This is a genomic window from Pseudomonas zeae (assembly GCF_014268485.2).
GTDB classification, from domain to species: domain Bacteria; phylum Pseudomonadota; class Gammaproteobacteria; order Pseudomonadales; family Pseudomonadaceae; genus Aquipseudomonas; species Aquipseudomonas neuropathica.
On record NZ_CP077090.1, the window covers coordinates 4,225,504 to 4,340,846 of the forward strand.

Consider the following 115,343-nt stretch of genomic DNA (forward strand, 5'->3'; position numbering starts at 1 on the left):
GCCAAGTGCCATCGGCATTCTTGGTGATGTCCTGGACTTCGCTCGACAGTTTCAGATCGAAGTTAGGCTTGGTTTGCAGGTACGCAGCGAACTGGCGGGTGATTTCGCCGAAGTTCATGTCGGTACCCAGCGGGCTCCAGGTGGCCGCGATTTTCTGGTTCGGGTCACGCCCTTCCATCATCAGCGGGACCCACTTCTTGATCACAGCCGGGTCTTCGGAGTACTGCATGCCGGCGAACAGCGGGCTCGCTTGCAGGGCTTCGTAGCGCTTTTTCAGGAACTTGATGTTGTCATCGCCCCACACGAAGCTCATGTGCGGCGTGGTGTTGATGAACGAGCGAGGGTTCTTCAGAACGCCTTGCTGAACCTGCCAGGCCCAGAACTGACGGGAGACCTGGAACGCTTCGTTGATCTCGACGGCTTTCGGGATCGTCACGTTGCCTTTGTCGTCTTCCGGAGTGTAGTTCAGCTCAGCGAGCGCCGAGTGACCGGTACCGGCGTTGTTCCAGCCGTTGGAGCTTTCCAGGGCGACGCCGTCGAGGCGCTCGACCATTTCCATCGACCAGCTTGGCTCCAGCTCATTGATCCACACACCGAGGGTGGTGCTCATGATGCCGCCGCCGATCAGCAGGACGTCGACTTTCTTTGCTTCGTCAGCATTGGCGGATGTCATCCCCATCGCCAAAGCCAGACCCAGCAGGGCTGTGTTCACTTTCTTAAACATCTGTTGCACCTATGATAAAACGCCTTCCGCCCGCCGCTGTTATCTGTATGCGATCCGCTTTGATGACGCTCAGGCTCGCGTCGCAGATTCCGGCACACTTCAATTTTGACGGGTGGGCACACAAGGCCGACATGCTGCATCGACCTCAGTTAATGTCCCTTCTGAACTGACTTCTTATCATTATTGGCTTCAGCTACTTGAGCGACAGGGATTCCGTCAGCCCGCCCGAAGGCAAGCAAACTGAATTAGGTCAAACCAAGTTGGCGCGAAGAATATCACGTCAGGGCAAACCCGCGCGTCTGTTCCCGACTTGAGAGTCTTTTTCCGCTCAGGGACTTATCGGCCGCCAGTCGCTGAACATGACCCTCTGATGAGTGCGTCGACGCAAACCATCCTGCATTCAAGTGTAGTTGCCCAGACATTGAGCACTTTTGGGCAGTGCCTTGCTCAAGCATTATCTGCTAAGTTGTACGACGACTGACAAATTAGTCGTCAACCCCATAACAACAAGGGAAACAACCTCAATGACCAAGACCCGACTCCTGATCGGCTTTCTCTGTGCCTTCAACGGTTACGCGATGGCCGCCTCTGCCCCGGCGGAAAAAGACGTTGCCCAAGCGGTGGATCATCTGACCCAGGCGATGCTGCACAAGGACATCGCCGAACTGAACGCGCTCACCGCGCCCAACCTGACTTATGGCCATTCCAGCGGCAAGATCCAGGACAAGAAAGAGTTCATCGCCGACATCGAAACCGGCAAGAGCGCGTTCAAGACCCTGGAAATGCAGCACCAGACCATCACCCTGTCCGGCGACACCGCGCTGGTCCGCCACCACTTTTCCGCACAGGCGCTGAAGGGGACCGAGGTGGTGCCGACGGAGATCGAGAATTTTCAGATCTGGCAGAAGCAGCATGGCAAGTGGTTGCTGGTTGGGCGGCAGGCGTTCAAGTTTTGATCGGGGTTAACCGACTCTGAATAGATGTTGACTGGGCTGCCGTCTTCGCGAGCAGGCTCGCTCCCACAAGGGAACGCATTCCAAAGGTGGGAGCGAGCCCGCTCGCGAAGGCGGCAGCCCAGGCACTACAAACTTCCTGGTCACAACCGAAACCGATCCACCGACTGCGCCAACTGCCCCGCCAGACTCGACAACTCATCGGTGGTATTCGCCGTTTGCCCGATCACCCGGCTGTTGCCTTCGGACATCCCGGCAATCATTTCCACCTGATGGGCGATCTCGTTACTGGCCTGGCTTTGCTCGCCAATCGTGCGAGTGATGTCGTTGACCAGTTGCGTCGTGCTCAACGTCGCATCGAGAATTTCGCGGATGGCCCGCTCGACATCCGCCGTCACCGCCATGCCCTTGTCGACCTGCGCGACACCCGCCTCCATGCTGCTGACCGCCTCGCGGGTGCTGTGTTGAATGCGCGCGACCATCGCCGCGATTTCCTGGGTTGAGGCGCTGGTGCGCGCCGCCAGACTACGCACTTCGTCCGCGACCACCGCAAAACCCCGACCCTGCTCACCGGCACGGGCCGCTTCAATGGCGGCATTGAGCGCCAGCAGATTGGTCTGGTCGGCAATACTCTTGATCACCTGAATGATGTTGAAAATGGCTTCGGATTCCTGATCCAGCGTGCGGATCACCTGCGCCGACTGTTGTGCTGATCGGGCGATATCGTCCATGTCGCTGACCACTTGATGAATGACACCGCCGCCCTCCTTGGCCAGGGTTTCGGCCTGACTGGCCATGCTCAGTGCCCGTTCGGCGTGGCGGGTGATTTCCTCGATGCTCGCGGTCATCTGGCTGGCGGCAGCGGCCATGGTGCCGGCGGCGACGCTTTGTTGCTGGCTGCTGTCGGCGACCTGATGGCAGCCGTGGCTGAGTTGCTCGCTCATGCCACTGACGCCGTGAGCATTGCGCCGCACCACGTCGATCATGTTGCGCAAGTCGCGCTGCATGGTTGCCAGTGTGCGTATCAGAGTACTGGCTTCGTCCTTGCCGGATGGCTCGGCAATCGACTCGCTGAGATTGCCGTGGGCGATGCTTTCGGCGATGCGACTGGCAGTCTTCAACGGCCCCATGATGCTCAGAATGACCCAGCGCCCCTGTATCAAGAGCAACACAAGACTGGCGATCAACACCACGCCGAGCGCGACGTTGGCGCTGCGGATGGCTGACTCGGTGCCTGCGCTGGTCTGCCGCGTATTGGACTCGATCAACTCGCTCAACGCGGCCATTTGTTCTTCAAGCTGGCCAAACGCCGCGTTGAAAGTGCCCAGTTCCTGTTGAGCCGCATCAGGGTTGTCCAGCGCCAGCCCGACAATCCGTTCGCCCGCATTGATGTAGGTATCGAGGCTCGGTTTGATCTGCTCCAGCGCCGTGCGCAATGCCGGATTGATCGGTAACTTGAGGTTTTCCTCGAGCACCTCACGAAAATGCCCGGCATGCTCGTTGATCGAATCGCGTACCTCGCTTGCCGTGCTGGTGCTTTTGCCCAGCCCGACCAGCATCGCCGAGTAGACATCGGCGCGCAGGGCGTCGTGCATCATGTCGGCTTCCATGTGGTTGCGCAGCGCGCTCATGCTGACCGCGTTATCGCTGACCGCCGAGGCCATCCGCTGATTGCCGACGTAACTGACCAGACTCACGATCAAGGCTGTCAGCAGACTTGTCACAATCAGCAACACTAAACGCAGTTTGATCGACACCGGATTTTCCTCACTCATCACGCCCGTAAGCGCTTGTCAGCCTTCAGTTAAGCCTATTTGCGCAGGTCTGCCGCGCCAGAGCGTGTCAGCAGGTGTCGGCATGCTGGCTGAAGGCAGCAAAACTTTCGGATTGCGCGGCAAGTCTCACTTTGCAACGCAGCGGAAACGGCCTTCATCGCCGGTTAATGCCGGCAGGCTATTGAGTCCGTCGCTCTGAACATTCGTACAGCAAAGGAAACGCCTATGAAACGCGCATTGTGGTTGGGTTTGCTCGGCACCTTCGCCATTGGCACCGCACAGGCGGCGACGGAAAAAGTCGCCATCAATCTGGTCAGCGCTGACGGCGCGCCGCAGGCGATCGGCTCGGTCACCATCAGTGAAACGGCGTATGGCCTGTTGTTCACGCCTGACTTGAAATCGCTGCCGGCCGGCGTGCACGGTTTCCACGTGCATGAAAACGGCAGCTGCGAGGCCGGCATGAAGGATGGCGTGAAAGGCGCCGCACTGGCGGCGGGCGGGCATTTCGATCCGCAAAAAACCGCCAAGCACCTCGGCCCTTACGCCGACGGTCATTTGGGTGATCTTCCGGCGATTTACGTGACTGCGGACGGCATCGCCAACTACCCGGTATTGGCGCCGCGCCTGAAGAAGATATCCGAGATCAAAGGTCACGCCCTGATGATCCACGCCGGCGGCGACAACCACGCCGACATGCCCAAACCACTGGGCGGTGGCGGTGATCGCATGGCCTGCGGGGTGATCTGACTCATTCCAGCGTGAAAGCGGGCAACCCGCCATGGCGTTGCCCGCGTCTGTTTTGCAATAACGCAGACTTTGCTGCGCCACGGAACTCCCGCCGCGCGCGCCCCTCTCACATTATGTAATCCTTCCCTTTTTGCTTCGCGCTTGTGGAGGAACACCGTCATGCGCAAGTTAGTGCTCGTTTCTTCTTTACTCTTATGCCTGCCGGTCGGTTCGGCGTTGGCCCGCGTCGATGCGGGTGATGTCGCCACTTCGGCGGGTGTCTCCGCGTCGCTGTACTCGACCTTCAAGGATCACAAAATGGTGATTCCGGCCCGTGACGACTTGTCTGCATTTGTCGCCAGTGGCGGGGCCATTCGTGGGGTTTATCTTGAATCGGTGCTGCAACAGGCTCGCCAGGAAAATCCTGGACTCAATGCCAGTGATGAAGATCTGGCCAACGCGATTCTGGTGCATTACGAAGGCCTGAATCAGTAGCCGTCACTGAAAACGCAGCCGATGGATGGCTGCTGAAGGCGCATAGGCAAAACTGTCCGACGGCCTCTATGATGGAGGCCATGACGACTTCTGTGCCCTTGCGCTCCCCCTGCCCGCCCGGCGCCTGCATTTGCGGGCGCGATCCGTTGCTGGAGACGCCCGGCGCGGATTTGCGCATCCTGCGGCTGACCCGAGAGGAAGAAAAACGCCTGCTCGCTCGCCTCGAAATGCTCAAAGACCTGAATGACCTCAAACATCTGCAACAGCGCATGTTCGAGCAATTGGGGATTCGCGTCGACGTCGCTCCCGGTTTCAACGAAGTGCGCACCATGCGCGGGATCGCTATTCAAATCGACGAGTTACCGGGCCTGTGCCGCAAGACACGTGCAGCGATCCCGGCCGCCATTCGCCGCGGACTGGAAAACCACCCGGAAATCGCCTTCGAATTGCTCAACGCTCACGACTTGCTACGCGACACCTGATCACTTTTTCAGCCCCAGGCGTTTGCGCATTTCGGCGGTGATGCTCTGGCGGGTTTTCTTCATGTCGGCCCACGGCTCGTCACCGACCTCAGCCAACCGCTCATGAACGTTGTGCACGTTCCACTGATTGCCGCCCTTGAGCTCGGCGACCTCTTCGCGAAACAGCGGCACCGACACCGGCAAGCCTTCGCGGGTGCGCGCGGCGTAAGCGCAGATAGTGGTGGCGCCCAGACCGTTGCGCAGGTAATCGATAAAGATCCGCCCGACGCGGTTTTTCGGCCCGGACACCGCAGAAAAGCGCTCCGGCAACAGCTTGGCGATATGACTGACGATGGCGTGGCTGAAGTCCTTGACCTCGTCCCAACCGAGTTTACGGGTCAGCGGCACCACCAGGTGAATACCCTTGCCGCCGCTGGTTTTGAGAAACGCCTTGAGGCCCAGTTCATCAAGTACGGTCAATGTCAGTGCCGTCGCTTCGACCATGCTTTTCCATGGCAGTGCCGGATCCGGATCGAGGTCGAGAACGAAGCGATCGGGCTTGTCCAGATCGACCGTGGTCGCGTTCCAGGTGTGTAGTTCGACTGTGCTCATCTGTACCGCGCCGATAAGCGCCTCGGCATTGTTGATCAGCATCACCGGTTGCCCGGTGACGTCTTTGTCCAGCGTGGTAATGCCGGGGATCGCCAGGCGTTCGGCGTTTTTCTGGAAAAACAACTCACCGGCGATGCCGTCCGGCGCGCGCACCAATGCCACCGGACGATCCTTGAGCTGCGGCAGAATCCATTCGGCAACGCTGGTGTAATACTCGGCCAGTTGCATCTTGGTGGTGCCGCTGACCGCGTCGATCACGCGATCCGGGTGAGTGATGCGCACCTTGCCGTTGGCCAGTCCGAGCTGCGACGGCGCGGTTTCTGCGCTGCTCGCCGGGGCTTTTTTCGGCGCTTTCTTCGTGGCTGATTTCTTCGCTGCAGTCTTCACCGGTTTCGCTCGCTCCTCAGTGATGCCCTTGGCCGGTTTGTCATCGCGCAAGCCATGGAACACGGCGTGGCGCACTGAACCGTCCTTGGTCATTTCGGCGAATGCGACTTCCGCCAGCAGTTTCGGCTTGAGCCAGTGCACGCCTTTGACCTCGAAGCCGCTGGGTGGATTGACCACCGCCGCCTTCTTCACCTGCAACGGTTTGAGTTGAGCCAGAATGCTTTTCAACGTCGACTCGTTGAAACCGGTGCCGACTTTGCCGGCGTAGCGCAACTCGCCGCTGTCACGATCATGCAGCCCCAGCAGCAACGCGCCGAAAGCACTGCGCGAACCTTTCGGATCGGTGTAGCCGACGATGACGAATTCCTGGCGATGTTTGCACTTGAGCTTGATCCAGTCGCCGCTGCGCCGCGACACATAGGGCGAGCCGAGGCGTTTGCCGATCAGGCCTTCCATCTGCATCTGGCAGGCGCTGTTGAGCAGCGCATCCGGGGTTTCGTCGAAGGCCTCGGAGAAGCGCAACAACGGTTGCTCATGACTGCCGAGCACCGTGGCCAGCGCGGCGCGACGTTCCTCGACCGGCACTTCACGCAGGTCGACACCGTTGAGATACGGCAGATCGAACAGGTAGTAGAGAATGTTGCCGCTGCTTCCAGCTTCAAAAGCATTTTGCAGGGCCTGAAAGTCGGGTACGCCGTGTTCGTTGGCGACGATCATTTCGCCGTCGAGCCACGCCGATTCCAATCCCAGCGCGGCCAGGGCTGCGGCCTGTTGCGGCAACTTGTGCGTCCAGTCATGACCGTTGCGAGTGAACAGTTGCACCTGATCATGATCGATGCGCGCCATGATCCGGTAGCCATCGAATTTGATCTCGTAACTCCACTGCCCTTCCGGCGCGCTGTCGACCAGCGTGGCCAGTTCCGGTTTCAGTTGTGCCGGCAGTTTGGCTTTTTGCGCACCGTTGAGCTTGCCGGTCGCAGCTTTGCGTGTCTTCGCCGCGGGCTTTTTCAGCGGTTTGCTTTGCTCGGCGGCCAGTTTGGGTTTGCCCACTAACGTGCGTTCGCTCAGCACACTGTCCGGTTCGGCCACCAACACGTCGTAATCATCCTGCGGCCGCGCGGCGCTGTCCTGATGCTTGATCAAAAACCATTGTTCTTTTTTGCCCGGCATGTGCGTGCGCACCAGGTTCCAGATACCGCCGAGCTTCTCGCCTTGCAGCTCGAACTTGAGCTTGCCCTTGGCGTAGGCCTTGTGCGGATCTTCCAGCGGTATCCACACGCCACGATCCCAGACAATCACATCACCGGCGCCGTAATGTCCTTCGGGAATGTTGCCCTCGAACGTTGCGTAATCCAGCGGATGATCCTCGACATGCACCGCCAGCCGCTTGACCTTGGGGTCGAGTGACGGCCCTTTCGGCACCGCCCAGCTCTTCAGTGCGCCATCGAGTTCCAGGCGAAAGTCGTAATGCAGGTGTGAAGCGTCGTGCTTCTGGATGCAGAACTGCAAAGCATGCTCGGCAGCGGTTTTACCTCCCGAGCGCTTGACGGCAGCCGGTTCCGAGGTCGCCGAAAAATCGCGCATGCGGTTGTAGTCGTCGAGGTTCCTGTTCATCGTGCACCTGCCTTGTTTCAGCCCATTCGGGTCACGGTCAGCGCCACCACTGCGATGCGGTCGACCCGTTGATAGCCGGGGTTGAGCAGTTCATCGCCAAAAACATCCGGGTCGAGTTCGCGGTACGTCCAGCCGAAACGTTTTTCATCGAGGCGTGGCAGCACGGTGTCGAGAAACGGATCACGACCATCGACCATCGCCACACCGGTGTAGAGCAGCAGCGAGCCACCAGGCGCCAATCGATTCAAGGCCTGTTCGACGATGCGCAGTGACAGTCCTGCCCCCAGCGTCCCGCCACCGTGGCGATAGGCGCGTTCCGCCGGGTCGGCCATGTACGGCGGGTTGGCGACGATCAGGTCGAACTCGCCGTCGACGCCCTGCAACAGATCACTGGCGCGCACTTCAACGTTGGCGACTTCCGCCAGTGCCGCATTGATCGCAGTCAGACGCAACGCCGCAGGGTTGATGTCCAGCGCCAGCACCTCTGCCTCGCGACGGGCGCGGCCGATCAGAATCGCACCGACGCCAGCGCCACAGCCGATGTCCACCGCGCGATGAATCGGCGCGAAGTTCTGCTGCAGGTGGGCGTGGATCAGTTGCGCAAAGCGGTAGGTGTCGGGGCCGAAAAACACCGCGTCAGCGGCCTCGGTGGGAAATGCCGAATGGACGAACAGCAAATCATCCAGGCTCGACCAGCGCACCCGACTCTTCAGCTCACCTTCGTAGGTATCAATGATCTGTGCGTCTTGCAGTTGTCGCTGTTCATCGGCGGACAACAATCCCGGCGCGAACGGACGCGACCAGCCGAACACATCACGCAAAGAGTCGGCCATCTGGCCTTCGTCACGCTGGTTGACCCGTTGATGGGTCAACGGCGTCGGCGTGGTGAACCGATATCCGTCTGCCAACAAGCGCCGGCCCAATTGCAGCAGCACGAGGTCGTTGGGGCAGAGTTGTTCTTCCTGATTCATCGGCGGTGTCCTTAAGGCAAGCGGGATTTAAGTTCGATAAAACGCCGGGTGGCGAGCAGCCCGGCCGGGTGTGCATGGCGGGCCGGGGCGAGCCAGGGGATCAAAATCGCCATTTGCGCCGAGGCATCCTGACCTTGCAGCGCGGTGTTGAGCGCCTGTACGTCGGGGTCCTGTTCAAGCCCTTCGATGGGCGCTGCGGTCTGACTGTGCCGCCGAACGGGTTTCGCTTTATCCGACGGCGTCCAGTCGCCGGCAATCCAGTCGTGCACCAGTTGTTTTTCGTAGGCATTGAACACGCCAAACATCGCCGCACCGTCGCCCGCGATCAGTTGCCAAAAACGGCTGGCCTGCGGGTCTTCGTGGCGTTTGATCCAGCCTTTGTTCTGCAACGCTTGAAGAAATCCGGGCAATTGCTCCGGTGCGGCCAGCCACTGATTGACGGTCTGCCCTTCGAAACGGCAGTAATCGGAATGCATGTGTTGGGCGAATGGGCACTTGCGCTCGAGCATCGCCAGCAATTGCTGCTCAAGGTCGAAGCCTTCAATGATTGCGCGGCTGCCCTGCCCCAGATCGTTGAGCCGATAGCCCAGCGCTACCCGGCGCTGAAACTCAGCGCGATCGGCCTCAAGCGGCAGCAGGTCAAGCGCCGCCTGCACGGCTTTTTGCGCATGGCCGGTGCTGGCGTTGTCGATGGTCACGTGCAGGGTGAAATAGTATGGATCGATCCCCAGTTCACTGAGTTCGTAGCTGCTGATCAACAGATGCAACGGCAGTTGTTCGTAGCCGAGGTTGTAGCCGATCACCTCGGGCAGATAATCAGCACCACAGACACCGAGGGCCAGTTGTATCGCGCCTTGCAGGTAGCGTTCATCGTCGATGGCGCTGCTGTCCTGCAGATCGTGCTCGGCGAGCAATTTCTGGTAAATCACCACGTGGTTCTGCGCCGGATTACCTTCGCCCAGCTCTTCCAGAAAGGTTCGCAGCAGGCCCTGGAAACGTGGGTCCTGCCAGCGCGGCAACAGACCATAGAGCCAAGCGCCGTCGACCAGTTTGGTCGGTGCCACCGCTTGCAGGAAATACAGCGCCTGCGCCTTGCCACGGAAAAATTGCCGAGGCCCGCCGGCCTTGCGCTGCTGCAGATAGTCGGCGTATTGCCGGGCGACATCGGCGCAATGTGCGGCCACCCAGGCGTGCCACGTTGCCGGGTCTTCAGGCAACGAATCGCTAAGTTGCGCGGCGTGTTGCAGTTGCTCCTGCAAAAACGCCTGCGCAAGGTCTTGGGAATCGTCATCGCGCAACAACGCTTCATAGACCTGCCGCATGTTCCCGGCGGCGTTGATCAGGTGCGGTTGGGCAGGCGCGGCTTGCAGGGGTGTCAGGACAGTCATGGCAAAATTCTCGGTCGGTTGGCAGGGCGCTGTTCCACACGCCTCTACAGCAGCAGAGAGGCAGCGCCTGCGAAAAATTCAATCGACGTGAAAATTGCCCGGACGGACGGCGAAGCAGCTCCTTGACGGAGCTGCGGGTGGTTATGATTTTTTGCCGTTACTTCAGGCCTGGCCTTTGGCCCGCTGTTCCAGATGCACCTGCAAATCCGGGTCGATCCGCAATGCTGCTGCCAGTTCATCCAGATAACGACGCTCGGCGTCCTTCTGGTCATCCACGAGGATCACGCTGACCAGATACATTTCAGCGGCCATGGCCGGATCGCCTTTGGCCGCCTGCGCGACTTCGTTGGCGTCCAGCGGTTTCGAGACTTCGTCCTCAAACCATTGCTGCAATTGTGGGTCGTCGGTGTGTTTGCTGATTTCCCCACTGATCATCTGTTGTTCCCGGTCGTCGATCTCACCGTCAGCCTTGGCCGCCGCAATCAAAGCGCGCAACACAGCGTGGCTGTGCTCCTCGACTTCCGGGCCGGCAAGCAGATTGGCCGTCTGCGGGATTTGTTGCGGTGCCGAACTCGCCTGGCTGCGTTGCCAGGCCTGATACGCCTGGAACGCCATCATGCCCAGCGACGCGAGCGCCGCATAATTGGTCCCGCCGGAACGATTTTGCGTGCTGCCCCCGCCGCCCAGCGCCCCACCCAAAGCGCCGCCAAGTCCACCACTGGCACCGCCGCCGAGCAAACCGCCGAGCAAGCCGCCCAAGCCGCCAAGTCCACCGGCAGATCCGCCGCCGCTGGCCGCGCCCGAGCCGCCACCGAGCAGTCCACCCAGCAACCCACCTAAACCACCCAAACCATCGCCAGCAGACGCTGAAGATTGTTGTCCCGCCGAGGCCTGGCCTCGCAGCAGTTGTTCGAGCAAATCGCTGGTGTTCATGACGTTATCCTCAGGCATTGGCAGTGACTGCGTCTGGCAACGATAGACCCCTTAAGCCATAGCGCCAGCACCGTTTGGCTGACGCTCGAAGCCCTGACGGATTTCGCCCGCGTATTTTTTCGCCGGCCAGCTAACATTGATCAGTGGTGAACCTTATCCCGGCCAGACCGGTCGATAGCTGCAACCCCGACCCGGTTTGCCGGCGCCCTGCTACTCAAGGGTGATACCCGGCTTGCTTCACTTTCTGGAGAACGCCCCCGTGATATCGACCGTACACATCGCCAGGCTCAAAGCATGGGGCGCCCATGGTTTTACCGCGACTGGCGTGGTCACAGCCTTCCTGGCCACCCTCGCCCTGCTGGAAAACCAGCCGACCCATTGCCTGATGTGGCTGGGCGTGGCGCTGATTGTCGACGGACTCGACGGCGCACTGGCGCGCAAGGTCAACGTGCAATCGGTGCTGCCGAGCTTCGACGGCTCGATCCTTGATCTGGTGATCGATTACCTGACATACGTGTTCATCCCGGCGCTGTTCATCTATCGCTACATTCCTTTGCCCGACTACACCCTGCTGCTGACCGTGTCGCTGATTCTGGTGTCGTCGCTGTTCTGTTTCTGCAACGTCAACATGAAGAGCAAGGACAACTACTTTGTCGGCTTTCCGGCGGCGTGGAATGTGGTCGCACTGTGCCTTTACATCATTGGACCGGGGCCGTGGATCACTTTTCTGACGGTTATCGGTTTGGCGCTGTTGACCGTGACGCGGATGAAGTTCCTGCACCCGTTTCGGGTACGCCGGTTCATGCCGATCAACATTGCGGTGACGGCGATCTGGCTGCTATGCAGTCTGTCGCTGGTGCTCAACCATCCGGTAATCAACCCGTTGGTGATGGGGTTGTGGTTGCTGATGTCGGCGTACTTTCTGGGGATCTGCATCTGGCGCACGGCGCTGGAGTGGTTTGATCGGCCGCAGGTGAAATAGGCTCCAGAACCCAACACAAATCCATTGTAGGAGTGAGCCTGCTCGCGATAGCGGTCTGTCAGCTGAATATTTTTTACTGAAAGACCCCTATCGCGAGCAGGCTCACTCCTACAGGGATCGCAATAGATTCGAAAGTCGGGGGTGAATCAGCGCTTAGTAATCACCACCTCCAGATACTCGCTCGGCACCACCAGCGAACCCTCTCCCGCCCGATTCAACCGATTGAGCAAATCCGCCAGATCACTCTCCAGCGCCTGCCCGCTCTCCGGCGGTAATGCCGCAAAGGCCTTGTGCACCGGCCCATACCAATGGCGAAAGATGTCGATGAAATGCGCCGCCGAACGATAGCGGAAATTGAAATCGCGCCGTGTCACCCGCAGCAAAAAATCACGGTCATCGAAATGTTTGTGCAGCCAGGCATCGGAGCCCCAATTCGAGGGAGGCTGGGCACCAGCCGGCGGTGGCAGATGCCGGCCCAAAACCTTGAACATCTGCCCAACAAAACCTTCCGGCGTCCAGTTGGCCAGACCTATCCGCCCACCACGGCGACAAACCCGGCCCAGCTCGGCCGCAGCCGTGTCCTGATCCGGCGCGAACATCACACCAAAGGTCGACAGCACCGCGTCGTAACTCTCATCGGCGAACGGCAGTGCCTCGGCATCGGCAACCTGAAACGTCACGTCCAGATGCTCCGCCCGGGCCCGATCCTGGCCGCGTTCCAACAAAGCCGCGATGTAGTCGGTCGAGGTGACCTGGCAGCCACGGCGCGCCGCCGCCAGCGTCGCATTACCGTTGCCGGCAGCGACATCCAGCACCTCTTCATCGCAACGCAGGTCACAGGCTTCGGCAAGGTTTTCGCCGACGATTTGCAACGTCGTGCCAATCAAGGCGTAGTCGCCACTGGCCCAGGCGACTTTCTGGCGTTCCTTCAGCGCTGTCAGATCAATCGGGGTACTCATAAGAGTGAACTCCGCTGCGGGTGGGGTCGGTAATCATTCGGCCGTCGTCGGATCGATGACCGTCATCACTCGCGCCACACTGTTGGCAGGAAATCCTCCAAGCCTGGCGTGTTCGCGTACCTGCTCTTCGTCAGGCGGATGTACACGCAATAGATTTTGTCGGCGGTGACATAACTCTGTAGCCACTGCACCTGTGGCCCAAGTTCGCGCAACACCTGGCAGGACGTTTGTGAGACGTTTTTGAGTTCGGCTTCGGACAGCTTCCCGGCCCCTGGAATCTCGCGTTCAATCACGAATTTCGGCATGGCAACCTCGCGCTCTTGTCATGGGGCAAGGCCGGCAGTGACCCTGCTCAGGCACTATCGCCCCGAGACCGCTCGGCGTCCCTGCCAATCGTCTGGCAACCCCGTAAAACCGGAGGTTTGCCGATGAGCGGTGGAAATCTGTAAAGCGTCTGGAACACCTTGAAGATTGCCAACGTTCGAGGATTGGTTTCTGATGCCCGCTCGCTTCTGGAACGGACTCTACCGATGTCACTGAAACTCGATTGGCTCGCGCATCACATGCACCACAGCGACCGTTATGCTCAATGGATCCACCAGCAATTCCCCTACGAATACATCGACCAACCGTTGGCTGAATGGCAGCGTGAATTTGCCGAGGGCCAAGGCAATGGCGACTGGTCTTGCCTGATCGCCATGGACGGTGAACGCCTGGTCGGCGGCGCGGCGCTGGCACGCGATGACCTCGCCCTGCGCCCTGTTCTTGGTCCTTGGCTGGCCTGCGTGTTCGTCAGTCCTGAAGCGCGCGGGCAAGGCCTGGCAGAACGCTTGATTGCAGGGATTTGTCAGGAGGCGAAAGAGTGCGGGTTTGCGCGTTTGTATCTGCATACGCAGACCAAGCGGGACTACTACGCCAAACGCGGCTGGCAAGTCCTGGAGCGTTTTCGCGCCTGGGACAATGAACAATGGCTCATGGTCCGCGACCTCTGAGCCAGTGGTTTGCTGATTACGCCGCAGGCGCCTTAGCCTCCTCCAGCAACTGCTGGATCATCTGTTCCTGCGCCTCGTAGCGACCTTCGCCGAAGTGGCTGTAACGCACCTGCCCCTTGGCGTCGATCAGGTAATGCGCCGGCCAGTACTGGTTGTCGAAGTTACGCCAGATCGCGTAGTTGTTGTCGATGGCCACCGGGTAGGTGATGCCGAGCTTTTTCACCTGATCCTTGACGTTGTCGATGATCCGCTCGTAGCCGTATTCCGGGGTGTGCACGCCGATCACGACGAGGCCGTCCTTCTCGTACTTCTTCGCCCAGTCCTTGACGTACGGCAGGGTGTGCTGGCAGTTGATGCAGTCGTAGGTCCAGAAGTCCACCAGCACCACTTTGCCGCGCAGGGCGTCTGCGTTCAGTTCAGGCGAATTCAACCATTGCACGGCGCCTGCGAGTGACGGCATCGCGCCTTTGCCCTCCTCCATCGGCGAGTCCGCGCGGACTTTGCTGACAAAGTAGTCGACCACTTTCGGCACGTTTTCCAACACGCGTTTCTCGACACTGGCGACGCCTTCAGAGGAGGTGTTGGCCAATAAGGTTTTATCGAAGCCGGTGGCAATCACCGCTGCCGTCGCCAGTACCACAACCCCGGCACCACGACGCAACCAACCGGTGAACGGGATCGAAGGTTTCAAACGGTTGACCAGCCCGCGCCCGGTGAAGATCAACGTGCCCAGCGACAACGCACTGCCGGCGCCGTAGGCCAGCAGCAACAGGCTGGTCTGCGCGTTGGCGCCTTGCAGCATGGCACCGGTGAGAATCACCCCGAGAATCGGTCCCGCGCACGGTGCCCAAAGCAGTCCGGTGGCCACGCCGAGCACGATCGAACCCATCGGCCCGGCCTTTTTCCGGGTGTCCGGGTCCAGACGATTGCCGAGCATCACCAGAGGACGCGTCAGCCAGTCGCCGATGCGCGCCGAGATCAGCGACAGGGCGAACACGCTCATCACGATCAGCGCGACGTACCGGCCACTGTTGCTGGCCTGGATCACCCATTCGCTGCTGACCACGGCGAGGCTGGAGATCAGCGCGAAGGTCAGGGCCATGCCGCCGAGGGTCAACAGTATCGAAGCGCGACTGCGTTGCGCGCCGGCAAACAGAAACGGCACCACCGGCAAAATACAGGGGCTGAGCACGGTCAGCAGACCGCCGAGAAATGCGATGAGGTACATAGTGAGTCACCCTTGATCAATGATTGTGACGAGCCGTTCAGACGCTCTGGCTTTCCAGCCATTGGCTCTGCGGCGTACGGCTGGCGCCGTTCTCGGCAAACATCTGCCCTTGTGGCGTGCGGCTGGAGCCGTCCGCTGCAATCAGGCCGGCGCTGCCCTGCTGGGCCACCGGCGTCAGTTGGAAGCAGGTGCTGCTGTGGCAGCTATGCTGTTCAACCGCAGCGTTGGCATGGGCGGCGACGCCGGCCAGGGAGAAAGCAATGGCGGTGAAAAAGCGCGCGACGTTGTTCATGGTGTTGTTCCTTCTATAAAGAGTTGGCCTGGTTGCCGTTGATGGCTTGGTTCCCGTTGATGACTCAGTTGTCGTTGTTGCAGCCGTCGGCAAATTTGCTGTAATCGAGTACGCGGGTTTTGCCTGCAGAATCGAGGTAGGTCATGCGCGCCTCGACGATGCCGCAGGACACCGAGTTGTCCTGTTTCAGCGAGATGACTTTCTGGATATCCAGGTGGGTGCCGTAGGTGTAGGTTTGCGCGGTAACAGCGGCTTCGGCCCGGGCCGAGAGCGTGCAGATGTTCAGCGCGGCAAACAGGCAGGCGGCGATTACGGGTTTGTTGTTCATGGCGTTTCCTCAAGGCTTCAGTGGGGTTTGAGCCGAGGCGATCTGTGTGGGCCTCGATGGAGCCTATTTGAGGCTCGCGAGGTATCGCCTCTGTGTCAGGAACAGGCGCGTTTCAATCGCTGTGTATCCTTGCCATCGGGGGATACACAGCGATACAAAACCCTGAAAAAATCGCGTTTTTGCGTCTCCGTGTATCCGTTGTGACGGCAGATACACTGCAATACAAAGGCAGGCAAGCGGCCCACCGCAGGCTCGATACACTGCACGGCAGTCCCTTTTGATAGAGGTTTGCACCGATGGATCATGTCGATCACATTCTCATCGTCGACGACGACCGCGAGATCCGTGAACTGGTGGGCAACTACCTGAAGAAAAACGGCCTGCGCACCACGGTGGTCGCCGATGGCCGGCAGATGCGCAGCTTTCTCGAAGCCAACACTGTCGACCTGATCGTGCTCGACATCATGATGCCCGGCGACGATGGCCTGCAGCTGTGCCGCGAACTGCGCGTGGGCAAACACAAGGCCACGCCAGTATTGATGCTGACCGCGCGCAACGATGAAACCGACCGCATCATCGGTCTCGAAATGGGCGCCGATGATTACCTGACCAAACCGTTCGCCGCCCGCGAATTGCTCGCGCGGATCAACGCTGTGCTGCGCCGCACGCGGATGCTGCCGCCGAATCTGGTGGTGACCGAGGCCGGGCGCTTGCTGGCTTTCGGCCGGTGGCAACTGGACACCTCGGCCCGTCACCTGCTGGACAAGGACGGCACCATGGTCGCCCTCAGCGGTGCCGAATATCGCTTGCTGCGGGTCTTTCTCGATCACCCGCAACGGGTGCTCAGCCGCGACCAACTGCTCAATCTGACCCAGGGCCGCGACGCCGATCTGTTTGACCGCTCGATCGACTTGCTGGTCAGCCGTTTGCGTCAGCGCCTGCTGGATGATGCGCGCGAGCCGGCTTACATCAAGACCGTGCGCAGCGAAGGTTACGTGTTCTCACTGCCGGTCGAGATTCTCGGGGCCCCGGCATGAACGTCAATCTGCACTGGCCGCGCACCCTCGCCTCGCGCCTGTCGCTGATTTTCCTGATCGGCCTGTTGCTCGCTCAGGCGCTGTCGTTCGGTGCGCAGTATTACGAGCGTTACCAAAGCGCCAAGAACACCATGCTCGGCAATCTGGAAACCGACGTCTCGACCTCGATTGCGATCCTTGATCGCTTGCCTGCCGAAGAGCGCCCTGCCTGGCTCGAGCGTCTGGCGCGAAAAAATTATGGCTACCTGTTGAGCGAAGGCGAACCGGGCACACCGATCGAGGCCAGTGATGTGCCGGTGGCGGTCACCTCGATCACCGAAGCCATCGGTGAACGTTATCCGCTGACCTTCACCGATATTCCCGGGCCGAAGAAACACTTTCAGGGCCATTTGCGCCTGAGCGACGGCAGCCCGGTGACCATCGACGTGCGCCCCGCCATGGTCCCGCTATCGCCCTGGTTGCCGGCGGTTCTGCTCGGCCAACTGGCGTTGATGATCGCCTGCACCTGGCTGGCCGTGCGTATCGCGATCCGTCCGCTGACCCGCCTGGCCAACGCCGTGGAAACCCTCGACCCCAACGCCCACCCGATCAACCTCGACGAAAGCGGCCCGAACGAAGTGGTCTACGCAGCACGGGCGTTCAACACGATGCAGGCGCGCATTGCCGCTTATCTCAAGGAACGCATGCAACTGCTGGCGGCGATTTCCCATGACCTGCAAACGCCGATCACGCGGATGAAACTGCGCGCCGAACTCATGGACGATTGCGCCGAGAAAGACAAACTGTGGAATGACCTCAACGAGATGGAACACCTGGTTCGCGAAGGCGTGGCGTATGCGCGCAGCATCCATGGTTCGACCGAAGAAAGCCGCCGCACCAACATGGATTCCTTCCTCGAAAGCCTGGTGTTCGACTATCAGGACATGGGCAAGCAGGTGCAACTGGTCGGCAAGAGTGCGGCGGTCATCGACACCCGCCCTCATGCGTTGCGCCGGGTTCTGGTGAACCTGACCGACAACGCGCTGAAATTCGCCGGCGCCGCCGAAGTCTGGGTCGAAGCCAACAAAGGCAACCTGGCGATCACCGTTATGGACCGCGGCCCGGGCATCGCCGACGCCGAACTGGCGCAGGTGCTGCAACCGTTCTACCGCGTGGAAAACTCGCGTAATCGCGATACCGGCGGCACCGGGCTGGGACTGGCGATCGCCCAGCAACTGGCCATGGCGCTCGGTGGTTCGCTGACGTTGAGTAATCGCCAGGGTGGCGGGCTGTGCGCTGAACTGAAGCTGCCGCTGCATCCATAAACGCTTTAACGGCGCCTGTTTAAACGCTACCGACCAGTACCGGTCGGTGGCCTGCACACCGCCGCGCCAATGCCTACAACTTCATCAGAATCCACTGACTGTGCGCCTTGGCTGATGCGCTTATGGTTGTGTTGCCCGTTTCGCACTGTTCACCATTGGTCGCCACTGTCAGATCTGACAGTAGCAAGTCAGCGCCGGGCTACGGTTCCATGACAATTGGCCCAACCTGTCGAGGCGCAACATGACTCTGCTCGAATCCGTTACCCACGTGTGTACGCGCCTGGCGCCCGGCGGCTGGCATTCGCTGATGCTCGCCCACGGCCTGGACTTGCTGGCTGAACCGCTGGCGGCGGAACTGCACAAGCCCCTGAAAATCGACCGGTCAATACCCGGATTTACCGATTTCGCAACGACCGGCAGCCGGGCGATCGAGGCTGGCGCACCGGCGCACAGCCTGCTGTATCACGCGCTGGCCTCGCCAAACGTGCTCAGCGATGAAAACGGCCAGACATTACAGCTGTTCCCCACTGCCGCCGAGATCGAGACCGTGCTCGACTATGTCTACAGCGTCAGTCCGCCCACGCTCGACAGCCTGCGCGACAAAGCCCGGGGCGCGCCTTTGGCGGTGGTCGCGTTTGCCAGTGAATATCGCTGCGCCGCCGACACCGTGCATGGCCGGCATGCCGACCTGTGCTTCTCGCGTACCGGAATCGCCCGCGTCGGCACCGCCCCCCCGTGCTATGACGCAACGCTGCGCAGTTTCCTGCCCTTCGTCGACGATGATCCGCACGGCATCCGGGTGATGCCAGTGCGCTACAGCGCCTACATTGCCGTGCAACTCAAGGGCGATGCCGAGCGCTTCGGGCCGATGGATTTTCAGGTGGACCTCGACCCCGGACTGGATTTCTGGGTGCCCGTGCACAAGCTGTTCAATGGTTCGCAGTGCCTGGAGGGTCTGAACCTGACGGTGACGCTGGGCAACCACCAGATCAACGAAAAACTGCGGCATGTCCATTTGCGCCACAGCGGTACCGGTTGGCAGGAACCGCAGATCAGCCAGCCCCCCTTCGTCGTCACGGAAAATCTTGCGCATTGGGCCTCGACTGCAGATCTCGGCCCCGGTCTGCTGGTGCCTGAAGCCAGAGCCCGGCTGGTTGCGCCCGTCGAATATCAGGGGCAGCCCTTGTCCTTTATGCTGCCTGCCAATACCGGCGGCATGGTGCACGGACGTCACCGGGTCGAAGCGGATGGCAGCATCGAAAACCTGAACGAGCATGAAGGTGTCGAGGCGTTGGTACGTCAGGGCGGTTATCGCGCCTTGCATTATCAGGACGGCACTGCCGATGGCTGGGTGTTGCCACGCTGCCCGATGCTGGAAAACCATTTGCCGGCCGTCGCCGCCTATTCGCTGATCGGCCCTCCGGACTTCTATCCGTTATGCAGTCAACGCAAGCTGTTGCACTGGGTCAGCGACGAACCAGCGTTACCAAGTTCCGGTCTCTGGCACGCCCGACTTGAAGCGCTCTCCAACGTACGCTACTGCGCCAACCTCGATCTGCAGGATCAACTGTTCACCCCGACTGACCGAGGGGTGAGCGCCATCGTTGCCCTCGCCGATCAAACCGACACGGTGCAATCCACTGCCCCGCTACCACCGTCATCGCGGCCGACCTCGCTGCCCGACGGCGCCGCCGGGGTGTTCGGGCCTGGCTGGGAGGTCGGCTGGGTTCGCCAGCGCACGGCAGACGACGAATGGATCAACGTCCTCGCCGGCTATCAGATGGCCAGCCCGTTTCCCGAGGATGCGAAGATCTGCGCGGCGCTAGGTTCTTTCTGGCCCGGCGTGGCACCGGATTCGGCACGGGTCTTTGAGCCGCGCTCGACGCTGCACAGCATCATTCCCCTGACCGATGAAGAAATCGGCATGGGCGGCCTGGCCTGGGATAATCAGCGCGGCCCACAACTGATCACTCAAGACGATCGGCTGATCGTCCAGTACCACGCGTACGCCCATGCCGATTACACACAGGTGGCCCTAGATGGCCAGTTCTCCCTGAGCACGACCGGCCACACGGCGCAAACCGTCTATCAGCAGCGCGTGCGTTCGATGTATCGCGTGTACCGTGCGCTCGGCGCCGCCAGCGATAAACCCCTACGCAATGCCTGGCCACTGTTGTCGTTCATTGACGTGCAGCGGCCGAACGCGGAACTGGACAGCGCGCAGGCGCAAGCCGGGCAGCTCCTCGACGGCTGGGTGCAGCGCTTTTTGCTGTACAAGCGCGGTGCCGTGCAGATCCCTGCAAGTGATTTCAGGTTGCGCCACGTCGAAGTCGAAGAGCTGGTGATCTTGCTGCTCAGCTCCGATGCAATCCTGATCAAACGCGACACCCTGCCATGGCGGGTCGCCCATGAAACATTTTGATGTTGTGGTCGTCGGCGCCGGCCCTGCGGGCTGCGCAACGGCAATCAGTTGCGCCCGTCACGGGCTGCGCGTGGCCTTGATCGAACGGCAGGCGTTCCCCCGGTTTCGCCCCGGCGAAAGCCTGCATCCGGGCATCGAACCGCTGCTACGACAACTGGGGGTCGCCGAGCAGCTGTGTGGCCGCGCGGCACGGCGCTTTGACGGCCACTGGGTGCACTGGAACGGTGTGCCGCGCTTCAATGCCTTTGGCGCCGATGATCGCGGCGCCTGGCAGGGTTTTCATCTGGAGCGGGCGCAACTGGACGCGACGTTACTGGCGCAAGCGGCCACGTTGGGGGTGGAGATCAGTCAGCCCTGCCGGGCACGGCGAGTGCTGACTCAGGCCAATCGGGTGATCGGCGTGGAGACCGACAGCGCACGCCTTTACGCGACCTGCCTGATCGATGCCAGTGGTGCTTGCGACTGGCTCGCTCGCCAACTCGGTCTGCCGGTTCGCCACTGTTCTGCGTCGCTGGTGGCGCGTTACGGCTACTTGCAAGGTCACAGCGCAACCTATGCAACAACCGCGCACTTGCTGGCCGATCCTGACGGATGGACCTGGATCGCCCAGGTCGAGCCGCAGTTGCTGCACTGGACGCACCTGACGTTCGAGAACAACAGGCGCTCGACGAGGCTTCCCGAGGCCCTGCAAGCATTGCCAGCCGTAGGGCGGATACGCGGCGCCGATGTAACCTGGCGCATCACCCCGGCCGTCACCGGTGCTGGTTATTTTCTGGTGGGCGATGCCGCCAACCGGCTCGACCCGGCGTCCTCCCACGGCGTGCTCAAAGCGTTGATGAGCGGTATGCAAGCCGCGCAAGCCGTAGCGGATGGTCTGCGCCAACCGACCTTGCAAACAGCGGCGCAGGCGCAATATCGCCAATGGCTGAACGCAGGATTCGCACGCGATGTGGCGCACCTGCGCGACTTCTATCGTCTGCATCCCTGCCCGCCGTCGTGGCTGCCTGTGGCATGACTTACAGGACGCTGGCGAGCACGCCCTCCTGGTGAAACTGCCGCAACAACGCCGATCCGCTGTCCATGAACGTTTCGGTGTCGGCCACCCCTGCTTCTACTGCCAGATCTTGCAATTGCTGGCGGCCATCAAGGTCAGGAAACGCTTCAATGCGCTGTAACAGGCGCCAGGCCAGCGGGCTCAGCTCGGAAAACTGCACATTCCAGTCTGCCGTGCGCCGCACCAGCAACAGGGTCGGATGCGCCGGCGGCGTGGCGGGCTGATGGTTCGGATCAAGTGCATGCACCGGCCACACATACGCCAATGGCCAGGTCAGTGCCGATATCTGCAGCGGACGCTCCAGCAACAGCGCCGGATCGCTTGGCGGCAGCGCCTGAGCATCGGACTGCTGCAAGATCATCTCGACCCATTCGTAATGCGCCAGCTCCAGCAGAAACGCCGGCCACTCGCCCTCGCGCAACACCTGCGGTGGCGAAGCGAGATAGTCGAGAAACGTTTCGGCAATCTCGCCAAACTTTGGGGTTTGCGCCCGCCACTCGCGCAAAAAGCCTCGTACCAGCAGGCTCCAGCGTTGTTCCCCGATGATCCGGATCAACACCGGAAACGTGCCGCTCAACAATTGCGAAACGTTGTTGAACACCAGATCGCGATAAACGTTGACCCGCGCCACGTTCATGTCGGCCGGTGGCGACTGATGTTCGGGATCGCGCAAATACCGGGTCAGCGCCTGTTGTTGCAGTATCAGGCTATCCACGAGGGCGACCTCCGGCTTGCAAATGGCGAATGGTCTGCAACTCGGCGACCAGTTCGGAAAATGTCGGGAAATTGAAATCCCGCTCAAGCAGCGTTGGCTGCGCGCCAAACCGCCTATAAGCCTCCGCCAGCAGAGACCACACGACCGGTTTGACTGAGGCACCATGGGTGTCGATTTTCAGCGTGTCGGACTCATCGAAATGCCCCGCCACATGCATCCCGACCACCCGGTCCGGCTCGATACCGGCGAGGAAGGTTTGCGGATCGAAGCCGTGGTTGATCGCGTTGACATAGACATTGTTGACGTCCAGCAGCAGGTCACAATCGGCCTCGCGCAACACGGCATTGGTGAAGCTCAGCTCGTCCATGTCCTGGCGCGGGGCGGCATAGTAGGAGACGTTTTCCACGGCCAGGCGCCGGCCGAGAATGTCCTGAGCCTGACGGATCCGCGCGGCAACGTGCTGCACCGCTTCTTCGGTGAACGGCAACGGCAGCAAGTCATACAGATGCCCGTCATCGCTGCAGTAACTCAGGTGCTCGCTGTACAGCGGCACGTTGTAATGGTCGAGAAACACCCGGACCTCCTGCAAGAATCCGACATCCAGCGGCGCCGACCCGCCCAGCGACAGCGACAAGCCGTGACAGGACAACGGATAGCGCTCGGCCAGTTCACGTAACGCCGCACCGTGCGCGCCGCCGACTCCGATCCAGTTTTCCGGGGCGACTTCGAGAAAGTCGAAGGCGCCGCTACGGGCAGCCTGCAGGTCTTTCAGCAGACCACGGCGCAGGCCGAGGCCGACACTGGGTGGCATTGATGAGGGCGGCGTATGCATGGGATGTACCTCAGCAGTGGGTTTGCCACATTTGAGCCGCCGGATGTATTGCGGTTGTGTGCAGATGACCGGGCATTTGCAGCCCTGTGTGTCCCACCATCACGGCGATACACAGTGATACAGATTCTCTGCCGATCAATATTGTGGGAGCGAGCCTGCTCGCGAAAGCGTCAGCACTGCCAATACCAGAATTGCCTGAAATGCCGCCTTCGCGAGCAGGCTCGCTCCCACAGGTTTTCGTTGCTCACAAATCCAGCGACACGCCCGGACCGGGGCTAGACTCCTTTATTACCCAGTCGAGGGGGACGCAGGACGTCAGCCGTGCCCTGCCCAACTCCGTGACCACCGCCCGGTGGCGCACGCCTCGACCCTCGACGCCGCCGGACCGTGATCCTGTTTCAGGAGCACACATGATGGATGAGGCGAAGCTCAACCAATTCATGGGCAAACTGGTCAACGACATGGGCGGCGCGGCGATGCTGGCCAATGTCATCGTCGGCGAAGAGCTCGGGCTGTACCGGGCAATGGCCGACAGTCAGCCGATCAGTGCCGATGCCCTCGCTGCCAAAACCACCTGCAACCCGCGTCTGGTGCGCGAATGGCTCAGCGCTCATGCGGCGTCCGGCTACATGGAGCACCACGACGGTCAGTTCCGTTTACCCGAAGAACAGGCACTGGCCCTGGCCATTGAAGATTCCCCGGTGTATGTCGCTGGTGGCCTCGGGGTGGTGGCATCGTTTTTCCACGACAAGGACAAACTGGTCAAAGCCATGCGCGGCAACGGTGCCCTGCCCTGGGGCGATCACCACCCGTGCATGTTCACCGGCACCGAGCGGTTCTTCCGGCCCGGCTACAAGGGCCACCTGATCGCCGAATGGCTGCCGGCGCTGGACGGCGTGGTAGCCAAGCTTGAGCAAGGCGCGAAAGTCGCCGATATCGGCTGCGGTCATGGCGCCTCGACCGTGATCATGGCACAGGCGTTTCCCAACTCGCGTTTCGTCGGCTATGACTATCACGCGCCCTCGATCACCGTCGCCACCCAGCGCGCCGAGGAAGGTGGCGTCAGCAGCCGGGCGAAGTTCTTTCAGGGTTCGGCGAAAAGCTACCCCGGCGACGACTACGACCTGATCTGCTATTTCGACTGCCTGCACGACATGGGCGATCCGGTCGGTGCCGCCCGTCACGCCTATGACTCGCTGAAAGACGATGGCACGGTGTTGCTTGTCGAGCCGTTCGCCAACGACACGCTGGACGACAACATCAACCCGGTCGGGCGGCTGTTCTATGCGGCCTCGACGTTTATCTGCACACCCAACTCGCTGTCGCAGGAAGTCGGCCTGGGCCTGGGCGCGCAAGCAGGGGAAATGCGTTTGCGCAAGGTGTTTACCGTGGCCGGTTTCAAGCAGTTCCGCCGGGCCACGCAAACGCCGTTCAACCTGATTCTGGAGGCGCGCAAGTAACCCGCGCGGGTCGCGTGCTAACCTGCTGGCACTGCCCATTTCGGAGCGCTGACCATGCTCGACAGCCCGACCCGCGAACACCTCGACACCTTGCAAGAGGTGATGGCCGATGGCGACTTCCTCGTCCTGACCGGAGCCGGCATCAGCACGCCGTCGGGCATTCCGGATTACCGCGACAGCGACGGTGTGCGCCGTGGCCGGCAGCCGATGATGTACCAGGAGTTCCTCGCCGCCCCCGAGTCGCGCCGCCGCTACTGGGCGCGGGCCATGCTGGGTTGGCCGAGGGTGCGTCAGGCGCAGCCGAATGCAGCGCACCAAGCGTTGGCCAGTTTGCAGCGCCATGGGCTGATCCACGGTTTGATCACCCAGAACGTCGACACCCTGCACGATCAAGCCGGCAGTCACGATGTGATCGAACTGCACGGCAGCCTGCATCGCGTCCTCTGCCTGGACTGCGGCCAGCGCAGTGAGCGCGATTCGATTCAACAATTGATGGAAATGCACAACCCGTATCTGGCCGGGGTCGATGCAGTCCAGGCGCCGGATGGCGACACCCTGCTCGACCCGGCCTTCGAAGCGCGCTTTCAGGTGCCGCACTGTCCGTATTGCGCTGGCGAGCGGATGAAACCGGACGTGGTGTTTTTCGGCGAGAACGTCGCGCAACCCACGGCGGCAAGGGCGATGGCGGCGGCAGAGAATGCAGCGGGGATGTTGGTGGTGGGTTCGTCGTTGATGGCATATTCCGCGTTTCGCCTGTGCCGGGTGATAGCTGATCGCGGTAAGCCGCTGATCGCGATCAACCTGGGCAAGACCCGCGCGGATGACTTGCTGGATTTGAAGATTGAAGCGTCGTGTGAACAGCTTTTGCCGTTGTTGGTTGAAGTGCTGGATCGGTGAGTTGCTGCACTTTGTGCTCGACTCAGGACCCAAGCCCCTCACCCTAGCCCTCTCCCAAGGGAGAGGGAACTGACCGAGTTGTCAGGCCGGGATACGGCGACCTGAAAATGCTGAGTCGAGCCCACAAGCTGAATACCCCACGATCAGCTCCCTTTCCACCTCGCCCTAGCCCTCTGCCAGGGGGGAGGGAACTGACCGAGTTGTCAGGACTTAATACTGCGACCTGAAAATTACGAGTCGAACCCATTTTTTGAAATGCCCCCGATCAGCTCCCTTCCCCCTCGCCCCCCTTGGGGGAGAGGGTTGGGGTGAGGGGGTAGATCTCACAGTCGCCCGAGATCTTCAGCCTTGAGAATATCGAACAACGCCTGGGCCGCCGCCGACAGTTCATTGCCCGGCTCAGTCAGCACGCCGATGGCCCGCTGCACCGAGTCATCCAGGGTCAGGCAGTGGGCGCCGAGCTCCTGCATCTGCTCGGCGCACAACGCCGGCACGGCACTGACGCCCAGACCGCTGGCGACCATCCGCCCAACCGTGGCCAATTGATGGCTTTCAAATTCCACCGGCAACTTCATGCCTCGCGCCTGCAGGTGCTCTTCGAGCATCACTCGCACCGTCGAAGGCCGCTGCAAGGTGATGAAAGGCTCCTGCAACAACGTCTGCCAATCGATCTCGTCGCGCTGCGCCAGCGGCGAATCCTTCGATACCACCGCGACGAAGCGATCCACGTACAACGGCGTAAACGTCATCGAAGTGTTTTGCATCGGCTCGAACGCCACGCCCAGTTCCACCTGACGGTCACGGACCATTTCCAGCACTTGCTCGTTGATCACGTCATTGACCGTGACGTTGACGTTCGGATAGCGCGCGCGAAACGTCTTGAGGATCGGCGGCAGCAGGTTGCCGGCAAACGACGGCATCGCCGCCAGCGTCACCCGCCCGCGCTGCAAGCTGAAGCGTTGGCGCATTTCGTCTTCGGCGTTATCCCAGTCGGCGATCAGCCGCCGCGCCAGCGGCAGCAAGGATTCACCTTCCGCAGTCAGCGCGACATTGCGTGTGTTACGGCTGAACAGGCGCCCGCCCAGGCCCTCTTCCAGCGCTTTGATGGTCAGGCTCAACGCCGATTGCGACAGGTGCAGACGCTCGCAGGCCACGGCGAAGCTCAGGCTCTGTGCCACGGCGAGGAAGGCGCGGATCTGTTTGATGGTCATACTCAAGCCTCAGGATCGTCGGTGCATCGTGGGAACGATCAAGCGTTAAGCGGCAAGCCATAACGCAATTATTGAGTTTTATCTATCAATCAACCTTAAAAATCAACTTAACAAATATATCCTCCAGCGAGACACTCCAACCATTCGGCTAGCCAGCCGCCCGCAAATAATAAAAGAGGTGCATATGGCAGGTTTCGACAAGCGCGTGAGTTCCTACGAGGAAGCCCTGGCCGGGCTTGAGGACGGCATGACCGTTATCGCCGGCGGCTTCGGTCTGTGCGGCATTCCGGAAAACCTGATCGCCGAGATCAAACGCAAAGGCACCCGCGACCTCACCGTCGTTTCCAACAACTGCGGCGTCGACGGTTTTGGCCTCGGTGTGCTGCTTACCGATCGTCAGATCAGCAAAGTCATCGCCTCCTACGTCGGCGAAAACAAGCTGTTCGAAGAACAACTGCTCAAAGGCGACATCGAAGTCATCCTGACCCCGCAAGGCACCCTCGCCGAGAAGATGCGCGCAGGCGGCGCCGGCATTCCGGCCTTCTTCACCGCCACCGGCGTCGGCACCCCGGTCGCCGAAGGCAAGGAAGTACGCGAATTCAAAGGTCGTAAGTACCTGATGGAAGAATCCATCACCGGCGACTTCGCCATCGTCAAAGGCTGGAAAGCCGACCACTTCGGCAACGTCATCTACCGTCACACCGCGCAGAACTTCAACCCGCTGGCGGCTACCGCCGGCAAGATCACCGTGGTTGAAGTCGAAGAAATCGTCGAACCCGGCGAACTCGACCCCTCGCAGATCCACACCCCGGGCATCTACGTCGATCGGGTCATTTGCGGCACGTTCGAAAAACGCATCGAACAGCGCACCATCCGCAAATAATTCAGGCTGACGGAGAATAAAACCATGGCACTTACCCGCGAACAAATGGCTCAGCGCGTCGCCCGCGAAATGCAGGACGGCTTTTATGTGAACCTCGGCATCGGCATTCCGACCCTGGTCGCCAACTACATTCCCGAAGGCATGGAAGTCATGCTGCAGTCGGAAAACGGCCTGCTCGGCATGGGTCCGTTTCCGACTGAAGACACCATCGATGCCGACATGATCAACGCCGGCAAACAGACCGTGACCGCACGCATCGGCGCGTCGATCTTCAACTCCGCCGAATCATTCGCGATGATCCGTGGCGGTCATGTCGACCTGACCGTGCTCGGCGCGTTCGAAGTGGACGTCGAAGGCAACATCGCCTCGTGGATGATCCCCGGCAAACTGGTCAAGGGCATGGGCGGTGCGATGGATCTGGTGGCCGGCGCCGACAACATCATCGTGATCATGACCCACGCGTCCAAGGATGGTGAGTCGAAACTGCTATCCAAGTGCAGCCTGCCGCTGACCGGCGCCGGGTGCATCAAGCGCGTGCTGACCGACCTCGCCTACCTGGAAATCGAAAATGGCGCTTTTGTCCTCAAGGAACGCGCACCTGGCGTCAGCGTCGAGGAAATCGTCGCCAAAACCGCTGGTAAACTGATCGTCCCGGATCACGTACCGGAAATGCAGTTCGCTGCCCAGTGAGGAATTCGAAAATGCAAGACGTCGTAATTGTTGCCGCCACGCGCACCGCGATCGGCAGTTTCCAGGGCTCCCTGGCCAGCGTGTCCGCGGTTGATCTGGGCGCGGCGGTGATCCGCCAGTTGCTCGAACAAACCGGTCTGGACGGTGCGCAGGTCGATGAAGTGATCATGGGCCAGGTGCTGACCGCTGGCGCCGGCCAGAACCCGGCGCGTCAGGCCGCGATCAAGGCCGGCCTGCCCCACGCCGTGCCAGCAATGACCCTGAACAAGGTTTGCGGTTCGGGCCTCAAAGCCCTGCATCTGGGTGCGCAAGCGATCCGTTGCGGCGACGCTGACGTAATCATCGCCGGCGGCCAGGAAAACATGAGCCTGTCCAACTACGTCATGCCGGGCGCACGCACCGGTCTGCGTATGGGCCACGCGCAAATCGTCGACACCATGATCAGCGATGGCCTGTGGGATGCGTTCAACGACTACCACATGGGCATCACTGCCGAGAACCTCGTCGACAAATACGAGATCAGCCGCGAACAGCAGGACGCCTTCGCCGCAGCCTCGCAGCAGAAAGCCGCCGCCGCGATTGAGGCCGGTCGCTTTGTCGATGAGATCACCCCGATCCTGATCCCGCAACGCAAAGGCGATCCGGTTGCCTTCAAGGTTGATGAACAGCCGCGTGGCGACACCACTGCCGAATCCCTGGCGAAACTGCGCCCGGCATTTAAAAAGGACGGCAGCGTCACGGCCGGCAACGCTTCGTCGCTGAATGACGGCGCCGCTGCGGTCATCTTGATGAGCGCCGAGAAAGCCAAAGCCCTCGGTCTGCCGGTTCTGGCGAAAATAGCTGCCTACGCCAACGCAGGTGTTGATCCTGCAATCATGGGCATCGGCCCGGTTTCGGCGACTCGCCGCTGCCTCGACAAGGCTGGCTGGAACCTCGGTCAACTCGACCTGATCGAGGCCAACGAAGCCTTCGCTGCGCAATCGCTGGCGGTGGCCAAGGACCTGCAATGGGATCTGGACAAGGTCAACGTCAACGGCGGCGCCATCGCGTTGGGCCATCCGATCGGTGCATCGGGTTGCCGCGTGCTGGTGACCCTGCTGCATGAAATGATCAAGCGTGATGCGAAAAAGGGTCTGGCGACCCTGTGCATCGGCGGCGGCCAAGGCGTGGCGCTGGCGCTGGAACGCGTATAACCAGAGTTCAACAGTGAATGGCGGATCCACGACATCCGCCGCTTGCTGGCAACAAAAAACCCGGTGCGACTTGCGTTGCACCGGGTGTTTTTTTGCCTGTTGGAAATGTGCGTTGAGTGTTCCGGCGCCTTCGCGAGCAGGCTCGCTCCCACAGGGAATGCATTTCAAAATGTGGGAGCGAGCCTGCTCGCGAAGAGGCCCGCCCGGCCAGCGAAAATCTAAGGCTTACGCAACAAATACGTATCCATGATCCACCCATGCTCGGCCCGCGCCGCCTTGCGCACCCGCTCGATCTCATCCGCAACATCCGACAGCCTGCCACTGATCAGAATCTCATCCGGCGTGCCCAGGTAAGCCCCCCAGTAAATCTCGGTCTGCTGATCGGCGACTTGGTGATAAGAGTCTTCAGCATCGAGCATTACCACCAGACTGTCCGCATCACTCACCTGCCCTGCCGCCAAACGCCGCCCGGTGGTGATTTCGATGGAACGACCGATGGTGTTCAACGGCACCTTGTGCTGCGCCGCCAACGCCTGAACGCTAGTGATCCCGGGGATCACCTCAAACTCGAAGGCGCACGCGCCCGAGGCCAGAATCGCCTGGAGGATGCGCACGGTGCTGTCGTACAACGCCGGATCGCCCCACACCAGGAAACCGCCGCACTGACCCTCAGACAATTGGTCATTGATCAGGCGTTCGAAGGTCTGCTGCTTGGCGCGGTTCAGCTCATCAACACTGGCGGCGTAGTCGACATCGCCGCGTTCGCGCTCCGGACTGTGGGCCTCGACGAAGCGATAGTCAGGGTTGTCGATGTAGCGCTCACAAATCTCGCGGCGCAGGTCGATCAGCTTGTCCTTGCTCTGGCCTTTATCCATCAGAAAGAACACGTCGACCCGATTCAACGCCTTCACCGCCTGCATCGTGATGTAGTCGGGATTGCCGGCACCGATGCCGATCACCAGCAGTTGTTTCATCACAAAGCTCCTTTAAGACACAGGCGCCAGCGCCCGGTGAAGCGCAATTCGAGCAGCGACAACGGCTCGACATCGATGTCATGCAACGCCGAACCGCGCAGCACGTGGATCAGCGCGGCGCGGATGACAAACGGATGCGTCACCGCCACGACATGTCCCGACGTGCCTTGCAGGCTAGCCAACCAAATCGCCACGCGTTCGCACAACTGCGCCACTGACTCACCGTCATGCGGAGTGGCGTGGGGATCTTCCAGCCAGGCCTGCAGCGCGGCGTCTTCCGAGGCTTGCAGGGCTTTGATCGACTGGCCATGCCAACGTCCCCAGTCACAATCGCGCAGCGCCTCATCAATCTGCGCGTCGGTGCCAAACCAAGCCGCTGTCTGGCGCGTGCACAACTCCGGCGCGCAAATCAAGCGTCGCGCGGCGTCGAAACGCTCGGCCAATTCGCACGATGCCAGCTGGCTATTTTCAACAGGTTCATTCGTAGGAAAACACGCCAATTTCTGTGCGACGGTTCGCGCATGGCAAATCAATGTCAAACGAGTGGTCTGCACAGGGATCGCTCCGGTGGGCCTTCATGAAAAACAGCGGCACAAAGCCGTTCTGTCGGCAATTGTGCCGTAAACCGACGGCTGCAGGGTTGTTGCATCGCCCCGGCAAGTACGGACAAAAGCAAAAATACGGCAATCTCTGACACTATCGTGGGCGATGGACTACAAGCCCTGTCGAAGTCCGTGTGGCCCTTGTTACACAGGCGTCTCGCCCCATTTTGGGGCCTTTTCAACACGCGGAAAAATTCACTAGACATGTAACGCCAGTTACATAAATACTGTTTTAACGGATTATGAAGCGAATTCGACACCCCCCCCCATCCAGCAGGAGCCCGGATGCCCCCTCTCAGAGACCTGATCACCGATCCCGGCCTGGATCTTACGCCGTCGGAGCGCAAAGTCGTTCGCGCCTTGCTTGATCAGTACCCACGCAACGGTCTGGGGCCGATGGCGCGTCTGGCCGAACATGCCGGCGTCAGCGATCCGACCATCGTGCGGCTGGTGAAAAAACTCGGTTTCGGTGGTTACGCCGAATTCCAGGATGCCCTGCTCAGTGACATGGACCACCGCCTGCGCTCGCCGCGCACGCTGTTGCAACCGCGCGCCCATCAACACAGGGACGACGCCTGGAGCCACTATCTGGGCGACAGCCATCGCCTGCTGGTCGAAACCCAATCGCTGACCCAACCCGAAGACGTGCGCATTCTCACCGACTGGCTGCTCGATGCCCGTCATCAGGTGTATTGCTTCGGCGGGCGCTTCAGCAGCCTGATGGCCACCTACCTGCTCAATCACCTGCGCTTGCTGCGCCCCGGTTGCTTTGCCCTGGAAGACAACGCGCAACTGCCTGATCGCTTGTTTGATCTGCAACGCCAGGATGTGGTGTTGCTGTTCGACTACCGCCGCTACCAGACCCAGGCCTTGCGGGTCGCCAGTGCGGCGAAAAACAACAACGCACGCGTAGTGTTGTTCACCGACATCTATGCCTCGCCGCTGCGTGAACTGGCCGATCTGATCATCAGCGCGCCGGTGGAATCGGCTTCGCCGTTCGACACCATGGTGCCAGCGCTGGCTCAGGTCGAAGCACTGATCGCCTGCCTGACCTTGCGCACCGAAAACCTCGCCGATCGCCTGGAAGGCATCGATGCCCTGCGCAATGACTTCAACACCCACCTGCTGGAGGATAAATAAGGATGTTCAGCCTTCCCCACCGCTCGCCGCGGGACTTGCCGTTTGTCACCGATCACACCGCACTGTTGCTGGTGGACATGCAGCGTGCCTGGCTCGAACCGCAGTTCGACGCGCACCTCAACGGGCCTGACGCCGAGTATTTCCTGACCCGTGCACACATGCAGGTGGTGCCCAACCAACGTCGCTTGCTCAGTGCCTTTCGTGAAGCGCGGCAGAATGTACTGCACACCATTATCGAAAGCCTTACGGCTGATGGCCGTGACCGCTCGCTCGACCACAAACTCTCGGACATGCACCTGCCCAAAGGCAGCGCGCAGGCGCGGATCATTGAAGACCTGAGCCCGGTGGAAAACGAAATCGTCCTGCCGAAGACCTCGTCCGGGGTGTTCAACTCGACCAACATCGACTACGTGCTGCGCAACCTCGGAACCCGTCACTTGATCATCGCCGGCATCGTCACCGACCAGTGCGTGGACATGGCCGTGCGCGACGCCGCCGATCGCGGCTATCTGGTCACCCTGGTCGAAGACGCCTGCGCCACCTACAGCGCCGAACGCCATCACGCCTGCCTGAATGCGATCAAGGGTTACTGCTGGATCACCGACACCGACACAGTGCTCGCCCGCCTGCAGGAGATGCAGCCATGAGCACGCGCCTGACGCCGCTGCCGATGACCACGTTGGTCACCACCGACCTGATCGGCATCACCCGCGGCCGCTCGTTTCCCACTGATGAGCTGGAGCACTATCAAGCCGCCGGCTGCGGCTGGGTGCCGGCCAACAGCGCGTTGACACCGCAGGACATCATTGCCTCGACCAATCCGTGGGGCGCCTATGGCGATCTGCGGTTGATTCCCGATCTGGGCAGCCGCGTTACCGTCGGCAATGGCCCGGACGCCGATGCCCCGGCGCTGGATTTCATCCACGGCGATATCCGCGAAACTGATGGCCGGCCGTGGGGGGCCTGCCCGCGCACACTGTTACGCGATGAAATCGAGCGATATCGCGATGGGTTGGGCTTGCAGGTCAACGCCGCGTTCGAACATGAATTCAACCTGCACGCCGGTTTTGCCGAGCATCTGGCGTTCTCCCTCGAAGCCCAGCGCCAAGGTGCCGAGTTCGGTGGCTGGCTGCTCAGCGCCCTGCGCGCCGGCGGTGTCGAGCCGGAAATGTTTCTGCCGGAATACGGCAAGCATCAATACGAAATCACCTGCCGCCCGACGCTCGGCGTGGCGGCGGCCGATCGTGCCGTCAACGTGCGCGAGATTACCCGCGAGATCGCCCGGCAAATGGGCCTCGACCTGAGCTTCGCGCCGAAAACTGCGGCGGATGCGGTGTGCAACGGCGTGCATCTACACGTCAGCCTGCTCGATCTGGCCGGCCAGCCGATGCTTTACGACGCCGGCACCAGCAACGGTCTGTCGAGTCTTGGCCAGCATTGGGCGGCGGGGATCCTGCATTACTTGCCAGCCCTGTGCGCGTTCACCGCGCCGACGCCGGTGTCGTACGAGCGCTTGCAACCGCATCACTGGAGCGCGTCCTACGCCTGTCTGGGCCAACAGAACCGCGAAGCGGCGCTGCGCATCTGCCCGACCGTGACCCTCGGTGGCAAATCCGTGGCCCAGCAGTTCAACCTTGAGTTCCGCGCCATGGACGCCACCGCCTCGCCGCATCTGGCCATGGCCGCGCTGCTGATCGCCGGACGTCTGGGCATCGAACAACGCCTGGCACTGAACGCGATCACCGATGAAATTCCCGATTCACTCAACGACGAGCAACGCCAGGCGCGGGGCATCGTTGCCCTGCCCGCTTCGCTAGCGCAGGCGCTGGATTGCCTGCGCAACAGTGGCACCTTCACCGAATGGCTGCCCAAGCCGCTGCTCGACACTTACTACGCCCTGAAAACCGAGGAACTGGCGCTGACGGAACAGCTCTCGCCCGCTGACTTGTGTGAGCACTATGCACGCCTGTACTGAATCCGCCGAGCTGGGGTTGTACACCCGACCGGCCTACAACCTGAGCCGCGCCGACTCCGCGCATCCGTTGATTCTGGTGTGCGAACACGCCAGCCGCTACATCCCCGAGGCCCTGAACAACCTGGGCCTGGACGAGGCCGCCGCCGCTGAACACATCGCCTGGGACATTGGTGCGCTGCAACTCGCCGAACAGTTATCGGAAAGGCTCGGCGCAACCCTGTTGAGCGCCAATTATTCACGCCTGCTGATCGATCTGAACCGGCCACGCCACGCCCCGGACAGCATTCCGGCGCAGAGCGAAATCTATCAGGTGCCGGGTAACCGCGAGCTGGACGAAGCCACCCGCGAGTACCGCCGCCAGACCTTGTTCAAACCGTTTCACACGCGCTTGCAAACGTTGATCGACGAACGTGTGGCACAGGGCCAAGCGGTGCGTGTGGTGGGGATTCACAGTTTCACCCCGGTGTTTTACGGCCAGCCGCGACCGCTGGAGGCCGGCGTGCTGTTCGGTCAGGCCAAGGCCTACGCGCAACGCCTGCTCGACGGCCTCGGCGAGCATCCGCTGAAAGTGGCCGGTAATCAGCCGTACAAGATCGATCCGCTGGGCGACATGACCGTGCCGGTGCACGGCGATGCCCGTGGCCTCGACTCGGTGCTGATCGAGGTGCGCAACGATTTGCTGCGCAGCCCCGAAGCCGTATCGCGCTGGGCCGGATACCTCGCGCCTTTGCTGTAATGAATGAAAGACTGCTGACGCTGTAAACGATGGATCGATAACAACTAAAACGACCGACTGGCTGACAAGGAGTTGCGCTTCATGGAAATTGAAGAATTCGGCTACAAGCAAGAGTTGAAACGTAGCCTGACGCTGACCGATCTGGTGGTATACGGGATGATCTTCATGATCCCCATCGCCCCGTTCGGTGTGTATGGCTACGTCAACGCCGAGGCACCGGGGATGGTGCCGTTGGCGTACATTATTGGCATGGTGGCGATGCTGTTCACCGCGCTGAGTTACGGCAGCATGGCCAAGGCTTTTCCGATTGCCGGTTCGGTCTATTCCTACGCGCAGCGTGGCCTCAATCAACACGTCGGTTTCATCGCCGGCTGGCTGATGCTGCTCGATTACCTGCTGATCCCGCCGCTGCTCTATGTCTACGCGGCGATGGCCCTCAACCATTTGTACCCGGACATTCCGAAAGTCGGCTTTATTCTGGCGTTTCTGGTCAGCGCGACCTTCGTCAACCTGCGCGGCATCACCTTCACCGCACGGATGAACATCATCTTCCTGCTCGCGCAACTGGTGGTGCTGGGGATCTTCCTGTTCTACGCCTGGAATGCCCTGCACAACGGTGGCGGTAACGGCGAGCTGACCCTGGCGCCGCTGTATCACGCGGAAACCTTTAACTTCGCCCTGCTGATGCAAGCGGTGTCGATTGCGGTGCTGTCGTTCCTTGGCTTCGATGCGATCTCGACACTCGCTGAAGAAATCAAAGGCGATCCGGGCAAGAGCGTCGGCAAAGCCGCGCTGATCACTCTGGTAGTCATGGGGGTGATTTTCGTTGCGCAAACCTGGATTGCCACCGACCTGGCGGCAGGCATGGGCTTCAAATCCGCCGACACCGCGTTCTATGAAATCGCCGAAATCGCTGCCGGCAGCTGGCTGGCGACCCTGACCGCTGTCGCGACGGCATTGGCTTGGGGCGTGGCTGTAGCGATCACCTCGCAAGCCGCAGTCTCGCGTCTGCTGTTCGGCATGGCCCGCGACGGCAAGTTGCCAAAAGTGCTGGCCAAGGTGCACCCGAAACACAACACGCCGTACCTGAGCATTTATCTGGTGGCGGTGCTGTCGCTGGTGATCTGCTATCTGTTCATCAACTCGGTCGACACCCTGACCTCGCTGGTCAACTTCGGCGCGCTCAGTGGCTTCATGCTGCTGCACCTGACAGTGATCAACTACTACTGGCGTCGGCAGAAGTCCGGCCAGGTGGTGCGTCACCTGACCTGCCCGGTCATCGGCTTCATCATCGTCGCGGCCATCATGTACAACATGGGCGTCGATGCGCAGAAGCTCGGCCTGATCTGGATTGCCCTGGGCCTGGTGTATCTGTTCTTCCTGAATAAACTCGGCGCCAGTACTGCGCTGCCTGACCCGAGCAACGGCTGACAAGAAAAAGAGCGGCGTCTGACAACAAATCAGGCGACCGCCGATTTATCGCGTGGACACCGACAGTGATAGTCAGGTTTGGCGACATCGCCGAACCTTTTGATACAGGAGTACATCCATGCTGGTCTTACGCCCAGTCGAACAGACTGACCTGCCCCAGCTACAACAATTGGCCCGCGACAGTCTGGTGGGCGTGACCTCCCTGCCGGACGACAGCGAGCGCCTGCGCGCAAAAATCGCCGCGTCATGTGCATCGTTCGCTAGCGCAGCGGCGGCCCACGGCCCGGAGAATTACTTCTTTGTGCTGGAAGACCTGGACGACCAGCGTCTGGTTGGCTGCTCGGAGATTCTCGCGACGGCGGGCTTCGACGAGCCGTTCTACAGCCTGCGCAATCGCCATTTCACCAGTGCATCCCGCGAACTGAACATTGAACACGGCGTACCGGCGCTGTCGCTGTGCCATGACCTCAGCGGCCACACATTGCTGCGTGGTTTTCACATTAATGCCGAACTGGTGCGTACGCCGTTTTCCGAATTGTTGTCACGGGCGCGCCTGTTGTTCATCGCCGCCAATGCGCCGCGCTTTGCCGAGGCGGTGATCACCGAAATCGTCGGCTACAGCGACGAGGAAGGCCATTCGCCGTTCTGGGATGCGCTGGGCAAACACTTCTTCGACCTGCCCTACGCGGAAGCCGAACGCCTGTGCGGGCTGCAGAGCCGCACGTTTCTCGCCGAACTGATGCCGCAATATCCGATCTACGTGCCGATGCTGCCGCAAGCCGCGCAGGACTGCATCGGGCGCATCCACCCGGATGGCCAGGAAGCGTTCGACATCCTCGAGCGTGAAGGCTTCGAAACCAACAGCTACATCGACTTGTTCGACGCCGGCCCGACCCTGTATGCGCGCACCAGCAACATTCGTTCGATCGCCCGCAGCCAGACGGCAACGGTGCAGCAAAAACCCCAAATCGATGCCCGCGGTCGTTATCTGCTGAGCAACGACGCGCTGCACGGCTTCCGATCGATCATGGCCGAACTCGATTACCAACCCGATCAACCGTTGTCCCTCACCCCTGCAATGTGTGCGGCGCTGAACGTGACCGATGGCAGCCCGATCCGGCTGATTGCCCTGTGAAACCCGTGCGGTTGCGCAGCCAACGACAGTGCCCGAACAGGCGCGCAGAAGGAGTTCCAGCATGATTGTCCGCCCGGTCAAAGTCAGCGACCTGCCAGCCTTGATGGCGCTGGTGCAACAGGCCGGCCCGGGGTTCACCACCCTGCCGGCCAACGAAGATCGCCTGTCCCACCGGGTCCGCTGGGCGCAACGGGCGTTCGCCGAACAGGTGGAACGGGCCGACGCGGACTATCTGTTTGTGCTCGAAGACGACGACATGCGCGTGGTCGGCGTCAGCGCCCTGGCCGGGGCGGTCGGCCTGCGCGAGCCCTGGTACAACTATCGGGTCGGGTTGACCGTCAGTTCGGCGCCGGATCTGGGCATTCAACGGCAGATCCCGACACTGTTTCTCAACAACGAACTCACCGGCCAATCGGAGCTGTGCTCGCTGTTTCTCGGCCATGATCAGCGCCACGGCAGCAATGGCCGCTTGTTGTCACTGGGGCGTTTGCTGTTCGTTGCCGAGTTCCCGCACCTGTTCGGCGAGAAGATGATTGCCGAACTGCGCGGCAGTGCCGATGAACACGGTTGTTCGCCGTTCTGGGACAGCCTGGGTCGGCATTTCTTTCAAATGGACTTCAGCCATGCCGACCACTTGTCCGGGCTGGGCAACAAATCGTTCATCGCCGAACTGATGCCGCGCCAGCCGCTGTACACCTGCCTGCTCACCGAACAGGCCCAGGCCGCGATCGGCCAGGCGCACCCGAATACCGAGCCGGCGCTGAAAATCCTCCAGGCCGAAGGTTTCACCCACAAAGGCTACATCGACATCTTCGATGGCGGCCCGGTGATCGAAGCGCCAGTGCGCAATATCCGCACCGTGCGCGAGAGCGTCGAGCTGGCCCTGAGCCTCGGCAGCCCCGACGAACAGGCGCCGCTGTGGCTGATTCACAACCGCCGCCTGGAAAACTGCCGCATCACCGTGGCCCGCGCCCGCCGGGTCGGCAGCAGCCTGGTGATCGACCGCCTCACCGCCAAGCGCCTGCAACTGCAACCGGGCAATTCGGTACGCGCGGTGATGCTGCCCAATCAACAGCAACAGGCGGTGGCGGCCTGACGGTCACCACCGCAAAAAGGTAAATCCTTTCAGCAAAAGAGTCCGCGACAACCTGTCCCTTGCAAATTCGTCATGATCCTTGACCCATTCGCGTGATAGCCTTTTCATTCTTCGGCGTTGACACCTTTGTTCAAGCCTTTCCATTCCTTTGTATTGGTGGAACTCGTATGACCCGGCTTTCCCATCAAGATTTGCGCCGTAACTTCCGTCAACTGCTGGCTTCCGACACCTGCTATCACACGGCTTCGGTGTTCGATCCGATGTCCGCACGGATTGCCGCTGACCTCGGTTTTGAAGTGGGGATTCTCGGCGGTTCCGTGGCCTCGTTGCAGGTGCTCGGTGCTCCGGACTTTGCCTTGATCACCCTCAGCGAGTTCGCCGAACAGGCCACCCGCATCGGCCGCGTCGCCCAATTGCCGGTGATCGCCGACGCCGACCACGGCTACGGCAACGCCCTCAACGTGATGCGCACCATCGTCGAACTGGAGCGCGCCGGCGTCGCCGCCCTGACCATCGAAGACACCTTGCTGCCGGCGCAATTCGGCCGCAAATCCACCGATCTGATCACCGTTGCCGAAGGCGTCGGCAAGATCCGCGCGGCGCTGGAAGCCCGGGTTGATACGGAAATGGCGATCATCGCCCGTACCAATGCCGGCATTTTGCCGAACCAGGAAATCATCAGCCGCACTCGCCAGTACCAGGCGGCCGGGGCTGACGGCATCTGCATGGTCGGGATTCAGGATTTCGATCAGCTTGAGCAAATCGCCGAACACCTGACCGTACCGCTGATGCTGGTGACCTACGGCAACCCGGCGCTGCGCGACGACAAACGTCTGGCCGAACTCGGTGTACGCGTGACCATTGATGGCCATGGTGCTTACTTTGCGGCGATCAAAGCGACGTATGACAGCTTGCGTGAACAGCGGCAGATCTTCACCCAGGCCTCCGACCTGAGCGCGACCGAGTTGACGCACACCTATACACAGCCGGAGGAATACATTCTCTGGGCCAAGGAATACATGAGCGTCAAGGAGTGATGCGCACGCTTCACCGGCCCTTTCGCGAGCAGGCTCGCTCCCACAGTGGATCTTGGTTAAACACAACATTCGTGTTCGACACCGATCAAATGTGGGAGATTCTATGGTTGAGGGGAAGCCCTCAACTGACTTTTGCCTGATATTCGCTTTGCCCTTTCAGCAAGGCGAATACCACCCGAGCAAGCTTGCGAGCCAGCATCACCAACGCCTGCGTGGTGCTGAAACCCCGTGCTCTTTGGGCTTCGTAAAACCCTTTCCAGGCTATCGTACGGCTAGCCGACATCGCTGCGTTGTGCAAAAGTCGGCGGGCCTCGGGGTCTCCGCGCTTGGTCAAGCTGCGGCGGCCGTCCTTTTGCCCTGATTTCGATACCCGTAAATCCATGCCCAGGAAGGCGATAAACGCATCCGCGTTGCTAAACTCCCCCCGCTGAAACGCCGTGAGCAGGCGCGCTCCGGTCAGAAATCCAATGCCCTCTACTTTCAGGCAACGCTTCAATTGGCCGAGCAAGCCGGCTTGTTTGAGCTGATCGTTGATCGTCTTTTCGATCATCGTTTCAAGCCGCTGCATGGATTTTACTTGTTCAGCAAAAGCTGCCTTCAACAGCGGCTCATTCGACCAGCTCTGCACCAGGCCGACCCTTGCCTGGACCAAAGCCGCGCGGCGGCGGAAAAGGCTCAGGAGCTGGCGGTAAAGCGGTGATGGCGGGGTCCAGGGGCGCAACTCCTCGGCTTCGTTCTTCAGGTAACGGGCCAGCAACTTGGCGTCCAAGGCGTCGGTTTTGGCGCGGATCTTCACGCCTTCGCGGTAATGTTTGAGTTCATAGCCGCCCACCATGTAAATCGTGCAACCGGCCGCATAGGCCAAATCAGCGAATTCCAGGTGGTAGATGTTGGTTGCCTCAATGGCAATAGACACGGGGCCGAGCAAGGCTTTCAGCCACTGCTTGATGGATGTTTTGGTGTTGGGAATCGCTTCAAGCAGATCGCTATCGGCCTGATAAATCACCAGTTCATTTTTGGCAACATCCACGCCAACGATCGGATTTGATAGAGCGACTGGCATTGCCACAGGATTTCCTCCGGGATAAGGTTTGAGCACTTGAAGGGCTCACCCAGAGGCGCAGGCTTGTTCCTATCGTCGGTCTAGCCAGATGCATTCTTTATCGGCGCTTGGGTGAAAGGAGGAGGGGCGAAATCTCCCACGGTCTGTACTGCGTCAACAGTCAGAATCGAGCCTTGTCCCTCCTCCTCCCTTCAAGTCCTACCATACAAGCGAGCCTGCTCGCGAAGGCGTCCGCCGCTACACCGCTAAACCGGCGTCTTGTAAGCCTCTTCCCGCTGCACCGCCCGCGCCTGAATCACATTCAGAATCGCACAGCCCTCGCGCATCAACAGATGCACCGCGCTGGTCACCCGCGTCAGATCACAATCGGAAATGCCCTTGAGGTTGAGACTGGCAAAGGTGTCGGCCAGATCGCGCACAACCACAAACCGGTGCATCGCACAGGCGGCCATGTCGCTGAGTTCTGAGTGGGTGTTAAGGAAGAGCACCGGGGATTCGGCGTCGTAGGTGTCGATGGGGAGGAAGCGGGGCATTACTTGGTCGGTCATAGAGTTCACTCCAAATAGGGGTCAGGTGCTGTATTCGACCGGCCAAGATCGTCGCAGATTTTTCTGCGAGCCGAGACTATAAGAGCAGCGCTCAACGGCTGCAACGAGAGCTTCTGTCGGAATTTTCGGTATTTTTTGTACGGCGTCCGCGCCTTCCACTTTTCCCACAAAAGCCCCTCACCCTAGCCCTCTCCCGGAGGGAGAGGGAACCGATTGGGGGATGCTCGGGAGCTACGCCGACCTGTGGCACCGCGCTGAATCCGATTTTGAATTCAAAGTTAATCTTTCAGGTCGCTCTGTTAATCACAAACAACACGGTCAGTCCTCCCCCTCGGGAGAGGAAACTGATTGGGGGATGCTCGGGATCTACGCCGACGTGAGAGATCGCGTTGAATGCAAGTTTGAATTCAACTTGATCTGCCGGTTGCCACATGGACCACAAACAACACGGTCAGTCCCCTCTCCCTCCGGGAGAGGGTTAGGGTGAGGGCAAATGCACCTGACACCCCACCCGCATCAGTCACACCACAAACCCACTCACCGCGGCTTGGCCAACTCCATGATCATCCGCGACAACAGATAAATCCGCGGCGCCACGCTCGCCACTTCGGCGTATTCCTCCGGCGTGTGGATATTGCCGCCAACAATCCCGAAACCATCCAGCGTCGGCGTGCCGACCCCAGCCGACAAACTCGCATCCGCCGCGCCACCACTGCCCTCCTCGGTCAGCTTGCGACCAATCTCGCCATAAATCCCTTGAGCCATCGCCATCAGGCGATCCGACTCAGGCGTTTGCGGCATCGGGGGCAAGCCGCGCTGCAACGAAGTCTTGACCTCAGTCTCGGGAATCAATTTGTCCTGCGACACCCGCGCCAGGTCCTTCTCGATCCGGTCAAACTCCTCCGGCACCGCCGCGCGCACGTCGGCCTTGGCGGTGGCTTGATCGGGAATCACGTTGGTGCGGTCGCCGGCCTTGAGCACGGTGAAGTTGATGGTGGTCTTCTTCGCCTCATCGCCGAGTTTGCCCAACTGCAGAATCTGGTGCGCCGCTTCCATCGCGGCGTTGCGCCCCAGTTCCGGGGCGACGCCGGCGTGAGCGGCCTTACCCTTGACCTCGACCAGCGCCGTCGCGCTGCCCTTGCGCCACACCACCAAGCCATCAGCCGGGCGCCCCGGCTCAAGGTTGAGGGTCACGTCGTGCTGTTTAGCGGTTTTCTTGATCAGATCGGTGGCGACGTCCGAACCGGTTTCTTCACTGGCGTCGAGCAGAAAGGTGATTTGCGCGTAGTCCTTGAAGTCGAGGTTTTTCAAAACTTTCAGCGCATAGATACCGGCGACGATGCCGCCCTTGTCATCCATCACCCCCGGCCCGTAAGCGCGGCCGTCCTTGATGTGGAATGGCCGCTCGGCCGCCGAACCTTCCTTGAACACCGTGTCCATGTGCGCCATCAGGAGGATTTTCGCCTTGCCGGTGCCTTTCAGCGTCGCCAGTACATGGTTGGATTTTTCCGGCGTATTGGGCACCAGTTCGATGGTCGCGCCGAGTTTTTTCAGCTCATCGATGGCGATGTCGCTGACTTGCTTGAGGCCTGGCTCGTAACCGGAACCGGAGTCGATATTGACCAGCCGTTCCAGCAATTTCAGCGCTTCTGGCTGGTATTGCTCGGCATCAGCGAGCACTTGTTTGTGCGGTTCGGCAAAGGCGTGGGCAGCCGAGAAGGCGAGAGACAGGCCGAGGCTAGCGGCCAGCAGGGAGCGAGAAAATGAGCACGTCATGAAGCGATCCTTGTTTCGCGTCGGGGGGATTTAACCGTACCCGACATCGGCGCGAGGCTCTACACCGAATGCGACACTGATCTAACCGACAACACACAACCCCCTGTGGGAGCGAGCCTGCTCGCGAAGGCGTCGTGTCAGGCGATATCAATGTTGGCTGACCCAGCGCTTTCGCGAGCAGGCTCGCTCCCACAAGGGATTTGTGGTGATGCGGATCAAACCGAATCCAGTAACGTCTGCCGGGACTTGTCATCGCAATTGCAGATGACCCGATTACGCCCGCTGGCCTTGGCCTCGTACAACGCCTGATCGGCATCATTGAGCCAGCGTGTTGCGTCGGCATGCGCCGGATCGTACGCCGCCAGGCCGATGCTCAAGCTGACCTTCAACGCCGGATTCTGCTCATAACCCAGAATCGCGAAGCGCTCACGCAACGCTTCCATCGCCTGCGCGGCGTTGAACAGCGGCAGATCCGGCAAAATCACGCAGAACTCATCACCACCATAACGCCCGGCAACGTCCGTCGCCCGCAGGTTTTGTTTAAGCAACTTGCTCAACTGGCGCAACACGATGTCGCCCGCGACATGGCCGTAGGTGTCGTTGATCGCCTTGAAGTGATCGATGTCGATCAGCGCAATCGCCGCACCCTGCTTCTGCCGCTTGCAGCGCTGAAAAGCGATCTCCAGTTGATCCTTCCAGGCGCCATGATTGAGCAGCCCGGTCAGGCTGTCGGTGCGGCTCAAGGCGAGCAATTCGCGTTTATGCAAGCCAAGCGTGTAGGCCTGACGAAAGCAGATCCAGCCCAGCGCCAAGGGGTACAGCAGCAGTAACGGGAAACAGGCGTACATTTGTGCAGGCGTAGTTTGCGGAATGAATGCCGGAGCAAACACCACCAGCCCGACGCCGACCCCGAGCAACTGCGCCGCAGAGCCTGCCAATAGAAAACGTGAACCACCGATTGCGACGTTGTTCATTGCCATCATCGAAATGGTCGTGGCAGTGGGCAGCGGATTGAAATGCATGGCGGCAAGCCAAAAGCCGCCGAAAAAAGCGTCAATCAACAGATTGCGGTGTTCAGCGTGGTAAGGAACCCGGGCGCGGCGCGCCCATTGAAACGCCAGATGCGGCCAGACCAGGCCGTTGAAGAACATCAGTGCCCAGACCCACAGCGGCGGATCGAGCGAGTACATCGACACGCTCACGCACACGAGCCCCAGAATCAACCCGAGGATGCGCGACGTATAAAGCCTCCTGGCCAATGAAAGTCCCTTTCCTCCGGTATTTCCCATAAGGACCTCGATCACGCACACCGCAGGACGGATGTGCTGGAAGTCTAACAGGGCGACGTTAAATAGCCATCACCGGCCAGCGGGCTGAATAGCGCGACATCAGGACCGCACACAGGGCAAATATTTGGCTATACATGAAAGGAGCAAAATGGAAAAAAAACTATAAGAAGGAGACCCATGCACACCTATCACGTGTTGATCATCGGCAGCGGTTTTGGCGGTCAATGTGCTGCGGTCAACCTGCTCAAGGCCGGGATCGACGATTTTCGCCTGCTGGAGCGACGGGACTTCTTTGGCGGCACCTGGTGCCAGAACACCTACCCCGGCGCGGCGGTGGACGTGCCGTCGCCGCTGTATTCGCTGTCGTTCGCGCCGTACCGCTGGTCACAGATGTTCGCCGGACAGGCCGAACTGCAGCGCTACACCGAGCATGTCATCGAGCAGTTCGGTTTGCGTGAGCGCGTGGAGCTGGAGGCCAATGTCGAGCGCGTCGAATGGGACGACACGGAAAAGCGCTGGGCTGTGCACACCGCCAGCAAAGGCACCTTTTATGCGCAGTTCCTGATCAATGCCACCGGGCCATTGAGCCAACCGGTCATCCCACACTTTCCCGGCCAGGATCGCTTTCAAGGCAAGACTTTTCATACGAACAACTGGGATCACAGCTACGACTACCGCGGTAAACGCGTGGCGATTGTCGGCAGCGGTGCCAGTGCGGTGCAGGTGATTCCGGCGATTGCGCCGCAGGTCGAGCAATTGCACGTGTTTCAGCGCACGCCGCATTGGGTGCTGCCCCGCGCCGATCGGCAGTTCGGGCCGCTGCAACGCTGGCTGCTCGGTCTGAAACCGGCCTACAAACTGTTGCGCTGGCTGATTTATTGGCAATTCGAAACCCGGGTCATCGCGTTCAAATACTCGAAAGCGGCGATTCACATAGTCCAGCAGCACGCCCTGCGCTTTCTCAAACGCCAGGTGCCAGACCCGGCGCTGCAAGAAAAACTCACCCCGGACTTCACCATCGGCTGCAAACGGGTGCTGGTGTCCAGCACCTATTACCCGGCGCTGAGTCGCGCCAACGTCACCTTGCATACCCGCGAGCAAGGCATTGCGTCCATCGACGAAACCGGGATCAACACCGAGGACGGCCAGCACCTCGATGTTGATCTGATTGTCTGGTCGACCGGGTACGACGCCACCGACGGGGTGATTTCCTACCCGGTCAGCGGAAAAAACGCCGTGCAACTCAGAGAGGTCTGGGCGCAATACCCGCGCGCGTATCTGGGCACCAGCCTGCCGGACTTCCCCAATCTGTTTATCGTCACCGGCCCCAACACCGGCATCGGCCACACCTCGGCGCTGTTCATCATCGAATCACAGATGAACTACATCCTCGACTGCATCCGCACCGTGCAGGCGAAAGGTCTGCGCAGCATCGAAGTGCGCCCCGAAGCGGAACGTACCTACACTGAGATGATTCATCGGGAGATGGAACGCACGGTCTGGAAGTCCGGCGGCTGCCACAGTTGGTATCAAAGCAAGAGCGGTCATGTGATCGCGATGTTTCCCGGCTTCAGTTTCAGCTATCACCGCTTGACCCGGACGCTGAAACCGGCCGACCACATTCTGTCCTGAACACGTAAAAGGAAGACGTCGATGCTTTTGCTGTTTGTCGCCCTCGCGGTTTTCGTGGCCTGGAGCTGGTTGAGTTATCCGGCGGTCGGTCATTGGCTGTACGACCTGAACATGGCCATCGAGGCCAAGTTGTACAAATTGCACAAGATCGAAGTGCCGATCGCCGAGATGACCGTCTCGACCTGGCAGGGCGGGCCGTATGAAGCAGCCAGCGCGATTCTGATGCTGCATGGCTACAGCGCCGACAAGAACCTGTGGCTGCGCTTTTCCCGGCACTTTGTGCGCCAGTATCGGGTGATCATCCCGGACCTCGCCGGCCATGGTGAAACCGGCTTCAAGGCGGGCGGCGGCTACGACATTCCGTTGCAGGCCAAACGCATGATCCAGTTGCTCGACGTTTGCGGCGTGGAGAAAGTCCATGTGATCGGCAACTCGATGGGCGGCTACATCGCCGCGTGGCTGGCGGCGACTTATCCGGATCGTATCGCTTCGGTGGCGCTGATCGATCCGGCCGGCGTCACCGCGCCTGAGGCCAGCGACATGGAGCGCCATCTGGCGCGCGGGCATAACCCGTTTCTGATCAATTCGCGGGAAGAGTTCCAGCAGTTCTACGCGATGACCATGGCCACGCCGCCATGGGTACCCAAATTAGTGCTGGACGCCATCGCCCAGCGCTACGAACAACAACGCGATGAACTGGAAGAGATCTTCCGCGATTTTCGCGCCAGCCCGCCGATGGAGCCGAAACTGGCCGACATCAAGTGCCCGGCGCTGTTGCTCTGGGGGCGCAAGGATCGGCTGATCGACGTCAGCAGCGTGCCGGTGTGGAGCAAGGGCATTGCGAATTTGTGTGTGGATGTCTGGGATCAGGTCGGGCACATGCCGATGGTTGAACAGCCGGGGAATACGGCGCGCCTGTATCGCGAGTTTTTGGGGAGCCAAAGATGACAATGCACCCAGCTCCTGATCGTTCCCACGCTCTGCGTGGTAATGCCTCAAGGGTAAGGGCTTGAGATGAATATTCTTTATGACGAGCGCCTCGACGGTCCGTTACCGAAGGTGAACAAGGCCGAATTCCTCAAGGCATTGCAGCAAGCGCTGCCTGATCTGGATATTCTGTGGCGCGAGGAAGAACTCAAACCCTACGAATGCGATGGCCTCTCCGCCTACCGCACCACGCCGATGCTGGTCGCCCTGCCCCGACGACTTGAGCAAGTGCAAACACTGCTCAAACTCTGCCATGAAAAAAACGTCCCGGTGGTTGCCCGTGGTGCCGGCACAGGGTTGTCCGGCGGCGCCTTGCCGCTGGAACAAGGCCTGCTGCTGGTGATGGCGCGCTTCAACAACATCCTGCACATCGACCCGGCCGCGCGCACCGCGCGGGTTCAGCCGGGGGTGCGCAATCTGGCGATCTCCCAGGCAGCGGCACCCTTCGGCCTGTATTACGCGCCGGATCCATCCTCGCAGATCGCCTGTTCGATCGGTGGCAACGTCGCCGAAAATGCCGGCGGTGTGCATTGCCTCAAGTACGGTTTGACCGTGCACAACCTGCTGAAAATCGAAGTGCTGACCATCGAAGGCGAACGCCTGACCCTGGGTTCGGACGCCCTCGATTCAGCGGGTTTCGATTTGCTCGCGCTGTTCACCGGCTCCGAAGGTTTGCTGGGGATCATCACCGAAGTCACGGTCAAACTGCTGCCCAAACCGCAGATCGCGAAAGTCCTGCTGGCCAGTTTCGATTCCGTGGAAAAGGCCGGCCGCGCCGTCGCCGAAATCATCGCGGCGGGGATTATTCCCGGCGGCCTGGAGATGATGGACAACCTCGCCATTCGCGCCGCCGAAGATTTCATCCACGCCGGTTACCCGGTCGACGCCGAGGCCATTCTGCTGTGCGAACTCGATGGCGTCGAAGCCGATGTCCACGACGATTGCCAACGGGTGCGCGAGGTCATGACCGCCGCCGGCGCCACCGAAGTGCGTCAGGCCCGCGACGAAGCCGAGCGCGTGCGCTTCTGGGCCGGGCGAAAAAATGCTTTCCCGGCCATCGGACGTTTGTCGCCCGATTACTACTGCATGGACGGCACCATCCCGCGCCGCGAATTGCCCGGAGTCCTGCAAGGCATCGCCCGCCTCAGCGAAGAATACGGATTGCGCGTGGCCAACGTATTCCATGCCGGCGACGGCAATATGCACCCGCTGATCCTGTTCGACGCCAATCAACCCGGCGAGCTGCACCGCGCCGAAGCCTTGGGCGGCAAGATTCTTGAGCTGTGCGTGCAGGTCGGCGGCAGCATCACTGGCGAACACGGCGTCGGCCGCGAGAAAATCAACCAGATGTGCGCGCAGTTCAACAACGACGAACTAAGCCTGTTCCATGCAGTAAAAGCCGCGTTCGACCCACAAGGCCTGCTCAACCCCGGCAAGAACATTCCGACCCTGCACCGCTGCGCCGAATTCGGTGCCATGCATATTCATGCCGGGCAATTGCCGTTCCCCGAACTGGAGCGTTTCTGATGGCCGACGTCGATGCCGCCGGCGCCTTGCTTGATCAGGTCAACGAAGCGCGGGCCAACGCCACTCCGTTGAAGATTCAGGGCGGCAATAGCAAAGCCTTTCTCGGCCGCGAAGTAGCCGGTGAAGTGCTCGATACCCGCGCCCACTGCGGCATCGTCCGTTACGAGCCGACCGAACTGGTGGTCACGGCGCGCGCCGGTACGCCGTTGTCCGAGCTGCTGGCGGCGCTGGATGCTGCCGGGCAAATGCTGCCGTGCGAACCGCCGGCATTCGGTGAAGGCGCGACCGTCGGCGGCATGATCGCCACGGGGTTGTCCGGGCCACGACGACCGTGGTCTGGCTCGGTGCGTGACTTTGTCCTCGGCACGCGGGTGATCACCGGCCTCGGTCAACACCTGCGCTTCGGCGGCGAAGTGATGAAGAATGTCGCCGGTTATGACCTGTCGCGACTGATGGCCGGCAGTTATGGCTGCCTCGGCGTGCTCACCGAAGTGTCGCTGAAAGTCCTGCCGAAACCGCGCCAGTGCCTAAGCATTCGTCTCGATATGGAATGCGCGCGGGCGCTGGCCAAGCTTGCCGAATGGGGTCAGCAACCGTTGCCAATCAGTGCCGCCTGCCACGATGGCCAGAGCCTGTATTTGCGTCTTGAGGGCGGCGAAGGTTCGGTGACGGCGGCGCATCAACGCCTCGGGGGTGAGCCGTTGGATTCAGGGTTCTGGCGGGATCTGAATGAGCAGCGTCTTGCGTTTTTCAACGAAGGTTTGCCGCTGTGGCGCTTGTCGTTGCCGAACAATCTCGGGCCGCTGGATCTGCCCGGCGAGCAACTGATCGACTGGGCCGGCGCGCAACGCTGGCTAAAATCCGACGTCGAGCACATACATGTTCTTGCTCAGGAACTCGGCGGCCATGCCACCTGTTTCACCCACGGCGCCAGCTCTTCGCCGTTCCAGCCGCTGGCCTGGACACTGCTGCGCTATCACCGGCAACTCAAAGCGCAACTCGACCCGCAAGGGCTGTTCAACCCCGGGCGCATGTACGCGGAGTTCTAGCCATGCAAACCACCCTCAGCGAACAATCGCGACAACTACCCCGCGCCGCCGAGGCAGAAAAGATTCTGCGCACCTGCGTGCATTGCGGCTTTTGCAACGCGACCTGCCCGACCTATCAGTTGCTCGGCGATGAACTCGATGGCCCGCGCGGGCGCATCTACCTGATCAAACAAGTGCTCGAAGGCGCGCCCGCGACGGCGCAGACACAACTGCATCTGGACCGCTGCCTGTCGTGCCGTAACTGCGAAACCACCTGCCCGTCCGGCGTCGACTATCACAACCTGCTCGACATCGGCCGCGCGGTGGTCGATCACGCGGTGCCGCGACCGGCGGCCCAGCGCCTGTTGCGTAAGGGCTTGCGCGCATTGGCGCCGAATCCGGGATTGTTCAAAGGCTTGTTGCGGGTGGGCACGACGTTTCGCCCGCTGTTACCGCGAATGCTGGAAAGCAAACTGCCGCAGCATCTGCTGTTTTCCGGTTTGCGCCCCGCCCCGCGCCATGTCCGGCAGGTGTTGTTGCTTGAAGGCTGCGTACAGCCGGGGTTATCGCCAAATACCAATGATGCCACGGCGCGGGTGCTGGATCGCTTGGGCATCAGTGTCACCCCGGTGGCCGAGGCCGGGTGTTGCGGCGCGCTGGACTATCACCTCGACGCACAAGCCAAAGGCCTCGACCGCGCCCGGCAAAACATCGATGCCTGGTGGCCGCACCTGCAAAACGGCGCCGAAGCGATCGTGCAGACCGCCAGCGGTTGCGGCGCATTCATCAAGGATTACGGGCATTTGCTGGCAGACGATCCGCTGTATGCAGCCAAGGCACGGGAAATCAGCGAGCGGACGCTGGATCTGGTGCAGATACTCGCGCAGGAACCGCTCGAAAAAGTCTGCGCGGCGAGCGAGCGGCGGATTGCCGTGCATTGCCCGTGCACCCTGCAGCATGCGTTGAAACTGGGCGGCGCGGTGGAAGCCGTGCTCAACCGCCTCGGTTTCAACCTCACCGCCGTGCCCGACGGCCATTTGTGCTGCGGTTCGGCAGGCACGTATTCGCTGACGCAACCGCTGCTGGCGCGGCAACTGCGCGACAACCGCCTCAACGCTCTGGAGAGTGGCCGCCCTGAGCTGATCGTCACCTCCAATGTCGGCTGCCAGAGTCATCTGGGCAGCGCCGGACGCACGCGGGTGATGCACTGGATCGAACTGGTGGATCAGTCGTTGGCAGAATGAAGTTCGTAGGATTCTTCGTTTGCCCGCGTGCGAGAAGGCTGCGATCTTTTCCCTCATCCATTCCGTGACCGTGGCAGGAATTTTTTTCATGACTGTGCAGCCGTTCGTCAGCCCCGACCTGATCCGCCAACGCTTCTCCAAAGCGATGTCCGACATGTACCGCGAAGAAGTGCCGCTGTACGGAGCACTGATGGAGCTGGTGGAGCAGACCAACCGCGAGGTGCTGGCCCGTCAGCCGGATATCGCCGAGCACCTCAACAGCACCGGTGAAATCGGGCGGCTGGACATGGAGCGTCACGGCGCGATCCGCGTGGGCACTGCCACGGAATTGGCCACCCTCGCCCGCCTGTTTGCGGTGATGGGCATGCAACCGGTGGGCTATTACGACCTGACCCCGGCGGGCGTGCCGGTGCATTCCACGGCGTTTCGCGCGGTGCATGAAGAGGCGCTGCAAGTCAGCCCGTTTCGCGTGTTCACGTCGTTGTTGCGCCTGGAGTTGATTGAGGATGCGCAACTGCGCGCCTTTGCAGAATCGGTATTGGCCAAGCGTTCGATCTTTACCTCGGAGGCGTTGCGCCTGATCGCGCAAGCTGAAACCGCAGGTGGTTTGAATGAAAGCGAGGCCGAGGCATTCGTCCTGCAGGCACTGGAAACTTTTCGCTGGCATCACAGCGCTACGGTGACTGCTGCGCAATATCAGACGTTGAGCGCGCAACATCGCTTGATCGCCGACGTCGTGGCGTTCAAAGGCCCGCACATCAATCATCTGACGCCGCGCACGCTGGACATCGACCGCGTCCAGGAACAGATGCCAGCCCATGGCATCACCCCGAAAGCCGTGATCGAAGGCCCGCCGCGCCGGCAGTGCCCGATCCTCTTGCGCCAGACCAGTTTCAAGGCGCTGGACGAGCCGATCGCCTTCACCGATCAGAACCAGACCCGTGGCAGCCACAGCGCGCGTTTCGGCGAGATCGAACAGCGCGGCGCGGCACTCACGCCCAAAGGCCGGGCCCTGTACGACCGCTTGTTGAATGCCGCACGCGATGAACTCGGCGACTTCCCCAACGAAGCCAACGCCGCACGCTACAACGCGCTGATGGCTCAGCACTTTGGCGAATTTCCTGACAGTGTCGAGGGTATGCGTGAACAAGAGCTGGCGTACTTTCGCTATTTCGCTACGGAAAAAGGACTGGCTGCTGGAGGGCTTGGGCAGTCGTCTCTGGAGGACTTGTTGCGCGATGGCTATGTGAAAGCGCAGCCGTTGGTGTACGAAGATTTCCTGCCAGTGAGTGCGGCGGGGATTTTTCAGTCGAACCTAGGCGATGCCGCGCAGGCGCATTATGGCGAGCATTCCAATCGGCAGGCGTTCGAGCAGGCGCTGGGGCGCGCGACCATTGATGAGTTGGGATTGTATGCGGCGACGCAGCAGCGTTCGATTGATGAGTGTCTGACACAACTTGCGATCTTTTGATCTGAAAATCTTGAAGCAGCCGCCTCGACCAAATGATGGCGCGTGGCCATTGTGCGCAAGAAGTTGCGCACTTGTTTTGTAAAAAAGCCTGATAAAACCGCTGAGAGCCACGTCGTACAAGGCCTGCAGCCAAGTGCGCAAGAAGTTGCGCAGTACTGCGCAACTTCTTGCGCACTTTTGCCTTGAGCGAGCGCTTTATTTCGCACAAGCGCCTGAAAAATCAGACAAACACCCCGGCCCGCATGGTCGCCACAATTGTTGGCACGCTCCTTGATAACAGTCAGGCACCCACCGGGCGATTTCGCCTCCCGGGCACCTTAAATTATTCCGCAAGGAGAGCACCCCATGGCAACACCAGCGTACATGTCGGTTACCGGCGAAAAACAAGGCCTGATCACTGCAGGCGCTTTCACCGCTGACTCCGTAGGCAACACCTACCAGGAAGGCCACGAAGACCAGGTTATGGTTCAGGCTTTCAGCCACGACGTGATCATCCCGCGTGACCCACAATCCGGTCAGCCAACCGGTCAGCGCGTTCACAAGCCAGTTGTGATCACCAAGGTCTACGACAAGGCTTCGCCACTGCTGCAAGCCGCTCTGACCTCCGGCGAGCGCATGAGCGAGATCGTTATCCAGTGGTTCCGTACTTCTGCTCAAGGTACCCAAGAGCACTACTACACCACCAAACTGGAAGACGCGATCATCGTCGCCATCAACAACAAAATGCACAACTGCCAGGATCCAGGCAACTCGCACTTCACCCACCTGGAAGAAGTGCAGTTCACCTACCGTAAAATCACCTGGACCCACGAAGTATCCGGTACTTCGGGTTCCGATGACTGGCGTGCTCCAGTCGTTTAATTACGGCTGATCGTTACAAGCATCGGCCAGCTCTGCTGGTCGATGTTGTTTTCGCCCTCCAGAATTTCGCGTAAGTTGAGCCGTTTTGCGGTCGTCGACTCACGCCGCTGTACAGCACGAGGAACAAGGGATGTTCGCGCCGGCCAATGAAACTCACTTTGCCCTGACCATCGAAGGTCTTTCCGCCGATTTCCAGGTGTTTACCCTCACCGGCCGGGAAGCCATCAGCCAGCCTTTTGTGTTCGAGGTGGAGCTGGTCAGTGAGCAGCCGTCGCTGGACCTCGAAACCCTGCTGCACAAACCAGCCTTCCTGCAACTGTCGCCCGACGGCAGCGGCATCCACGGCCAGATCTACCGCGCCGCGCAAGGTGATTCGGGCAAACGCCTGACCCGTTACTCGGTGACCCTGCGTCCGCAATTGTCCTACCTCGCGCACCGCATCAACCAGCGCATCTTCCAGAACCTCACGGTGCCGAAAATCATCGGCCAGGTCCTCGAAGAGCACGGCATCCAAAGCAACGCCTACGAATTCAAGACCGGTTCGATTTATCCCGAGCGCATCTACTGCGTGCAATACGATGAATCTGACCTGCATTTCATCCAGCGCCTGTGCGAGGAAGAAGGTATTCATTACCACTTCGAGCACACGGCGACGGCGCACAAACTGGTATTCGGCGATGACCAGACGGTGTTCCCGAAACTCAAGCCTGTGGCCTATCAACAAGACTCCGGCATGGTCGCCAGCGACCCGGTGATCAAGCGCTTCGACCTGCGCCTGGAAACCCGCACCAGCCGCACCACCCGCCGCGATTACGACTTCGAAAAACCGCGCCTCACCCTCGAAAGCGAAAACCGTGGCGACGCCCTGCCCGACCTTGAAGATTACGATTATCCGGGCCGTTTCATCGACCGCGAGCGCGGCAAGCACCTGGCCAAACGCGCCCTCGAACGTCACCGCAGCGACTTCCAGCTCGCCGAAGGCAAAAGCGATCAGCCATTGCTGGTCAGCGGCCACTTCCTCGCCCTGACCGCGCACCCGAAAGCCAAATGGAACGACCTCTGGTTACTGACCGAAGTCCTCCACGAAGGCAAGCAGCCGCAAGTTCTCGAAGAGTCGGTGACCAGCGACACCACCGCACTGAAAGACGATTTCCACCAGGGCTACCGCAACCGCTTCCAGGCGACCCCATGGGACGTGCCGAATCGCCCGCCCCTACGCCACCCGAAACCGCGCATTCTCGGCAGCCAGAGCGCCGTGGTCACCGGCCCGAAAGGTGAAGAGATCCATTGCGACGAGTACGGCCGCGTCAAAGTCCAGTTCCACTGGGACCGCGAAGGCGAAGCCGACGACAAAACCAGCTGCTGGCTGCGCGTCTCCAGCGCCTGGGCCGGCGCCCAGTACGGCGGCATCGCCATCCCGCGCATCGGCATGGAAGTGCTGGTGACCTTCCTTGAAGGCGACCCCGATCAACCGTTGATCAGCGGCTGCCTGTACCACAAGGAAAACACCGTCCCCTATCCACTGCCGGCGAACAAGACCCGCAGCACCTTCAAAACCCTCAGCTCGATGGGCGGTGGTGGCTACAACGAACTGCGCATCGAAGACAAGAAAGGCCAGGAACAGATCTACCTGCACGCCCAGCGTGACTGGGACGAAAACATCGAGCACGACCAGAAAATCCGCGTCGGCAACGAACGCCACGACACCGTCGAACAGAACAGCTACAGCGAATTCAAAGCCGAAGAACACCACACCGTCTACGCCGACCGCAAAGTCGAAACCCGCGCCAACGATCACCTGACAGTCGGCGTCAATCAGCACATCAAGATCGGCACCGGCCAGTTCATCGACGCCGGCCAGGAAATCCACCTCAGCAGCGGCATGAAAGTGGTGATGGAAGCAGGCGCAGAGCTGACCCTGATCGGTGGTGGCAGCTTCATCAAGATCGACGCCGGCGGCGTGACCATGAGCGGCCCGGTGATCAACATGAACTCCGGCGGCAGCCCCGGCAGCGGCACCGGCGCCGCCCCGCTGATGCCCGGCGTGCTGAAACAGGCCGATGCCGACAAGGCCGGCCAGGTCCTGACCCCGGCCCAGATCAACACCCTCAAACGTAACGCGCCATTCTGCGAAGAATGCGAAAAATGCAAGGCAGGTGCCTGTGCCATCTGATCGAATTACGCCCAAGGATTGGCTGGCACAACAGCCGCTGCAGACTGGTGAGCGTTTGTATTTGATTATTAGTGCGGCGAGTGATTCCGACGCGCTGAAAAACCTGTATCTCACCGAACCCACCGCCCAGCTCATCCCGATCTGGGGCGGCACGCCCTACTCCACTTGGCAACCGGTGATGCCGTATGTCACCGAACTCAAAGCCAATTCCGCGTTCCTGCCGTGGATCGCTGAAACCGATGCCCTCGATTGGGGCTGGCTGGCGGTGTCGCGTTCCGAACCGAATGAAGTGTTCGAGCATCTGCGCAGCCTTACTCAGGTGAAGATGCCGGACGGGACCGAGGTGTTTTTCCGGTTTTGGGATGGGCGGCATATCTACCCGATTCTGCATGGGCTGGGGGAGAAGGCTGGGGAAGTGCTGCCGATGTTTGAGCGGTATCTGATTAATGGGCAGTCGCTGGAGGTTGGGACGCGGGTTGTGCCGAAGGTGAAGGATTGGCCATGGTGGGAGGTGCCGAAGCCGTTACTGGATGGCTTGGCCAAGGAAAATCCGACGACGCTGATCAGCAACTTGATGCAGTGGCTGGAAGAAGACCGTCCGGACATTTACACCGCTTGGCCCGAGAACAACCTGAAGCTGAAAGTCAGCCGTTTCGTGCGCCGTCCGGACGCACCGAAAAACCTTAAAGAAGCACTGTTAAACCACCTGATTCTGGAGCAAGGCTGATGGATCGCGTTGCCTTTGTTGACAACCAACTGAACACCTTCAAGGACAGTCTGAAGCTGTATCAGGAACAGACCAAAACCTGGTACGCGAGGGCCGCCGACAAAGCCAGTCGTGCCGCTGACCTGCCCTCTCTGCTGGGTATGGAGCGAGTGATCAAGGTTGGCGACACCAGCAAAGCGGTGAGCATGACCGACGGTAATTTCACTTCGAACGTTGCTCAGTGCCCGCTCAAGGGACCGTTGCTGATCGAGAGTAAATTCGAGTCGGTTTACGACATTCCTATCGGCGAAATCGAAGTCGAAATCGTCGCCGTGGAAGGTGGTGCGGTCAGCAAGGTCACGCTCGACGCACAAGGCAAAGCCGCCTGGACCGGTGGTATTCCAGGCAAGTTCTATGAGATTCGCGTTCATAACGAAGTGACGCCGGCACAAATCGATGCGCTGTTCAGCTCCTACAGCGGCGTGACAGCTGACCTGGAAGGTTTTCTGCGTAAGGAGTGGGCTGGTTTCAAACCACAATGGTCGAATCTTTCCACCTCGGGCACCGCGATGGCGATTGGCACCGGCATTCTTGAAGGTGGCTGGGAGGCTATCAAGGGTGTGTGGGATGGCATCAACCAGGTGCTCGACATCCTGCAAGACCCGGGAAAATTCAAAGATGATCTCGGTGCTGGCGCACAAAAGCTAATCGATATCGCCCAAAGCACACCGGACGTCATGAAAAAGGCCATGTTACTGGCCAGCGATGAAGCAGCATTGTTCCTGCTGGTACGAAGCGCCGTGATCTGGCTCGCAGGGTTGCCGCCAATGAAGATGGCAGGCGACATCGCGAAGATGACCACGGCAATGGTCGTCGGTATCGCCATCGACATCGTCATCGGCGTGGTATTGACCATTGCGGCTGAAGGTACCGGGGTTCTCTACCTCGCTGCCCGACTGAAGAAATACGGTGAGCTTGTCATCAACGCCGTCGTCGGTTTCGTTAAGTCGCTGTTCAAGATCATCAATGGATTCATGGAATACGTCGCGAAATACACCGCTGTTGCGGCGCGGGGTGTGACAGCCAAGGTGAGAAACGGAATTTCTGAGTTGCGTTTTGATGGGAAGAAAAACGCGAAACTCGCGGACGGTAAAATAGCTGACGATGCTTCAAAGCAAGCGAAGACACCTGCCGACAAAAGTGCAGAACCTGCCGCCGAGACTTGCACTAACGGGTGCCCGGTTTCGATGGTGACCGGTGAAGAGCTGTTGACGCTGACCGACGGTCACCTCGACGGGCTACTGCCGTTTGAGTGGACGCGTCTCTACAGAACCAGTGCCGTGGAAATTGATTGCGGGCTGGGTTATGGCTGGAGCCATGCCTTGGCTCATCGTATTGATATCAATGGCGATGAAGTCATCTGGACCGACCACGAAAACCGCGCAACGCCCTTCCCGCTCCCGAGTGAACAACGTCCCGCGATCACCAACAGCCTTTCAAAAGCTGCGATTTTCCTCGGTGACGATCCATCAGAACTGATTCTCGCCCAAGCCGGCAAGCGACCATCGTTCTACCACTTCCGCTTTAACAGCAAAGGCGCCACCCTGATCGCCATCAGCGACAGCTATGGCAATCGACTGCACGTTACACGCGACATCCACGGTCGCATCAAACGCCTCGACAACGGCGCCGGTCGCGCCCTGCTTCTACGTTACGACCGCAAACACATTGTCGCAGTCGATTATCAGCAGTTCCTGCCTGCGGACAATCTGGAGGACGCCTGGAATACGGTGCAAACGCTGGTCACCTACAGCTATGACACCCAGCATCGTCTGATCGAGGCGAAGAACGCGGCCGGTGAAGCCGAACATTATCGCTACAACGAACAGCACGTCATTCTCGAGCGGCAACTGGCGGGCGGTGCTGCGTTCTACTGGGAGTGGGAGAACGAAGGCAAACTGTCTCGTTGCACACATCACTGGGCCAACTTCTCGCAGATGGAGGCGCACTACGCCTGGGATGACAAAGGCAGCGTGACTGTCACCAACGCCGACGGCAGCGAAGAGGTGTACACCCACGATGATCAGGCGCGACTGATCAGCAAGATCGACCCGGACGGTGCCGAGCATCTCAAGGCCTACAACGACAAAGGCCAATTGATCGCGGAGAAGGACCCGTTGGGCGCCGTCACCGAGTACCGCTACAACGACAACGGCTTGATGACTGCCGTCATCCCGCCGGAAGACGAAGCCACCACGTACGAATACATCAACGGTTTCGTCAGTGATGTCCATCGCGGAAAAGCCAGTTGGAAGTACCAACGCAACCGTCAGGGCGATATCACCCAGCAAATCGATCCGGACGGCAATGCCACGCTATACAGCTACGACGGCCAGGGGCGTCTGCTGGAGATTCGCCACCCGGACGGCAGCCGTCATCAACTCGGCTGGAACAACCTCGGCCAGTTGCTGGAAGAACGCCTGCCCGATGGCGGCCAGCGCAAATATCGCTACGACGCACTGGGTCGGCAGATCACCCGCCAGGAAGAATCCGGCGCCATCACCCAATATCAATGGGACGCAGCCAATCGTCTTGCCCAAGTCACGCTACCGGGCGGTGCAACCCGTGCGTTTACCTATAACGCTTACGGCAATGTCACCGCCGAACGCGATGAACTCGGCCGCATCACTCGGTACGAATACGCCGACAACCTGCATCTGGTCAGCCGCCGCATCAATCCGGACGGCAGCCAACTGCGCTATCGCTATGACAACTCACGTCTGCTGCTGACTGAAATCGAAAACGAGCGCGGCGAGCAATACCACCTCGACTACTACGCCAACGGCCTGATCCAGCAGGAAACAGGCTTCGACGGTCGTCGCACGGCTTACGAGTATGACCTCAACGGCCAACTGCTGAAGAAAACCGAATTCGGCGACGATGGCAGCGAACTGGTCACTGAGTATCAGCGCGATGCTGCTGGTCGGCTGCTGGTGAAAACCCTGGCCGATGGCGAAGAAATCCACTACAGCTACGACGCCCTCGGTCGCCTCGTAAACGTCGATGACGGTCATTGGCCGCTCGCCTATAAATACGACCTGCAAGACCGCCTGATCGAAGAACACCAAGGTTGGGGCACCCTGCGCTACGAGTACGATAGCGTTGGTCAGCTCAAACACTGCCGCCTCCCTGACGGCAGCAAACTCGATTACCGTCACCAACCGGGCGGGCAACTCAGTAACATCGACCTCAATGGCTCGCGCCTGACCTCTCACCAGTTCAGTGCTGGGCGCGAACAAAAACGTCAGCAAGGTTTGCTGCTCAGCCAATACCAGTACGACGAACAAGGCCGCCTGCAAGCCCACACTGTTGGCCAGCGAGACAAGAACCTGTTCCAGCGTCGTTATAATTACGATGCCAACGGCAACCTCGCTGGCATTGATGACAGCCGCAAAGGCAATCGCAGCTACCACTACGACCCGCTCGATCGACTCATCAGCGTGCGCGGTGCTACGCCGGAAAGCTTCGCCCATGACCCGGCGGGCAACCTGCTGGGCCAAAGCAATGAAGGCACAGCAAACCTCGCCAACGTCAAAGGCAACCGCCTGCTGATGCAGGGTGATCGCCATTATGACTACGACGCCTACGGCAATCTGATTCGCGAGCGCCGTGGCACAGGACAGAAACTCGTCACCGAGTATCGTTACGACTGCCAGCACCGCTTGATCGGCGTTAGCCTGCCGGGTGGCAGCACAGCAACCTACAAGTACGATGCCTTCGGTCGACGTATAGAAAAAACCGTCGACGGCCACATCACCGAATTCCTGTGGCAAGGCGAAAGACTGATCGCGGAAAGCGCCGAAAACCGTTACCGCAGCTACATCTACGAACCGGGCAGCTTCCGCCCATTGGCGATGCTCGATGGCGAAGGCCCACGTAAAGCCACGCCGTTCTATTACCAACTCGACCACCTCGGCACACCGCAGGAGCTCACCGACTACAGCGGCGAGATCATGTGGTCGGCGAAGTACCGAGCCTACGGTAATCTCGCCGCGCTGGACGTCAGCGAGATCGATAACCCGTTGCGGTTCCAGGGTCAGTATTTCGATGCCGAAACGGGGTTACATTACAACCGGCACCGCTACTACAATCCGGGGACTGGACGGTTTTTGACGCCGGATCCGATCAAGCTTGCGGGTGGGTTGAATAGCTACCAGTACGTGCCTAACCCTACGGGGTGGGTGGATCCGCTTGGTCTAAACACTTGCCCTGGTGGGGATAAATGCATTCCTGGCCAAGGTGCCGAGCCTCCAGAGCAAAAAGCCAAGGTTAGCGATGGATCCCCGCCTCCTCCAGACGTTCAGTGGACAAACCATGGAAATAAACATGTGGCCCCTAAGGCTCCTTGGCCTTCTGTCGTAAAATCCACTGCCAATGGAGGTGCAGCGAAATATGTGCCGGGCACAGATATAGAAGCATTAGAACGGCACGCGTTTGCAAACGGACAAGATGTCAATAATGGAAAACCATGGAAAGTCATTGATATGGGAAAAACTATCGGTGCTAACGACGGAAAAGAAACCCGGTACATGAGGGTGGAGTTGAGTGCGAACACCATACATGGACATCCGATATCTGAAGAAGCCTTCAAAAAACTAACCAAGAAGAAAAAATAATCGATGATCATTGATAAAATAATAACGCTCGGCGGAACAATTACTTTCGATGACCTCTCCACATTAGTTGGAAGCGACATCAAACTTATTACCGACGATTTAAAAGAAGATCTATTACAGGCAACACTGCCACTCGAACAAATAATTGATATTGGATGGTACCCAGAATTCAGCGAAAATGGCTCCTTTAGAATCTCGCTAATTTCAGATCAAAACTGGGAGTCGCCCACACACAGCGAAAGCGCGAAAACTTGGACTGAACTTGAAAGAGCGTTAGATCACACTCTGAATAAAATAAAAAAACCCTAATCTTTACGCAGGCGTAAAATAGACCTTTCGTAAAAAAACACCACTCCCGAAAACTTTAGGCCTATTTGCCGCTTATCGTTACAACAATAAAAATTATAAAAATTCAACTGAAAATGGGACAGTTTCATTTGCTGCACTCAAGAGAAACCAGCCCTTTTTTTAGAAAATAAATTTGTCCCCTTTCTTCGGACTGCAACACCACGCTTTACAGCTATGATCGACGACAGCGTCTGTTAGAGACTCACCACTCAGACGGCAGCCGATGTCAACTCGGCTGGAACAACCTGGGTCAGTTGCTGGAAGAGCGCCTGCCAGATGGCGGTCAGCGCAAATACCGCTATGACGCGCTCGGTCGAAAAATTACCCGCCAGGACGAATTCGGTGCTATTACCCAATACCAATGGGATGCCGCTGATCGTCTGACCCAAGTAACCCTGCCCGGCGGCGCCACCCGCGCCTTCAGTTACAACCCGTATGGCCGCGTCACCGCCGAACGCGACGAGCTTGGGCGTATCACTCGTTACGAGTACGCCGACAACCTGCACCTGGTCAGCCGCCGCATCAATCCTGACGGCAGCCAACTGCGTTATCGCTACGACAACTCGCAACTCAACCTCACCGAGATCGAGAACGAGCGCGGCGAACGCTACCAACTCGACTACTACTCGAATGGCCTGATCCAGCAGGAAACTGGTTTTGACGGTCGCCGCACGGCCTACGAGTACGACCTCAACGGCCAGTTGCTGAAGAAAATCGAGTTCGGCGATGACGGCAGCGAACTGGTCAGCGAATACCAGCGCGATGCGTCCGGACGTCTGCTGGTCAAAACCTTGCCAGACGGCGAAGAAATCCACTACAGCTACGACGCATTGGGGCGCCTGGTAAACGTCGACGACGGTCACTGGCCGCTCGCGTATGAATACGACGTGCAGGACCGCCTGATCACCGAACATCAGGGCTGGGGCACTACACGTTACGAATATGACAGCGTCGGCCAACTGAGCCACTGCCGCCTTCCAGACGGCAGCACACTCGATTACCGTCATCTACCCGGCGGACGCCTGAGCAACATCGACCTGAACGGCTCACGCCTGACCTCTCACCAGTTCAGCGCCGGTCGCGAACAACAGCGACAACAGGGTTTGCTCTTAAGCCAATACCAGTACGACGAACAAGGTCGTCTGCAAGCGCATAGCGTTAGCCAACGCGACAAAAATCTATTTCAGCGACGCTACAACTACGACGCGAATGGCAACCTAGCCGGCGTAGATGACACCCGCAAAGGTAATCGCAGCTATCACTACGACCCGTTGGATCGACTGATCAGTGTGCGTGGTGCGACACCGGAAAGCTTCGCCCACGATCCAGCAGGCAACCTCCTCGGTCAGAATGACCTGCCCGTAGCCAATTTGGCTAACGTCAAAGGCAACCGCCTGCTGATGCAGGGCGACCGCCATTACGACTACGACGCTTACGGTAATTTGAGCCATGAACGTCGTGGCGCCGGCCAGAAACTCGTCACCGAATATCGCTACGACTGCCAGCATCGTCTGATCGGCGTCAGCCTGCCGGGCGGCAGCACTGCAACTTACAAATACGACGCCTTCGGCCGCCGTATAGAAAAATCCGTCGACGGCCACACCACTGAATTCCTGTGGCAAGGCGAGCGCTTGATCGCTGAAAGCGCCGAGAACCGCTACCGCAGTTACATCTATGAACCGGGCAGCTTCCGTCCGTTGGCCATGCTCGACGGCGAAGGCCCACGTAAGGCTACGCCGTTCTATTACCAACTCGACCACCTCGGCACACCGCAGGAACTCACCGATTACAGCGGCGAGATTATGTGGTCGGCCAGATACCGAGCTTATGGCAACCTGGCGGCACTCGATGTCAGCGAAATCGATAACCCGTTGCGGTTCCAGGGTCAGTATTTCGATGCCGAGACGGGGTTACATTACAACCGACACCGCTACTACAATCCGGGCACTGGACGGTTTTTGACGCCGGATCCGATCAAGCTTGCTGGCGGACTGAATAACTACCAGTACGTTCCTAATCCTACGGGTTGGGTGGATCCGTTGGGATTGAATGGGTGTCCTGGAGGCGAAAATGGCTCATCAGGAATAAGTACCGAGCCCCCCTCGAGCAAATCAGTCGTAAAGGAGGGTTCTCCGCCACCTCCTGAACCCCCAGTTACTGATAAGTGGAGTCGGGAGCCCAAAAGCATTCAAGATCAAATGACCTTGCAAGCAGCTAAAGAAGGACACGGAGTCAGGATTATTGAAGGACTCAATGATCCAAAATTTAAAGGAATGGACAAATGGGAACTAAAAGTTAAATCTAAAAACGGGAACGACTCAGTTGTGCATTACGTCAGAGACCCTAACACTGGGGAGCTAATGGATTTTAAATTCAAAAAACATAGTACAGATGATATAAAGCCATGGGGTAACGACCCAGCCGTCCCGCCTGGAGATAAAAATTGAAAGTCACATGCAAAACAAACAAGATAGGCGAAAGCTTCTCGTTAGAAACAGCATCTAGACTAAAACGCCACATTTCAATGGGCGACGATGAACTGGAAATCGAAATTGGAAAAGAATATGTAGTTTATGGCATTGAGCTTTGGGATAACTGCCCCTGGCTTTACATTTGCACAGAACCCTATGACGAATATCCGAAACCGTTTGCCCTGGATTTTTTTGAGATTTCCGACAAGAAACTTTCATCTCACTGGATTTTGAAATCCAAGGAGACTCACAACAATAAAAACAAAACTCAATTTGTTTTTCAAGAGTGGGCTGAAGACGACAGCTTTTATGAAAACCTAGTTAACGAAGATCAAACCTGCATAACTATATTCAACCGATACAAAAAACTCATTGATACAGAATAAGATCAAAAACGATATATGAGCAACCTTTTCACTTGTGAGTTCCGCGCAATAGGAGACAGGCTATATTTTTCCGTTTCGCACTTTAAACGTGGTCCGTCCCTGATTAATTCTTTACGAAAGAAAGCGTAAACGGGGGACAGATCACGTTTTCTTTTCCTGAAGGCGGCCTGCACTATGAGCTGCATTTTTCGCGTTGTAAAAGTGGTCCACCCCTGATTAATTATTCAAGAAAAAGTCCCGCGATATTGGAAAGACCGTGCAGCGCAGGCCGCAAAATGATACCGACCAAATTAAAATTACTAATTGAAAATCAGCCGGGCAATACCCTTCGAACGGACAAGCAATCAGTTACAGAGGCTTTAAAACAGCTAAACATAGACATAAATAGCGAACTCGCAGAGTTTTTTTTAAACTACACAATAACTTTTTTTAAAAGCAGTTCTTCTGATGAAGAATTGTGTGACATCGCCGATCCAAGCAACGAAATCGAAATCGGAACAAATTTCATCCACGAAGTATGGGAGCTACCGGAAAACCTTGTCTGCCTCACCAACATTCAAGGCGAGGGCTGTTACTTGTATGACATAAATAGCGGCGAAGTTTTAGACTTCAGCCTTGCTAACCGAGATGATTTCCTAGCTGGTAAAACACAGCAAAAATGGGCTAGCTTCTTTGAGTTTTTGATTTGGTATTTATCTTAAACATCACACCATTAAAAATCTTTAAAAAAGGAGCGAACCAAACGAATAAAAAGACAAAAAGGGGACATATTTATTTTCTAAAAAATGAAAATAAATCTGTCCCGAATGGCACTTACTTAACAGCTAACCACTTGAGCTGAAAGCAAAAAATGAAGAAGGGCTGGTCTTGGTCTACGGTGATAGTTGCGAACACACCCCGACAAACCAAGGACACAGCCCCAAATGGATCGTAGACGTGAAGTTCTTCAGCATCAACAGCAACGTTTTCATCGACACGCTTCGGACTGCAATGCCTATGCGTTTTTCAATCTCCTCACGTCTCCCGATCTCTTACAACGCGTCGAGTCTGCACTGCCAAAACATCGGGAACGCCTGTTTCCACCAACTGAAACGTTGTCTATGTTTCTGGCTCAAGCAATGAGTGCCGACCGCTCCTGCCAGAACGCCGTGAACGACCTGTCGATTAAACGGTCATGTGGCGGCATGAAACCCAATAGCACTCGCACGGGCGCCTACTGCAAAGCCAGAAAGCGCCTGCCTGTGGAAATGGTTTCCACGCTAGTCAGGCACACCGGTGCTTCGATAAGTGATAACGCACCCTCGTCGTGGCGCTGGATGGGACGACCTGTGCGGCTGGTGGATGGCACGACGGTCAGCATGCCCGACACAGCGGCTAATCAGGACGCCTATCCGCAATCTCGCGGCCAGAAAGTCGGTCTTGGTTTTCCGTTGTGTCGAGTGGTGGGCATCGTCTGCCTCTCCAGCGGCGCCGTTTTAGATGCTGCCCTTGGGCGTTTCCGAGGCAAGGGCGGCGATGAACAGACACTGCTCAGATCAATGCTCGACACGTTGAAAACAGGTGACATTTTGTTAGGCGACGCTTACTACGCTACCTATTTCTTGCTGTGCGAGTTGCAACGAAGAGGTATCGATGGCGTGTTCGAACAATACGGTGCTCGACGGCGCAGCACGGACTTTCGCCTAGGTCAGAGTCTCGGTTCGGAAGATCACCTGATCGAATTGAAAAAGCCTGTAAGAAGACCGCTGTGGATGAGTCAAGCGCATTACGAAAAGGCGCCTGAAAGACTGACCGTGCGGGAGTTGAAGGCGGGTGGGAAAACTTTGGTCACCACGTTGCATTGCCCAAAGCAGACACCTAAAACAGCCCTGAAATCGCTGTACAAGGGTCGATGGCATGTTGAACTGGATCTGCGCAATCTCAAAGCTACGCTGGGACTAGGAAAGTTAAGCTGCAAAACCCCAGGCATGGCAGTAAAGGAGTTATGGGTCTATCTGTTAGCTCACAATCTGATCCGAATGCTGATGGCACAATCGGCTCTGTTAGCTGACTGTTTACCTCGCGAACTGAGTTTCAAACACAGCCTTCAGCTATGGCTGGCGCTGCGACAATATGGCAGTTCCGAAGACGAGAATGGACTGTCGAATTTATTGATGCTGATTGCTCAGAGGCGCGTCGCAAATCGGCCTGGTCGTATCGAACCGCGAGCCATAAAACGAAGACCTCAAGCCTACCCCTTGCTGACCAAACCACGTCGGTCAGCAAGGGCAGATGTCAGAAAAAACGGGCACCCAAAACATGTTAAGTAAGTGCCATTCAAATCTGTCCCCTTTTCTAAAACAAATCTGTCCCCTTTCGCTATGGAGGCCTGATATGAAATTTGACTGGAGTACTTTTGGGATTGAAGAGGGATCCTCAGTGGATACCAATACGATCTCCCAAGTAGAAAAACTACTTAATGTAAGTTTTCCAAAGACATACTTGGACTTGGTCACATATTCCAATGAGGCATCTCCAGAGATATCTTCATTTCCACATGGCAACGAAGGGACTTGCATAAGCGAATTCTTTTCTTTCTCGCCTGATGTGGCCCCGTATACCATCTCATGGTACTCAGGTGCGGGAAAACCTCCAGGGCTTCTCAAACAAATTATCCCTATAGCAAGAGATGCGGGTGGTTATCTGATCTGCCTAAATTTCAACATACCCTCGATTTCTGTTGAAATATTTAATCAACACTCAAGTAAAACCTACTTCATTGCTAACAATTTTGATGATTTTGTTAATTTGTGGACTGAGTAAAACAACGCGCACAAATAGTCAACCTAGGATCGTGCCACCTATCGGAGGTAGTTGATCCTCAATGGAGGATTTCATCAGTCCTCTACTGATGATGATTACAAAGCGTGATGGTTAGACAAAAGGTGACATAGACAAAAGTAGACAGATTTATATTCTACAAACTAGAAATAAATCCTCCCCCTTTTCTAAAATTTAGGAAAGCATATTGAAAAGAACGAGCCAAAGACTTTGAGTTAGCAGAACCATGCATAAATACCAAGACTTGATAACGAAACTCGATAACTCAGATGAAGAAACATTTTGGCTCGGCCCCGCCACTGCCGAGCAAATTAAAAAACTCGAGAATATTCTAGGCATAAAGCTGCCTGAAGATTTCGTTGACTTCTTGAGTGTATGCGGTGGTGGTGGTGCAGCAGACTCAGAAATATGCGGAATTGAGAATAATGATGCAACTCTAGATAACGGCGGAACTGTAAATTACAGCACCATGCACTGCCGTTCAGAGTTTGAATTACCTAGTCATTTTGCCGTCATTTATTTAAAAGACGACGAAGTTTGCTGGGCAATTGATTGCGGTCCCACGGGAAATGGACAGGTCGTTAGCTACGATCTGTTTAAGCGCAAACCGTCTAAGAAAATAGCGGAAAACTTCTATTCATTCTTTGAGGAATACCTCAAACTTAGAATCTAACTTTCAACCGTGAGTTATCTGGTAAGCAGTCGGACAAAAGGGGACAAATTTATTGTCGACACGCTGAAAATAAATCTGTCCCCTTTTCTTCACTGAAAACCGCTATCGCAGCTACATCTACGAACCGGGCAGCTTCCGTCCACTGGCGATGCTCGATGGCGAAGGCCCGCGCAAGGCTACGCCGTTTTACTATCAACTCGACCACCTCGGCACACCGCAGGAGCTCACCGACTACAGCGGTGAAATCATGTGGTCGGCGAAGTACCGAGCCTACGGTAATCTCGCCGCGCTGGACGTCAGCGAGATCGATAACCCATTGCGATTCCAGGGTCAGTATTTCGATGCGGAGACAGGGTTACATTACAACCGGCACCGCTACTACAATCCGGGAACTGGACGGTTTTTGACGCCGGATCCGATCAAGCTTGCGGGTGGGTTGAATAACTACCAGTACGTGCCTAACCCTACGGGGTGGGTAGACCCTCTAGGTCTAGCTAGCGGCCCGACAAATTGTCCACAGCCTGTCCCAGGCGGAACATGGAAATTCAATTCTGAGGTTGATTTAGACTGGAGGGATACACCTGGGACGTCATACCAGCAAATGCACAAAGGATTGGACGAGGCATTTACTCGAACAGGCGTGCCGAAAAACGAATTTTCAGTTACCAAGTGGGGCAAAGACCAATATGGAAAATCTTACCCAACAGAATGGCGCGTATTAGAGGGCAGAAATAAGGGTGCAGAAGTAAACATAGATGATCCTCGCCTCGTTCCTTCTGGTGATGGTCCGGCAGATCCTCATGTCGGTTACCAAACGCCAGGTAAGCGTGGTACAGGTGGGGCTGTTAGAGGACACATATTGTTAGAATCTGTGCCTGTATCACGCGCGAGAATTGGAGATCCTCAATGAACTACCTAGAAAAAGAAATCGATTCGGCATTATCAGAGCAGAACTTAGCGCATGAGAAATTACGCGAGAATGAACTATCTAAATTGATCATGAAGCTAACGGCATCATTTTTTTCTTCTGAAACAAAGGGCCTCGACCCTTTTTACTTGAGGAGCCCCCAAAAAAAACACGATCCAGACTTCTGGAAAAAAGTAGACATTCTCGAAAATTTTGAAAACCCATTACTAATAGTTCAAGATAGTAAGATTCACGCTTGGAAACTAGCAACCTCTGCAGATCTTAAAACGCTATTTTCCGAAACGACTGGATTCCCATTCTGGATAGTCGACGACAACTTCAAAGTGCTAATCTATATGGATGATCATGATTGCGTTCATACCAGCGATAGCACTCATTAAAAAAAAATCGACTCTAGGTAACCGAAAGAAATAAAACAGGGACAGACCACGACTCCTTATTTTAAACGGGGCAGATCACAGTTTTTTACATCCATAATCTCCCGCCTGGGAACTCCCCTCTTTCTCGCTATTTAACGTGATCCGTCCCTGAACAACATGAACAGCAAGATTTACGAAGAATATAACTACTGGCTTGGACCGAATGAAGACTCAAATTGGAATGAGTACATTAATGAACAGGTAGCTCATGGAGTTTTAGGAAAATTTAACGCCATGGACTGGCAACAACTTAATGAAGCAATTCTTTCAAAAGAGGAATACTGGCAAGAAAGAAGCGCTACTGCTCTCGGAGAGTTGCGATCGCCCGAAGCGATAGAGATTTTAAAAAAACTTCTTGACTCTACGTTCTCCAAGGTAGCAGTCGCCGCAGCTTCCGAACTTGATTGGACTGAAGCAGTTATTGAGGAAAAATACTCTAATAAAATTCAGAGAATAATAGACAATCTACCCGATGAAGAAATTGATTGTTACCCTGAACTCAAAAACCTATTAAAAAAATCACAAAACCAAGGTTCCTAATAAAAACTGAAAGCCTGAATTTTTAAGACGAGTAAAAAGCCTCTACAAGTACGGAAACCGCTTTAACTTCGTCAACCTGCTGGGTAGAAATGAATCTGTCATACACAGCTTTCCAGCCTCACCTGAACAAGTTAAAAAATACATGGGCAATGTAAAATGAGACCCAAACTAAAGTACGAACTTCAACCAATTCGAGTGCCAAGCGGCTGGACAATAACAATCAACAACTTTTTTGAGGTTGAGTTAACCCCAAAAACTAACGACTGGTTCACCTGCTCAGTACTGTTAGGGGGCGTAAGGCGTAGTACTGGGCACTGCTTCGATTCTAGAGTAGAACCAGAGGGAGACCCCGACGGAGAGTTTGTAATTGACTTCTTAAAAATCGAATATGATCACAAAGGAAAACCGGTTAAAAACTCCGAAGTTTTTCTCAGTGAATTCAGAACTAAAAGCAAGATTGAATTCATCAAGCAGATTGAATCATTCATGATCGAAGCATGAAATACAAATAGAAGAAAAAATAAAAACGCAAAAAAAACAGGACAAAAAATGTGAAAGATTTATTTTCTACAAACTGAAAATACCCCCCCTTTTCTCCGCAGCGTCATTGAAAATTTTGATGATTGGAAAAAGCTTCTATGAAAACCACCTTTGAAACAGCTTTAGAACTTCATGAAACATCTGATTTCTTTAAAGGCAATGAGAAATATTTTGCCCGCGGCTCCGACTGGGGATACCATCTCTTCGTTAGCAACTGGCAGGAAATGTGCGGAGTTTTAAAACATCAACAATCAGCACAACACCTGCTGACAACTATATTTGAGAATTATGCAGAACACTTAAAAGAAGATTATTCAGATGCAGAAGGATTGCTTTCAAACATAAGCGCTTACTACACCCTTAAAAACAAAATCGCACTTCTGTCGGACAATAATTACGACTTGGTTGAGAGCCTTGACGAAAACAGCAAAAAAAACATAGGGAAATTATTCCGTCTCCTTAGACAGCAGTACGACATAAAAAACGAACTCCTGCCAAAATACAAATTCAATGATGAGATCCAGCGATTAAAACTCAAAGGCTGTCTAATTGACCTCGAACACCTTTGAGCAGTATTTAATGCGACTACCTCACACCACCGCACGATCAATACTTGACCAGTCCTCATGAATAAACATCAGATCACTTTAGCCAATGGATGGACAGCAACCTTTGATAACAACGGTGAATTCCGTATGGGAGCCGAAGGTTGGAGCTTGTCTTTGCAAGGGCCGGACGGCAGGAATATTCATTACTTCGCGGATCAGATCATTCTGGTCAACGATGACGACGGCACCCAGGCAAATTCATGCCTGCGTCTATCTACTGATGGTGTTTACGGTTATTTGAGTACAGCCGTTGATAGCTGCTGGGTGATCGATTTTTCGCGATGCATGATCGCCCCGCACCGAGTGAACATCCGTCACTACCACGACGCCTACGATGAAAGCGTTGCAGCTTACGAGCAGCCGGCCTTCAAACGCGCGAGGCAATACATCAGCGTTGTTGGAAAGTACATTTATCTGACCTTCCCTCTAACCAAAGATGAGCACTTCCCCAAGGTATGGGAGGAGTACCTCTCGATACGCAGACGCCAGCTGGATGAGTTGTATTTCAGAAACTGATCAAAGGGCGCCATCGTCAGCGAAGTGCTTTCACGCGCCCTACCCGATCAACTCATCTGCCACGTCATACTTAACCACCACCCGATTCCGATACAACCTCACCCTCTCGACCAATTCCCCAACCTGCCCCTTCTCCCGCACTTCCCGCCAAATCTCATTCTCCCGATACACCCTTGCCCCCTCCCGCACAAACCGATGCGCCTCTTGAAACACGTGATAGCGATATTCCCTCACCCGATCACACAACAACTCCCCTTCGAGCTGTGTCTCGCCTACGTTCAACTTCAGCTGAAAGCGCCGATCCGTCGGGTTATGCAGCACCAGATCAACGTAGTTATAGAAAATCGCCGCCCCGGATCCAAACGGCAGCACTCGCCCTTCATCCGGAAACGGGTCGAAGCTGTGGTTGGAGCGTTCGACCACCTCCAGCGGTGAATGAATCGCCATCCAGTGAATCAGGTTGCTCAGTTGGCAGATCCCACCGCCTACCCCACGTCGTGCCTCGCCGAAGGACAGTTCCATGCCTTCAACGTAGCCGCGCTTCAAGGTCGGGCGGCCGACGAGGCGGCAGAAGGAGAAGTGTTCGCCGGGGGCGATGATGACGCTGTCGATGGCGGCGACGGCGAGTTTGAGGTTGATGACTTTGTTGTGTTGCAGGGCGAGGTCGGAGTCGCCGAGTTTGCGGATGAGTTTTGAGGTGTGTTTGAGGTAGCGATATGGCAGGCGCTCGACCGTGGCGACGGGGCGTGCGTAGCGTTTGCTGGAACAGTGCCAGGCGATCTGGCGGAACAGTCTTTTTTGCCACACGCGCAGCCAGTACAAGGCCGGGTGGTAGAGGGAAAGTGGTTTCATCCGTGACACAACGGCGTGCGCCGTTTCTTCCTTGAACCGTGAGAGGGGCGCGCATTTTATCCGGTAATGACCGGCAGCACCCCATGCATTTCATTAGACCAGCAGCCTCTCTTCGGCATACATCTACCGTCACATCCGCAAATTAAGGTTCGACTAAGGTTGCCTCGCTACGATCGCGGCAACGAAACCCTGTTGTCCTTGAATCGCAGATGAGTCCTTCCGACATGAAAGCGTTTGATTTACCAGCCCAGCCAGCGTCGAATTTCAGCCTTGTCTTGGTAAATTACAAAACCCCGGACATCACCCGAATGTGCCTCGAGCTTTTGCGTGAGCACGTCCAGGAGCAGCGCATTCCGGTGTGGGTGGTGGATAACGATTCGGCGGATGCCAGTCTCGATTACTTGCGTTCGCTCGACTGGATCAACTTGATTGAACGGCCTTCCCCGGGTAAGGAAATCGGCCATATTGCGCATGGCAAGGCGCTGGATCTGGCGCTGGAAAAAGTCGACACCGATTACTTGTTCCTGTTGCACACCGACACCTTTGTCTACGACAAAGAAGTGTTTGCCATGATGATGCGTGAATGCACGAAAAACCCGGATATGGCCGCAGTCGGTTGTGTAGAACAACTCAATCGCGGGGTTGTTCGTGACACTTGGCGGTTAACTTCGCGTTTCTGCAAGCACTATGCTCGTAAAGCGAAAGTGCGTCTGGGTCTGCGTTCGAAAATGCCAAGACCCTACAAAGAAACTCATCTGAAAAGTTTCTGCACATTGTGGAATGTCCGTCTGATGAAGTCCCTGGGCCTGCACTTCTGCATGGATGAGCAGGTGCCCGGTTATGCGCTGCAAGACCAAATGAGCAGCCTGGGCTATGGCATCAAGTTCCTGTCACCGCGCAAGATTTTCAGCTATCTGGATCACATTCAGTCCGGAACCGTCGCGGCGGCGGGCACCTACGGGGTAAATCACCGCAGGACAAAAATGTATCAGGCCACGCTGAAGCGCTTTCAAGGGGCAGCTAGACACAACTGAAGCGCACACCTCGGTCTAATTCACAGCAAACAAAAAGGGCGACTATCAAGTCGCCCTTTTTGTTTGCAGAAATTGTATACATCCACTCCGAAGAGGTGTTCGCCCAGTGTAATGGCCTGGCAATCCATGCACCGGTAAAGAGCCCTGACACTGGGCGAACGGGTAGGATTTTAATAGAAGTTGGCGCTTATGTCCTCATTCTTGAATATGAAATTTATGTACGGAAACGTTAATAGATATTTATCGGCGATTCCTTTCATGAAACTTTCAATGAGGTCAAACCACACTAATAGTATGACTACTCTCATACAAAAACTGTACAAGAGCAGTCACCCTGTAGAGTTAAAGCTCAACTTTCGTGTTGACTGGTCACTTTTAAGATATCGGTGTAAGTGACAATAACGCTCTGCCCTTCTTTCAGATCTTTCAGCTTGGCTTGAATTTCAGGCTGTTTCACGTCAAGAACTTTCGATTGACCTTGCGGGTTTTGCAGGGTCACCTGATTTGTCTTCAAATCAATTTTGGTGATTTTCAACTGCACCTGAACCTGACGATACGCCTCGCCACCGGGGTTATCGCTGCCCGGAGCCTTACGCAACTCACCAGTACGTTCGGTGGTACCAGGCAGACCTTTATCCACATCGGTGTCGAGGTAAGCGGCGACAGAACGCTGCACCTGGATGGTGACCTGATCGCCGGCCTCGAGATTGTCGAGGTTTTTCGCCTTGTCGCTGAGCTGAACGTGAACCGGCTTGCCTTCGGCACCTTCCAGCACAACTTGATGGTTGGCGGCATCGACGGAGATCACTTTGGTGGTGACCTTATCCGCCTCGATGGAAGCGGACAGCGGAATATCGGCAGCGAAGGCGCCGAAGCTGGTGGCGGACAGTACGGTTGCGAGGGTGATGGCCTTGGCCAGTGCGTCGAGCTTCATAATCAATACTTTCCCTGTGATGAATGGCAGCGCTCGCCGCCGAATCGACTTCGGCGACGAGCGTGCCACTGAGCATAGACGCAGTTCAGGGCTTGGCTTTGGTTTGTGACGGCGAGGTTTGTTGCTTGGCGGTGTCTTGCGCGGTGGATTCGCCGCTGGGCGTGCCTTTGCCATTGTTTTCACGCTGTTTCGGGTCGGTGGGCCGCAGGGCGTCGTTGTCACGTTCGGTCTCGCCCGGTGGACGGGGTTCGTCGGGGTGTTCGCCTTGGGTGATGGGTTTCATGGGGTTGTCCTCAGGCTTTGGGGTCGTCGAGTTCACGGGCGACGTTGATCGCCGGTGAGTCCTTGTGCAGATCGTCGGCCTTGGCGCGCAGAAGCTGCCATTGCTCCAGGTCGATGGCGCCTTGGCCGAGCAGGTCGTCGGCGATGCGTTGCAGATCGAAGTAATGCGCGTCAGGGGATTGCTGCCAGTAGGTCTGGTCGTCGAACAGGCGCTGCCAGGTGGTCATGTCTGGGGGTTGCAGGTCGTCGCTCATGGGGGAGTCCTCGACGGCGTTTCGCAAAGGTGTGAGAGATATTCGGTAGAGGGGTTGAGAAGTAGCGGAGTTCCGGCCAATTTCTCTGTGGTGTCTGGGCGGGCGCTTTCGCGAGCAGGCTCGCTCCCACATTTTGATCTCGGTCAGATCCGGATTCTGCGCCCGTTACAACTCACAGTTTTTACGAGGCGCTGTCAGTACCCGGTCATTTCCAGATAGCCCTGGCCGGGATGGCTGCCGCTGATGTGCACCGGGCCTTCCCAGTACGGGATGCGCAGGTTCATCCAGGCGTTGGGGTTGAGCGCGTCGAGGCTGATGTCGAGGTGTTTGTCGGGAATGCTGATCGACCATTTCACCGGCATCGCCCGGCCGGCGACCTTGGCCGTGGTTTGCGGGGTGAGCTGGATCTGCGAACTGCTCAGTGTTTGCGTCTGGCCGTCGGCAGCGATCCACGTGCCGGTGAGATACGGCGCACCGTCCTTCTGACGCATGCGGTAAAGCATCACGTGTTCGCCGCTGTCCAGGTGCAGAGAGAACCAGTCCCAACCGGTTTGATTGGCAGTCAGCGGCTGGCTGCTCCATTCGCGATCGAGCCACGCGGGGCCACTGACGGCGTAGCTCTGGCCGTCAATCTGCAATGTGCCGCTGGCCTGAAAAAATGGCTGACTGTAGTAATACGACGCCTGACCTTCTTCGGATTTCTGGCTGAAGCCCTTGTCGCCCTGCAGCACCAGCGGACGGCTGGACGTGAGGTGCAGTTGATAGGCGAAGTCCTTGTCGCGAGCACTGAGTTGCAGGTCGCTCAGGGGATCCTGCGCCTGACTGGCGAACCGCCAATCATCGATCCACGCCTCGAACGGCGCCAGTTGCACACCCGCCTGCCCCACCCCGCCTCGGGCGTAACGTTCGGCGGCGTGATGCACCGTGCTCGAAGTCACCGCCGCATGCCCCAGCCAGATCGTTTGATTGCCCCACCCCGCCGTCTCCGCCACAGGTTTCAAAGCGCTGCGAAACAAGGTCCACTGCACGCCGAATTCATTGCCCTGCTGATCCTTGAGATTGGCGGTGACGTACCACCACTCAATGCGAAAGCCGTCATGCGCCCCGTGATCTGCGGGAAAACTGAACACCCGCCCCGGCACCACCGGCGTAAACGCCAACGCCTGACCGCCCATTCCGGCGAAGCCCTTCTGCTCCGGCGCCGATTGATCGCAACCGCCGAGCAGCAGCAAAACAAGGAGCACAAAGCGGTTAATCCTCATGGGCAAACGTCCTCAACAGGTCCGCCGGTTGCGTGCGGTACAACGAGTACAGCGGCCATGCCGACGCCAGCAATGTCGCCAGTAACGCCAGTCCCATCAGTTGCAGCAATTGCCATGGGAATATCCGCAACGGCAACCGCCAACCAAACGCCTGAACGTTGATCACCGCATCCAGGCACCACGCCAGCGCGATCCCCAGCGGCAACGCTAACACCAGCGTCAGCACCGCCAACAGCCAGGTCTGACCAAGATTGAGCAGCATCAACTGCCGTCGCGTCACGCCCAATGCCCACAGTGGTGCGAGTTGACCGAGGCGACTCTGGCTTTGCGTCAGCAGGCTGATGAACAGCGCCACACCCGCCACCGCCAAGGTCAAACTGTTCAACGCCGCCGTCGCCGCAAAGGTCCGTTCGAAGACTTGCACCGACCAGCCCTTGAGCCGCGCCTGATCGACGATGCGACTGTCATCGAGTTGGAAGCGCGCCTGCAATGCAGCTAAAAATCCCGGGATGTTCTGCGGCTCGATGCGCAGATTGAAACGGTTCGGCGTCAGTTGCGGCCAGCCGCGCAACAAGTGGTTGATGTTGACCAGCAAGTGGCCCTTGGGATTACCGTAGTCGGCGTAGATGCCAACGATGCGCGGCGACCATGGGCCATTGGGTGTCGGAATCGCCACGTGTTCACCCACGTGCAATTTCAGGCGTCGGGCGATTTGCTCACTGAGCATCACCGCATCATCCGTCGCCAGATGCGCCCACGGATCGCCGCCAACGGCATCGAGCAGCGGCCAGTGCTGGCGATAATGCGCGTGATCGATGATGCCGAACACTTCGGCCGGCCAGCCCTGCAACGTCACCGCGACCTGCCAGTTGGGCAGAATCGCCGCAATGTTCGGCTGCTGCTTTAGCCAGCTGTACATTTCCCGCGACTGTGCCGGATTGCTCGGGTTGATATACAGCTCGGCGCTCAGGCGTTGTTCGAGCCAGTCATCGAAGGTCTGGCGAAAACCGGCGGTCATGCTGCCGGCACCGATGTTGGCGGCGAGCGCCAAAAGCAACGCCATCAGCGCCAGGCTCAGTGCCGGCAATTGCTGACGACAATCGGCGAGAAACCACTGCCCCAGCACCGAGCGACTGCGCCCGAGCAACTGATTCAACAACGCGCTGAGCAACACCGGCAAAGCCAACGCGGCGCCGATCATCAACCCGGCCATCAGGACAAAACCGCTGGCCAGACTGTCACCCCAGATCAACGCCACCAAGGCCAGCAAACCGAGCACTGCCGCCAGCCAGCCTTGTCGGCGCAGCCAACGCGCATATTGCTGGTGCCAGGCTTGCGGATCCGCCACGGCCAACAACGGCAAACGGGCGGCGCGCAGCAGACTGTTGGACCCGGCGAGCAAGGCGCCGAGCAGGCTCAAACCGATGCCGCTGAACCACCACCACGGACTGAGGCGCAACTGCCCCGCCACTTCCGCGCCATACAAACCGCGCAAGCTGGCGGCGACGTCCGGCAGCAAGACACTCGCCAACCAATAACCGCTGATCACACCGAACAATCCGCCGATCAGCGCCAGCACACCCAGTTCGACGATCAGGCACACGATCAACATCCGCGCGCTGACCCCGCAGGCGCGCAACGTACGCAGAAGACCGCGTCGTTGCTCAAGAGCCAGGCCAATCGCGGCGTGAACGATGAACAAGCCCACCACGAATGACAAAAACCCTAACGCATCGAGATTCAGGTGAAAGCTCTCGGTCAGTCGCGTCAGATTGTTTTCCTCGCCGCTGCTTTTGAGCTGCAACTGACCTTTGAACACGGCGGGCAACTCGCCGTGGAAATCCTTGGGCAGCAATAGCCGCGACAATTGCCCGGGTTGTTCAAGCAGCGTTTGCGCGACGCCGATGTCCACCAGCAACAGGCCAGGCGCCATGTCCTTTTGCGCGAGCAACGGTGGCAAGCGCAGCCCATTAGCCGTTTGTGGTGTGTCGCCTTCACGCAGATCAAGCGCCTGCAAGGTTTCCGGAGAAATCCAGGTAGTGCCGGGGGGCATGAAGAGCTCGACGACACGCTCAATCGGCAGCGCCTGCCCGGCCACTGCGGAATCGGCCGGCAATGACACCGGCTCGATGCCCATCAATTGCAGGCGCTGATCTTCATGGCCCTTGAGCAGCAACCGCCCCTGCAGCAGCGGAGACACCGGCCAGCCCTGTCGGCGCAGGTCAACGAACCATTGCTGCGCGAACGTCGCGCCGTTCGGCGTACTGAGACTGGCCTGGGGTTCGCCGCCGATCAACTGGCTGGCCCGTGCATAGCTGTCACGCGCCTGACTGTTCAGCGCCTCGACGCCAGTGAGCAGGCTGGTCGCCAGCCACAAGCCGGTCAGCACGCTGAAGAACTGCACCGGATGACGCCGCCAATGGCTGAGCAGCGCGCGCAAGGTCTGACGGAAAACGATCACGTCAGCAGCCCGCTGGACAACACCACTCGCTGCGCCAGGCGCGCCGCGACGCGCGGACTGTGAGTGACCATCAACAATGTAGTGGGCGTGTCATCGAGCAATTCCAGCAACAGCCGCAACACTTCATCACTGGTCGCCTCATCAAGGCTACCGGTGGGCTCATCGGCCAGCAGCAATTTCGGCTGCGAGGCCAATGCCCGCCCCAAGGCGACCCGCTGCTGTTGGCCACCGGAAAGTTGCTCGGGATAACGCTTGAGCAAATCGCACAGGCCCAGACGCTGCACCAGATGCGCCTGCCAACGCGGCTCATGGCGCCCGGCCAGGCGCGCCTGAAAGGCCAGATTGTCCTCGACGCGTAGACTGCCGATCAGGTTGAACTGCTGGAACACCAGACCGATTTCCGTCCGCCGCCAGTTCGCCAGTTGCGCTTCGTTCATCGCCTCCAGCCGATGCTCGCCGCTGCGAATGCTGCCGCTGTCGACTTTGTCGAGACCGGCCACCAGGTGCAGCAAGGTGCTTTTGCCACTGCCGGATTCGCCCATCAGTGCCAGGCTGCTGCCGGATTCCAGCGTCAGGTCGACGCCTTGCAGCACCGGCAATGGGCCTTGCGGGGTGAGATAGCTTTTGAAGACGTTTTCAACACGAAGCATGCCGCCACCTGATCGGTCAGTGTGGGGCAAGGATAGCGGATGACGATGACCGACTTGAACTCAGCATTGAACTGGCCGGCCCCTTCGCGAGCAAGCTCGCTCCCACAGGTTGATCGCGTTCCAAATGTGGGAGCGAGCCTGCTCGCGAAAGCGCCAACCCGGACAAGCTGAAACTCACTGCCCCGCCGCCACACTGGTGGACGCCTGCGACGGCGTGACAATGCTGCCCAGATCAATGTGCTTCCACTCAGGCTTGGCCCCCAACCGCGCATTGAAGCGGTAGTTGAAGGTGAACTCATCCGCCGTCGCGACACTCAGTGGCTTGCCATAAACAGCCTCGATCCCCGCCAGGTCATAGCCCATCAACTGCAGCAACGTCGGAAAGATGTTGTAGTGGCTGGAGCGATCCTTGTTCGCCGCCAGTTGCGCCGACCAGTCCAGTGTCTTCAGATCACTGCCCTGAATCACCACCAGCGGCACCAGCCCTTCCTCCTCCACCGGATCGCCACCGCAATGGGTGTTCAGGCCCGGATTACCGCGCTCATGTAAATCCTGACCATGATCAGAGGTATAGATCAGCAACGCATTGTTCAGATTGGCCTCGGCGAACACCCGCGCAAAGAATTCGCCGACATTCCACAACACAGTGTTCTTGTAGGCGTTGCGGTACAGTACCCAATCGTCTGGCTGACCGTTGAAACCTGTGCGTTCACCGGTATCGGCCACCTCGGTGAACTGCCCGCGCGGTAAGGTCGGGCGATAGGCCATGAACGCATCCGGGTATTTGTCGTGCACCGGAAAGTGCGCGCCGACCTTATTGATCACCACCAGCTCTGACTGGTCGTCGTTGAGCAATTCGATGAGCTTCGCTGCCGCCGCCATGTCGCGATCGCGCACGCTGGTCTGGTCGAATTGCACAAACTGGTCGATGTCCTTCTTCTCGGTATCAGTCATCAGGTTCTGCAGATTGCCAGCCGTGCGCTGGGCATCGATGTATACCGTGCGCAGCCCGGCCTTTTTCGCGTACTGCCAGATCGACGGCAGTGTGCTGTTGATGCGCATGTAGTCGGCGCGGGTGCCGCCGTAACGCAGGGTCACGTTAGTGTCGGCGCTGCAATTGGCGATGGACGCAGCGTAGCCATAATTGAAGATGTCGACACCGGGATGCGCCTGCTTGAGGTTGCTGTGCACCCCGAACGGCGCGTTGATGTCCAGATAATTGCCGGAGATGCTTTCGTCGATGATCAGCACGATGTCATGGCCGACAGCTTGCGAGGTGCGCGTCAGTGTCACCGGTTCGCGCGGGCCGACGGTGCTGTGCAGGGCTTCATAGGCAAACAGGTTCAGGTAGGCCAGCGGCGTGTACATGATCGGCAAACCCCGCGCGCCCTCGCCCGCACGCAAGAACAGCACCGCACTGAGCAGCAACACGCCGCACAGCGGCGCCGCCACACGTAACGCGTTGGGAATCGCCAGGCCGTGGCGAGGCTTCAGACCGATGCCGAACAGCAACAACAAACCGCTGAGGGCGCCGTGCAGGATCGCGTCTCGATACTGGTACGCCGCTTCCTGGATGAAGCCGCCGGAATACACCAGCGAGACGAAGCTGCTGTAGCTCAGGTAATCCGCCGTGACCCGGGTGTAGACATCGAAAAACACCGCGGAGGCGAACATCACCAATGCGAATGCATGCCGGATGAGACTCTGCCGTATATAGGCCGTTAGATATAACGCTAAAGTTAGCGCCAAAAACATCGCGCCAAAAAGAAGTACAGCAAAACCGAGGCCGATAGCATTTAACCGCTCTATGTAATATTCGACATAAAGCAGAAAATAAATAATTAAAAGCAATTCTTTCGCATATCTGAACATGGCGATACCGGTCTTGCAAAACGGCGGAGAGTCAAAAGCTTGTCAATCAGAATCTGACACTAGCACCCGGCCATCAAAGCGCAAGAATTGACTGCCTTTTGTAAAAAGCGTCAAAAAACCGATGACTCAAATCTGACACACATCAAACGCCAGAAGCCTTTAAATTAAAGGCTTACGACCGTTTATCGCTTATTTTGAATCTGAACAAATCTGCAAAAAACCAACAAACTCAATCGCAGCAATGACTTGATGGCCAATCGCCAAAAAATGCTCAAGTGTTATACAGATGCAACATGTCATTTTGCTGACACGCTTTGCAAACCCTGCGCTATACCCCATTTACAGTCTTCTTCCGAACTTCTTCTTTTCGCTCTATCGAGGGTGCGCAGATGGACGTGAGCGTATTTGGCACGGGCTATGTTGGATTAATACAAGCCGCCGCACTTGCAGATGTCGGTCATCGCGTTTTATGCGTGGATATTGACCCAAACAAGATTAAACAACTGCAACAAGCGGTGCCGCCAATTAGCGAGCCAGGTTTGTCCAGCACTCTTGAAGAGAACATCAAGGCCGGCCGTCTGCTGTTCAGCACCCAGGCCAGTGATGCGGTCGAGCATGCCGAGCTGATCTTCATCGCCGTCGGCACCCCGGCCGATGAGGACGGTTCTGCCGACCTCAGCCACGTGCTCAACGTCGCCCGGCAAATCGCTTCGCACATGGAGGCTGATCGCACGTTGATCATCAAATCCACGGTACCGGTCGGCACGGCCGATCAGGTGCTGGCCACCGCCAACAGCGAATTGCAGCGCCGCGACAAGGCAGGTCTGAGCGTACGGGTGGTCTCCAACCCTGAGTTTCTCAAGGAAGGCAGCGCCCTCGCCGACTGCATGCGCCCGGACCGGATCATCGTCGGCACCCGTGACGACGTAGCCCGCGAGCAGATGAGCGAGCTGTACGCGCCGTTCTGCCGCAACCACGAAAAACTGATGTTCATGGACAACCGCAGCGCCGAGCTGACCAAGTACGCCGCCAACGCCATGCTCGCCACGCGCATCAGTTTCATGAACGAACTGGCCAACCTCACCGAACTGCTCGGTGCCGACATCGAAGCGGTGCGCAAAGGCATCGGTTCTGACCCGCGCATCGGTTACCACTTCATCTATCCGGGCTGCGGCTTCGGTGGCTCATGCTTTCCCAAAGACCTGCGCGCCCTGCTGCACACCGCTGAACACAACGGCATGCCGTTGAAACTGCTGCGCAGCGTCACCGACGTCAACGACCTGCAGCGGCACATACTCTTCAGCAAACTGAAAGCGCAATTCCCGCAAGGCCTTGCCGGCAAATCCATCGCGATCTGGGGCCTGGCATTCAAACCCAACACCGATGACATGCGCGAAGCCCCCAGCCGCTACTTGATGGATGCGCTGTGGGCCGAAGGCGCCAGCGTGCAAGCCTATGATCCGGAAGCGATGTCCGAATGCCGGCGCCTCTACGGCTACCGCAACGATCTGCACCTGTGCGCCACCCGCGACGACACCCTGGAAGACGCCGACGCACTGGTGATCTGCACCGAGTGGAAAAACTTCCGCGTGGTCGATTTCGAGTTGCTCGCCGAAAAGCTCCGTTCGAAGGTGATCATCGACGGCCGCAACCTGTACAACCCGGAACAAGTGGCTGCCGCCGGTTTGCATTACAGCGGCATCGGCCTGCGCCACATTGCCCCCGAAGGGCTACGGCCATGAAGGTGCTGGTCACCGGTGCGGCCGGTTTCATTGGTGCCCATTGCGTGTTGCGGCTGCTGCGCGACGGGCACTCGGTGGTCGGTCTGGACAATTTCAACGCCTACTATGACCCGCAACTCAAGCACGACCGCGTGCAGTGGGTGCGTGAGCAGGCCGGCGATTTCCAGCTCGTCACGGTTGACCTGGCCGATGCCTCGGCCATTGACGTGCTGTTTGTCCGCGAAGAGCCGCAAGTGGTGATTCACCTCGCCGCGCAAGCCGGGGTGCGTTACTCGCTGGACAATCCCAAGGCGTATCTGGACAGCAACCTCAACGGTTTCCTGAATATTCTCGAGAGCTGCCGGCATCACCCGGTCGAACACCTGATCTACGCCTCGTCGAGCTCGGTGTACGGCGCCAATCAGCACACGCCGTACTCGGTCAAGGACGGCGTCAATCACCCGCTGTCGCTGTACGCCGCGACCAAGAAAGCCAACGAGCTGATGGCACACAGTTACAGCCACCTGTTTGGCATTCCCTGCACCGGCCTGCGCTTTTTCACCGTGTACGGGCCTTGGGGCCGGCCGGACATGTCGCCGATCCAGTTTGCCCGGGCGATCAGCGAAGGCGAGCCACTGAAGCTGTTCAACTATGGCGAGCACCAGCGCGATTTCACCTACATCGATGACATCATCGAAAGCATCGCCCGCCTCACCGAATGCCCTCCGCACGCCGACCCGCACTGGGATCGCGAGCTGCCCGACCCGGCCAGCAGCATGGCGCCGTGGCGGCTGTTCAACATCGGCGGGCAGCACCCGGTCGAGCTGAAAACCTATTTGGCGCTGCTGGAAAAACATCTCGGCCAGAAAGCTATTGTCGAGCTGCTGCCGCTGCAACCGGGCGACGTGCTCAACACTTGCGCCGAGGCCAGCGACCTGGCCCAGGCCACCGGGTTTCAGCCCCGGATCGAGCTGGATGAGGGACTTGGGCGATTCATCGCCTGGTTCCGCGACTACTACCCCACTGCCTATCGCCCACGCGCCGCTCGCGGCTGAATTAATGCGGAGGACTCCATGACTGGACATGAGAAAGGTGTGCCGATCCAGGAAATGCGCCGTGACAAGCGCGTTGACCCCGAGCACCGAATGCGTCTCGACGCGGCAATCCATCGCCAGGGTCGCGGCTGGTTCACTGGCCGCGACGGCGGTCGCCCATGGCAACTGTCACGCACCAATCGCGTGGTCGCCTGCCTCGGTGCGCTTATGATTCTGGTGCTGATCTCGCCACTGCTGCTGGGTCTGGCACTGGTCATCAAGTTCAGCAGCCCGGGGCCGGTGATGTTCGTGCAAAAGCGTACCGGTTACCGCGGCCGCAAGTTCGGCATGTACAAATTCCGCACCATGGTCGCCAACGCCGAAGAATTGAAAGAGTCGCTGCGTCACCTCAACAAGCACGGTGCCGACGCCATCGATTTCAAAATCGACCACGATCCGCGCATCACCCGCATCGGCGGTTTTCTGCGGCGCACCAGCCTCGATGAACTGCCGAACCTGATCAACGTGGTGACCGGTGACATGCGCCTGGTCGGCCCTCGCCCGACCTCGTTCAACGCTTACCGCTACAAGGACAATCACCTCGCCCGTCTGGCGATCTACCCCGGCATGACCGGCCTGTGGCAGATCTCCGGACGCAGCAATATCGACTTCGACCAGCGCGTTGAGTTGGACCTCAGCTACATCGCCGAGCAGAGCCTTTTGCTTGATCTGAAGATTCTGTTGAAAACCCCCTTCAAAGTATTCAGCGGCCACGGAGCAAGCTAATGGACGGTTCAACCAACAAAAGCCTGAGCATTGCCAACCCCAGCGAATCGAACCTGACCTCGACCGTGCTGGATCTCGACCTGCGGATCCTGTTCCTGACCGCCGCAAATCCCGGCGCCGGCACCACCACCAGTGCCTTGGCGCTGGCCAGCCAACTGGCGCAAATGAGCAGCGGCCAGGTGCTGCTGGTCGATGCCAGCCAGTCGGCGAGCAACCTCACGCAGCAGCTGAACCTGAGCAAGGAGCGCGGCCTGCGCGACTTGCTGTTCAACCCGGACAACCCGCCGCTGTTGCAGGACTGCGTGGTGCAGGTCTCGAGCCTGCCCTTCCACGTGCTGCCCAATGGCCGGCCGATCCGCACCATGGAGCACCTGACCGCCGAGCGCCTGAGCCCGTTGCTCGATCAATTGGGCAGCCAGTACCGCTTCGTGGTGATCGACGGCGACGCGGTGTATTCCGCTGCCGACACGCTGGTCATCAGCACTCAGGTCGACGGCGTGGTGTTTGTCGTACGCGCCGAAGACACCCGCTGGGAAGCCGCCCAGGCCGCCGTGCAACGCCTGACTCAGGCCGGAGCCAAAGTGGTCGGTAGCGTGTTCAACCGGCGAAAGTACTACATGCCCAAATGGCTTTACAAAAACCTCTAAGCGAACGCGAAGGATGACGCCATGAACGCCAAGATTCTTGTGCTGCTGATGCTGCCGCTTGCAGGCTGCTCGAGCACCTCCGAAACCCAGAACATGCCGGTGAATATCCTCACCGCCACCCCGGCCAACGCCCAGGCGACCGATATGCCGAAGATCGAGCAGACCCTGCGCCCGCAGGACGTGCTCGACGTGATCTTCCATATCAGCACCAGCGGCTCGGACGCCTACCGTGTGCAGTCGGGTGATCAGATCGGCCTGAACTTCACCGCTGCCAGCCAGCTCAACGGCAATCAACTGGTGCTGCCCGACGGCACCATCGAACTGCCGGGCGCCAACACCTCGGTGAAAATCGCCGGGCTGACCAGCGATCAGGCCCGTGAAGAAATCCAGCGCGCCTATCAGCGCAAGCAACTGTTCCAGCCCAACCGCAATCAGCTGACCGTGCAAATCATCAGCCCGCTGACCAATGAGCAGAACCTGAAAAGCGCGCTGAACCACCCGGCCACCGGTATGAGCCGCGAGATCACCGTCGGCACTGACGGCTACGCGAGTTTCCCGGAAATCGGCGCCGTGCCGCTGCAAGGCATGACCGTCAATCAACTGGAAACCTTCCTCAACCAGAAATACGCGCAACTGCCGGGCCGGATGACCGTGGACGTGCTGCTGAAATCCACCGCCGGCAACGAAATCTATGTGCTGGGCGAAGTCGGTCAACCAGGTTCCTACCCGATCCGCCGGCCGGTGTCGGTGCTTGAAGCACTGACCCTGGCCCGTGGCACTAACGTCAAGGCGCGCCTGGATTCGGTGGTGATCATGCGGCGCAATGGCAATCAGGTGCAGGCGGTGCATTACGACGTCGAAAAAGCCTTGTCCGGCGATGCCTCGCAAATCGCTTACCTGCAACCGGACGACATGCTGTTCGTACCAAAAACCAAACTGGCCAGCGCCGGCGAACTCGCTCGCCAACTGGCCGATGTGGTGCTGTTCCAGGGCGTCGGGTTCAGCTTCGGCTACCGCGTCGACAACAAAGACAGCAACAACAACTGACTCTCAGGTGACCGACATGAATCCAAAGGAAAACTACCTGCATGAGTTCTTCAGGATCTTCTTTGCCAACAAGCAACTGGTGAAACGGGTCTTCCTGATCTTTGCAGTCATCGCCCTGCTCCTGCCGCTGGTGCTCAAACAGAGCTTCGATATCACCGCGCAGGTGATCGTGCAGTCGAAAAAACTCTCCCAGGGTGACGCCACCACGTCACTCACGGTGGACAACGCCACGTTCATTCCGCCGTCGCTGGCGGACATGGAAACCGAGAGCAACATCCTCCGCTCGCCGGCGCTGATCCGTCAGACCATCAGCGAACTGCGCGACAAGGGCGAATACACGCCTTCGCCGGGCATTTTCAGCAGACTGGTGGCCGAGCCGTTCAAGCGCTACGTCACTTCACCGCTGCGCCAATACGTGATCAATCCGCTGCGCAATGTGCTCGGGCTGGACACCGATCCGGTTCGTGACACCGCGCTCGACGCCTTCACCCAGCAAGCCATCGATAGCCTGAAAATCGAGACCCTGCCCGGCTCCAACGTGATCTCGATCATCTACAGCTTCCCCGATCCGCATCAGGGCACGACGTTTGTTTCAGCCTTGCTGCAGAACTATCTGTTCAGCCGTCAGGCCTTGCAGTCGATCGACTTGCCGCAGTCCTTCTATGAGTCGAAAAAGCATCTCTACCAGGTGCGCCTCGACGGCCTGGAAGGCAATCGCCAAGCCTTGCTGGAAAGTGTCGGCTCGTCGGATCCGAAGGAAGAAATCACCTTCCGCCTCAACGCGATCAACACCGAAGAGCAAGCCCTGAACCTGTATCAGGATCGCCTGTTGCAGAGCCAGCGCTGGCTCGAATATCTGAAAACCGCGTTGGCTGCGGCCAGCAACAACAAGCTCAACGACTACACCTTCCCCTACACCTTCACCACCACCGTCGACAACGTGGCGTTCGAAGATCGGGAAATCAAACAGATGGGCGAGCAACTGACCACCCAGGTCAGCCGCTACATGAATGACCTGGCGGTGTTCCAGCCCGGCAGTGAACCGATGCTGCTGACCCGCGAGCAGATTGCTCGCACCCGTGGCCAGTTCCTCAAAGTGGTGAGCAACCGCATTCAGGAACGCACCAACGATCTGGCGGTGGTCAAGCAAGTGATCGATCAGAAAACCGCGCGCATCGCCGAGTTCAAGAACCGTATCCACGAGTTGCAGCAGACGCAAAGCAAGCTGCGGCAGATGGACACCGAAATCGATGCGCTGCACGCCGCCTTCTCGACTTACGCCCAACGTTTCGCCGAAAGCAGCACCACCGGCGCGCTCAACGACGATCTGTCCAACGCCCGGGTGCTCAGCCCGCCGTTCGAACCGACCGAAGCAGCGTTCCCGAAACCGGGCCTGATCATTCCATTCGGTTTGTTCACCGGGTTGTTGCTGGCGATTGCCCTGGTCTACGTGCGTGAGTTCTTCGATCACCGCTTCAAACACCCGGCGCAAATCAGCCACGAACTGGGTCTGCCGGTGCTGTTGGTGATCAACGACCAGAACGCGCTGCCGAGCAATCCGCACAAGAACTGGACGGTGCCAAGCTTCCTGCACTGGGTGCGCAATTGAGCACCGCATCCTCCCCGACTGCCGCGCTGCCGATCATTCATTTGCTCAGCAGCGGCGGCTTCTATGGCGCCGAGCGCATGTTGCTGGATCATTGTCTGGCGACGCCGGGTCAGCATCAGGTGCTGTTCCTCGACGCGCCGCCAGAACTGATCGCGCGCTTTCGCACGGCTGGGGTCGACTGTCGCGGCTGTGCCGGACTGGGAGAATTGCTGCAGTATCTGCGTCAGCGCCGCAGTGAAAAACCGCTGATCAATACGCACAACTTCAAAGGGCTGTTGTTCGGTTGGGTCGGTGCAACCCTGTTGCGCCTGCCGCTGGTGATCACCCAGCACGGCTTCACACCACGCAGTCGCAAGCAGAAGTTCTACACCTGGCTGAGTCTGCAACTGTGCCGCACGGCGTCGGTGGATCGGGTGGTCTGCGTGGCGGAAAGCATCGCCGCGCTGCACCGTCAGGCCAGCGTCCGCGCGGAGAAATTGCAAGTGATCCCCAATGGTTTGCCAGCCGCTGCGGCGCTGGTGCCTGACGCGGATAGGCAGCGCTGGCTGGTCGGTTACGTCGGCCGCTTGAGCAGCGAGAAAGGCCCGGATCTGTTTCTTGATGCGCTGATTCCGCTGTGTCACCAGCATCCACAACTGGATGCGGTGATGCTCGGTGACGGCCCGGAACGCGAAGTGTTGCAGACGCGGATCGACAACGCCGGTTTGCAGCAACGCATTCGTTTGCCCGGTTATCAGATCGCCATGCAACCGTGGTGGCGGCAACTCGATGCGCTGGTGATCAGCTCGCGTACCGAAGGCACACCGATGATTTTGCTTGAAGCCATGCAGGCCGGGGTGCCAGTGGTGGCGTTCGGCGTCGGCGGCATTCCAGATGTGCTCGAACACCGGCACAACGGCTTGCTCGCCACACCGGCCGACTGCGCCGCCCTTGCCCGTCAACTCGACACGTTGCTGAGCGAGCCTAAGTTGGCCCGGCAACTGCGCGACAACGCAAAACGCACACAACAGGATCGCTACGACCTCAAGGCGCTCGCTGAGCGCTGGTCGCAGCTGTACATCCGCACGGCACGGGAGGCACGCGCATGATTTTCCCGCTCTCGATCGTCAGTCTGCTCGGTCTGGTCTGCATCGGTTTGCTGGCCAGCCCTTATCCGTTTCTGGCGCCGGGGGCGGTGCTGGGCCTGGTGGGATTTGCGCTGCTGTACCGCAAACCGACCTGGGGCCTGCTCGGCATTGCTGCACTGGTGCCGTTCGAGGGCTTTTTCAAGGACACGTCGTTCTCCGGCAGCAAGCTGATCGGTGCTTCGCTGGCGGTGATCCTGATGCTGCAACTGGCGTTGCACCAGATTCCCTCGGAGCGCCTGCGCAGCAATATCTGGCGCTTCCTGATCTGGTTTCTGGTGCTGTACTTTCTGAGTTTGCTCAATACCGATGACCTGGGCATGTCGCTCGGCCACCTGCGCGAGCTCAGCGTCGGTCTGATTCTGTTTGTCATCACCCTGTTGATCGGCCGCGAGCTGAACCTCGATCTGTTCGCCCGCCTCGTCACCCTCGCCGTCAGCACCACCTGTGCGATGGCGATGTTCTCGGCCAAATTCCAGGATCAGGGTCGCGCCGCCGGACTGCTCGAAGACCCCAACGCGTTCGCCCTGCTGATCGCCTTTGCGATTCCGCTGGGGCTGCTACTGGTGATCCGCAGCCCGAACCTGCTGCACCGGTTGTTCTGGGGCGGTTGCTGCCTGATGCTGTTGGGCGGCATGACCAAAACCGAATCGCGCTCGGGTCTGGTGGTCTTGGCCTTGAGCCTGCTGATCGGCTGCTGGCATTACCGCACCCAACTGACACGGATTCGCCCTCGGCATCTGGGCTTCGCCATGCTTGGCGCGGCGATCGTGATTCCGCTGGCGATCTACGCAATGCCCGCCGGTTATATGGCGCGCATCCAGTCCCTGAGTATTCTCAGCGCCGGTTCCAAGGCTCAGGACGAATCCCTCGGCCGCCGCGCTTCGTACATCGTGGTTGGCAGCCAGATGATCCGCGAGAACCCGCTGCTCGGCTCCGGTCCCGGCACCTTCCCGCTGCATTACGCGACCACGGGTTACGCCAAGGCGTTTTCGGCTAACCGCAAAATCGGCGACCTCTATCGTCGTGCGCACAACACCTACCTGGAAATCTTCAGCGAACTGGGGATTCCCGCCGGGCTGTTGTTCGTCGGCATGCTCGGCCTCGGTCTGTACAACCTGATTCGCGCACGCGCCGCGTGGATGTTGCGCCGCGAATGGCATCAGGCCGACATGATGACCCACCTCGGTGTGAGCTTCCTGTCGCTGACCTTGTTCCTGATGTTCCTCAGCGCACCGAACCAGAAATACGTGTGGATCATGCTCGCCATGACCAGCGTCCTGCGCCTGAAAGCCGAGCAGGCGCCCCTGAGCACGGAGGCAAAGGCATGAGCCGCATCAGCATCGTCATCCCGATGTTCAACGAGGCGCGGCACATTGGCCGCACCTTGCTTGCCGCGCAAAAAGCTGCCCATGCGGCCAATGTCGAGTGCGAGTTGATCGTGGTCGACAACGGCTCGACCGATCAGGGACCACACATCGCCCGCCAGTTCGGCGCGCAGGTGCTGGTGCAGCCGGGTTTGTTGATCGGCGCCCTGCGCAATCGCGGCACGGCCATCGCCACGGGTGAATGGCTGGCCTTCATCGACGCTGACATTGAAATGCCGGAGAGTTGGCTCAAGCCGTTGTTCGACATTGAGGCCAGCGGCCAGGCCGATGTCTTCGGCCTTGATCTGCACACCCCCGCCGAAGCGCCGTGGTACGCCACCGCCTGGCAACGCCGCACCGCGCGCGCGTCGTCGCAGGCGTCCCACGTCGTTGACTGGCTGCCCAGCTCAAACCTGCTGATGCGCCGGGGCTGGTTCGACAAGGTCGGCGGTTTCAACGAAAGCCTGCGCACCGGCGAAGACAAGGAATTCACCCTGCGCCTGCACGAACAGGGTGCGCGGCTGCTGTCGATCAATGACAACGTCGCCCTGCATTGGGGTTACGAAATGAACTGGCGCGAATGGATGGGCAAGGAGTTGTGGCGTCAGGGCAGTCACCTGCAACTGCTGCGCACCCATGGCTTCAGCCTGCGCCTGTTGCGCTTTCCGGTGCTGTCGCTGCTGGTGTGGTTGCTGGACTTTCTGGCGATTTCGGCGCTGCTCGATGGCTTTCCGCATCACGCGATCGTCATGGTCAGCCTGACACTCCTACCGGGACTGGTGCTCAGCCTGCGGCAAAGCTCCAAACACCGCAATATCGGCCTGACCCTGCAGCTGTGGGGCCTGCACTGGGTGCGTCTGCACCTGGCCGGTGCCGCGTTCATTTTGAGTCTGTGTCATTGGAACGCCAGGAGGCCTGCCCGTGGCTGAGTTCATTTTCTGGATGTGCCTGGTGCTGCCGGTCTACGCCTATGTGGGCTACCCGCTGCTGCTGACGATTCTGGCGCCGCTGTTCCCGGCCTGGCGTCACACGCCGGCGCCGCCGTTGAGCGTCAGCATCGTGATTGCCGCGCACAATGAGGCGCGGCACATCGAACACAAGTTGCGCACCTTGCTGGCGCAGGATTACCAGCCGGCCTCGCTGCAGATCATTCTCGCCAGTGACGGCTCGACCGACGACACCGTGGCCTGCGCACACAAGGTCGTTGATCCGCGCATCACCGTCCTCGATCTACCGCGCCAAGGCAAAGCGGCGACGTTGAATGCCGGCGTGGCCCTCAGCACCGGCGACATTCTGGTGTTCACTGACGCCGACAACCAATGGTCGCGCGAAACCCTTGGGTATTTGCTCGCGCCACTGAGTGATCCGAATGTCGGCGGTTGTGCCGGGCACATGGTGATTCCGGTCACCGGCGGCGGTTTGAGCGTGGGTGACAGCCTCTATCGGCATTACGAAGGCTGGCTGCGCCGGGTCGAGAATCGCACCGGGTGCATGGTCTCTGCCGACGGCGCCCTGCTCGCCCTGCGCCGCGAGCTGTTCCAGAGCGTGCCGGCCGAGGTCAACGACGATTTCTTTATCAGCACCTGCGCGCCGGTCGCGCACAAACGCATCGTCTACGTGCCGGAAGCGCAAGTGATCGACCATGGCGTGGATGAGGCGGACAAGCAATTCCGCCGCCGCCAACGCGTCACCGTCGGCGGTCTGCAAAGCCTCGCCCAGCGCCGCGAACTGCTCAATCCGCTGAAATATGGCCTGTATTCGATCGCGCTGATCAGCCACAAATTGATCCGCCGTCTCGCACCGATCCTGTTGCTGCCGCTGCTGCTGAGCAACTTCTGGCTGTGGGAAGACCACGGTTTCTATCGCCTGGCCCTGATCGCGCAACTGTTCGGCTATGCCGTGGCGATTGCCGGTTTGCTGGATTCGCAACATCGCTTGCCGAAACCCTTCCGCCTCGCCGCATTTCTGCTGGTCACCCTCGCCGGGATGAGTCTTGGCCTGTGGCAGTTCCTGCGCGGTCAGCGGTATGCCCAGTGGAATCCGGAACAGAACCGTTAAGAGGACCGAAGCCATGGCGATCAAACAATTACTCAAACGCACCAGTGGCTGGCTCTATCTCAACTCGTCCATGGGCCGCAACCAATTGCAGGGCGCCGGGGTGATTCTGATGCTGCACCGGGTGTTATCGAACGACCGCGCCGCCGACCTGCCGCATCGCAACGAACTCTGCGTAGGGCCGAAAGCCTTCGAGCATTTGCTGATGTGGCTGCGCAAGCATTTCGATTGCGTGCCGCTGATGGAAATCCTTCAGCCCAACTCACTGCGTACCGAACGCCCACGGGTGGCATTGACCTTCGATGACGGCTGGCGCGACAACGCGGTGAACGCCTTCCCGCTGCTGCAAAAACATCAGGTGCCGGCGAGCATTTTTCTCTCCACCGATTTCATCGGCAGCCGTCAGCGCTTCTGGTGGGAAAGCCTCGGCGAAACCCTGTGGGGCAGTCATGGCGACAAGGCGCGGATGCATCTGATCGAATGCCTGCATGCCATGCATCACCCGTTGCCGGTGCTGCTGGATGACATCGACGTCGACCGTCGCAGCCTGGCATTGCTCCATTACCTGCAAGGGCTGAAGTCGATTGACTCGCAGGAGCTGGAACGGCTGACCGATGAATGCCCGCAGGAGTCGCAACCGCAAGCGCTGGACTGGCATCAGGTGCGCGCACTGGAGGCGTCCGGGCTGGTGCGTTTCGGTCCGCACGGCGCCAGTCACGCCATCCTCACCGGTCTCGACGATGTGCGCCTGAGCGAAGAAATCAGCCGCAGCCGTGACGCCCTGCACAACGGCTGTAATCGTGCGCTGCCGGTGTATTGCTACCCCAATGGCGACAACGATGAACGCGTGCGCCAACAGATTGCCCGTCACGATTACCCGTTTGCGCTGGGCACCGGCACCGGCATTTATCGCGGCGAAGGCGATCCGCTGAACCTGCCGCGCTTCGGTGTCAGTCAGCGCACCGCGCGTAATCCGGAGTTGCTGTCGTGGCGGATTTTTCGCGGGGCGCGGCCATGAGCCGAAGCAATTACCTCAAACATTTGGCGCTGAGCATGGGCACCAAACTGGCGATGATCGCCCTGCGTTTGCTGCGCAATGTGCTGCTGGCGCGGATTCTCGGGCCGAGCGAGCGCGGGCTGTTTGCGTTGCTCAGCACCCTGCCGGATCTGATCAGCGCCGCCACCAGTGGCGGCCTGAATTCGGCGGTGGGTTATCAGGCCGCCAAGCAGCGGCCGATGGGTTTGTTGCTGAGTCAGGTGTTGGTGTTCGGCTGTTTGCTCGCAGCGTTGCTGACCTTGCTGGTGGTGGCACTGGTGCGTGAGTTTGGCACCGAGCTGGATGTGACGATGCAGCTCGGGTTGCTCGCTTGGCTGTTGTTGCTGGCAGTGCCGCTGACCGTACTGAAAAGCGGCCTGCTGACACTGCACAACGCCTCGGGTGGCGTAGTCGCGTTCAATGCCTTGCGCCTGGTCGAGTCGCTGGCGCCGCTGTTGCTGTTTCTCGCGCTGTTCTGGATGTGGCAAAGCGCGGCCCTGGAAGCGGCGCTGATCAGTTGGCTGGCCGGCATCAGTCTGGTAGTGCTGGTCGGTTGGGTCTGGCTCAAACGCGCACAACCGTTGCAACTGCAATGGGACCGCGCCAGCCAGAACGAACTGCTGCGCTACAGCGCGCGCAGCCATCCGGATCTGTTGTTCCAGCAAGTGATCCTGCGTTCGGATTACCTGTTTATCGGCGCCCTGCTCGGCAGCACCGCCCTCGGCCACTACGCCATGGCCAGTGCTGCCGCCGAGTTGCTGCTGATCGTCCCGGAAGCAGTTACCACGCCACTGATGAAACGCCTGCTGCAGCAAGACGAAGGCATGGACAAGGTCACCCCGCTGGCCCTGCGCCTGACCGCCACGGTGATGCTCGGCGCGTGCCTGACCATGGCGGTGATTGGCGAATGGCTGATCGTCACCTTGTTTGGTGCGGCGTACCAACTGGCGTATCCGGCGCTGCTCGCCTTGCTGCCGGGGCTGTTGGGCCTGTGCTACGCGAGCATTTTGCGTCTGGACCTGTTGGGCAAGAATCGTCCCGGCACGGTGTCGTTGCTGATGGGCCTCGGTGCCCTGCTCAATCTGGCGCTGAATCTGGTGCTGATTCCGGCTTACGGCATCGTCGGCGCGGCGGCGGCTTCGTCGATTGCCTACCTGGCGGTGACCGTGGCAATGCTGGTGCTTTACTGCCGTTTGAGCGACGTGCCGTTCTGGCAAACCCTGATCATTCTGCCGCGCGACGTCACACCGATGTGGCTGATGCTGCAACGGCGCAAAACCGCATGAAAGGCCTGGTCTTGCTGTTCGGTCTCGGCCTGTCGCTGGACGCCTTCGCGGCGTCGATGCGCTGGGCCGAGATTCGTGACGGCAGCCTGTATCTGCAAACCGATCGTCCGGACACGCTGACCGTGCGCTGGACGCCGGCGTGGCAGGCCGATGCCAATGAAGAGCATCTGTATTTGCTCGATGGCCAGGGCAAACTGGTAGGTGATCGTTTTATAAAGGCCAGTGAAATTCGTGGCAGTCAGAGCTGGCCGCTGCTGCCCGGCGCGGCGAGTTATCGGCTGGAAATTCCCGGCTACAGCTTCCGCAATTACCGCGTCGAACATGACGAGCACACGGTCGCGCTGTTCGCCCCGGCGAAAGTGCATTTCAGCGTCGACACCCGCAACGGCGACGAGTTGTATTTCAAGGTTGCGCCAGGTGAACACGCGGTGCTGGCGGGCAAGTTTCACGGAGGTGTCAGCGGGTTGCAGGCACAGCGGGTCGGCGCTGAGCAGCAACTGACGCTGGCATTGAAACCGTATCGCGCCTACTGGCAGTTCGATCAGGTTGCCCTGCCCGTCAGCGAGCGCGAGCAAGTCTGGCGTCTGCGTCTGCAAGGCAGCGGCAAAGCAGCGTTCTGGCTGGATGGCACGGCCAACCTGTTCGCGCAGAACCCGCAGCAACTGAAAGCGCTGCGTGAAGACGCCGGTCAGACGCATCTGGTCTTGCACGACAAAGTGCTCGGGCGCACGCCGGATCTGGGCATCGCTCTGCCCTACTTGATGCCGCCACCCGCCAGTCATGCCGCGCTCGATGCGCTGAAACCGACGGCGGCGAGTTACTACAGTTTTGTCGACGTGACGGCGAAGAATCCGCAGTTCGAAGACGCGTTCCGTCAGGTGTATCAGGAGCGTTTCGGCATCAGGCAGGACATCACCTTGCTCGCCGGCAGTCAGCGCCAGGCTGACTTGCGCGCCGATGTGCAAAGCAACGGCGGGCTTGATGCGTGGTTAGCCAGCACCCGAGCGCTGGGTGGCAAGGGCACCCACTACATCGGTTTTGCCGATGAGCCGAACCTCAACTATTCCAGTTACGCGCAGTATCAGGCGATTTTCACCAGCATGGCGCGGCAGGTGCGCAGCGATCCGGCCAATGCCAAGGCCGGCGTGCGCATCGCCATGCCGGCCAGTTCGCGGCTGGTCAACGGTCCGTTTGCCAATAACGCTGCGGACAAGCGCGGCATCGATTGGGCGCGGCGTCTGCTCAGCGAATCCGGCGATCAGGTTGACGCACTAGCGTGGCACGAATGGATGATCCGCGACCTGCTCGCCACACGCGTCTATCGCGACAGCGTGCGCCGCGCGGCCGAATTGGTTGGCCTCGATGGCAAAGGCCAGCCGCGCAAAGCCTTGTTGCTCGACCAGACCAATCTGTCCAGCGGCTCCAGCCTCAGCCCTTATGATCAGGAAACCCACTACACCTCGCTGTGGTGGGCGTCGGTGGTGATCAACGCGTCGCAGGATGGCTTGTTGACGATGCTCAACTGGTTCCAGGCCGCCGATGAGCCGCAGTACCCCAAGGGCATGCTGCGTGTCTCGGCCGATGAACAACACTTCGAGCTGAAGCCGGTAGGCCTGGCCCAGCAATTCATAGCCCAACACTGGCTGCATCAGGTGCTGTGGCTGGAAAACGATGCCTTTGAAGTCGATGTGCTGGCGATGGCCGGCGACGATCAGCGCGGCTTGCTTGGGGTAAATAAAGGCACTCGGCTGCAACGTGTAGACCTGGCCGGCGCCAAGTGTCCGCTGAACAACGGCGCCCTGCGCTACTTCGGTGCTGACAATCGCAGTCGCGACGCGCCGTTTACCTGCCAGGACGGGCGTGTGCGTTTCGAGCTGCCGGGGCAAACCCTGTTCGCCCTCGGCTGGAGCGCTTCATGAACCGTCCGTTGATGTTCAGCCGCGCAGGCCTGTGGCCGCGCGATGCCTCGTCATCAGGAGCCAAAACCATGAACATGCTAAGCAAACTGACTGAACACCTGCGGCAGAAAGGACTCACTGCTACCGCCAAAAAAGCGTGGAAACACTACATCTTTTCCCATCAGGAACTGCTGTGGATGGAGCGCGATCTGGTCAGCCCGGTGCCGCCGCACAACCTCAAACCGTACCCGCCGCTGCGGGTGGTGAAGATCACGGCGGACAACGCCAGCGCCTTCGCGCGCTACTTCGGCGACCGCGTCGGCACCATGGCGGAGCTGGCCAAAGAAGGTCACACCGGGCACATGCACCTGGACGATCAGGGCGATGCCGTGGCGTTTATCTGGGGCAGTTCGCGGGACTATTTCGACCGGCACTATTACGGTTGCATGTTTCCGGTGAAACCCGGCGAGTTCTTCGAGTTCGGCGGTGAACTGACCCGCGCCTACTGGGGCAGCGAGTTGTCGGTGGATCTGCAACTGGAGCTGTGGAAAGCCATGGCTGCACAGGGTTGCGACAAGGTTGTCGACGTCTGCGAATTCCACAACATCCCGGCGCTCAAGCTGCACTTGCGCATGGGCTATACCGAGCAGAACCGCATCATGAATGTGTACACCTTGTTCGGTCGCTGGCGTTTCTATCGCGAAAGCCGCTACAGCGGTTCGCGTCTGGATGCGCTGCGCAAACCTTCCCGTCCACCCGTAACAGCCACGGCGGCCTGAGTCTATGGTGACGCGATTCGAATGGCGCACTTCGCTGTGCGCCGCCGATTTCCCGGAAGCAGCGTATGAAGCGCTGCGCCTGCGGGTGACGGATCACACGCCGTTCAACCACCTCGGTTGGTTGTGCGCGGCCGAGCAGGCCCTTGGCGCGGATGAGCGTTTGCACATTCTGCTGAGGTGGGAAGCGGACGAATTGCGTCTGTGCCTGCCATTGGTGGCGAGTCGCGAGCGCTTTGCCGGCCTGCCGTTCCGGGTCGTGCATCACTTGGGGTATCCACTGGCCGATCGTTTGGCGCTGTTGTCTTTGCTTGGCCATGAAGACATGCGCAAGGCCTTGCTGTTGATTCACCAACGGCTGCCCCACGCGTTGCTGCAACTCAATGAGTTGTCCGAACCTGCGGGTGAGGAAAGTGCGCTGACCGAATGGATGGCGCGCAGTTCCACCGCTGAACGACGCCTGAGTTGTCGGGTGCCGGTGCATCTGATCAGCGAGGCCGATCATCAGGAAGTCTCCGGCGACCCGCGCTACAAGCTGCGGCGGGCACGCAAGCGGATCGCCGCGTGCGGTGCCGAAGTGCGGCGCATCGTGCCCGATGCGTTGAGCATGGGCCCGCTGTTAAAGGTCATCAGCGACGTCGAAGCGGTGAGCTGGAAAGGCGACGAAGGCGTGGGGATTTTCGCCAGCGAACGCAGCCGCCAACTGATCGAGCGCGCCTTCACCGCCCTCGCCGGCCAGGGCCTGGTGCGCGTGGTGACGCTGGAACTGAATGGCCACTGCATCAGTTATCGCCTCGGTCTGCTGGAGCAAGGACGGCTCTACGATTACAACCTCGCCTTCCTGCCGCAATACGCGGATCTGGGCAGCGGCCGGGTGTTGCTGGAGGAATGGATTCGCTGGGGGCTGGACGACAACTGGCGCTGGATCGACGCCTCGCGGGTCAGCCTGGAAAACTCCAGTCATCAACTGCACGAACGCATGACCGGACAACTGGAGCACTGGCGCTGGAGTTTTTATTCCTGGCGGCCGAGTGGTCTGGTGCTCGGCCTGGGCCTGCGCCTGTGGCATCGCCTCAAACCGCACGTACAAGCCTGGCGCGCCCGTCGTACCGAGCCTGCGAAACCCACACCGAAACCTGTCGCGATCACCACGGAGGGCGAACATGCCTCGCCAAGTCATAGTCAACGCTGACGATTTCGGCCTTAGTCCGAACGAAAATTCGGTGATCTTCGCCGCGTTTCAGGCTGGGGTCATCAGTTCTGCCACCGCCATGGCCAACATGCCGGCGTTCGAAGCGGCGTGTGCCATGGCGCGGCATCCGACGTTGCAAGGTCGGGTCGGGCTGCACTTCAACCTGACTTACGGACGACCACTGAGCCTGGGGATTCTGGCGCGTCGCACCTTTTGCGATGACTTCGGCGTGTTTGACCTCAGCCTGCCCCGCCACAGTTTCTGGCTGGGCCGCGAGGATCGCGAGGCGGTACGCGCAGAATTGCAGGCGCAGTGGCAGCGCTGCGTCGATCACGGCATGCGTCCCAGCCACATCGATTCTCACCAGCACGTGCACAACATCTGGCCGATCGGCGAGATCGTCGCGCGGTTTGCCGCGCATCAAGGTGTACCGATTCGGCTGGCGCGCAACCTGGGGCAGAACCTCAATCTGCCCAAACGTGTGTTCAAGGGATTGCTCAATTGGCGTTTGCAGAGTCTGGCCGGCGTTACCGCCGACTATGTGTGCACGCCGATCGACCTGCGCAACGGCAACGCGCCGACCGACGGCGTGCTGGAAATCGTCGCCCACCCGACGCAACTCGGCGCCGATTTCGGTGACGCCTATCTCAACCCGAACGAGTCATTGAGCCTTGTGCTAGAGCAGCGGCTGACGGGCGTTCCGCGGGTTTCCTATAGCGATCTGAACAAGGATTTTCTACGCGGGGCGACGGCACTCGATTGAGTTACACACGCTGAAATACTTTCCAAAGTGGCCCTTTGAAATTAACTGGCCAGCGTGATCTATACCCACAAAAGCACCATCCACCACACCCGGGCTGCGGCCACGGAGGGCATCATGAGCGTGATCGAAAAACTACAAGAGCGCATCCGGCAAAAAGGCTTCGGCCGCACGTTCGGCACGTTGTGGAAACGCTACGTGTTCTTCCATTGGGAACTGTTGTGGATGGAGCGTGACCTGGTCAGCCCGGTACCGCCGCACAAGCTGCGGCCTTACGACGGGCTACGCAAAGTCGATATCACGCCGCAGAATGCCATCGCGTTCACCAAGCATTTTGGTGACCGGGTAGGCACCATGGCGGAACTGGCGGCCGAGGGTCACACCGGGCACATGTACCTCGATAAGGATGACCACGCCGTTGCGTTTATCTGGGGCAGCATCCGCGACTATCACGACCGGCACTATTATGGCTGCACCTTCCCGGTGAAGCCCGGTGAGTTCTTTGAATTCGGTGGTGAGATGACCCGTGCGTATTTCGGCAGCAGCCTGTCGGTGGACGTGCAGGTGGCGCTGTGGGAGGCGATGGCGGCGCAGGGTTGCGACAAGGTGGTGGATGTTTGCGAGACGCACAATATTCCGGCGCTGAAGCTGCATCTGCGCATGGGTTACCACGAGCAGGGCCGCGTGATGCACGTTTACTGCCTGTTCGGGCGCTGGAAGTTTTTCCGCGAAACGCGGTATGAGGGTTCGCGTCTGGAACCGCTGCGCAAACCAGGGCGGCCGGTGGTGAGTGCGGCGGCGCAGGCTTGATTCAACTCTGAAATATTCAGCGGCAGTGATGCCGTCATCGCGAGCAGGCTCACTCCTACATTTGAAATGCATTCCCCTGTAGGAGTGAGCCTGCTCGCGATGAGGCCGGTAGCCGCGCTGATTATTTTCAGGCCTTGCTGGCGACCAAGGTAAAACACATCGGCATCTGCGCTTCCTGATTCAGATACCGGTCATACACCTCTTCCCGATTCGAATGCGCATACTCCCTGAAGTGCGCAATATTCAGCCCTGCCCCAATGGCACCACCGAAAATCGCCCCCAGCGTGTGCACAAACCAATACGACTTCGCCGCCTGCTGCTCAACCTTGCCGACATAGACAATCGGTTCTTCCTGCACAAACGGCTCGGCGCGGAAGTACGAACTGGCGAGGCGATAAGGATCTTCCGCATCCGGGTCGACCATTTCCAGGAACGGATGGGTTTCGTAGATCACCAGTTTCCCGCCCGGTTTCAGCGTTGAAGCGACATGGCGGAAAAACTCGCCGATGTCCGGCATCCAGTTCAAAACACCAATGGTGATCAGCGCCACATCGAAGCGATTGTGCAAGGACGCTGGCAAATGATGGATATCGCTTTCGATGAACTCGGCGTTGTGCGGAGAACGCTTGTTCAGCTCACGCGCCTGATCGAGGAACGCCGCCGATTGATCGACGCCGACCACGCTTCTGGCACCGAGCGCAAACAGCGAGAGACTCTCACGGCCATTGTTGCAGCCCAGTTGAATCACCTCTTTACCGTCAACCTCCAGCAACCCGCTCAACGTCGCATCGAGGCAAGAGAAATCCGCCTGCGCTACCTCGCCGAGTAAAGCCTGCCAGTCAGGCGAATCCTGGTGATGGCGGGCGGAATCGTTCCACGCCTGCCGATTGCTTTCGATGGCGGTTTTATTGTTGGGCACTTCCATGGCGCACTCCGGACGATGCTCGTGATTGAGCGGATCCAAGTCTAGATCAGCCCGGCAATTGCGGTTGTTGCAAACTTGTAAGCCAATTCCTGCGGCAACTCCTACATATCAGGGTGTTCTGGCCTACAAATGTCGGCGAATTATCAAAACAGATAAAGGACACGGCTGACTATTCAACTCTGCTCACGTGGATACCCTCACAAAGCGCAGTCATCCGACGCGCACAAAAATGGCTAAGGAGGCTTAACCATGAGCCAGACTTTGACGAATTTCGACGTGATAGCACTGCTGGACAGTGACGAAGCCATCAGCGAATACCTGTCCCAGGTTCTTGCAAATGGGGATAACGAAGAGTTTCTTCGCGCAATCGGCTATGTGCTCAAGGCCTGCGCACAACCGGAGCATGTGATCAATCACCCGGTTGTTTGAATGTCGGGCAGCTATAGTTAATAGCCTTGGGGAAAACCGCACTCGCAGGTGCCGCCATGCATATGCTCGACCGGTTGTTGTTGACCGGCTGTCTGCTCGCTGCCACTCAGGCGCAAGCGCTGGACAGCAATTTCAATTATTACGGGCCCAACCAGCCCTTCGCCCACCCTGCCCCGTATTCACTGAGTTCCACGCCGCCCAAGCCTTACGACGATACGGCGCCGCAGGATTTTGTAGTGATCCCGGGTGACCATGAGTTCTACGATTCACAACTGCCGACTGTGGCGGACGCGACGGTACGGGTGTTTATCCGCACGTACGATGCCGAGCGCGGGATTTATGTGAATGACGAGGTGCTGGATCCGGGTTGTTTGCTGGAGTGTTTGAGTCGGCAGCAGCATTGATCCGGGTTGCTCACAACATCTGCGGCACCACCGATCCCTTGTAGGAGTGAGCCTGCTCGCGATAGCGGTGTGTCAGCAATAAAGAGGTCGACTGACACACCGCTATCGCGAGCAGGCTCACTCCTACAGGGGAAATGCGGTGTGCCTGGGTTACCACTGCCGTTTATCCGGGCGGGCGAGGCCGAGTTTTTCGATGCGGTAGCGCAGCATGTCGCGGCTCAGGCCCAGCAGGCGCGCGGATTTGGTGACGTTCCAGTCGGTCTTGTCGAGCATTTTGCGCACCATGTCGCGCTCGACTTCCGGCAGGTTCATCGATTCGGTGTTGCTCGCCGGACGCGGTTCGTAGTGCATCGGTGCTTCATGAATATGCAGCGGCGGCTCGTCGACCAGGCTCATGCACACGTTGAGCTGATGCGCAGCGATGGTGTCGCTGGGCGCCAGCAGTACGGTTTGCTCGAGCATGTTGCGCAGCTCGCGCACATTGCCCGGCCAGGTGTAACTGAGCAGCAGCTCTTCGGCCTGCTGACTGAAATGCAGATTCGGTTTGCCATAGCGTTTGCCGTGGCTGGCGAGAAAGTGCCGCGCCAGCAACAGAATATCGTCGCCCCGGGCATACAGGCGTGGCACTTTGATCGAAATGATCCGCAGGCGAAAAAACAGATCACGGCGGAATTTGCCCTGCTGCACCATCTGTTCAAGGTTGCAGTTGGTCGCACTGATCACCCGCAGATTGACCTTGCGCTCCTTCACCGAACCGACCCGGCGAATGGTGCGGTCCTCCAGCAACTTCAAAATCTTCGCCTGCAACAGCAGGTCCATTTCACCAATCTCATCCAGAAACAGCGTGCCACCATCCGCCGCTTCCACCAGCCCGACCCGGCGGTCCTTGGCGTCGGTGAATGCGCCCTTCTCATGGCCGAACAGCTCTGACTCGACCAGATTCGATGGAATCGACGCGCAGTTGAATTCAATGAACGGCCCTTTGCTACGCGGACCGTCGAAGTGCAACGCGCGGGCCACCAACTCTTTGCCGGTGCCGGTCTCGCCTTCCACCAAAACCGGCGGTAGATCGGTGTTGGCCATGCGTCGCTCGGCGTCGAGCAACTGGCCGATGGTATTTTTCAGGTACTGCATCGGCGCCGAATCACCAATCAGCGCCTGCACCCCGGATTTCTGCGCCTCGCGCTCCTGATAGAACGACAGCGTGCGCTCCATTCGTTCGGTGGCCAGAGCCTTGTCGAGCAGCAGTTTCAGCTCCGGTAAAGCCACCGGTTTGGTGACGTAATGAAAGGCGCCCTCCTTCATCGCCACCACCGCATCTTCGACGTTGCCGTAACCGGTCATCATGATCACTTTGAGATCCGGCGCGCTGATGCGCAGCTTCTGGATCAGGTCGTGACCGCTCATGCCCGGCAGCGAGTTGTCAGTCAGCACAATGTCGGGCATGAAGGTTTCCAGTTGCGCCAACGCGTCTTCGGCCGAATGGCAGACGGTCACCTCGAAGTCCTTGCGCTCCAGGTAGGTCTGAATATTCTCGGCCAGCAGTTCGTCATCCTCGACCAGCAGAATGCTGTGTTCCATATTCCCCTCCCGATGCCACTTTGAAGTTGAGACTGACGCGGGTTCCCTCCTGCTCGCGGCTGGTCAGCACGACCGAACCTTCAAAACGCTCCATGATTCTTTTGACCAACGCCAGACCAACCCCGAGGCCGCCCTGTTTGGTGGTGAAAAACGGTTTGAACACCAACAGTTGCTGCTGCGCGCTCATGCCCTTGCCGGTGTCGCTCACGGTCAGGCGCACGCGGTCGGGCTGCGGCGATTCGAATTCGACGCTGAGCACACCGCCCTTGGGCATCGCTTCCAGGGCGTTGGCAAACAGGCTATTGAGGATTTGCGTGAGCAGCACCTTCTGGCTGACGACCGGCGCGCAATTCTGCGCAGTGAAGCGCACTTCGACGTTGCAGCGTTTGATCAATGCTTCGAAGGCGCCAACGGTGTCTTCGACCGCCATCACCAGGTCCACCGCCTCGCCGTCGTCGTTCATCGGCCGCAGCGACACCAGCAACTCGCGCACCCAGCGCGACATGCGATCGACCTGGCTGATGATGTCGCCGATGTTGCGCTGCGCACCGGGGCTGGCGATTTCCTGGGCCAGTTCGGCGCTGGAGCGAATGGTCGCCAGCGGATTACGCAGACTGTGCGCCACCGCCGAAGACATCTCGCCGAGGGCGACAAAGGTTTCATTGCTGATCAACTGTTGCTGCTGGCTCTGCAGCAGTTTCGCCGCGCGGCGGACGATCCAGAACAACGCGAGAAAGATCGCCGCACCACCGAAACAGGTCGCCGCCCAGATCGAGGCGAATCCACGGTCGATGCGGTCGACCAGATCCGCCGGTTCCTTGTAGATCTCGACCATGGCGACGACTTTGCTTTTGTCGGCGTTGAACATCGGGATGTAGTTCTCGATGAACAAATACTTCGGCTCGCGCAGTAACTGCTGCTCGGGTTTCTCATCGTCGATCTTGTGATAACTGGAAGACACCGCGACTTTCATCTCGAACGATTCGTCGAGTTCGTCGTCATCCTCGAATTTGACCCCGATCAGTTCCGGATTGGTCGACCAGATCACCGTACGATCCAGCGCGTACACCGTGGCCAGGAGAACGTCGGGCAGGTGTTGGACATGGTCGAGGAACTCGGCGCGGGCGGCTGCATGGGCAACGGGATCGACATCGGGAAAGTTGTCGTCCTGGCGCGGGTCGAGCATTTCGCCCATGGTGCGCGCCGGGGTGATACCGGCGTGGCGTATTTCCGCTGCGCCGATGGCCTGAACGAATTGCGCCGTCAGCAACGCATCGCGTTCAACGCTTTCAGTGACGATGAAGCGCGTGGAGATATAGCCAAGGCCCACCGCCACGGCGGCGATGATGAAAAAACTCGCGAGCGAGAACCAGCGCAGCAGATTGAACTGTTCGCGCCAGCTCTTGCCCATTGCCGCGGGGGTGTCCGGCGCAGGTGTTTGTTGTGCTTCCAGTCGCTGCATGGGAGTGCCCTGGAGGTTTTGTATCGAGCCAGTTACTGCCATCAGTGTAGGTGGCTCTGACCGCGACACACGGTTCAATGATGCTATTTCGCCGCTACCGCATCTGACTCACCGTCGCGGCTGAATCGCCCGGTTTTACTGGCGTCAATGCACCGTCGGCCACGGCCGGGGTGGACGGTTGTTGACGCTCGGTTTCATCACGGAGGAAATCGATGATCGACTGCGCAGATGCCTCGTCGAGACGCAGGTTGGGCATCGGAATTCGCTCGAACTGTTCGTAGAGTTGCTGGGCAATCGGGTCTTTTTCCGCAAGCAGGCGATCCGGCTCGCGGATCCAGCGATTCAGCCACTTCGGATCACGGTGACGGGTCACGCCGATCAGGTCAGGGCCGATGCTGCGCATGCCAAGGCCCTGGCCATCCATTGGGCCGAGGCTGTGGCAGGAGGCGCAGCGGGTGCGGAACAGTTCTTCGCCATTGCTCGGCGGACGAATGTCCGGGGCATTGGCGTAGCTTTCTTCGATGCTCGGCTGCTTCCAGTTCTGCAAGGTGTTGGCCAGTTGATCGGCGAGGATCCACGGGTTTTCGAACGGCGAAGCTTTCATCCAGCGCCCGGTGGTCTGGTTACCGACGATCAGGCTGAGGTTGTGGTCCTTGTTGCGGCCGTTGTCGACGCCTTCGATAAACAGCCCGAGTTTTTTGCGCAGGTCGGTGACGTCTTCGAACTCGCCGGTGAGAAACCTCCAGCCGGGGCCGACTTTGAAGCGCTGCGAATAGGCCTTGAGCACTTCGGGCGTATCACTGAGCGGATCGATGCTGATCGAGTAGAAAAAGATGTCCTGGCCAACCCGATCACCGAGCAGTTTTTGCACCTGGCGCAGGCGCGCGGTTTCCAAGGGGCAGGAATCGCTGCACGAAGTGAAGATGAAGTTGATCACCACCACTTTGTCTTTGATCAGGTCATCGAAGAAATGCACCTGCTGACCGTCCTGATCGGTCAGCAAGGTGTTGGGGAAATAGTCGCCACCCCACGGGGTGGCGGATTCGCTCGCCGCTGGTGGCTCGCCGACGCTGGCCTGATGCGCCAGCAGCACACGGCTGGCGAACACACAGACCACCAGCATCAGCACCAGGTGCATGCCCAGCGCCCGGGAGCGCGGGGTATGCACGGGTTGGCTGTCACCGTGGCGACGGTTCATGGCTTGATCACCACTTGTGGGCCCATACCGTCGCCGCTGCGGAAGGTAGGCAGCGCGGCCGAGTTGACGTAGCGCACACCGTCCCAGCTTGGCAGTGGGGTTGGCATCAGTTGCAGCTGACCGGGTTTCTCCAGGTCCCAACGCAGCAGCATCGAGTTGTCCTCATGCTGAGTGTTGTGGCAGTGCTCCATGTAGGTCCCGGCGAACTCGCGGAAGTTGATCGCCATCTCGACGTTGTCCAGACCATCCGCTTCAGAACCAATCCGATAGACATCTTTGCGCGCCCATTTTTCCCATTCCGGCGGTGCCTTGCCGCCGCGACTGAGAATAATGCCCTCCTCGAAGTGCACGTGCACCGGATGGCTCCAGCCCGTGCCGCCAGCCTTGATCTTCCACACCTCCAGCGTACCGAACCCGGTGACACCGGCATCGGTCGGGCCACTGGACAATTGGGTCGAGGCATTGAGTCGGCGTGGGTCCATGTGGAAGCCGAACCCGCCGTCAGTCTTGACCGTCCAGGGCGCTTCATCGGTGCCGTCGGAACGGCCGAAGGTGAAGGTGCGGTGGCGAGCCTTGGCCAGCAGGGCTTTGTCGGCGGCGTTGTCGCGATGGAGCTTCAACGGGATCATCACCAGCCCTTCCGCCTTGCCCGGTTTCGCCGGTTCGTAGGCTGCCGGGTTCATCGCCAGATCCTGACCGGTGTAAGCCTTGACGTTGAGCTGCAAGACCTTGCCCACCGCCGGATCGCCTCTGTCCCATTGCGGCCCCTTGCTGGTCTGCTTGATCACCGCCAGGTATTTCTCCGACAGGATGTCGCCCAATGGAATGACCTCTTTGGGCCCCTTGCCGTCGTCGTGGGCCTGCAGGTTGACGAAGAACAGCTTGTCGCCAGGCTTGATGCCGTTTTTCGAGAAGTTGACGATGATATCGAAGCGCTCGGCGATGCCCTGGGTCGGCAGGATCGCGTTGTGGTTCTGTTTATCGCCATCGGCGTCGAGGTCCATGCTGCCGTCGAACGGCACGCTGTGCTCCATGATGTTGCCGTCGTTGGCGATCATGTGGAACGGCACGCGGCTGTAGGTCACGCCGGAGTTTTTCGGCCCTTGGAACTCGCCGCCGCTGCCTTTGATTTCGCGCACCAACGCCAGTTTGAAGTAGCGCGACACCGAGCCATTGAGGATGCGGAAGCGATAACTGCGCGCACGCACGTCGAGGGCCGGTTTCCACTGCCAGTTGACCAGCACCTGATCACCGAGGAAGCCGTCGGTGTTGAACGGGTTGAACCACAACTGGCCTTCCTGATCCCACGCCTTGTCGGCGAACACCAGATTGACATCGTAGTCACGGTTACCCCATGGCAAGGCGCTGCCACTGGGGAATCGCAGGTTGACGCCGTCGTTCACCGACTCGTTGCCGCGATCCAGCGCGCTGTAGTAGTTCATCATCGCCGCGTTGCCCTTGTAGACGTTCTGCGCGGTGAAATCGAGCATGTGGTCATGGAACCAGTGGGTGCTCATGGTCTCGCGCCAGTCGCCCCGGATCTTGATGGTGCCGTTGTCACAGGTCTTTTTCGCCGGTGCGAGGTCGTTGACCCACAGGGTTTCACCCGGTGCGCACGGGAACGCGGCGCGCGGGTCTTCAGCCTTGGTGTTGATGCTGTCGTAACCGGCAAGCTGGATCGGCCAGCGATAGTCATAGAACTGCCCCGGAAAGAAGAACGCGTTGGCATAACCGTCGCTTTCTGCCGGCGCGTGACCGTTGTGCTCGTGGGTGCTGATGGTGTGCAGACCGAAACCACGGTTGGCCGACGGATCGATCGGCAAGCCGTTGTAGTGACGCATCATCACCGGTTGGCCGTAGCGCACCATCAACAGTTTTGGCGGCAACGTGCCGTCGAAGGTCCACACTGCGTTGTGGTTCTGCACCGGCATGGCCGGGTGGAAACGCGGGTCGACGCCTTTCGCAGTACCGTCAGTCAGCGGTACACCCGCGACGTTGTGGTAAAGGCCGCCGGGGCCGAATTCGCCCACCGCGTAATGGTGCATTTGCACGCTGTCACGCAGGCCACCATTGAGGCGCGCGCCGGTCTGCGCGGTTTTATAGGCGACCTGTGGGTAGAACTCGTTCCAGCGCTGGTGTGCCCAGCCTTTTCCTGGTGGCCGGCCTTCAGCGGACGAGCCGATGTGGCGATTGAGGAACACTTCGATCTGCGCCTGCCACGGGTTGCGGTCGACCACGTTAGAGAACTGGCTGGGAAACGGCGTCAGCCCCGGTTGGCGCAAAAACGCATCAAGGGCGGTGCCGGGTGGCGCGCTGCGGGCGACGTTGTTCGGGTCCTGAGCCGGTGCCGGGCCGATCGCAGCGGGCGGAAACGGCAATGGCGCGGCCGGGGTGGTCGGGTCGAGTTTTTCCGGGCCGAACTCTTCGAACAGGGTCAACTGCTGGGTGAACGGCTGCGCGCCATAGAGCGGGCTCGGCTTGCCGTTGGTGGGGTAGTTGAAACTGGTCTGCACGGCCGGCGGCAGGACGTTCTCCGTGCGTGTCGAGGCACGGGTGCCTTTGACGCCGTCGGGCAAATCGAAGGAGTCCTCGTTGGCCTCGGGCATGGTCAGGATGGCGTTGAGCGCCGTCGGTTCGTCTGCCGGCTCGTCGTAGTACGCCGAAGGGTCGGAGGTTTCTGGCTGTCGTTCGTCATCGATCGGACTGGCGCGAACGCCGGCCATGGTGCCGAGGGTCAACATCAGAAAGACACTCAGAGGCGTCAGCAGAAAGGTATTGCTTGGGTTACGCGTTGTTCTGTCCATCACCAGCCGCCTCATCAAGGAAGGGGTGATGGTGTTTTGCAACTAGTGCGCCAAGAAATTATTTCCAGTTGTAACAGGGACTTGGAAGGTCTGCGGGTTTCCCCACTCCCCGGTGACCGGGGCTTGACACCCAGTGATGGGGGAAGTTCATAAATTTTTGCGGCGTTTATAAACCTGTGTAGGAGCTGCCGAAGGCTGCGATCTTTTGATCTTGGTTTTTAAGATCAAGATCAAAAGATCGCAGCCTTCGGCAACTCCTACAGGGGGAAGATGTGAATCAGGGGACCAGTTGAAACGCCAGACGAACGGTGGTGCCCTCACCTTCGCGGCTGTCGAGGGTCACGGCGCCGCCGAAGCGCTCCATGATGCGTTTGACCAGCACCAGACCGACCCCGAGGCCGCCAGACTTGGTGGTAAAAAACGGCCGGAACGCCATGGTCCGTTGTTCTTCGTTCATGCCTTTACCCGTGTCACTGAGCACCACGCACACGCCACGGTCATCACTCGGTTCGAGGCTGACAGTCAATGTGCCGCCCTTGTCCATCGCCTCCAGCGCGTTGGCCAGCAGGCTGTTGAGGATCTGCGTCAGTTGCACCGGTTGGCTGAGCACCATCGGCGTGTGTTGCGGATGAAACACCACCTGCACGCCGGCCTTGGCGATCTGCTGTTCAAACGCGACGAGGCTTTCGTGCAGCGCCGCTACCAGGTTCACCGGTTCCGGGTCATCGTTGAGCGGACGCAGGGACTGCAGCAACTCGCGCACCCATTTCGACATGCGGTCGACCTGGCCGATGATGTCCTTGATGTTCTTTTCTGCCGGGCCGGCATCGAACTCCAGCGCCAGTTCTGCACTGGAGCGGATCGTCGCCAACGGGTTGCGCAAACTGTGCGCCACCGCAGAAGACATCTCGCCCAGTGCGACAAAGGTTTCATTGGCGATCAGTTGTTTTTGCTGGGCGGCGAGCAGAATCGCCGCGCGCCGGACGATCCAGTACAGGCCCAGGTAAATCAGCCCGCCGCCGAGCGCAGTGGCCAGCCAGATCAGGGCCAGCCCGCGCTCCATGCGCGCGATCAGGTCTTTGGGTTCCTTGTAGATCTCGACCATCGCCGTGACGTTCTTGCCCTCGGCGTCGAACAGCGGAATGTAGTTCTCGATAAAGATGTAATCCGGCGGGATGACGAACTTCTGCTCTTCCCGGGCCTTGTCGACATCGTGGTAACTGGCCGACACCGGAATCTTTTCGTTAAAGGAGCGATCAAGGTCTTCGTCGGCATGGATGCTGGTGCCGATGAGCGCTGGGTTGGTCGACCAGATCACCTGGCGGTCCGGCGCGTAGATATTGGCGAGGATCACGTCCGGCAAGTGTTCGATGTGATCGAGAAATTCACCCCGCGCGCCCGCCCGGGCATGCGGGTCGACATCGGGAAAATCCTTGTCCTGACGTGGATCGAGCAACTCGCCCATCGTGCGGATGTTGGGAATCGACACGTGGCGCACTTCGGCGGACGCGATGGCCTGGATGAACTGCGCGGTGAGCAAGGCATCGCGCTGCACGCTTTCTTCGATCACGAAACGCGTTGAAACCGCGCCCAGTGCGATGGCCACGGTGCCGATCACGGCCATGCTGATCAGCGAAAACCAGCGCAGCAGGTTGAACGGTTGCTTGCGCGAACCCAAGCGTAGCGTGCCCTCCTCAACCGGAAGCGATTTCGACTGCATGTTCATGGCGGCGACTTCCCGATACGTCCTATAGGGTTATAGCCCACGGGTGGGGGTTTGCCCGGATGCGGGGATATCGACCCGGTTGAGTTGATCCCACAGACACCGCTAATCCCTTGTAGGAGTGAGCCTGCTCGCGATCGCGGTGGGCCTGTCGACATTTTCATCACAGACATACCGCTATCGCGAGCAGGCTCACTCCTACAAGGATCTGTGTTCGGCAGGCCATGATGGTCATCCCCACCGCCCCCGATTCTGGGGAATGACGCCCTTTCCCCGCGGGCCAAAAACCCCAACTTCACACCTGCAAATCTCTCTAATCCGGCCCTCTCCCGCCCATCCACCACACCTTGGCATGGAAGGTGTACAGGCCCTGTGCAACTGACCCATCCCCAAGGGGCAGGTACTTCGATAGAGGGATTAACTCATGCACCCTTTACTGTCCAAAACCGCGACTGTCCTGGTCGTGAGCGCGTTGGCCCAGGGCATAGCCCAGGCCGCTTTGTTTGCTGTTGACCCGGGTCCGTATACGGTGGCCACTGGCGGTTTCGCCAGTTGGTATCAGGACACCCACGGTCGCACCCTGGATCTGTGCCTGTCCAAAGCACTCAGCTCTCGCGTGCCGAGCACGCCCGGCGCACCTTCGTACATGTGTTCGCTGCTGCCGGCGCCCGGCATATTCGATGACGCCCAACCGCTGGCTTTCCCCAGCAACTTCCCCGACGAGGCGTTCTGGTTCACCGCTGACGGCACGATTGTCGACGCCGCGCGCGGCATCAACCTCTCCTACGGCTCGGCGATCGAAGCCGCGTTCAGTGGCGGTGACCCGGCGGAAGGCGATCAGATCAGCTTTGCGCGGATCCGCATCCGGGTTGATATTCCTACGGCCGGCACCTACGTCATCACCCACCCGTATGGCGTCGAAGTGTTCAACATCGACACGCCCGGCCGCCGCGCGATCAACATGACCCGCGACATTGGCATCGGCACACCGAAAACCTACGACGGCGCGCTCAAGGGTGACGTCGGACCGTTTCTGCGCAGCCTCAACGGGCCCTACACCGAAACCAACCCGGTGACTGGCTCGGCAGAACAGTTTGTCGGTGATCCGAACCTTGAAGAAGCCGTGACCGGCAGCCCGTTCAACACCAACTTCATCCGCATCGAAGGCCCCAATGGTCTGGATCTGCGGACGACGACATTTGCCGTCTCCGGCAAGTTGTCGACGGTAGTTCGACCCACACCAATGATTACCCAGCGCAGCACTTACTCACGCAAGGCGGGGACCAGCGCACCGGTCGCCCAGCAAGACGTGTTCGTCCTCGCCCCACCAGCGCCCGGCACCGTCGCCGTGACCAGTTTCACCCCGGTGCTGAACATGACCGAAGCCAACTCCACCGGTGCCTGGTATGCGCAATCGTCGGCCAACCCGACCGTCCCGAGCGTCCTGCAAGTGACCGCCGACAACCACCTGGCCATCGCCAGCAGCACGCCGACCACCCTGCCTATGACCCTGACCGACCTGGTAGTGATCCAGAGCGCGCAATACAGCCTGAGCTCCGGACAACTCACCGTGGTGGCCTCGACCAGTGACGAAACCTCGCCACCCGTACTCACCGCCACCTCCGGCAGCGGCGCCGCCATCGGTGCGCTGAGCGGCGACGGCGCGCTGAAAAGTCTGGCCACCGGGATCTCGCCGATACCGCCAGCCAAGGTGCGCGTGACGTCGTCCAACGGCGGCAGCGACACCGAAGAAGTGGTCATCGTGCAATGAACGCTCACATGCCCAGATCCGCATCAGGAGGCATCATGAACAAGTGGCCACGCTTTGCGCTCAACGCGCTCGGGCTCGCTCTCTCGCTGACCGGCAGTGCCTATGCGCAACTCGCCGCCGTCGACCCCGGCCCCTACACCTTTGCCACCGGGAAATTCCCGATGTGGTACCAGGACAACAATCTGCTGTCGATGGAGCTCTGCCAGTCGCGCGCCGCCAGCTCGCGAGTAGCGGTCAGCACGCCACCGGCCTACATGTGCACGCTGCTGCCGGAACCGGGCATCTTCGATGACAGCCTGCCGATGGTGTTCCCCGACAACTGGCCGCCGGAAGCCTTCTGGTTTCTCGCCGAAACCACTATTCCCAACAACGGCGCGGGCTATGGCATGGACGCTTATGTCGCGGGGATAGAAGCAGCGTTTTCCTCCGGTAATCCGGTGGACGGCGATCAAATAGCTTTCGCGCGAATTCGCATCCGGGTGAACGTTCCCGTAGCCGGCACATACACCATCACCCACCCGTATGGCGTCGAAACGGTCAACGTCACCACCCCCGGGCGCCGTGCGATCAACATCACCAAGGACATCGGCATCGGCGCGCCGGGCAACTTCAGCGGCGCATTGACCGGTGCCATTGGCCCGTTCCTGCGCAGCGTCAACGGCCCTTACACCGAAGTGAATCCTGACAGCGGCGGTGTCGAAACTTTCGTCGGTGATCCGAACCTCACCGAGGCCGTGACCGGCAGCCCGTTCGACACCAACTTCGTACGCATCGTCGGGCCATCCGCTGCGGGTACGATTCAAACCAGCCTGTTTACCGTCGCCGGCAAAGTGCTCGACAACCGTCAGCAAACCGCTGTCGAACTCGACCGCGCCACCTATCGCCGCACCTCGGCCGGTGTGCGTGCCGAAGTGTTCGCCAAGGCTGACAGCAGCTCGACCCTGTGCTTCCGCGAAACCGTGGCGCTGCTGCCCGGCCCTCCGCCAACGCCTTGCCAGACCAGCCTGACCGGTGACAATACCGGTTTGTTCTTCGGTCAGCGCCTGGGCAACGGCACCCTGCCGTCAGTCATCGTCGTGACCGCGACCAACCCGGCCGGGACCACACGCCCGACATCGGTGTCGAGCAAGCTCACCGACGTGGTGAAAGTGCAGACTGCGCGCTACAACTGGTCCAACAAAACCTTGTTGATCGAAGCGACATCGACCGATGAAGTAGCGATCCCGGACATGGTTGCGCAAGGTTACGGACGTCTATCGAAGTCCGGCACCCTGCAGCGCATCACCGTCGCCGACCTGACTCAGCCACCGGCCACCGTGACGGTGAAATCCGCCGCTGGCGGCAGTGACACTGAAGCAGTCGTCGTAGTCGGCACCGCACCGGACACCGGCGAAAACCAGGCACCGATCGCTAACGCCGACACCGGCAGCACCAGTTTCGGCGTGCCGATCACCCTCAGCCTGTTGACCAACGACAGCGATCCCGACGGCAACAACCCACTGGGCATCACCGCGCTGACCCAACCGGCGGCCGGCCAAGGCACCGTCGCCCTCAGCGGCACCGCCGCCGTGGTCTACACGCCGCCAGCCGTGGTCAACACGCCACTGACCACGACCTTCACCTACAAAGCGCAGGACGCCAAAGGTCTGGCCTCGGCCAACCCGGCCACCGTGACGATCACCGTCGCGCCAAACCGGGCACCGACCGCCGTCGCCGACAGCGTCGCCACGTTGGGCGTTGCGATCCCGATCAACGTACTGGCCAACGACACCGATCCGGAAGGCAACGTACCGCTGGGCGTCGCCAGCCTGACCCAACCGGCCGCCGGCCGTGGCACGGTCAGCACTGACGGCACGGTGATCACCTACACCCCACCGGCCACCGTCACCACGGCGTTCACCACGACCTTCACCTACATCGCCCGGGACAGCTTCGGCGCCCTGTCGACGCCGGCCACGGTCACGGTGCAAGTGTCGCCACGGCCAGCAGCGGAAACCTTCACCGTCACCGCTTCCACGGTGCAGGCACGCTCGGGCGGGCGCTTCAACTGGGACTTCACCGGCACCTCGTCAGTGACCACCGGCAACACCATCACCGTGCAGGTCACCACCCCGACCGGGCTGGTCACCCTCGGCACCACCACCGTACCGGTGACCGGACGCTGGCGGCTGACGCTGAACAACACGACGGTAGTGCCATCGGCCAACCCGACCGCGACGATCCGCTCGTCCCAGGGCACCGTGCGCACGGTCTCGGTGACCACGCTGTAAGCCTGATCCCCAGCCACTTGCGGGTGGCTGGGGCCGACTTCGAACCGGTTAACGCCTGACAGGATGTGAGCCATGAACACGCCGACCGCCGCCCTGCTTTGCCTGCTCCTGCTGTGCAGCACAGTAGGCGTGCGCGCCGACGACCTGATGGACAACGACGACCTGGCCCCGACCAGCAGCGACCTCGGCGAACTGCCCCCACCGGTGGGTCAGCAAGCCCTGATCGACCAACTCGGCCAGGCCAACGTCGCCCTGCTGCAACAGAACGGTCAGTCGCTGCTCGGGCAGATCGTGCAATCGGGCAGCAATCAGGAGGCGTACATCCTGCAACAGGGCAGCGACCTGATGGCGCTGATCAACCAGAACGGTTCCGGCAACGCCGCCTCGATTACTCAGAACGGCAGCCACAACCGCGCGCAGATTTCGCAAAACGGCAACAACAACGACGCCAGCATCGAGCAGGCCGGCGCGGGGCTGCAAAGCGCCGTGACCCAGTCGGGCAACGGCATGAGCGTTTCGGTCAAGCAATATCGCTAAGCACTGCAAATCATCGGAGAGATCATCATGTTCAAACTGACGCCCCTCACCGCCGCCCTCCTGGTCATGATCAGTGCCCAGGCTATGGCCGACGACAGCCTGTCCAACCAAAGCCAGGTCGGTACCGCCAACATCGCCGACGTGAAACAGACCCAGGCACCGTTCAGCACCGCCACCCAGACCCAACTGGGCCAGGGCAACGACGCCGCCGCCGTGCAAGACCACGCCAGCAGCGTGATCACCCAGGACGCGGTCGGCGACTACAACGCCGGTTACGCCGAACAACTTTACGAAGACAACGCCACCATCACCCAGCAACAAGTCGGCGCCTTCAACACCGCCCACGCCAGCCAGTCGTTGGGTTTCGGTTCACCGAACAGCGCGCTGCAACAGCAGCAAGGCACGGGCAACTTCTCGTTCATCTATCAGGATTCGCAGAACGGCAGCGAAGGCAAGACCTTCCAGTTCGGCGACAGCAACGAAGCCAACATCGAACAACTCTATGAAGGCAGCGGCAACAGCTCGGTGATCACCCAATACGGCACCGCCAACTACGGCACCGCCGAACAGGTCACTCATAACGGCGGCCAGATCGGCATCAACCAGGCCGGGGAAA

Annotated in this window: 99 protein-coding genes and 5 pseudogenes (2 of these 104 only partly in view); 69 read left to right on the forward strand and 35 right to left on the reverse strand. The window is 59.2% G+C overall.

All coding sequences use genetic code 11. The features are described 5' to 3' along the window. Positions 1-724 carry the 5' end (the start) of a malate dehydrogenase (quinone) gene (mqo, locus tag HU754_RS18495; protein WP_116255377.1) on the reverse strand. 923 nt of this gene lie to the left of the window's left edge, so the window shows 724 of its 1,647 coding nt (coding positions 1-724); its start codon is at positions 722-724; its stop codon lies off the left edge, out of view. A 524-nt stretch (positions 725-1,248) separates the two neighbouring features. Here mqo and HU754_RS18500 point away from each other — a divergent pair. Then, the gene (locus tag HU754_RS18500; protein ID WP_093438922.1) at positions 1,249-1,680 is read left to right on the forward strand and encodes a nuclear transport factor 2 family protein; all 432 of its coding nucleotides are present in this window, start codon (positions 1,249-1,251) and stop codon (positions 1,678-1,680) included. A gap of 140 nt (positions 1,681-1,820) precedes the next feature. Here the strand turns inward: HU754_RS18500 and HU754_RS29805 are convergent, their stop codons facing one another. Both HU754_RS29805 and HU754_RS29810 read right to left on the reverse strand, forming a co-directional pair. Further along, the gene (locus HU754_RS29805; RefSeq protein ID WP_414927525.1) at positions 1,821-2,684 is read right to left on the reverse strand and encodes a methyl-accepting chemotaxis protein; all 864 of its coding nucleotides are present in this window, start codon (positions 2,682-2,684) and stop codon (positions 1,821-1,823) included. Then, positions 2,679-3,452: pseudogene (locus tag HU754_RS29810) on the reverse strand (MCP four helix bundle domain-containing protein); the annotation flags it as partial. The gene HU754_RS29805 and the pseudogene HU754_RS29810, both read right to left, overlap by 6 nt. Before the next feature lie 225 nt (positions 3,453-3,677). Between HU754_RS29810 and sodC the strand changes: the two are divergent. The 3 genes from sodC to HU754_RS18520 all read left to right on the forward strand — a co-directional run bounded on the left by sodC (position 3,678) and on the right by HU754_RS18520 (position 5,155). Beyond that, the gene (gene sodC, locus HU754_RS18510; protein ID WP_186624856.1) at positions 3,678-4,199 is read left to right on the forward strand and encodes a superoxide dismutase family protein; all 522 of its coding nucleotides are present in this window, start codon (positions 3,678-3,680) and stop codon (positions 4,197-4,199) included. Between the two features lie 159 nt (positions 4,200-4,358). Beyond that, entirely contained in the window at positions 4,359-4,673 is a 315-nt protein-coding gene (locus tag HU754_RS18515) for a DUF2388 domain-containing protein (RefSeq protein ID WP_093438930.1), read from the forward strand. 80 nt (positions 4,674-4,753) lie between these two features. Beyond that, positions 4,754-5,155, forward strand: coding sequence for a hypothetical protein (locus HU754_RS18520; RefSeq protein WP_175559657.1), 402 nt, complete (start codon positions 4,754-4,756; stop codon positions 5,153-5,155). Here the strand turns inward: HU754_RS18520 and ligD are convergent, their stop codons facing one another. From ligD to HU754_RS18540, 4 genes are all read right to left on the reverse strand, one after another. After that, a complete protein-coding gene (gene ligD, locus HU754_RS18525) occupies positions 5,156-7,747 on the reverse strand; it encodes a DNA ligase D (protein WP_186624855.1) in 2,592 nt (863 codons plus the stop codon). 17 nt (positions 7,748-7,764) lie between these two features. Then, positions 7,765-8,718 (reverse strand): methyltransferase, encoded by a 954-nt coding sequence (locus HU754_RS18530; RefSeq protein WP_186624854.1) that lies wholly within the window; start codon positions 8,716-8,718, stop codon positions 7,765-7,767. A gap of 11 nt (positions 8,719-8,729) precedes the next feature. Beyond that, the gene (locus HU754_RS18535; RefSeq protein ID WP_186624853.1) at positions 8,730-10,106 is read right to left on the reverse strand and encodes an iron-containing redox enzyme family protein; all 1,377 of its coding nucleotides are present in this window, start codon (positions 10,104-10,106) and stop codon (positions 8,730-8,732) included. Positions 10,107-10,268: 162 nt separating this feature from the next. Next, the gene (locus tag HU754_RS18540; protein ID WP_186624852.1) at positions 10,269-11,039 is read right to left on the reverse strand and encodes a tellurite resistance TerB family protein; all 771 of its coding nucleotides are present in this window, start codon (positions 11,037-11,039) and stop codon (positions 10,269-10,271) included. A gap of 259 nt (positions 11,040-11,298) precedes the next feature. Here HU754_RS18540 and pcsA point away from each other — a divergent pair, with 259 nt between their 5' ends. Next, entirely contained in the window at positions 11,299-12,021 is a 723-nt protein-coding gene (gene pcsA, locus HU754_RS18545; RefSeq protein ID WP_007919592.1) for a phosphatidylcholine synthase, read from the forward strand. Positions 12,022-12,167: 146 nt separating this feature from the next. Here pcsA and HU754_RS18550 read toward each other — a convergent pair whose 3' ends face one another. Together HU754_RS18550 and HU754_RS18555 are read right to left on the reverse strand one after the other, a co-directional pair. Next, entirely contained in the window at positions 12,168-12,980 is an 813-nt protein-coding gene (locus HU754_RS18550; protein ID WP_186624851.1) for a class I SAM-dependent methyltransferase, read from the reverse strand. 33 nt (positions 12,981-13,013) lie between these two features. Beyond that, positions 13,014-13,285 (reverse strand): annotated as a pseudogene (locus HU754_RS18555) (DUF4242 domain-containing protein). Positions 13,286-13,510: 225 nt separating this feature from the next. On the opposite strand from HU754_RS18555, the gene HU754_RS18560 reads away from it, so the two are divergent. Beyond that, on the forward strand, positions 13,511-13,972 hold the full coding sequence (locus HU754_RS18560; protein WP_186624850.1) for a GNAT family N-acetyltransferase: 462 nt from the start codon (positions 13,511-13,513) through the stop codon (positions 13,970-13,972). A gap of 16 nt (positions 13,973-13,988) precedes the next feature. Here the strand turns inward: HU754_RS18560 and HU754_RS18565 are convergent, their stop codons facing one another. The 3 genes from HU754_RS18565 to HU754_RS18575 all read right to left on the reverse strand — a co-directional run bounded on the left by HU754_RS18565 (position 13,989) and on the right by HU754_RS18575 (position 15,820). Then, positions 13,989-15,200, reverse strand: coding sequence for a cytochrome c biogenesis protein DipZ (locus HU754_RS18565; protein WP_186624849.1), 1,212 nt, complete (start codon positions 15,198-15,200; stop codon positions 13,989-13,991). 37 nt (positions 15,201-15,237) lie between these two features. Beyond that, positions 15,238-15,492: a hypothetical protein gene (locus HU754_RS18570; protein ID WP_186624848.1), complete on the reverse strand. Its 255-nt coding sequence runs from the start codon at positions 15,490-15,492 to the stop codon at positions 15,238-15,240. Between the two features lie 64 nt (positions 15,493-15,556). Beyond that, positions 15,557-15,820 carry a DUF2790 domain-containing protein gene (locus tag HU754_RS18575; protein WP_186624847.1) on the reverse strand — a complete coding sequence of 88 codons (264 nt, stop codon included), beginning with the start codon at positions 15,818-15,820 and terminating at the stop codon, positions 15,557-15,559. A 296-nt stretch (positions 15,821-16,116) separates the two neighbouring features. Between HU754_RS18575 and HU754_RS18580 the strand changes: the two genes are divergently transcribed. From HU754_RS18580 to HU754_RS18595, 4 genes are all read left to right on the forward strand, one after another. Then, positions 16,117-16,857, forward strand: a complete 741-nt coding sequence (locus HU754_RS18580) for a response regulator (RefSeq protein ID WP_007919579.1) — start codon at positions 16,117-16,119, stop codon at positions 16,855-16,857. Continuing rightward, positions 16,854-18,161 carry a sensor histidine kinase gene (locus tag HU754_RS18585; protein ID WP_186624846.1) on the forward strand — a complete coding sequence of 436 codons (1,308 nt, stop codon included), beginning with the start codon at positions 16,854-16,856 and terminating at the stop codon, positions 18,159-18,161. The genes HU754_RS18580 and HU754_RS18585 overlap by 4 nt, the downstream gene beginning before the upstream one ends. Before the next feature lie 241 nt (positions 18,162-18,402). Then, the gene (locus HU754_RS18590; protein WP_186624845.1) at positions 18,403-20,583 is read left to right on the forward strand and encodes a hypothetical protein; all 2,181 of its coding nucleotides are present in this window, start codon (positions 18,403-18,405) and stop codon (positions 20,581-20,583) included. Then, positions 20,570-21,598 (forward strand): NAD(P)/FAD-dependent oxidoreductase, encoded by a 1,029-nt coding sequence (locus HU754_RS18595; RefSeq protein WP_186624844.1) that lies wholly within the window; start codon positions 20,570-20,572, stop codon positions 21,596-21,598. Before HU754_RS18590 ends, HU754_RS18595 begins: the two co-directional genes overlap by 14 nt. Before the next feature lies 1 nt (position 21,599). On the opposite strand, the gene HU754_RS18600 is transcribed toward HU754_RS18595, so the two are convergent. Beyond that, positions 21,600-22,352 (reverse strand): HvfC family RiPP maturation protein, encoded by a 753-nt coding sequence (locus tag HU754_RS18600; protein WP_186624843.1) that lies wholly within the window; start codon positions 22,350-22,352, stop codon positions 21,600-21,602. Beyond that, positions 22,345-23,184, reverse strand: coding sequence for an HvfB family MNIO-type RiPP peptide maturase (locus HU754_RS18605; RefSeq protein WP_186624842.1), 840 nt, complete (start codon positions 23,182-23,184; stop codon positions 22,345-22,347). The genes HU754_RS18600 and HU754_RS18605 overlap by 8 nt, the downstream gene beginning before the upstream one ends. Positions 23,185-23,597: 413 nt before the next feature. Here HU754_RS18605 and HU754_RS18610 point away from each other — a divergent pair, with 413 nt between their 5' ends. Continuing rightward, complete coding sequence (locus HU754_RS18610) at positions 23,598-24,644, forward strand: class I SAM-dependent methyltransferase (RefSeq protein WP_186624873.1); 1,047 nt, start codon at positions 23,598-23,600, stop codon at positions 24,642-24,644. Between the two features lie 54 nt (positions 24,645-24,698). Beyond that, positions 24,699-25,541 carry an NAD-dependent protein deacetylase gene (locus HU754_RS18615; protein WP_186624841.1) on the forward strand — a complete coding sequence of 281 codons (843 nt, stop codon included), beginning with the start codon at positions 24,699-24,701 and terminating at the stop codon, positions 25,539-25,541. Between the two features lie 323 nt (positions 25,542-25,864). Here the strand turns inward: HU754_RS18615 and HU754_RS18620 are convergent, their stop codons facing one another. After that, the gene (locus HU754_RS18620) at positions 25,865-26,752 is read right to left on the reverse strand and encodes a LysR family transcriptional regulator (RefSeq protein ID WP_099758637.1); all 888 of its coding nucleotides are present in this window, start codon (positions 26,750-26,752) and stop codon (positions 25,865-25,867) included. A gap of 184 nt (positions 26,753-26,936) precedes the next feature. On the opposite strand from HU754_RS18620, the gene HU754_RS18625 reads away from it, so the two are divergent. From HU754_RS18625 to HU754_RS18635, 3 genes are read left to right on the forward strand one after another with little or no spacing between them, the layout of a single operon-like run. Next, complete coding sequence (locus HU754_RS18625; protein ID WP_016983257.1) at positions 26,937-27,635, forward strand: CoA transferase subunit A; 699 nt, start codon at positions 26,937-26,939, stop codon at positions 27,633-27,635. A 24-nt stretch (positions 27,636-27,659) separates the two neighbouring features. Beyond that, positions 27,660-28,325: a CoA transferase subunit B gene (locus HU754_RS18630; protein WP_093439005.1), complete on the forward strand. Its 666-nt coding sequence runs from the start codon at positions 27,660-27,662 to the stop codon at positions 28,323-28,325. A gap of 11 nt (positions 28,326-28,336) precedes the next feature. Continuing rightward, the gene (locus HU754_RS18635) at positions 28,337-29,518 is read left to right on the forward strand and encodes an acetyl-CoA C-acetyltransferase (protein ID WP_186624840.1); all 1,182 of its coding nucleotides are present in this window, start codon (positions 28,337-28,339) and stop codon (positions 29,516-29,518) included. A gap of 218 nt (positions 29,519-29,736) precedes the next feature. Here the strand turns inward: HU754_RS18635 and cobF are convergent, their stop codons facing one another. After that, positions 29,737-30,492, reverse strand: coding sequence for a precorrin-6A synthase (deacetylating) (gene cobF, locus HU754_RS18640; RefSeq protein WP_186624839.1), 756 nt, complete (start codon positions 30,490-30,492; stop codon positions 29,737-29,739). Beyond that, a complete protein-coding gene (locus HU754_RS18645; RefSeq protein ID WP_186624838.1) occupies positions 30,492-31,046 on the reverse strand; it encodes a histidine phosphatase family protein in 555 nt (184 codons plus the stop codon). Before HU754_RS18645 ends, cobF begins: the two co-directional genes overlap by 1 nt. Before the next feature lie 333 nt (positions 31,047-31,379). Between HU754_RS18645 and HU754_RS18650 the strand changes: the two genes are divergently transcribed. From HU754_RS18650 to HU754_RS18685, 8 genes are all read left to right on the forward strand, one after another. Beyond that, a complete protein-coding gene (locus HU754_RS18650) occupies positions 31,380-32,234 on the forward strand; it encodes a MurR/RpiR family transcriptional regulator (RefSeq protein WP_093439023.1) in 855 nt (284 codons plus the stop codon). 2 nt (positions 32,235-32,236) lie between these two features. Continuing rightward, entirely contained in the window at positions 32,237-32,881 is a 645-nt protein-coding gene (locus HU754_RS18655) for a cysteine hydrolase family protein (protein WP_093439026.1), read from the forward strand. Continuing rightward, complete coding sequence (locus tag HU754_RS18660) at positions 32,878-34,209, forward strand: type I glutamate--ammonia ligase (RefSeq protein WP_186624837.1); 1,332 nt, start codon at positions 32,878-32,880, stop codon at positions 34,207-34,209. Before HU754_RS18655 ends, HU754_RS18660 begins: the two co-directional genes overlap by 4 nt. Continuing rightward, positions 34,193-34,945 (forward strand): N-formylglutamate amidohydrolase, encoded by a 753-nt coding sequence (locus HU754_RS18665; RefSeq protein ID WP_186624836.1) that lies wholly within the window; start codon positions 34,193-34,195, stop codon positions 34,943-34,945. The genes HU754_RS18660 and HU754_RS18665 overlap by 17 nt, the downstream gene beginning before the upstream one ends. 81 nt (positions 34,946-35,026) lie before the next feature. Continuing rightward, positions 35,027-36,376 (forward strand): APC family permease, encoded by a 1,350-nt coding sequence (locus HU754_RS18670; protein ID WP_186624835.1) that lies wholly within the window; start codon positions 35,027-35,029, stop codon positions 36,374-36,376. Positions 36,377-36,494: 118 nt separating this feature from the next. Then, complete coding sequence (locus HU754_RS18675) at positions 36,495-37,511, forward strand: arginine N-succinyltransferase (RefSeq protein ID WP_186624834.1); 1,017 nt, start codon at positions 36,495-36,497, stop codon at positions 37,509-37,511. A 61-nt stretch (positions 37,512-37,572) separates the two neighbouring features. Further along, positions 37,573-38,607, forward strand: a complete 1,035-nt coding sequence (astA, locus tag HU754_RS18680; protein WP_095047516.1) for an arginine N-succinyltransferase — start codon at positions 37,573-37,575, stop codon at positions 38,605-38,607. A 167-nt stretch (positions 38,608-38,774) separates the two neighbouring features. Continuing rightward, the gene (locus HU754_RS18685; RefSeq protein ID WP_007919546.1) at positions 38,775-39,644 is read left to right on the forward strand and encodes an isocitrate lyase/PEP mutase family protein; all 870 of its coding nucleotides are present in this window, start codon (positions 38,775-38,777) and stop codon (positions 39,642-39,644) included. Positions 39,645-39,765: 121 nt separating this feature from the next. On the opposite strand, the gene HU754_RS18690 is transcribed toward HU754_RS18685, so the two are convergent. The 4 genes from HU754_RS18690 to HU754_RS18705 form a co-directional block, all read right to left on the reverse strand. Beyond that, complete coding sequence (locus HU754_RS18690; RefSeq protein ID WP_217827635.1) at positions 39,766-40,707, reverse strand: IS110 family transposase; 942 nt, start codon at positions 40,705-40,707, stop codon at positions 39,766-39,768. A 245-nt stretch (positions 40,708-40,952) separates the two neighbouring features. Then, a complete protein-coding gene (locus HU754_RS18695) occupies positions 40,953-41,255 on the reverse strand; it encodes a hypothetical protein (protein WP_034152534.1) in 303 nt (100 codons plus the stop codon). A 537-nt stretch (positions 41,256-41,792) separates the two neighbouring features. Then, positions 41,793-43,031 carry a M20/M25/M40 family metallo-hydrolase gene (locus tag HU754_RS18700; RefSeq protein ID WP_186625597.1) on the reverse strand — a complete coding sequence of 413 codons (1,239 nt, stop codon included), beginning with the start codon at positions 43,029-43,031 and terminating at the stop codon, positions 41,793-41,795. Positions 43,032-43,246: 215 nt separating this feature from the next. After that, the gene (locus HU754_RS18705) at positions 43,247-44,320 is read right to left on the reverse strand and encodes a diguanylate cyclase (RefSeq protein WP_093439052.1); all 1,074 of its coding nucleotides are present in this window, start codon (positions 44,318-44,320) and stop codon (positions 43,247-43,249) included. Positions 44,321-44,497: 177 nt separating this feature from the next. Here HU754_RS18705 and HU754_RS18710 point away from each other — a divergent pair, with 177 nt between their 5' ends. The 22 genes and pseudogenes from HU754_RS18710 to HU754_RS18815 all read left to right on the forward strand — a co-directional run bounded on the left by HU754_RS18710 (position 44,498) and on the right by HU754_RS18815 (position 70,874). Continuing rightward, positions 44,498-45,952, forward strand: coding sequence for a flavin-containing monooxygenase (locus tag HU754_RS18710; RefSeq protein WP_186625595.1), 1,455 nt, complete (start codon positions 44,498-44,500; stop codon positions 45,950-45,952). Positions 45,953-45,973: 21 nt separating this feature from the next. Continuing rightward, complete coding sequence (locus tag HU754_RS18715) at positions 45,974-46,900, forward strand: alpha/beta fold hydrolase (protein WP_186625593.1); 927 nt, start codon at positions 45,974-45,976, stop codon at positions 46,898-46,900. Between the two features lie 66 nt (positions 46,901-46,966). Beyond that, positions 46,967-48,466: a glycolate oxidase subunit GlcD gene (gene glcD, locus HU754_RS18720; RefSeq protein WP_186625591.1), complete on the forward strand. Its 1,500-nt coding sequence runs from the start codon at positions 46,967-46,969 to the stop codon at positions 48,464-48,466. Continuing rightward, positions 48,466-49,515 (forward strand): glycolate oxidase subunit GlcE, encoded by a 1,050-nt coding sequence (gene glcE, locus HU754_RS18725; RefSeq protein WP_186625589.1) that lies wholly within the window; start codon positions 48,466-48,468, stop codon positions 49,513-49,515. Before glcD ends, glcE begins: the two co-directional genes overlap by 1 nt. A 2-nt stretch (positions 49,516-49,517) precedes the next feature. Continuing rightward, entirely contained in the window at positions 49,518-50,738 is a 1,221-nt protein-coding gene (glcF, locus tag HU754_RS18730) for a glycolate oxidase subunit GlcF (protein WP_186625587.1), read from the forward strand. An 88-nt stretch (positions 50,739-50,826) separates the two neighbouring features. Continuing rightward, complete coding sequence (hglS, locus tag HU754_RS18735) at positions 50,827-52,209, forward strand: 2-oxoadipate dioxygenase/decarboxylase HglS (RefSeq protein ID WP_186625585.1); 1,383 nt, start codon at positions 50,827-50,829, stop codon at positions 52,207-52,209. A 345-nt stretch (positions 52,210-52,554) separates the two neighbouring features. After that, positions 52,555-53,070 carry an Hcp family type VI secretion system effector gene (locus HU754_RS18740; protein ID WP_007919523.1) on the forward strand — a complete coding sequence of 172 codons (516 nt, stop codon included), beginning with the start codon at positions 52,555-52,557 and terminating at the stop codon, positions 53,068-53,070. A gap of 130 nt (positions 53,071-53,200) precedes the next feature. Beyond that, positions 53,201-55,243, forward strand: a complete 2,043-nt coding sequence (locus tag HU754_RS18745; protein WP_186625583.1) for a type VI secretion system Vgr family protein — start codon at positions 53,201-53,203, stop codon at positions 55,241-55,243. Further along, the gene (locus HU754_RS18750) at positions 55,233-55,970 is read left to right on the forward strand and encodes a DUF4123 domain-containing protein (protein ID WP_186625581.1); all 738 of its coding nucleotides are present in this window, start codon (positions 55,233-55,235) and stop codon (positions 55,968-55,970) included. Before HU754_RS18745 ends, HU754_RS18750 begins: the two co-directional genes overlap by 11 nt. Continuing rightward, complete coding sequence (locus HU754_RS18755) at positions 55,970-60,625, forward strand: RHS repeat-associated core domain-containing protein (protein WP_186625579.1); 4,656 nt, start codon at positions 55,970-55,972, stop codon at positions 60,623-60,625. The genes HU754_RS18750 and HU754_RS18755 overlap by 1 nt, the downstream gene beginning before the upstream one ends. A gap of 3 nt (positions 60,626-60,628) precedes the next feature. Next, positions 60,629-60,934 (forward strand): hypothetical protein, encoded by a 306-nt coding sequence (locus HU754_RS18760; RefSeq protein ID WP_186625577.1) that lies wholly within the window; start codon positions 60,629-60,631, stop codon positions 60,932-60,934. A 188-nt stretch (positions 60,935-61,122) separates the two neighbouring features. After that, a pseudogene (locus HU754_RS18765) lies at positions 61,123-63,075 on the forward strand (RHS repeat-associated core domain-containing protein); the annotation flags it as partial. A 341-nt stretch (positions 63,076-63,416) separates the two neighbouring features. Next, positions 63,417-63,830: a hypothetical protein gene (locus tag HU754_RS18770; protein ID WP_186625575.1), complete on the forward strand. Its 414-nt coding sequence runs from the start codon at positions 63,417-63,419 to the stop codon at positions 63,828-63,830. Between the two features lie 275 nt (positions 63,831-64,105). Next, positions 64,106-64,531: an SMI1/KNR4 family protein gene (locus HU754_RS18775; RefSeq protein WP_016983324.1), complete on the forward strand. Its 426-nt coding sequence runs from the start codon at positions 64,106-64,108 to the stop codon at positions 64,529-64,531. Between the two features lie 222 nt (positions 64,532-64,753). Continuing rightward, complete coding sequence (locus HU754_RS18780; RefSeq protein ID WP_217827563.1) at positions 64,754-66,139, forward strand: IS4 family transposase; 1,386 nt, start codon at positions 64,754-64,756, stop codon at positions 66,137-66,139. A 64-nt stretch (positions 66,140-66,203) separates the two neighbouring features. Further along, positions 66,204-66,632 (forward strand): SMI1/KNR4 family protein, encoded by a 429-nt coding sequence (locus HU754_RS18785; RefSeq protein ID WP_186624609.1) that lies wholly within the window; start codon positions 66,204-66,206, stop codon positions 66,630-66,632. A 244-nt stretch (positions 66,633-66,876) separates the two neighbouring features. Beyond that, entirely contained in the window at positions 66,877-67,323 is a 447-nt protein-coding gene (locus HU754_RS18790) for an SMI1/KNR4 family protein (protein WP_137217222.1), read from the forward strand. A 94-nt stretch (positions 67,324-67,417) separates the two neighbouring features. Then, positions 67,418-68,233 (forward strand): annotated as a pseudogene (locus HU754_RS18795) (polymorphic toxin type 47 domain-containing protein); the annotation flags it as partial. Then, positions 68,230-68,631 carry a hypothetical protein gene (locus tag HU754_RS18800; protein ID WP_127926695.1) on the forward strand — a complete coding sequence of 134 codons (402 nt, stop codon included), beginning with the start codon at positions 68,230-68,232 and terminating at the stop codon, positions 68,629-68,631. The pseudogene HU754_RS18795 and the gene HU754_RS18800, both read left to right, overlap by 4 nt. 156 nt (positions 68,632-68,787) lie before the next feature. After that, complete coding sequence (locus tag HU754_RS18805) at positions 68,788-69,210, forward strand: HEAT repeat domain-containing protein (RefSeq protein ID WP_186624610.1); 423 nt, start codon at positions 68,788-68,790, stop codon at positions 69,208-69,210. 638 nt (positions 69,211-69,848) lie between these two features. Continuing rightward, positions 69,849-70,319 carry a hypothetical protein gene (locus HU754_RS18810; protein ID WP_186624611.1) on the forward strand — a complete coding sequence of 157 codons (471 nt, stop codon included), beginning with the start codon at positions 69,849-69,851 and terminating at the stop codon, positions 70,317-70,319. Positions 70,320-70,376: 57 nt separating this feature from the next. Next, the gene (locus tag HU754_RS18815; RefSeq protein WP_186624612.1) at positions 70,377-70,874 is read left to right on the forward strand and encodes a hypothetical protein; all 498 of its coding nucleotides are present in this window, start codon (positions 70,377-70,379) and stop codon (positions 70,872-70,874) included. 39 nt (positions 70,875-70,913) lie between these two features. Here the strand turns inward: HU754_RS18815 and HU754_RS18820 are convergent, their stop codons facing one another. Beyond that, a complete protein-coding gene (locus HU754_RS18820; protein WP_186624651.1) occupies positions 70,914-71,726 on the reverse strand; it encodes a VanW family protein in 813 nt (270 codons plus the stop codon). A 224-nt stretch (positions 71,727-71,950) separates the two neighbouring features. Between HU754_RS18820 and HU754_RS18825 the strand changes: the two genes are divergently transcribed. Next, positions 71,951-72,760 carry a glycosyltransferase family 2 protein gene (locus HU754_RS18825; protein WP_186624613.1) on the forward strand — a complete coding sequence of 270 codons (810 nt, stop codon included), beginning with the start codon at positions 71,951-71,953 and terminating at the stop codon, positions 72,758-72,760. A gap of 349 nt (positions 72,761-73,109) precedes the next feature. Here HU754_RS18825 and HU754_RS18830 read toward each other — a convergent pair whose 3' ends face one another. The 7 genes from HU754_RS18830 to HU754_RS18860 form a co-directional block, all read right to left on the reverse strand. Beyond that, positions 73,110-73,694 (reverse strand): hypothetical protein, encoded by a 585-nt coding sequence (locus HU754_RS18830; protein WP_116255343.1) that lies wholly within the window; start codon positions 73,692-73,694, stop codon positions 73,110-73,112. A gap of 85 nt (positions 73,695-73,779) precedes the next feature. Continuing rightward, positions 73,780-73,977 (reverse strand): hypothetical protein, encoded by a 198-nt coding sequence (locus HU754_RS18835; RefSeq protein ID WP_186624614.1) that lies wholly within the window; start codon positions 73,975-73,977, stop codon positions 73,780-73,782. A 10-nt stretch (positions 73,978-73,987) separates the two neighbouring features. Then, positions 73,988-74,230: a hypothetical protein gene (locus HU754_RS18840; RefSeq protein ID WP_186624615.1), complete on the reverse strand. Its 243-nt coding sequence runs from the start codon at positions 74,228-74,230 to the stop codon at positions 73,988-73,990. 194 nt (positions 74,231-74,424) lie between these two features. Then, positions 74,425-75,492: a lipocalin-like domain-containing protein gene (locus HU754_RS18845; protein WP_186624616.1), complete on the reverse strand. Its 1,068-nt coding sequence runs from the start codon at positions 75,490-75,492 to the stop codon at positions 74,425-74,427. Then, positions 75,482-77,953 (reverse strand): ABC transporter permease, encoded by a 2,472-nt coding sequence (locus HU754_RS18850; protein WP_186624617.1) that lies wholly within the window; start codon positions 77,951-77,953, stop codon positions 75,482-75,484. The genes HU754_RS18845 and HU754_RS18850 overlap by 11 nt, the downstream gene beginning before the upstream one ends. Further along, on the reverse strand, positions 77,950-78,603 hold the full coding sequence (locus tag HU754_RS18855; protein ID WP_186624618.1) for an ABC transporter ATP-binding protein: 654 nt from the start codon (positions 78,601-78,603) through the stop codon (positions 77,950-77,952). The genes HU754_RS18850 and HU754_RS18855 overlap by 4 nt, the downstream gene beginning before the upstream one ends. Positions 78,604-78,777: 174 nt before the next feature. After that, complete coding sequence (locus HU754_RS18860; RefSeq protein WP_186624619.1) at positions 78,778-80,475, reverse strand: sulfatase-like hydrolase/transferase; 1,698 nt, start codon at positions 80,473-80,475, stop codon at positions 78,778-78,780. Positions 80,476-80,864: 389 nt separating this feature from the next. On the opposite strand from HU754_RS18860, the gene HU754_RS18865 reads away from it, so the two are divergent. The 17 genes from HU754_RS18865 to HU754_RS18945 all read left to right on the forward strand — a co-directional run bounded on the left by HU754_RS18865 (position 80,865) and on the right by HU754_RS18945 (position 99,623). Then, positions 80,865-82,217, forward strand: a complete 1,353-nt coding sequence (locus tag HU754_RS18865; protein ID WP_186624620.1) for a UDP-glucose dehydrogenase family protein — start codon at positions 80,865-80,867, stop codon at positions 82,215-82,217. After that, positions 82,214-83,251, forward strand: coding sequence for an NAD-dependent epimerase (locus HU754_RS18870; protein ID WP_186624621.1), 1,038 nt, complete (start codon positions 82,214-82,216; stop codon positions 83,249-83,251). Before HU754_RS18865 ends, HU754_RS18870 begins: the two co-directional genes overlap by 4 nt. Positions 83,252-83,269: 18 nt before the next feature. Continuing rightward, the gene (locus HU754_RS18875; protein ID WP_093439148.1) at positions 83,270-84,016 is read left to right on the forward strand and encodes a sugar transferase; all 747 of its coding nucleotides are present in this window, start codon (positions 83,270-83,272) and stop codon (positions 84,014-84,016) included. Beyond that, positions 84,016-84,663, forward strand: coding sequence for a CpsD/CapB family tyrosine-protein kinase (locus HU754_RS18880; RefSeq protein ID WP_093439152.1), 648 nt, complete (start codon positions 84,016-84,018; stop codon positions 84,661-84,663). The genes HU754_RS18875 and HU754_RS18880 overlap by 1 nt, the downstream gene beginning before the upstream one ends. Before the next feature lie 21 nt (positions 84,664-84,684). Then, positions 84,685-85,710 (forward strand): polysaccharide biosynthesis/export family protein, encoded by a 1,026-nt coding sequence (locus tag HU754_RS18885; RefSeq protein ID WP_034152566.1) that lies wholly within the window; start codon positions 84,685-84,687, stop codon positions 85,708-85,710. 16 nt (positions 85,711-85,726) lie between these two features. Continuing rightward, positions 85,727-87,319 (forward strand): GumC family protein, encoded by a 1,593-nt coding sequence (locus HU754_RS18890; protein ID WP_093439161.1) that lies wholly within the window; start codon positions 85,727-85,729, stop codon positions 87,317-87,319. Continuing rightward, on the forward strand, positions 87,316-88,407 hold the full coding sequence (locus HU754_RS18895; RefSeq protein WP_186624622.1) for a glycosyltransferase family 4 protein: 1,092 nt from the start codon (positions 87,316-87,318) through the stop codon (positions 88,405-88,407). Before HU754_RS18890 ends, HU754_RS18895 begins: the two co-directional genes overlap by 4 nt. After that, a complete protein-coding gene (locus tag HU754_RS18900) occupies positions 88,404-89,774 on the forward strand; it encodes an O-antigen ligase family protein (protein WP_186624623.1) in 1,371 nt (456 codons plus the stop codon). Before HU754_RS18895 ends, HU754_RS18900 begins: the two co-directional genes overlap by 4 nt. Then, positions 89,771-90,739, forward strand: a complete 969-nt coding sequence (locus HU754_RS18905; protein WP_186624624.1) for a glycosyltransferase — start codon at positions 89,771-89,773, stop codon at positions 90,737-90,739. The genes HU754_RS18900 and HU754_RS18905 overlap by 4 nt, the downstream gene beginning before the upstream one ends. Further along, complete coding sequence (locus tag HU754_RS18910; protein ID WP_186624625.1) at positions 90,732-91,868, forward strand: glycosyltransferase family 2 protein; 1,137 nt, start codon at positions 90,732-90,734, stop codon at positions 91,866-91,868. Before HU754_RS18905 ends, HU754_RS18910 begins: the two co-directional genes overlap by 8 nt. 13 nt (positions 91,869-91,881) lie before the next feature. Further along, on the forward strand, positions 91,882-92,883 hold the full coding sequence (locus HU754_RS18915) for a polysaccharide deacetylase family protein (protein WP_186624626.1): 1,002 nt from the start codon (positions 91,882-91,884) through the stop codon (positions 92,881-92,883). Further along, positions 92,880-94,187: a lipopolysaccharide biosynthesis protein gene (locus HU754_RS18920; RefSeq protein ID WP_186624627.1), complete on the forward strand. Its 1,308-nt coding sequence runs from the start codon at positions 92,880-92,882 to the stop codon at positions 94,185-94,187. The genes HU754_RS18915 and HU754_RS18920 overlap by 4 nt, the downstream gene beginning before the upstream one ends. Next, complete coding sequence (locus HU754_RS18925) at positions 94,184-96,106, forward strand: hypothetical protein (RefSeq protein ID WP_186624628.1); 1,923 nt, start codon at positions 94,184-94,186, stop codon at positions 96,104-96,106. Before HU754_RS18920 ends, HU754_RS18925 begins: the two co-directional genes overlap by 4 nt. Positions 96,107-96,174: 68 nt before the next feature. Then, entirely contained in the window at positions 96,175-96,864 is a 690-nt protein-coding gene (locus HU754_RS18930) for a GNAT family N-acetyltransferase (RefSeq protein WP_099759405.1), read from the forward strand. A 4-nt stretch (positions 96,865-96,868) separates the two neighbouring features. Further along, a complete protein-coding gene (locus HU754_RS18935; RefSeq protein WP_186624629.1) occupies positions 96,869-98,053 on the forward strand; it encodes a GNAT family N-acetyltransferase in 1,185 nt (394 codons plus the stop codon). Then, positions 98,025-98,816, forward strand: a complete 792-nt coding sequence (locus tag HU754_RS18940) for a ChbG/HpnK family deacetylase (protein WP_186624630.1) — start codon at positions 98,025-98,027, stop codon at positions 98,814-98,816. The genes HU754_RS18935 and HU754_RS18940 overlap by 29 nt, the downstream gene beginning before the upstream one ends. A gap of 114 nt (positions 98,817-98,930) precedes the next feature. Continuing rightward, positions 98,931-99,623 carry a GNAT family N-acetyltransferase gene (locus HU754_RS18945; RefSeq protein WP_093439495.1) on the forward strand — a complete coding sequence of 231 codons (693 nt, stop codon included), beginning with the start codon at positions 98,931-98,933 and terminating at the stop codon, positions 99,621-99,623. A 127-nt stretch (positions 99,624-99,750) separates the two neighbouring features. Here the strand turns inward: HU754_RS18945 and HU754_RS18950 are convergent, their stop codons facing one another. Continuing rightward, a complete protein-coding gene (locus HU754_RS18950) occupies positions 99,751-100,548 on the reverse strand; it encodes a class I SAM-dependent methyltransferase (RefSeq protein WP_186624631.1) in 798 nt (265 codons plus the stop codon). A 249-nt stretch (positions 100,549-100,797) separates the two neighbouring features. On the opposite strand from HU754_RS18950, the pseudogene HU754_RS18955 reads away from it, so the two are divergent. Both HU754_RS18955 and HU754_RS18960 read left to right on the forward strand, forming a co-directional pair. Continuing rightward, a pseudogene (locus tag HU754_RS18955) lies at positions 100,798-100,935 on the forward strand (helix-turn-helix domain-containing transcriptional regulator); the annotation flags it as partial. A 98-nt stretch (positions 100,936-101,033) separates the two neighbouring features. Next, a complete protein-coding gene (locus HU754_RS18960; RefSeq protein ID WP_093439192.1) occupies positions 101,034-101,381 on the forward strand; it encodes a hypothetical protein in 348 nt (115 codons plus the stop codon). Positions 101,382-101,531: 150 nt separating this feature from the next. Here HU754_RS18960 and HU754_RS18965 read toward each other — a convergent pair whose 3' ends face one another. The 5 genes from HU754_RS18965 to HU754_RS18985 all read right to left on the reverse strand — a co-directional run bounded on the left by HU754_RS18965 (position 101,532) and on the right by HU754_RS18985 (position 110,152). After that, positions 101,532-102,962 (reverse strand): sigma-54-dependent transcriptional regulator, encoded by a 1,431-nt coding sequence (locus HU754_RS18965; protein ID WP_099758598.1) that lies wholly within the window; start codon positions 102,960-102,962, stop codon positions 101,532-101,534. Then, the gene (locus HU754_RS18970) at positions 102,931-104,424 is read right to left on the reverse strand and encodes a sensor histidine kinase (RefSeq protein ID WP_099758597.1); all 1,494 of its coding nucleotides are present in this window, start codon (positions 104,422-104,424) and stop codon (positions 102,931-102,933) included. The genes HU754_RS18965 and HU754_RS18970 overlap by 32 nt, the downstream gene beginning before the upstream one ends. A 94-nt stretch (positions 104,425-104,518) precedes the next feature. Beyond that, positions 104,519-105,622, reverse strand: coding sequence for an SCO family protein (locus HU754_RS18975; protein WP_093439201.1), 1,104 nt, complete (start codon positions 105,620-105,622; stop codon positions 104,519-104,521). After that, positions 105,619-108,426 (reverse strand): multicopper oxidase domain-containing protein, encoded by a 2,808-nt coding sequence (locus tag HU754_RS18980; RefSeq protein ID WP_186624632.1) that lies wholly within the window; start codon positions 108,424-108,426, stop codon positions 105,619-105,621. The genes HU754_RS18975 and HU754_RS18980 overlap by 4 nt, the downstream gene beginning before the upstream one ends. A gap of 277 nt (positions 108,427-108,703) precedes the next feature. Further along, entirely contained in the window at positions 108,704-110,152 is a 1,449-nt protein-coding gene (locus HU754_RS18985) for a sensor histidine kinase (protein ID WP_186624633.1), read from the reverse strand. Between the two features lie 421 nt (positions 110,153-110,573). Between HU754_RS18985 and HU754_RS18990 the strand changes: the two genes are divergently transcribed. From HU754_RS18990 to HU754_RS19005, 4 genes are all read left to right on the forward strand, one after another. Then, the gene (locus tag HU754_RS18990; protein ID WP_093439210.1) at positions 110,574-111,920 is read left to right on the forward strand and encodes a hypothetical protein; all 1,347 of its coding nucleotides are present in this window, start codon (positions 110,574-110,576) and stop codon (positions 111,918-111,920) included. 35 nt (positions 111,921-111,955) lie between these two features. Then, positions 111,956-114,190 carry an Ig-like domain-containing protein gene (locus tag HU754_RS18995; RefSeq protein ID WP_099758593.1) on the forward strand — a complete coding sequence of 745 codons (2,235 nt, stop codon included), beginning with the start codon at positions 111,956-111,958 and terminating at the stop codon, positions 114,188-114,190. 72 nt (positions 114,191-114,262) lie between these two features. Beyond that, the gene (locus HU754_RS19000; protein ID WP_093439216.1) at positions 114,263-114,727 is read left to right on the forward strand and encodes a curlin; all 465 of its coding nucleotides are present in this window, start codon (positions 114,263-114,265) and stop codon (positions 114,725-114,727) included. A gap of 27 nt (positions 114,728-114,754) precedes the next feature. Continuing rightward, on the forward strand, positions 114,755-115,343 hold the beginning of the coding sequence (locus HU754_RS19005) for a curlin (RefSeq protein ID WP_186624634.1). Its footprint extends 863 nt past the window's final position; only the first 589 of its 1,452 coding nucleotides appear in the window; its start codon is at positions 114,755-114,757; its stop codon lies off the right edge, out of view.

What these genes read in the sequence shown, in the direction of transcription:
- HU754_RS18710 (WP_186625595.1), top strand. Translation starts at nt 44,498, where the DNA reads ATGCACACCTATCACGTGTTGATCATCGGCAGCGGTTTTGGCGGTCAA.
- HU754_RS18615 (WP_186624841.1), top strand. Translation starts at nt 24,699, where the DNA reads ATGCTCGACAGCCCGACCCGCGAACACCTCGACACCTTGCAAGAGGTG.
- HU754_RS18975 (WP_093439201.1), bottom strand. Translation starts at nt 105,622, where the DNA reads ATGAACCGTCGCCACGGTGACAGCCAACCCGTGCATACCCCGCGCTCC.
- HU754_RS18785 (WP_186624609.1), top strand. Translation starts at nt 66,204, where the DNA reads ATGAAATTTGACTGGAGTACTTTTGGGATTGAAGAGGGATCCTCAGTG.
- HU754_RS18900 (WP_186624623.1), top strand. Translation starts at nt 88,404, where the DNA reads ATGATTTTCCCGCTCTCGATCGTCAGTCTGCTCGGTCTGGTCTGCATC.
- HU754_RS18540 (WP_186624852.1), bottom strand. Translation starts at nt 11,039, where the DNA reads ATGAACACCAGCGATTTGCTCGAACAACTGCTGCGAGGCCAGGCCTCG.
- HU754_RS18950 (WP_186624631.1), bottom strand. Translation starts at nt 100,548, where the DNA reads ATGGAAGTGCCCAACAATAAAACCGCCATCGAAAGCAATCGGCAGGCG.
- HU754_RS19000 (WP_093439216.1), top strand. Translation starts at nt 114,263, where the DNA reads ATGAACACGCCGACCGCCGCCCTGCTTTGCCTGCTCCTGCTGTGCAGC.
- HU754_RS18740 (WP_007919523.1), top strand. Translation starts at nt 52,555, where the DNA reads ATGGCAACACCAGCGTACATGTCGGTTACCGGCGAAAAACAAGGCCTG.
- HU754_RS18585 (WP_186624846.1), top strand. Translation starts at nt 16,854, where the DNA reads ATGAACGTCAATCTGCACTGGCCGCGCACCCTCGCCTCGCGCCTGTCG.
- HU754_RS18970 (WP_099758597.1), bottom strand. Translation starts at nt 104,424, where the DNA reads ATGCAGCGACTGGAAGCACAACAAACACCTGCGCCGGACACCCCCGCG.
- HU754_RS18845 (WP_186624616.1), bottom strand. Translation starts at nt 75,492, where the DNA reads ATGAGGATTAACCGCTTTGTGCTCCTTGTTTTGCTGCTGCTCGGCGGT.
- ligD (WP_186624855.1), bottom strand. Translation starts at nt 7,747, where the DNA reads ATGAACAGGAACCTCGACGACTACAACCGCATGCGCGATTTTTCGGCG.
- HU754_RS18885 (WP_034152566.1), top strand. Translation starts at nt 84,685, where the DNA reads ATGAACGCCAAGATTCTTGTGCTGCTGATGCTGCCGCTTGCAGGCTGC.
- HU754_RS18745 (WP_186625583.1), top strand. Translation starts at nt 53,201, where the DNA reads ATGTTCGCGCCGGCCAATGAAACTCACTTTGCCCTGACCATCGAAGGT.
- HU754_RS18520 (WP_175559657.1), top strand. Translation starts at nt 4,754, where the DNA reads ATGACGACTTCTGTGCCCTTGCGCTCCCCCTGCCCGCCCGGCGCCTGC.
- glcE (WP_186625589.1), top strand. Translation starts at nt 48,466, where the DNA reads ATGGCCGACGTCGATGCCGCCGGCGCCTTGCTTGATCAGGTCAACGAA.
- HU754_RS18925 (WP_186624628.1), top strand. Translation starts at nt 94,184, where the DNA reads ATGAAAGGCCTGGTCTTGCTGTTCGGTCTCGGCCTGTCGCTGGACGCC.
- HU754_RS18825 (WP_186624613.1), top strand. Translation starts at nt 71,951, where the DNA reads ATGAAAGCGTTTGATTTACCAGCCCAGCCAGCGTCGAATTTCAGCCTT.
- HU754_RS18940 (WP_186624630.1), top strand. Translation starts at nt 98,025, where the DNA reads ATGCCTCGCCAAGTCATAGTCAACGCTGACGATTTCGGCCTTAGTCCG.
- HU754_RS18630 (WP_093439005.1), top strand. Translation starts at nt 27,660, where the DNA reads ATGGCACTTACCCGCGAACAAATGGCTCAGCGCGTCGCCCGCGAAATG.
- HU754_RS18560 (WP_186624850.1), top strand. Translation starts at nt 13,511, where the DNA reads ATGTCACTGAAACTCGATTGGCTCGCGCATCACATGCACCACAGCGAC.
- sodC (WP_186624856.1), top strand. Translation starts at nt 3,678, where the DNA reads ATGAAACGCGCATTGTGGTTGGGTTTGCTCGGCACCTTCGCCATTGGC.
- HU754_RS18655 (WP_093439026.1), top strand. Translation starts at nt 32,237, where the DNA reads ATGTTCAGCCTTCCCCACCGCTCGCCGCGGGACTTGCCGTTTGTCACC.
- HU754_RS18835 (WP_186624614.1), bottom strand. Translation starts at nt 73,977, where the DNA reads ATGAAACCCATCACCCAAGGCGAACACCCCGACGAACCCCGTCCACCG.
- hglS (WP_186625585.1), top strand. Translation starts at nt 50,827, where the DNA reads ATGACTGTGCAGCCGTTCGTCAGCCCCGACCTGATCCGCCAACGCTTC.
- HU754_RS18675 (WP_186624834.1), top strand. Translation starts at nt 36,495, where the DNA reads ATGCTGGTCTTACGCCCAGTCGAACAGACTGACCTGCCCCAGCTACAA.
- glcD (WP_186625591.1), top strand. Translation starts at nt 46,967, where the DNA reads ATGAATATTCTTTATGACGAGCGCCTCGACGGTCCGTTACCGAAGGTG.
- HU754_RS18575 (WP_186624847.1), bottom strand. Translation starts at nt 15,820, where the DNA reads ATGAACAACAAACCCGTAATCGCCGCCTGCCTGTTTGCCGCGCTGAAC.
- HU754_RS29805 (WP_414927525.1), bottom strand. Translation starts at nt 2,684, where the DNA reads ATGCAGCGCGACTTGCGCAACATGATCGACGTGGTGCGGCGCAATGCT.
- HU754_RS18685 (WP_007919546.1), top strand. Translation starts at nt 38,775, where the DNA reads ATGACCCGGCTTTCCCATCAAGATTTGCGCCGTAACTTCCGTCAACTG.
- HU754_RS18760 (WP_186625577.1), top strand. Translation starts at nt 60,629, where the DNA reads ATGATCATTGATAAAATAATAACGCTCGGCGGAACAATTACTTTCGAT.
- HU754_RS18980 (WP_186624632.1), bottom strand. Translation starts at nt 108,426, where the DNA reads ATGGACAGAACAACGCGTAACCCAAGCAATACCTTTCTGCTGACGCCT.
- HU754_RS18890 (WP_093439161.1), top strand. Translation starts at nt 85,727, where the DNA reads ATGAATCCAAAGGAAAACTACCTGCATGAGTTCTTCAGGATCTTCTTT.
- HU754_RS18865 (WP_186624620.1), top strand. Translation starts at nt 80,865, where the DNA reads ATGGACGTGAGCGTATTTGGCACGGGCTATGTTGGATTAATACAAGCC.
- HU754_RS18625 (WP_016983257.1), top strand. Translation starts at nt 26,937, where the DNA reads ATGGCAGGTTTCGACAAGCGCGTGAGTTCCTACGAGGAAGCCCTGGCC.
- HU754_RS18660 (WP_186624837.1), top strand. Translation starts at nt 32,878, where the DNA reads ATGAGCACGCGCCTGACGCCGCTGCCGATGACCACGTTGGTCACCACC.
- HU754_RS18985 (WP_186624633.1), bottom strand. Translation starts at nt 110,152, where the DNA reads ATGAACATGCAGTCGAAATCGCTTCCGGTTGAGGAGGGCACGCTACGC.
- HU754_RS18790 (WP_137217222.1), top strand. Translation starts at nt 66,877, where the DNA reads ATGCATAAATACCAAGACTTGATAACGAAACTCGATAACTCAGATGAA.
- HU754_RS18935 (WP_186624629.1), top strand. Translation starts at nt 96,869, where the DNA reads ATGGTGACGCGATTCGAATGGCGCACTTCGCTGTGCGCCGCCGATTTC.
- HU754_RS18620 (WP_099758637.1), bottom strand. Translation starts at nt 26,752, where the DNA reads ATGACCATCAAACAGATCCGCGCCTTCCTCGCCGTGGCACAGAGCCTG.
- HU754_RS18690 (WP_217827635.1), bottom strand. Translation starts at nt 40,707, where the DNA reads ATGCCAGTCGCTCTATCAAATCCGATCGTTGGCGTGGATGTTGCCAAA.
- HU754_RS18635 (WP_186624840.1), top strand. Translation starts at nt 28,337, where the DNA reads ATGCAAGACGTCGTAATTGTTGCCGCCACGCGCACCGCGATCGGCAGT.
- HU754_RS18815 (WP_186624612.1), top strand. Translation starts at nt 70,377, where the DNA reads ATGAATAAACATCAGATCACTTTAGCCAATGGATGGACAGCAACCTTT.
- HU754_RS18855 (WP_186624618.1), bottom strand. Translation starts at nt 78,603, where the DNA reads ATGCTTCGTGTTGAAAACGTCTTCAAAAGCTATCTCACCCCGCAAGGC.
- HU754_RS18700 (WP_186625597.1), bottom strand. Translation starts at nt 43,031, where the DNA reads ATGACGTGCTCATTTTCTCGCTCCCTGCTGGCCGCTAGCCTCGGCCTG.
- HU754_RS18535 (WP_186624853.1), bottom strand. Translation starts at nt 10,106, where the DNA reads ATGACTGTCCTGACACCCCTGCAAGCCGCGCCTGCCCAACCGCACCTG.
- HU754_RS18930 (WP_099759405.1), top strand. Translation starts at nt 96,175, where the DNA reads ATGAACATGCTAAGCAAACTGACTGAACACCTGCGGCAGAAAGGACTC.
- HU754_RS18695 (WP_034152534.1), bottom strand. Translation starts at nt 41,255, where the DNA reads ATGACCGACCAAGTAATGCCCCGCTTCCTCCCCATCGACACCTACGAC.
- HU754_RS18780 (WP_217827563.1), top strand. Translation starts at nt 64,754, where the DNA reads ATGGATCGTAGACGTGAAGTTCTTCAGCATCAACAGCAACGTTTTCAT.
- cobF (WP_186624839.1), bottom strand. Translation starts at nt 30,492, where the DNA reads ATGAAACAACTGCTGGTGATCGGCATCGGTGCCGGCAATCCCGACTAC.
- HU754_RS18650 (WP_093439023.1), top strand. Translation starts at nt 31,380, where the DNA reads ATGCCCCCTCTCAGAGACCTGATCACCGATCCCGGCCTGGATCTTACG.
- HU754_RS18515 (WP_093438930.1), top strand. Translation starts at nt 4,359, where the DNA reads ATGCGCAAGTTAGTGCTCGTTTCTTCTTTACTCTTATGCCTGCCGGTC.
- HU754_RS18995 (WP_099758593.1), top strand. Translation starts at nt 111,956, where the DNA reads ATGAACAAGTGGCCACGCTTTGCGCTCAACGCGCTCGGGCTCGCTCTC.
- HU754_RS18775 (WP_016983324.1), top strand. Translation starts at nt 64,106, where the DNA reads ATGATACCGACCAAATTAAAATTACTAATTGAAAATCAGCCGGGCAAT.
- HU754_RS18705 (WP_093439052.1), bottom strand. Translation starts at nt 44,320, where the DNA reads ATGGGAAATACCGGAGGAAAGGGACTTTCATTGGCCAGGAGGCTTTAT.
- HU754_RS18810 (WP_186624611.1), top strand. Translation starts at nt 69,849, where the DNA reads ATGAAAACCACCTTTGAAACAGCTTTAGAACTTCATGAAACATCTGAT.
- HU754_RS18905 (WP_186624624.1), top strand. Translation starts at nt 89,771, where the DNA reads ATGAGCCGCATCAGCATCGTCATCCCGATGTTCAACGAGGCGCGGCAC.
- HU754_RS18670 (WP_186624835.1), top strand. Translation starts at nt 35,027, where the DNA reads ATGGAAATTGAAGAATTCGGCTACAAGCAAGAGTTGAAACGTAGCCTG.
- HU754_RS18665 (WP_186624836.1), top strand. Translation starts at nt 34,193, where the DNA reads ATGCACGCCTGTACTGAATCCGCCGAGCTGGGGTTGTACACCCGACCG.
- HU754_RS18990 (WP_093439210.1), top strand. Translation starts at nt 110,574, where the DNA reads ATGCACCCTTTACTGTCCAAAACCGCGACTGTCCTGGTCGTGAGCGCG.
- glcF (WP_186625587.1), top strand. Translation starts at nt 49,518, where the DNA reads ATGCAAACCACCCTCAGCGAACAATCGCGACAACTACCCCGCGCCGCC.
- HU754_RS18820 (WP_186624651.1), bottom strand. Translation starts at nt 71,726, where the DNA reads ATGAAACCACTTTCCCTCTACCACCCGGCCTTGTACTGGCTGCGCGTG.
- HU754_RS18590 (WP_186624845.1), top strand. Translation starts at nt 18,403, where the DNA reads ATGACTCTGCTCGAATCCGTTACCCACGTGTGTACGCGCCTGGCGCCC.
- HU754_RS18880 (WP_093439152.1), top strand. Translation starts at nt 84,016, where the DNA reads ATGGACGGTTCAACCAACAAAAGCCTGAGCATTGCCAACCCCAGCGAA.
- HU754_RS18755 (WP_186625579.1), top strand. Translation starts at nt 55,970, where the DNA reads ATGGATCGCGTTGCCTTTGTTGACAACCAACTGAACACCTTCAAGGAC.
- HU754_RS18500 (WP_093438922.1), top strand. Translation starts at nt 1,249, where the DNA reads ATGACCAAGACCCGACTCCTGATCGGCTTTCTCTGTGCCTTCAACGGT.
- HU754_RS18595 (WP_186624844.1), top strand. Translation starts at nt 20,570, where the DNA reads ATGAAACATTTTGATGTTGTGGTCGTCGGCGCCGGCCCTGCGGGCTGC.
- HU754_RS18715 (WP_186625593.1), top strand. Translation starts at nt 45,974, where the DNA reads ATGCTTTTGCTGTTTGTCGCCCTCGCGGTTTTCGTGGCCTGGAGCTGG.
- HU754_RS18530 (WP_186624854.1), bottom strand. Translation starts at nt 8,718, where the DNA reads ATGAATCAGGAAGAACAACTCTGCCCCAACGACCTCGTGCTGCTGCAA.
- HU754_RS18570 (WP_186624848.1), bottom strand. Translation starts at nt 15,492, where the DNA reads ATGAACAACGTCGCGCGCTTTTTCACCGCCATTGCTTTCTCCCTGGCC.
- HU754_RS18565 (WP_186624849.1), bottom strand. Translation starts at nt 15,200, where the DNA reads ATGTACCTCATCGCATTTCTCGGCGGTCTGCTGACCGTGCTCAGCCCC.
- HU754_RS18860 (WP_186624619.1), bottom strand. Translation starts at nt 80,475, where the DNA reads ATGTTCAGATATGCGAAAGAATTGCTTTTAATTATTTATTTTCTGCTT.
- HU754_RS18550 (WP_186624851.1), bottom strand. Translation starts at nt 12,980, where the DNA reads ATGAGTACCCCGATTGATCTGACAGCGCTGAAGGAACGCCAGAAAGTC.
- HU754_RS18870 (WP_186624621.1), top strand. Translation starts at nt 82,214, where the DNA reads ATGAAGGTGCTGGTCACCGGTGCGGCCGGTTTCATTGGTGCCCATTGC.
- HU754_RS18920 (WP_186624627.1), top strand. Translation starts at nt 92,880, where the DNA reads ATGAGCCGAAGCAATTACCTCAAACATTTGGCGCTGAGCATGGGCACC.
- HU754_RS18800 (WP_127926695.1), top strand. Translation starts at nt 68,230, where the DNA reads ATGAACTACCTAGAAAAAGAAATCGATTCGGCATTATCAGAGCAGAAC.
- HU754_RS18875 (WP_093439148.1), top strand. Translation starts at nt 83,270, where the DNA reads ATGACTGGACATGAGAAAGGTGTGCCGATCCAGGAAATGCGCCGTGAC.
- HU754_RS18805 (WP_186624610.1), top strand. Translation starts at nt 68,788, where the DNA reads ATGAACAGCAAGATTTACGAAGAATATAACTACTGGCTTGGACCGAAT.
- HU754_RS18915 (WP_186624626.1), top strand. Translation starts at nt 91,882, where the DNA reads ATGGCGATCAAACAATTACTCAAACGCACCAGTGGCTGGCTCTATCTC.
- HU754_RS18965 (WP_099758598.1), bottom strand. Translation starts at nt 102,962, where the DNA reads ATGGAACACAGCATTCTGCTGGTCGAGGATGACGAACTGCTGGCCGAG.
- HU754_RS18580 (WP_007919579.1), top strand. Translation starts at nt 16,117, where the DNA reads ATGGATCATGTCGATCACATTCTCATCGTCGACGACGACCGCGAGATC.
- HU754_RS18960 (WP_093439192.1), top strand. Translation starts at nt 101,034, where the DNA reads ATGCATATGCTCGACCGGTTGTTGTTGACCGGCTGTCTGCTCGCTGCC.
- HU754_RS18830 (WP_116255343.1), bottom strand. Translation starts at nt 73,694, where the DNA reads ATGAAGCTCGACGCACTGGCCAAGGCCATCACCCTCGCAACCGTACTG.
- astA (WP_095047516.1), top strand. Translation starts at nt 37,573, where the DNA reads ATGATTGTCCGCCCGGTCAAAGTCAGCGACCTGCCAGCCTTGATGGCG.
- HU754_RS18840 (WP_186624615.1), bottom strand. Translation starts at nt 74,230, where the DNA reads ATGAGCGACGACCTGCAACCCCCAGACATGACCACCTGGCAGCGCCTG.
- HU754_RS18945 (WP_093439495.1), top strand. Translation starts at nt 98,931, where the DNA reads ATGAGCGTGATCGAAAAACTACAAGAGCGCATCCGGCAAAAAGGCTTC.
- HU754_RS18610 (WP_186624873.1), top strand. Translation starts at nt 23,598, where the DNA reads ATGGATGAGGCGAAGCTCAACCAATTCATGGGCAAACTGGTCAACGAC.
- HU754_RS18605 (WP_186624842.1), bottom strand. Translation starts at nt 23,184, where the DNA reads ATGCATACGCCGCCCTCATCAATGCCACCCAGTGTCGGCCTCGGCCTG.